Source organism: Chryseobacterium sp. ISL-6 (genome assembly GCF_018613715.1).
Classification (GTDB): domain Bacteria; phylum Bacteroidota; class Bacteroidia; order Flavobacteriales; family Weeksellaceae; genus Chryseobacterium; species Chryseobacterium paludis.
Genome location: NZ_JAGGPT010000005.1, coordinates 230,686 through 346,028 on the forward strand (window position 1 = coordinate 230,686; position 115,343 = coordinate 346,028).

Annotated in this window: 97 protein-coding genes and 2 tRNA genes (2 of these 99 only partly in view); 50 read left to right on the forward strand and 49 right to left on the reverse strand. The window is 34.2% G+C overall.

Annotated features, from left to right (window positions below; all coding sequences use genetic code 11):
- From J7E44_RS08745 to J7E44_RS08755, 3 genes are all read right to left on the reverse strand, one after another.
- Nucleotides 1-598, reverse strand: partial view of a cation:dicarboxylate symporter family transporter gene (locus J7E44_RS08745; protein WP_214828055.1) — the 5' end (the start) only. The gene continues 635 nt to the left of window position 1, outside the view; the window shows 598 of its 1,233 coding nt (coding positions 1-598); its start codon is at nt 596-598; its stop codon lies beyond the left edge, outside the window.
- 82 nt (nt 599-680) lie between these two features.
- Nucleotides 681-1,967: a CitMHS family transporter gene (locus J7E44_RS08750; protein WP_214828058.1), complete on the reverse strand. Its 1,287-nt coding sequence runs from the start codon at nt 1,965-1,967 to the stop codon at nt 681-683.
- Nucleotides 1,968-2,001: 34 nt separating this feature from the next.
- The gene (locus J7E44_RS08755; protein ID WP_214828061.1) at nt 2,002-2,691 is read right to left on the reverse strand and encodes a DUF2490 domain-containing protein; all 690 of its coding nucleotides are present in this window, start codon (nt 2,689-2,691) and stop codon (nt 2,002-2,004) included.
- 229 nt (nt 2,692-2,920) lie between these two features.
- Here J7E44_RS08755 and J7E44_RS08760 point away from each other — a divergent pair, with 229 nt between their 5' ends.
- Together J7E44_RS08760 and J7E44_RS08765 are read left to right on the forward strand one after the other, a co-directional pair.
- Nucleotides 2,921-3,952, forward strand: coding sequence for a sensor histidine kinase (locus J7E44_RS08760; protein ID WP_214828064.1), 1,032 nt, complete (start codon nt 2,921-2,923; stop codon nt 3,950-3,952).
- The gene (locus tag J7E44_RS08765) at nt 3,945-4,646 is read left to right on the forward strand and encodes a LytR/AlgR family response regulator transcription factor (protein ID WP_214828067.1); all 702 of its coding nucleotides are present in this window, start codon (nt 3,945-3,947) and stop codon (nt 4,644-4,646) included. The genes J7E44_RS08760 and J7E44_RS08765 overlap by 8 nt, the downstream gene beginning before the upstream one ends.
- A 36-nt stretch (nt 4,647-4,682) precedes the next feature.
- On the opposite strand, the gene J7E44_RS08770 is transcribed toward J7E44_RS08765, so the two are convergent.
- Both J7E44_RS08770 and J7E44_RS08775 read right to left on the reverse strand, forming a co-directional pair.
- Nucleotides 4,683-7,058, reverse strand: coding sequence for a M1 family metallopeptidase (locus J7E44_RS08770; protein WP_214828071.1), 2,376 nt, complete (start codon nt 7,056-7,058; stop codon nt 4,683-4,685).
- Between the two features lie 67 nt (nt 7,059-7,125).
- The gene (locus tag J7E44_RS08775; protein WP_214828074.1) at nt 7,126-7,704 is read right to left on the reverse strand and encodes a HupE/UreJ family protein; all 579 of its coding nucleotides are present in this window, start codon (nt 7,702-7,704) and stop codon (nt 7,126-7,128) included.
- Between the two features lie 68 nt (nt 7,705-7,772).
- Between J7E44_RS08775 and J7E44_RS08780 the strand changes: the two genes are divergently transcribed.
- Nucleotides 7,773-8,273 carry a DUF6702 family protein gene (locus J7E44_RS08780; RefSeq protein ID WP_214828077.1) on the forward strand — a complete coding sequence of 167 codons (501 nt, stop codon included), beginning with the start codon at nt 7,773-7,775 and terminating at the stop codon, nt 8,271-8,273.
- Nucleotides 8,274-9,380: 1,107 nt separating this feature from the next.
- Here the strand turns inward: J7E44_RS08780 and J7E44_RS08785 are convergent.
- The 4 genes from J7E44_RS08785 to radA form a co-directional block, all read right to left on the reverse strand.
- Entirely contained in the window at nt 9,381-9,974 is a 594-nt protein-coding gene (locus J7E44_RS08785; protein WP_214828080.1) for an acyl carrier protein phosphodiesterase, read from the reverse strand.
- Between the two features lie 80 nt (nt 9,975-10,054).
- The gene (locus J7E44_RS08790; protein ID WP_214828098.1) at nt 10,055-11,596 is read right to left on the reverse strand and encodes a zinc-dependent metalloprotease; all 1,542 of its coding nucleotides are present in this window, start codon (nt 11,594-11,596) and stop codon (nt 10,055-10,057) included.
- 179 nt (nt 11,597-11,775) lie between these two features.
- Nucleotides 11,776-12,885 carry an AraC family transcriptional regulator gene (locus J7E44_RS08795; RefSeq protein WP_214828101.1) on the reverse strand — a complete coding sequence of 370 codons (1,110 nt, stop codon included), beginning with the start codon at nt 12,883-12,885 and terminating at the stop codon, nt 11,776-11,778.
- 14 nt (nt 12,886-12,899) lie between these two features.
- Nucleotides 12,900-14,249 carry a DNA repair protein RadA gene (gene radA, locus J7E44_RS08800; protein WP_214828104.1) on the reverse strand — a complete coding sequence of 450 codons (1,350 nt, stop codon included), beginning with the start codon at nt 14,247-14,249 and terminating at the stop codon, nt 12,900-12,902.
- Nucleotides 14,250-14,309: 60 nt separating this feature from the next.
- Between radA and J7E44_RS08805 the strand changes: the two genes are divergently transcribed.
- The 4 genes from J7E44_RS08805 (at nt 14,310) to yidC (ending at nt 19,073) form a co-directional block, all read left to right on the forward strand.
- Complete coding sequence (locus tag J7E44_RS08805; RefSeq protein WP_214828106.1) at nt 14,310-14,714, forward strand: hypothetical protein; 405 nt, start codon at nt 14,310-14,312, stop codon at nt 14,712-14,714.
- Between the two features lie 64 nt (nt 14,715-14,778).
- Complete coding sequence (locus tag J7E44_RS08810; protein WP_214828108.1) at nt 14,779-15,348, forward strand: YceI family protein; 570 nt, start codon at nt 14,779-14,781, stop codon at nt 15,346-15,348.
- Between the two features lie 127 nt (nt 15,349-15,475).
- The gene (gene pyrG / locus J7E44_RS08815; protein ID WP_214828111.1) at nt 15,476-17,083 is read left to right on the forward strand and encodes a CTP synthase; all 1,608 of its coding nucleotides are present in this window, start codon (nt 15,476-15,478) and stop codon (nt 17,081-17,083) included.
- A 193-nt stretch (nt 17,084-17,276) separates the two neighbouring features.
- Nucleotides 17,277-19,073 carry a membrane protein insertase YidC gene (gene yidC, locus J7E44_RS08820; RefSeq protein WP_214828113.1) on the forward strand — a complete coding sequence of 599 codons (1,797 nt, stop codon included), beginning with the start codon at nt 17,277-17,279 and terminating at the stop codon, nt 19,071-19,073.
- 71 nt (nt 19,074-19,144) lie between these two features.
- Here yidC and rnhB read toward each other — a convergent pair whose 3' ends face one another.
- The gene (gene rnhB, locus J7E44_RS08825) at nt 19,145-19,729 is read right to left on the reverse strand and encodes a ribonuclease HII (protein ID WP_214828116.1); all 585 of its coding nucleotides are present in this window, start codon (nt 19,727-19,729) and stop codon (nt 19,145-19,147) included.
- A gap of 309 nt (nt 19,730-20,038) precedes the next feature.
- Here rnhB and J7E44_RS08830 point away from each other — a divergent pair, with 309 nt between their 5' ends.
- From J7E44_RS08830 to argS, 8 genes are all read left to right on the forward strand, one after another.
- On the forward strand, nt 20,039-23,038 hold the full coding sequence (locus J7E44_RS08830; RefSeq protein ID WP_214828119.1) for a SusC/RagA family TonB-linked outer membrane protein: 3,000 nt from the start codon (nt 20,039-20,041) through the stop codon (nt 23,036-23,038).
- A 9-nt stretch (nt 23,039-23,047) separates the two neighbouring features.
- Nucleotides 23,048-24,676: a SusD/RagB family nutrient-binding outer membrane lipoprotein gene (locus J7E44_RS08835; RefSeq protein WP_214828122.1), complete on the forward strand. Its 1,629-nt coding sequence runs from the start codon at nt 23,048-23,050 to the stop codon at nt 24,674-24,676.
- Between the two features lie 575 nt (nt 24,677-25,251).
- Nucleotides 25,252-28,281: a SusC/RagA family TonB-linked outer membrane protein gene (locus tag J7E44_RS08840; RefSeq protein WP_214828124.1), complete on the forward strand. Its 3,030-nt coding sequence runs from the start codon at nt 25,252-25,254 to the stop codon at nt 28,279-28,281.
- Between the two features lie 14 nt (nt 28,282-28,295).
- Nucleotides 28,296-29,882 (forward strand): SusD/RagB family nutrient-binding outer membrane lipoprotein, encoded by a 1,587-nt coding sequence (locus tag J7E44_RS08845; RefSeq protein WP_214828127.1) that lies wholly within the window; start codon nt 28,296-28,298, stop codon nt 29,880-29,882.
- Between the two features lie 493 nt (nt 29,883-30,375).
- Nucleotides 30,376-33,336: a SusC/RagA family TonB-linked outer membrane protein gene (locus J7E44_RS08850; RefSeq protein WP_214828130.1), complete on the forward strand. Its 2,961-nt coding sequence runs from the start codon at nt 30,376-30,378 to the stop codon at nt 33,334-33,336.
- 3 nt (nt 33,337-33,339) lie between these two features.
- A complete protein-coding gene (locus J7E44_RS08855; RefSeq protein ID WP_214828133.1) occupies nt 33,340-34,800 on the forward strand; it encodes a SusD/RagB family nutrient-binding outer membrane lipoprotein in 1,461 nt (486 codons plus the stop codon).
- A gap of 54 nt (nt 34,801-34,854) precedes the next feature.
- Nucleotides 34,855-35,301, forward strand: a complete 447-nt coding sequence (locus J7E44_RS08860) for a lipocalin-like domain-containing protein (protein ID WP_214828136.1) — start codon at nt 34,855-34,857, stop codon at nt 35,299-35,301.
- A 69-nt stretch (nt 35,302-35,370) separates the two neighbouring features.
- Nucleotides 35,371-37,131 carry an arginine--tRNA ligase gene (gene argS / locus J7E44_RS08865; protein WP_214828138.1) on the forward strand — a complete coding sequence of 587 codons (1,761 nt, stop codon included), beginning with the start codon at nt 35,371-35,373 and terminating at the stop codon, nt 37,129-37,131.
- A 31-nt stretch (nt 37,132-37,162) separates the two neighbouring features.
- Here the strand turns inward: argS and J7E44_RS08870 are convergent, their stop codons facing one another.
- The 5 genes from J7E44_RS08870 to ccoN all read right to left on the reverse strand — a co-directional run bounded on the left by J7E44_RS08870 (nt 37,163) and on the right by ccoN (nt 48,936).
- Nucleotides 37,163-38,104, reverse strand: a complete 942-nt coding sequence (locus J7E44_RS08870; RefSeq protein WP_214828141.1) for a YihY/virulence factor BrkB family protein — start codon at nt 38,102-38,104, stop codon at nt 37,163-37,165.
- Nucleotide 38,105: 1 nt separating this feature from the next.
- Complete coding sequence (gene tamL, locus J7E44_RS08875) at nt 38,106-40,433, reverse strand: translocation and assembly module lipoprotein TamL (RefSeq protein WP_214828146.1); 2,328 nt, start codon at nt 40,431-40,433, stop codon at nt 38,106-38,108.
- Nucleotides 40,434-45,461, reverse strand: a complete 5,028-nt coding sequence (locus tag J7E44_RS08880; protein WP_214828150.1) for a translocation/assembly module TamB — start codon at nt 45,459-45,461, stop codon at nt 40,434-40,436. It abuts the gene before it with no gap.
- Nucleotides 45,462-45,749: 288 nt separating this feature from the next.
- A complete protein-coding gene (locus J7E44_RS08885; protein ID WP_214828152.1) occupies nt 45,750-46,637 on the reverse strand; it encodes a cbb3-type cytochrome c oxidase N-terminal domain-containing protein in 888 nt (295 codons plus the stop codon).
- Between the two features lie 19 nt (nt 46,638-46,656).
- Nucleotides 46,657-48,936: a cytochrome-c oxidase, cbb3-type subunit I gene (gene ccoN, locus J7E44_RS08890; RefSeq protein WP_214828154.1), complete on the reverse strand. Its 2,280-nt coding sequence runs from the start codon at nt 48,934-48,936 to the stop codon at nt 46,657-46,659.
- A 193-nt stretch (nt 48,937-49,129) separates the two neighbouring features.
- Here ccoN and J7E44_RS08895 point away from each other — a divergent pair, with 193 nt between their 5' ends.
- The 7 genes from J7E44_RS08895 (at nt 49,130) to J7E44_RS08925 (ending at nt 55,759) form a co-directional block, all read left to right on the forward strand.
- On the forward strand, nt 49,130-49,423 hold the full coding sequence (locus tag J7E44_RS08895) for a helix-turn-helix domain-containing protein (protein WP_214828156.1): 294 nt from the start codon (nt 49,130-49,132) through the stop codon (nt 49,421-49,423).
- Nucleotides 49,424-49,552: 129 nt separating this feature from the next.
- A complete protein-coding gene (locus J7E44_RS08900; RefSeq protein ID WP_214828158.1) occupies nt 49,553-50,989 on the forward strand; it encodes an amino acid permease in 1,437 nt (478 codons plus the stop codon).
- Nucleotides 50,990-50,996: 7 nt separating this feature from the next.
- Nucleotides 50,997-51,458 carry a peptidase associated/transthyretin-like domain-containing protein gene (locus tag J7E44_RS08905; RefSeq protein ID WP_214828160.1) on the forward strand — a complete coding sequence of 154 codons (462 nt, stop codon included), beginning with the start codon at nt 50,997-50,999 and terminating at the stop codon, nt 51,456-51,458.
- A gap of 159 nt (nt 51,459-51,617) precedes the next feature.
- Nucleotides 51,618-52,421 carry an AraC family transcriptional regulator gene (locus J7E44_RS08910; RefSeq protein ID WP_214828163.1) on the forward strand — a complete coding sequence of 268 codons (804 nt, stop codon included), beginning with the start codon at nt 51,618-51,620 and terminating at the stop codon, nt 52,419-52,421.
- Nucleotides 52,422-52,526: 105 nt separating this feature from the next.
- The gene (locus J7E44_RS08915; protein WP_214828166.1) at nt 52,527-53,141 is read left to right on the forward strand and encodes a hypothetical protein; all 615 of its coding nucleotides are present in this window, start codon (nt 52,527-52,529) and stop codon (nt 53,139-53,141) included.
- Between the two features lie 55 nt (nt 53,142-53,196).
- Nucleotides 53,197-54,252 carry an agmatine deiminase family protein gene (locus tag J7E44_RS08920; RefSeq protein WP_251040530.1) on the forward strand — a complete coding sequence of 352 codons (1,056 nt, stop codon included), beginning with the start codon at nt 53,197-53,199 and terminating at the stop codon, nt 54,250-54,252.
- 295 nt (nt 54,253-54,547) lie between these two features.
- A complete protein-coding gene (locus J7E44_RS08925) occupies nt 54,548-55,759 on the forward strand; it encodes a hypothetical protein (protein WP_214828172.1) in 1,212 nt (403 codons plus the stop codon).
- Between the two features lie 185 nt (nt 55,760-55,944).
- Here J7E44_RS08925 and J7E44_RS08930 read toward each other — a convergent pair.
- Together J7E44_RS08930 and J7E44_RS08935 are read right to left on the reverse strand one after the other, a co-directional pair.
- Nucleotides 55,945-56,015 (reverse strand) — tRNA-Gln (locus tag J7E44_RS08930).
- A gap of 209 nt (nt 56,016-56,224) precedes the next feature.
- A tRNA-Gln gene (locus tag J7E44_RS08935) sits at nt 56,225-56,295 on the reverse strand.
- Between the two features lie 99 nt (nt 56,296-56,394).
- Here J7E44_RS08935 and J7E44_RS08940 point away from each other — a divergent pair.
- From J7E44_RS08940 to J7E44_RS08960, 5 genes are all read left to right on the forward strand, one after another.
- A complete protein-coding gene (locus J7E44_RS08940) occupies nt 56,395-57,411 on the forward strand; it encodes an AMP-binding protein (RefSeq protein ID WP_214828175.1) in 1,017 nt (338 codons plus the stop codon).
- 24 nt (nt 57,412-57,435) lie between these two features.
- A complete protein-coding gene (gene arfB, locus J7E44_RS08945) occupies nt 57,436-57,828 on the forward strand; it encodes an alternative ribosome rescue aminoacyl-tRNA hydrolase ArfB (protein ID WP_214828178.1) in 393 nt (130 codons plus the stop codon).
- Between the two features lie 47 nt (nt 57,829-57,875).
- Nucleotides 57,876-58,523, forward strand: coding sequence for a hypothetical protein (locus J7E44_RS08950; protein WP_214828181.1), 648 nt, complete (start codon nt 57,876-57,878; stop codon nt 58,521-58,523).
- Between the two features lie 27 nt (nt 58,524-58,550).
- On the forward strand, nt 58,551-59,525 hold the full coding sequence (locus tag J7E44_RS08955) for a deoxyhypusine synthase family protein (RefSeq protein WP_089027742.1): 975 nt from the start codon (nt 58,551-58,553) through the stop codon (nt 59,523-59,525).
- Nucleotides 59,526-59,921: 396 nt separating this feature from the next.
- On the forward strand, nt 59,922-60,218 hold the full coding sequence (locus J7E44_RS08960) for an MGMT family protein (protein WP_214828184.1): 297 nt from the start codon (nt 59,922-59,924) through the stop codon (nt 60,216-60,218).
- Nucleotides 60,219-60,220: 2 nt separating this feature from the next.
- On the opposite strand, the gene J7E44_RS08965 is transcribed toward J7E44_RS08960, so the two are convergent.
- Complete coding sequence (locus J7E44_RS08965; protein WP_214828187.1) at nt 60,221-60,601, reverse strand: helix-turn-helix transcriptional regulator; 381 nt, start codon at nt 60,599-60,601, stop codon at nt 60,221-60,223.
- A gap of 148 nt (nt 60,602-60,749) precedes the next feature.
- On the opposite strand from J7E44_RS08965, the gene J7E44_RS08970 reads away from it, so the two are divergent.
- The 3 genes from J7E44_RS08970 (at nt 60,750) to J7E44_RS08980 (ending at nt 62,985) form a co-directional block, all read left to right on the forward strand.
- Entirely contained in the window at nt 60,750-61,442 is a 693-nt protein-coding gene (locus tag J7E44_RS08970; protein WP_214828190.1) for a hypothetical protein, read from the forward strand.
- 10 nt (nt 61,443-61,452) lie between these two features.
- Nucleotides 61,453-61,767: a hypothetical protein gene (locus J7E44_RS08975; protein WP_214828193.1), complete on the forward strand. Its 315-nt coding sequence runs from the start codon at nt 61,453-61,455 to the stop codon at nt 61,765-61,767.
- Between the two features lie 192 nt (nt 61,768-61,959).
- Nucleotides 61,960-62,985: an LLM class flavin-dependent oxidoreductase gene (locus J7E44_RS08980; RefSeq protein WP_214828195.1), complete on the forward strand. Its 1,026-nt coding sequence runs from the start codon at nt 61,960-61,962 to the stop codon at nt 62,983-62,985.
- A gap of 71 nt (nt 62,986-63,056) precedes the next feature.
- Here J7E44_RS08980 and J7E44_RS08985 read toward each other — a convergent pair whose 3' ends face one another.
- Nucleotides 63,057-66,095 carry an AAA family ATPase gene (locus tag J7E44_RS08985; RefSeq protein ID WP_214828196.1) on the reverse strand — a complete coding sequence of 1,013 codons (3,039 nt, stop codon included), beginning with the start codon at nt 66,093-66,095 and terminating at the stop codon, nt 63,057-63,059.
- Nucleotides 66,096-66,097: 2 nt separating this feature from the next.
- Complete coding sequence (locus tag J7E44_RS08990) at nt 66,098-67,303, reverse strand: metallophosphoesterase family protein (RefSeq protein ID WP_214828198.1); 1,206 nt, start codon at nt 67,301-67,303, stop codon at nt 66,098-66,100.
- A gap of 106 nt (nt 67,304-67,409) precedes the next feature.
- On the opposite strand from J7E44_RS08990, the gene J7E44_RS08995 reads away from it, so the two are divergent.
- The 3 genes from J7E44_RS08995 (at nt 67,410) to J7E44_RS09005 (ending at nt 69,128) form a co-directional block, all read left to right on the forward strand.
- The gene (locus J7E44_RS08995) at nt 67,410-68,267 is read left to right on the forward strand and encodes a hypothetical protein (protein WP_214828209.1); all 858 of its coding nucleotides are present in this window, start codon (nt 67,410-67,412) and stop codon (nt 68,265-68,267) included.
- 1 nt (nt 68,268) lies between these two features.
- A complete protein-coding gene (locus tag J7E44_RS09000; RefSeq protein ID WP_214828211.1) occupies nt 68,269-68,517 on the forward strand; it encodes a VF530 family protein in 249 nt (82 codons plus the stop codon).
- A gap of 110 nt (nt 68,518-68,627) precedes the next feature.
- The gene (locus tag J7E44_RS09005) at nt 68,628-69,128 is read left to right on the forward strand and encodes an FKBP-type peptidyl-prolyl cis-trans isomerase (RefSeq protein ID WP_214828213.1); all 501 of its coding nucleotides are present in this window, start codon (nt 68,628-68,630) and stop codon (nt 69,126-69,128) included.
- Between the two features lie 63 nt (nt 69,129-69,191).
- On the opposite strand, the gene J7E44_RS09010 is transcribed toward J7E44_RS09005, so the two are convergent.
- The gene (locus tag J7E44_RS09010) at nt 69,192-69,569 is read right to left on the reverse strand and encodes a YchJ family protein (RefSeq protein ID WP_214828215.1); all 378 of its coding nucleotides are present in this window, start codon (nt 69,567-69,569) and stop codon (nt 69,192-69,194) included.
- 181 nt (nt 69,570-69,750) lie between these two features.
- The gene (locus tag J7E44_RS09015) at nt 69,751-71,892 is read right to left on the reverse strand and encodes a M3 family metallopeptidase (RefSeq protein ID WP_214828218.1); all 2,142 of its coding nucleotides are present in this window, start codon (nt 71,890-71,892) and stop codon (nt 69,751-69,753) included.
- A gap of 227 nt (nt 71,893-72,119) precedes the next feature.
- On the opposite strand from J7E44_RS09015, the gene J7E44_RS09020 reads away from it, so the two are divergent.
- Nucleotides 72,120-72,935, forward strand: a complete 816-nt coding sequence (locus J7E44_RS09020) for a head GIN domain-containing protein (RefSeq protein WP_214828221.1) — start codon at nt 72,120-72,122, stop codon at nt 72,933-72,935.
- 4 nt (nt 72,936-72,939) lie between these two features.
- Here J7E44_RS09020 and J7E44_RS09025 read toward each other — a convergent pair whose 3' ends face one another.
- The 6 genes from J7E44_RS09025 to J7E44_RS09050 form a co-directional block, all read right to left on the reverse strand.
- Nucleotides 72,940-74,823 carry a monovalent cation:proton antiporter-2 (CPA2) family protein gene (locus J7E44_RS09025; RefSeq protein ID WP_214828222.1) on the reverse strand — a complete coding sequence of 628 codons (1,884 nt, stop codon included), beginning with the start codon at nt 74,821-74,823 and terminating at the stop codon, nt 72,940-72,942.
- Nucleotides 74,824-74,826: 3 nt separating this feature from the next.
- Nucleotides 74,827-75,348: an NAD(P)H-dependent oxidoreductase gene (locus J7E44_RS09030; RefSeq protein WP_214828223.1), complete on the reverse strand. Its 522-nt coding sequence runs from the start codon at nt 75,346-75,348 to the stop codon at nt 74,827-74,829.
- Nucleotides 75,349-75,463: 115 nt separating this feature from the next.
- Entirely contained in the window at nt 75,464-76,378 is a 915-nt protein-coding gene (locus tag J7E44_RS09035) for a hypothetical protein (protein WP_214828224.1), read from the reverse strand.
- Between the two features lie 578 nt (nt 76,379-76,956).
- A complete protein-coding gene (locus J7E44_RS09040) occupies nt 76,957-77,763 on the reverse strand; it encodes a TPM domain-containing protein (protein ID WP_214828225.1) in 807 nt (268 codons plus the stop codon).
- Entirely contained in the window at nt 77,744-78,175 is a 432-nt protein-coding gene (locus J7E44_RS09045; protein ID WP_214829208.1) for a TPM domain-containing protein, read from the reverse strand. Before J7E44_RS09045 ends, J7E44_RS09040 begins: the two co-directional genes overlap by 20 nt.
- Complete coding sequence (locus tag J7E44_RS09050; protein WP_214828226.1) at nt 78,172-78,780, reverse strand: LemA family protein; 609 nt, start codon at nt 78,778-78,780, stop codon at nt 78,172-78,174. Before J7E44_RS09050 ends, J7E44_RS09045 begins: the two co-directional genes overlap by 4 nt.
- A 74-nt stretch (nt 78,781-78,854) precedes the next feature.
- On the opposite strand from J7E44_RS09050, the gene J7E44_RS09055 reads away from it, so the two are divergent.
- The gene (locus J7E44_RS09055; protein WP_214828228.1) at nt 78,855-79,349 is read left to right on the forward strand and encodes a dihydrofolate reductase; all 495 of its coding nucleotides are present in this window, start codon (nt 78,855-78,857) and stop codon (nt 79,347-79,349) included.
- A gap of 75 nt (nt 79,350-79,424) precedes the next feature.
- On the forward strand, nt 79,425-79,997 hold the full coding sequence (locus tag J7E44_RS09060) for a tetratricopeptide repeat protein (protein WP_214828230.1): 573 nt from the start codon (nt 79,425-79,427) through the stop codon (nt 79,995-79,997).
- A gap of 81 nt (nt 79,998-80,078) precedes the next feature.
- Here the strand turns inward: J7E44_RS09060 and J7E44_RS09065 are convergent, their stop codons facing one another.
- From J7E44_RS09065 to J7E44_RS09075, 3 genes are all read right to left on the reverse strand, one after another.
- Nucleotides 80,079-80,711, reverse strand: a complete 633-nt coding sequence (locus J7E44_RS09065; RefSeq protein ID WP_214828231.1) for a trimeric intracellular cation channel family protein — start codon at nt 80,709-80,711, stop codon at nt 80,079-80,081.
- A 79-nt stretch (nt 80,712-80,790) separates the two neighbouring features.
- Nucleotides 80,791-81,264, reverse strand: a complete 474-nt coding sequence (gene coaD, locus J7E44_RS09070) for a pantetheine-phosphate adenylyltransferase (RefSeq protein ID WP_214828233.1) — start codon at nt 81,262-81,264, stop codon at nt 80,791-80,793.
- A gap of 2 nt (nt 81,265-81,266) precedes the next feature.
- A complete protein-coding gene (locus J7E44_RS09075) occupies nt 81,267-82,259 on the reverse strand; it encodes a D-alanine--D-alanine ligase (RefSeq protein ID WP_214828236.1) in 993 nt (330 codons plus the stop codon).
- Between the two features lie 156 nt (nt 82,260-82,415).
- On the opposite strand from J7E44_RS09075, the gene J7E44_RS09080 reads away from it, so the two are divergent.
- The 6 genes from J7E44_RS09080 (at nt 82,416) to murI (ending at nt 89,341) form a co-directional block, all read left to right on the forward strand.
- Nucleotides 82,416-83,516 carry a PASTA domain-containing protein gene (locus J7E44_RS09080; protein WP_214828251.1) on the forward strand — a complete coding sequence of 367 codons (1,101 nt, stop codon included), beginning with the start codon at nt 82,416-82,418 and terminating at the stop codon, nt 83,514-83,516.
- Nucleotides 83,517-83,587: 71 nt separating this feature from the next.
- Nucleotides 83,588-84,652: an RluA family pseudouridine synthase gene (locus J7E44_RS09085; RefSeq protein ID WP_214828267.1), complete on the forward strand. Its 1,065-nt coding sequence runs from the start codon at nt 83,588-83,590 to the stop codon at nt 84,650-84,652.
- 51 nt (nt 84,653-84,703) lie between these two features.
- Nucleotides 84,704-85,654, forward strand: a complete 951-nt coding sequence (locus J7E44_RS09090) for a PorP/SprF family type IX secretion system membrane protein (RefSeq protein ID WP_172283607.1) — start codon at nt 84,704-84,706, stop codon at nt 85,652-85,654.
- A 50-nt stretch (nt 85,655-85,704) separates the two neighbouring features.
- The gene (gene hemW / locus J7E44_RS09095) at nt 85,705-86,829 is read left to right on the forward strand and encodes a radical SAM family heme chaperone HemW (RefSeq protein ID WP_214828271.1); all 1,125 of its coding nucleotides are present in this window, start codon (nt 85,705-85,707) and stop codon (nt 86,827-86,829) included.
- 39 nt (nt 86,830-86,868) lie between these two features.
- The gene (locus tag J7E44_RS09100; protein ID WP_214828274.1) at nt 86,869-88,467 is read left to right on the forward strand and encodes a DUF4139 domain-containing protein; all 1,599 of its coding nucleotides are present in this window, start codon (nt 86,869-86,871) and stop codon (nt 88,465-88,467) included.
- A 43-nt stretch (nt 88,468-88,510) separates the two neighbouring features.
- Entirely contained in the window at nt 88,511-89,341 is an 831-nt protein-coding gene (murI, locus tag J7E44_RS09105) for a glutamate racemase (protein WP_214828277.1), read from the forward strand.
- A gap of 167 nt (nt 89,342-89,508) precedes the next feature.
- Here murI and J7E44_RS09110 read toward each other — a convergent pair whose 3' ends face one another.
- The 9 genes from J7E44_RS09110 to J7E44_RS09150 all read right to left on the reverse strand — a co-directional run bounded on the left by J7E44_RS09110 (nt 89,509) and on the right by J7E44_RS09150 (nt 100,402).
- Nucleotides 89,509-91,116 (reverse strand): solute:sodium symporter family transporter, encoded by a 1,608-nt coding sequence (locus J7E44_RS09110; RefSeq protein WP_251040532.1) that lies wholly within the window; start codon nt 91,114-91,116, stop codon nt 89,509-89,511.
- A gap of 45 nt (nt 91,117-91,161) precedes the next feature.
- The gene (gene iolG / locus J7E44_RS09115) at nt 91,162-92,142 is read right to left on the reverse strand and encodes an inositol 2-dehydrogenase (RefSeq protein ID WP_214828280.1); all 981 of its coding nucleotides are present in this window, start codon (nt 92,140-92,142) and stop codon (nt 91,162-91,164) included.
- A gap of 64 nt (nt 92,143-92,206) precedes the next feature.
- Entirely contained in the window at nt 92,207-93,682 is a 1,476-nt protein-coding gene (locus J7E44_RS09120) for a CoA-acylating methylmalonate-semialdehyde dehydrogenase (protein WP_214828283.1), read from the reverse strand.
- A gap of 17 nt (nt 93,683-93,699) precedes the next feature.
- Nucleotides 93,700-95,580 carry a 3D-(3,5/4)-trihydroxycyclohexane-1,2-dione acylhydrolase (decyclizing) gene (gene iolD / locus J7E44_RS09125; RefSeq protein ID WP_214828286.1) on the reverse strand — a complete coding sequence of 627 codons (1,881 nt, stop codon included), beginning with the start codon at nt 95,578-95,580 and terminating at the stop codon, nt 93,700-93,702.
- 20 nt (nt 95,581-95,600) lie between these two features.
- Complete coding sequence (gene iolC, locus J7E44_RS09130; RefSeq protein ID WP_214828289.1) at nt 95,601-96,605, reverse strand: 5-dehydro-2-deoxygluconokinase; 1,005 nt, start codon at nt 96,603-96,605, stop codon at nt 95,601-95,603.
- Nucleotides 96,606-96,617: 12 nt separating this feature from the next.
- Nucleotides 96,618-97,493 (reverse strand): 5-deoxy-glucuronate isomerase, encoded by an 876-nt coding sequence (gene iolB, locus J7E44_RS09135; RefSeq protein ID WP_214828305.1) that lies wholly within the window; start codon nt 97,491-97,493, stop codon nt 96,618-96,620.
- Between the two features lie 28 nt (nt 97,494-97,521).
- The gene (locus J7E44_RS09140) at nt 97,522-98,553 is read right to left on the reverse strand and encodes a Gfo/Idh/MocA family oxidoreductase (protein ID WP_214828308.1); all 1,032 of its coding nucleotides are present in this window, start codon (nt 98,551-98,553) and stop codon (nt 97,522-97,524) included.
- 24 nt (nt 98,554-98,577) lie between these two features.
- Complete coding sequence (gene iolE / locus J7E44_RS09145) at nt 98,578-99,459, reverse strand: myo-inosose-2 dehydratase (protein ID WP_214828311.1); 882 nt, start codon at nt 99,457-99,459, stop codon at nt 98,578-98,580.
- Nucleotides 99,460-99,463: 4 nt separating this feature from the next.
- Nucleotides 99,464-100,402, reverse strand: coding sequence for a class II fructose-bisphosphate aldolase (locus tag J7E44_RS09150; protein ID WP_214828313.1), 939 nt, complete (start codon nt 100,400-100,402; stop codon nt 99,464-99,466).
- A 248-nt stretch (nt 100,403-100,650) separates the two neighbouring features.
- Between J7E44_RS09150 and J7E44_RS09155 the strand changes: the two genes are divergently transcribed.
- Nucleotides 100,651-101,700 (forward strand): LacI family DNA-binding transcriptional regulator, encoded by a 1,050-nt coding sequence (locus J7E44_RS09155; protein ID WP_214828316.1) that lies wholly within the window; start codon nt 100,651-100,653, stop codon nt 101,698-101,700.
- A 139-nt stretch (nt 101,701-101,839) separates the two neighbouring features.
- On the opposite strand, the gene J7E44_RS09160 is transcribed toward J7E44_RS09155, so the two are convergent.
- Entirely contained in the window at nt 101,840-102,439 is a 600-nt protein-coding gene (locus J7E44_RS09160) for a nitroreductase family protein (RefSeq protein WP_214828319.1), read from the reverse strand.
- Between the two features lie 85 nt (nt 102,440-102,524).
- Here J7E44_RS09160 and J7E44_RS09165 point away from each other — a divergent pair, with 85 nt between their 5' ends.
- Complete coding sequence (locus tag J7E44_RS09165; RefSeq protein WP_214828321.1) at nt 102,525-102,872, forward strand: winged helix-turn-helix transcriptional regulator; 348 nt, start codon at nt 102,525-102,527, stop codon at nt 102,870-102,872.
- Here the strand turns inward: J7E44_RS09165 and J7E44_RS09170 are convergent.
- The 5 genes from J7E44_RS09170 to J7E44_RS09190 are packed head-to-tail and all read right to left on the reverse strand — an operon-like array spanning nt 102,869 to nt 105,683.
- The gene (locus tag J7E44_RS09170) at nt 102,869-103,447 is read right to left on the reverse strand and encodes an RsmD family RNA methyltransferase (RefSeq protein ID WP_214828336.1); all 579 of its coding nucleotides are present in this window, start codon (nt 103,445-103,447) and stop codon (nt 102,869-102,871) included. The two genes, J7E44_RS09165 and J7E44_RS09170, sit on opposite strands and share 4 nt — an antisense overlap.
- Nucleotides 103,448-103,505: 58 nt before the next feature.
- On the reverse strand, nt 103,506-104,222 hold the full coding sequence (locus J7E44_RS09175) for a DUF3822 family protein (RefSeq protein ID WP_214828339.1): 717 nt from the start codon (nt 104,220-104,222) through the stop codon (nt 103,506-103,508).
- An 18-nt stretch (nt 104,223-104,240) separates the two neighbouring features.
- Entirely contained in the window at nt 104,241-104,735 is a 495-nt protein-coding gene (locus J7E44_RS09180; RefSeq protein ID WP_214828342.1) for a DUF8465 domain-containing protein, read from the reverse strand.
- Between the two features lie 7 nt (nt 104,736-104,742).
- The gene (locus tag J7E44_RS09185; protein WP_214828345.1) at nt 104,743-105,237 is read right to left on the reverse strand and encodes a metallophosphoesterase family protein; all 495 of its coding nucleotides are present in this window, start codon (nt 105,235-105,237) and stop codon (nt 104,743-104,745) included.
- On the reverse strand, nt 105,237-105,683 hold the full coding sequence (locus J7E44_RS09190; RefSeq protein ID WP_214828347.1) for a hypothetical protein: 447 nt from the start codon (nt 105,681-105,683) through the stop codon (nt 105,237-105,239). Before J7E44_RS09190 ends, J7E44_RS09185 begins: the two co-directional genes overlap by 1 nt.
- A 76-nt stretch (nt 105,684-105,759) precedes the next feature.
- On the opposite strand from J7E44_RS09190, the gene J7E44_RS09195 reads away from it, so the two are divergent.
- Entirely contained in the window at nt 105,760-107,304 is a 1,545-nt protein-coding gene (locus J7E44_RS09195; RefSeq protein ID WP_214828349.1) for a serine hydrolase, read from the forward strand.
- A gap of 85 nt (nt 107,305-107,389) precedes the next feature.
- Here J7E44_RS09195 and J7E44_RS09200 read toward each other — a convergent pair whose 3' ends face one another.
- Entirely contained in the window at nt 107,390-108,439 is a 1,050-nt protein-coding gene (locus J7E44_RS09200) for a T9SS type A sorting domain-containing protein (RefSeq protein WP_214828351.1), read from the reverse strand.
- A gap of 202 nt (nt 108,440-108,641) precedes the next feature.
- Complete coding sequence (locus tag J7E44_RS09205) at nt 108,642-109,019, reverse strand: SixA phosphatase family protein (protein ID WP_251040533.1); 378 nt, start codon at nt 109,017-109,019, stop codon at nt 108,642-108,644.
- Nucleotides 109,020-109,177: 158 nt separating this feature from the next.
- On the opposite strand from J7E44_RS09205, the gene ruvX reads away from it, so the two are divergent.
- The 5 genes from ruvX to J7E44_RS09230 all read left to right on the forward strand — a co-directional run bounded on the left by ruvX (nt 109,178) and on the right by J7E44_RS09230 (nt 112,777).
- Entirely contained in the window at nt 109,178-109,594 is a 417-nt protein-coding gene (gene ruvX / locus J7E44_RS09210) for a Holliday junction resolvase RuvX (protein ID WP_214828354.1), read from the forward strand.
- Complete coding sequence (def, locus tag J7E44_RS09215) at nt 109,591-110,163, forward strand: peptide deformylase (RefSeq protein ID WP_214828357.1); 573 nt, start codon at nt 109,591-109,593, stop codon at nt 110,161-110,163. Before ruvX ends, def begins: the two co-directional genes overlap by 4 nt.
- Nucleotides 110,164-110,243: 80 nt before the next feature.
- Nucleotides 110,244-110,810 (forward strand): DUF5606 family protein, encoded by a 567-nt coding sequence (locus J7E44_RS09220; protein WP_214828360.1) that lies wholly within the window; start codon nt 110,244-110,246, stop codon nt 110,808-110,810.
- Between the two features lie 315 nt (nt 110,811-111,125).
- Nucleotides 111,126-111,899, forward strand: coding sequence for a nucleoside triphosphate pyrophosphohydrolase (mazG, locus tag J7E44_RS09225; protein ID WP_214828363.1), 774 nt, complete (start codon nt 111,126-111,128; stop codon nt 111,897-111,899).
- Nucleotides 111,899-112,777 carry a hypothetical protein gene (locus J7E44_RS09230; RefSeq protein WP_251040534.1) on the forward strand — a complete coding sequence of 293 codons (879 nt, stop codon included), beginning with the start codon at nt 111,899-111,901 and terminating at the stop codon, nt 112,775-112,777. Before mazG ends, J7E44_RS09230 begins: the two co-directional genes overlap by 1 nt.
- 87 nt (nt 112,778-112,864) lie before the next feature.
- Here the strand turns inward: J7E44_RS09230 and J7E44_RS09235 are convergent, their stop codons facing one another.
- Nucleotides 112,865-115,343 carry the 3' portion of a metallophosphoesterase gene (locus J7E44_RS09235; protein WP_214828366.1) on the reverse strand. It continues 1,238 nt past the right edge of the window, so only the last 2,479 of its 3,717 coding nucleotides appear in the window; the start codon falls outside the window, past its right edge; the stop codon is at nt 112,865-112,867.

Sequence of the window (115,343 nt, forward strand, 5' to 3'; positions counted from 1 at the left end):
AAGCGATGTTGCAAAAAATAATAAAAGGGAGCGTGAAATATAAATATTTAATGATGGTATAAAAAATATCAAGACCCCGATCTAATATTTTTATAAACTTTTCCCTTCCTTTCGACAGATTCATATAGATTCCGATAATAATGGAGGTAATAAGAAAGATACCATGTCTGTTAAGATAGATAACAGACGTTATAGAGCTGTCATTGATTTCAAAATTCTTTGGGAGGGTTGTATTTATTTTAGTTAGCTCAATTCCTGTATTGGCACCGGGTTGCACAGCAATACCAAAAATAAATCCCAGTAAAATGGCTATTGAACTTATAATTAAAAAATAAAGAGCGGTATACCAGACCACACTTCCTGCATTTTTGATATCTGATAAATGACAGATCCCATAAATAATCGCCATAAAAATAATGGGCAGTATGATCATTTCCAAAACCATAAAAAAATATCTGCTGATAACACCAAGCTTAATACTTATCTCTGGAATGTAATGTCCGGCAAGTACACCACCAATGATGGCTACGAAGACATACAGCGTAAGATTTTTTAAATATCTGCTGGTGAATGTTTTTTTTGTATGGAAAAGGTTCATTTCAAAATTATTATTCTCTGCGTAAAAGGATGGCTGATTATAATTATAAGTTTGAAATATAATAATTATAAACTAATTTCAGCTATATAATTCCAAGAAGCAGTGCTCCCAATAACATAACAATAGATGATCCGATAGCCCATTTGAGTGTGTATTTTAAATGATCAGAAAATTCTACACCCGCAAGTGAAACCAGTAAATAAGTTGAAGGAACCAGCGGACTCAAAAGGTGAGAAGCCTGTCCTACAAGGCTTGCTCTTCCTAATATATCCGATGGAATACCAAGCTGATGACCTGTAGCTGCAATGATAGGCAGTATTCCAAAATAATAAGCATCATTGGTAAGAAAGAAGGTTAACGGAACACTGAATACGGCTGTAATAATATTTAAAGAACCACCCCAGCTTTTCGGAACGATCTCTATCATACTGTTTCCCATAGCTTGCATAATACCGGAACCATTTAGAATTCCTGTGAAAATTCCTGCTCCGAAGATCATCCCCGCCACGGATAATGCATTTCCTGCATGTTTGGACATTATTTTCTGCTGGTCCTTTAATTTTGGATAATTGATAACAGAAGCGATACAAAATGCAATCATAAATGCAATCCCAAGGGGAACGAGATCTAAAATCATAACCGTTAAAAGAACGACCGTAAGTCCAAGGTTGATCCAGATAAGCTTTGGACGGAGAAGTTTGGGGTCTACCTCCCCAACAATATCACTGCCACTGTAATTGGTGTATTTTCCATGTTTTGCAATTCGTTTTTTTTCCTTTAAACCTAGAATGTAAGCGACAAATAGCACCCAGCAGATTCCTAAAATCATAATGGGAATCATAGGGACAAAAATTTCTGTATGTCCAAGTTTCAGGGAGCTCATAACTCTGGCAGTGGGCCCACCCCAGGGAAGAATATTCATAATACCACCAGCAAGCATAATGATACAGGTAAGAATAAGTGGATTCAGTCCCTGTTTTTTGTAAAGGGGAAGCATGGCAGCGACTACAATAATATAGGTAGAAGAGCCATCTCCGTCCAGCGAAACCAATGTGGTGAGGATAGCTGTTCCTATGGTTGTTTTAATAGGATTATCTCCAACGGCTTTTAATATTACATTAACCAATGGTTCAAATAATCCGGTGTCGATCATTAAGCTAAAATAGAGGATAGCAAAAATCAGCATGACGCCGGTAAGCGCTATTTCTTTGACTCCATTTTTCATCATGTCCCCAAGCTGAGGACCGAATCCTGCAATGAGAGCAACTACTACCGGCACGATCACCAAAGCAGTAAGAGGTGTCATTTTTTTATTCATGATGAGTACCATGAAAAAGAGGATCATCAAAAACCCAAGAAATGTTAGCATAGCAGTATATTAAATTTTATAAGTAATGTATCGGTTATTTTTGTTTCTTTCTCCAGTCAAAAGTGTTTCTGAAACCTATGTATCCATAGTTGCTTGTTTTTCCTGGTGACAATTGATTGATAAAAGCCAATTCGATGGCTGAATTTCTTCCAGCTTTTATTCCGAGTCCGGCAGTAATACGGTTGCTATCGAAGGGGTCTTCTTTCTTAATATTCATCCTTATTTCATTCTTCAGGATGCCATATAATTTCTCTTTTTCACCTTTTTTATTGAAAGGAATTCTCATAGAGATCAGATAACGCACTCTAAGTACAAATTCATCGGGATTATTGATAAATCTTTCTTCTACACGAAATCTACTGGAGACGGATGTTCTGCCAATATCGTGATCCAGGGTTACCTGTTGGAATGCTCTTTTTTCATACCGCGTTTTTTTCTGATCATTGGACTGATAGGAATCTAAAATAAGAAACATCCCTCCTGCAGCAGGCCTTACTCCTTTTGTCACTTCATAATCCAGGTAAGCATTAACAAGGAAAAGTCTAGTGTCATAAGCAAGGTCAAAAGATCGATACTGCGTTAAAGCGGTTAACGTACTCTTGTCCGATACCTTTGCGGTCATTATATATTGGAACCACATATTATAAGTGTCATTACTTTGAGCCTCATAAAAATGGTTGAGCAGTATTAAAAAAATAAAAATTAATTTTCTCTTAATTTTCATATAATATTTGGTTAATGTTGTTGTTTCTCAAATATATTTATTAGAAGTACCGGGCTGTCAATTTTTCAATCAATGACCTATTTTATCAGCGAACTGCATTTTCCATCAAAAACATCCTATATTTGAAAACTTTTGAAATAGGTTTTTTGAAATGTTTTTAATTATAAATATTGTTATTATACTGCTGGTTTTCAGGATTTTATTCAGTTCTAAAATTCTGAAGGTCCTTATGGATTCCCGTTGGAAGTTTTTGTTGAGGTTACAGCATGTTTTCTTCTTTTGCCTCTTCATTTTGATTACTTATTTTACCGAAAACTACTTCCTCGATGCTCCTGATTTGATTTGGAGTATACTTTCTGTAACTATTTTCAATATTGGAATTTATTATCTGGTGTATTATTATTTAGTTCCTTATTTTTATCTGTCCAATAAGTATCCGGAATTTATCCTGTATGCTTTGATCCTCTTTTTGGTGTCGAGTCTTTTCAGAATCTTGCTCGAACCTGAGATTTTTAATATGAATTTTGATGAAACTCTTTCCAATACAAAATTTTTATATAATGTGTATACGGCTCAGGGAATCATTATTCTTGTTGCTTCATTTCTGGGGATTACAAAAGATAAATTTATCATTGAGCAGGATGTTGTTGATCTGGGAGAACAAAAGGAGCAGCTTTATCTGGATCTTTTAAAATCGAAGATGAATCCACATTTTTTATTGAACACGCTGAATAATATTTATGCAAACAGTTTTGTTTCTTCTGGAAAAACTTCAGATTCTATTTTGCAGCTCAGTAAACTTTTACAGTATATCATTTATGACAGTGGAAAAGAAAAGATAAGCCTGGCTCAGGAGTTTTCTTCGATACATTCTTTGGCTACGCTGTATCAGTTGAAGTATGATAATCAACTTAATATTGATTTTAATATTCAAAATGAAGAGACTTTGGATGTAATCGAAATTCCGCCATCTGTATTTCTGACACTTTTTGAAAATGCGTTGAAGCATTCAGGAATTGGTTTGGAATCTGATCGTTTTATAAAAGTTTCGTATGCTATTGAAGGGCGGGATATATTCTTTGAAATTATAAATTCTATTACTACTAAAAGGCCTTCTGAAGATACAGGATATAATGGGTTGGGAAATGAAGCGATTATACAAATATTAGAAAAGCATTACTCAGGAAATTTTAACCTTTTCTCTGAAGTACTTGAAGATAATACCTATAAGACAACTTTAAAAATTAATCTGAATGACTAATCTATCTGTAGTAAATGTAGACGACGAATATCCTGCGTTGCAGCTTGTCAAACAATACTGTGCGCAGATAGAAGGGATAGAGTTGCAAAGTTCATTTCAGAACCCTGAGATGGCATTGGAATATTTAATAAAAAATAGAGTAGACCTTGTGATCCTGGATATCAATATGCCTGGAATAAATGGAGTAGAATTGTTACAGCAACTTCCTTATAAGCCCCTGTGTATTTTTATGACATTAGAAACTCAGCATGCTGTAAAAGCTTTTGAACTGGATGTTGTGCATTACCTGGTGAAGCCGGTAGATTTTGAGACTTTCAGAAAAGCGATACACAAAGCTAAGGATTTCATGAAGTTTAAAAACTCTTCTGAACAAGCAGAAAAAGAAGATTTTATTATGTTTAAATCCAATTATATCATGAATAAGGTTTTTCTTAAGGATATTCTGTGGGTAGAAGGTTTTGGAGAATATATTGTTTTGGTAACCCCTTTAAAAAAGTACATGATCCTGGACAGGATGTCAAATTTTGAAGAGAAGTTTCAGGCTTTTGGATTTATCCGTGTGCACAAATCTTACATTGTTTTATCTTCTCATATCGATTCTTATGATGTGAAAAATGTTTACTTGAAAGATGGAGATAAAGTTCCTTTAGGGAGAACATACAAAGCCATATTAAAAGATCATTTAGGTAAATAAAAAAAACCGCCTTATGGACGGTTTTTAATTGTTGATTTATTTTTTTCCTGCGGCCTGCATTGGATTTACTTTTCCGCTGGCTCCACCTCTTACTCCGCCTTCATGTTTTTGCTTAAACACCTGGAATTTTGAAGTCTGTGAATTAGTTCCATCGTTGCTCCAGAAATTATTTGAAGTATCAATATCAGCTGTTTCTCTCATTGGATCCAGTTGGATAGATTTTAATTTCTTTTCAAAGTAGTAGGTTTTGGAAGCTTTTTGTTCATTCAGCCTCCAGATCTGTGCAGAAGATTTATCGTAAAGTTTCGTACCATCCTCAAAAGTGAACTCAAGAATTATAGGCATTACCAATCCACCTTTATTTACAAAGTCAATTTGATAAGCCTGAATGTTTTTGAACTTTTCTTTGTCTTTGTTATCTAGAGTGGTGGTATTATCCTGAGTAAGAGAATGTTCTTTATCATTGTCTACTTTTTCCTGACCTCTGTCATAACGATAATAGAAATCCTGAGCTTCTTTATCTTTATCTACATAAAATGTAATATTCTTATCCTCTTTGTTTCTGATTTTTGAAAGGTCTTCAAAATCATTCACCAGCGCTTTGTCGACCTTATACTTTATTTCTTTACCTGTTGGGACAGCATCCAGGTCAGGGGTAGCAATGGTAACTTTATCAATAGCAATATCTACAGGATCAATTCCATAGAACCACCCTCTCCAGAACCAATCTAAATCTTCACCACTTGCATCTTCCATAGTTCTGAAAAAGTCAGCAGGTTCAGGGTGTTTGAAAGCCCATCTTTTAGCATATGTTTTATAAGCTTTATCAAAAAGTTCTCTGCCCATGATCGTTTCACGAAGGATATTCAACCCTGTTGCAGGTTTTGAATAGGCATTGGGTCCGAACTGAACAATGTTTTCAGAATTACTCATGATCGGTTCCAATTGATCTTTTGGAAGTTTCATATAATCTACGATCGTCCATGCCGGTCCGCGTTTTGAAGGGAATTTATTATCCCATTTTTCTTCTGTAAGGTATTCTGTAAAAGTATTCAATCCTTCATCCATCCAGGTCCATTGTCTTTCATCCGAGTTGATGATCATCGGAAAGAAGTTGTGTCCGACCTCATGAATGACTACTCCGATCATTCCGTTTTTTGTTCCCTCAGAATAAGTTCCATCCTTTTCAGTTCTTCCAAAGTTGAAACAGATCATAGGGTATTCCATTCCGTTGGCAGCTTCTACAGATTGAGCAACCGGGTAAGGGTATGGGATAGTGAATTCTGAATAGGTTTTAATGGTGTGAGCAACAGCCCTAGTAGAGAATTTTCTATACAATCCATAAGCTTCTTTTCCATAGAAGCTCATAGCCATTACTTTGTTATTATTTTCCGGGATAGTAACAGCCATTCCGTCCCAGATGAATTTTCTGGATGAGGTCCAGGCGAAATCTCTGACATTATTAGCTTCGAATACCCAGGTTTTTCTTTGTTTTGATTTATTTTTTTCGGCTTTTTTAGCTTCCTCAAGAGTTACGATTTCTACAGGTTCTGCAGAACTCTGAGCTTTTTTATATCTTGAAAGCTGATCAGAAGATAAAACCTGTTCATAGTTTTTACATTCTCCTGTTCCACCTACAACATGGTCAGAAGGAACATTCATTGAAACTTTAAAATTTCCAAAAGCTAAAGCGAATTCTCCTCTTCCTGTAAACTGATGATTTTGCCATCCGTGGAAATCGCTGTAAACGCACATTCTCGGATACCATTGCGTGATTGTATAAAGGTCATTCCCATCTTCAGGAAAATTTTCATAACCACCACGGCCACCCATTTTAATTCTGTTGGTAATGTTATAATTCCAGTCTACTTTAAAAACTAATTTCTCACCTTTTTTTAGAACCTTAGGTAGATCAATACGCATCATTGTTTTATTGACCGTGTAGCGTAAAGGAGTTCCTGATTCATCGGTTACTTTTTCAAGATGCACTCCGTATCCATTGTCTTTTTCCGGTAAAACGGAAGCTTTCAGCTGTTGATCATTTGATATTTTTGGAAGCGTGGTTGAAGTAGGATAATTTGCTTTATTTATAGATGAAGCTTCATTCTCATCCAGTTGCAGCCAGATGTAATCCAGATCATCCGGAGAGTTATTGTAATAGGTAATGGTCTCAGATCCTTTTAGATTCCTTTTATCTTCATCAAGGTATGCTGAAATATTATAATCTGCTCTGTTCTGCCAGTAACCGTTTCCTGGTGATCCCGATGCTGTTCTATATATATTGGGAGTAGGTAAAATAGTTCCCAATTGTTCAAATTTATTTCCGTGATTGCTCCCTGGATTATTTTGAATGTTTTGAGCGGTTAAGCCTACAAATGTGAATACAGAAAGTACAGTTACTTTTAGTTTCATAAGCGAAATGATTTAATAATTTTCAAATATAACAATAAGTCGTTGAAAAAATATCAATCGTTACTCCTTAAAATGGAATTCTTTCTAAAGTCATTTTCAGTGCCAAAGCAAAAACGCCGGAAGACACAAATAGTATCCAGTCTTTCTTGTTGACCTTGAAGATATTTAATGCTATAAAAAGCAGGATCAATATGGCAAGAACAATAACGATCTGGCCAACTTCCAGCCCAATGTTAAAACCCAAAAGCGGGACTGCTATACTTTGACTTTTTGCAATCATTACCCTTGCTGTATTGGCAAATCCCATTCCATGAATCAATCCGAAAATTAAGGCCAGATAGTAATTGGTTCTGTCCAGGGTCTGCTTTTTGTTTTTCATTAGAATATTCCCCAATGCAGTAAGTACGATCGTTAAAGGGATTAAAAATTCAACCCAATTTGACGGAACTCTCACAATGTCCAAAATACTTAACGCCAAAGTTATAGAATGTCCAACCGTAAAAGCAGTGACAAGAATCAGAATTTTTTTCAAATCTTTGTACGAATAGACGGCAATTAAGGCCAAAACGAAAAGTTGATGATCCAGTGCATCCAGAGAAATAATATGTTCCCAACCCAGCTTTAAATAGAATAAAAAGTCTTGCATGATATTGTGATGATATAAAGCTTACGAAAATAATGATTAATTTCGGAACAAATTTAATCTTGTACTTTATGAAGAGTTTGTGGCTGTTTTTACTTCCTGTTATTTTTTTGTTTTCTTTTGCCAGGATTAAGCACCCTTATCATGTGGGTTCGGTAGAAATTAATTATAATTCAAAGTCAAAGACTTTTGAAATTACCGGACGCTTTTTTCTTGATGATCTGGAAAATGGGTTGACAAAAAAGTATGGAAAACCTTTCCATTTTAACGATGAAAAATACAAAGCTCAGCTTAATGAGGCTCTTAAGAATTACAGTGCTGAATACTTTAAATTAAAAGCAGACAGTCGTTTTTTAAAGGTCAATTATATTGGATATGAAGAAGACAGTGAATCTGTAAATGTTTTTTTGGAATCTGAATCTGTAAATGCTCCTAAAAAATTAGAATCTGCAGTTAGTTTTCTTTATAATTTGTTTGATGATCAAATCAATATCGTCCATATGATCATTAATGGTCAGCGCAAAAGTGAAAAATTAAGCTATCCAAATAGGTATGTATATCAGCAATTTTAGAAATTCAGGATAAAAGCTACATCATTTAAGAATCCTTTAAAGACACTTATTCTATAGATAAGTGTCTTTTTTATGCATTTTTTCCACGATTTTTAGGAGAATTTAAGACGAAACATTAATACACTGTTGTGTGATAAAAAATATTTCATTAGTTTTATAATTATTAATTAATATTATACGTTAACATTTTATTGTGAATTTATTTGTTTATAATACAGGTGTTTGTAAATATTTAAAATTCACGTATTGGTGATTATGTTAACTATTAACAATTATTAATATTTATATTATTATTTTGATATTTAAATAAATAGTATTACATTTGATTTAACATATTTATGTTAATTTTAATTAAAATGTTATTTTTTATGTAAAATTATCAATATTTATAATGGCTGGTATATTAGTAAAAAGTAAGATTACTTTTAATACTAAAAAGGAGAATATTTAAAATAAATAAGTTTGTTATGAAAAGTAAAAAAATCGATCTTTTTTTTCTGTTTTTAGCTTTAGCCCCCAAGATGCAAGCGTAAGTTAGGATCAATAGGAATAGCCACCACAAGGTGTATTTTTAATATTGATGGTGCTGAGATGCTTATTAGCAGTACCAACCTATTGCGCTTGCAAGGATTAATACTAGAGTAGCAGATGCTGATTTGATCGTTACAGAAGTGAATGACCTTCTGATAAATAGTTTAAAATAACCATGAAAACTATATTATATAAAATTTACGGTAAAAGTTCCCATTTACCAAACAGGCACAAATTCTAATAACACAAATTCAATATATGGAGCGCTTACTTCGGTAGGTGCTTTTGTTATTACAAATCTTACGTATTTTGATGTTATTCAATTATAGGATAACACGTTAAAAAAATTAGAATTTCATTAGAATATTTATAAATGTACTTTATGGCTTATTTTTTGAAAATGATATGATGTTAAATTTTTACTAAAGTGATTTGTAAATTAACAAACACAAATGATGAGAAATTACTTGGTAATTAATCCTTAAGATGAAGGTTTTATTTCATCCTAAAAAATAAGACGGATATTCTAAAAACACAAATGAAAAAAAGTACTTACACCTGTAGGTACTTTTTTATTTAATTTTCTAATTGTAAGACTGTATTAATGCCTTTAGTATGGGCAAGTAGGTCTGGGAAAAAGTGATCATAACAATCCTGTAGTATGCTTTTATTCCCCAGAAAAGCTTTGAAAACCGGGATGTCTTTATCCAGGTATTTTGCTTTGTTTAAAACATTTTGTATACTGAATTTTATTCCCCAATCTTCACGGTAGTTATACAGCCAGTCATCGGCTTCCATTTTTACCAGCATCCTTTTGAAATTCTCTGGAAGCCACTTTTGATTTTCATTTAAAACCCGATAGACTCTTGAAGAATGTTCTTTCCACTCTTGTAATGAATGTTGTGTAAGGTCATTTGCCAGAAAATAATCCATTGAGACATCCACAAATGCTCCAGCATATAATCTCACCAATGGGCTGAATACTTTTTTCGCTTCATGAATAGCAGGGTGTGAATCTGTAAAAGTATCAATTGCCCGGTGAAGGGTGATACCATCCTGGATGTCTTTTGGAAAAGAATATCTATCCTTATTTCGGATAAAGTCTTCCAGAAACTGTCCTACAATTTGTTGATCTGTAAAAGAAAGAAAGGAATGAGCTAAATAATTCATATCGTATTAAGGCCAAAAAATAAAACCCTCAAATAAATGTAAGATATTTGAAGGTCTTATTTGTTATTTCTTCAGAGAAATTATCTAACAATAAACTTTTTACTTTCTATCATGACGTTTTTATCATTATAGATATTTAAAAAATATTCTCCCGATGTCAGTCCTTTCAAATGGATTGTTTTTTCATTCGTAGTTGTGATATGCTGCCCGGAAGAATTGTATATTCTGAATGAATATTTACCTTTATCTTCTCCAGAAATAGTAATGACATCTTTAGCTGGATTCGGGTATAATGAAAAATTCTGTTTCTCCTTAGTTTCTTCTTTTATGGCTAAGAAAGATTGAGTTTCAGGCATGAAGTTGGAAACAACACAAGCAAATCTTGTAAATCCATAGGCTTCATTAGCTGGTTTAGTACTTCCTATAGCCACTCCGGTAGGATCACTATTGTAATTTACACTTGGATTAGCCCAACGGTTGATTCTGGTACAGTTAAATCCTTTTGATGAACATTCATCATTGTAAGCCATAATTGTTCTCCATCTCTGGGAAGAAGTACTGGAGGTTCCCAGATCAATAGCTTTTTTATTGGTATAGCCATGATGATGATCACATGGGGTGGTGCTGGTATCTACATACCAGTCATGTCTCAGACCCATATTGTGGCCAAGTTCATGAGCAAGGGAATAATTGGAAACAGCACAATTATATAGGCTTACACAGAATCCTGAAGAACTGGAATAGTTGGTTGAGCTGGTATTTACGTATCCTAAACCACAGGTATTGGTTGGTGTAGAAGTGACTAATGCACATAAGTCGGCTCCATATGTTGTTCTTAGGGTGTGTACATTATCCATGAAACCATCATTGTTGTTTCTAAGTCGAGGTAGGTCGGTACTTAGACTTCCGGATTCAGTATAGGCAATTTCCCCTGAGTAAACAAGATTGATTGTTACATTGGAAACTCCTGAATTTGTTAATGCTGTATTGAAATTCGTAATTGCTGTTGCAACAAAAGAATTACTTTGGGAAAGTCCTCCCCATGCATTTTTTGCTGCTGTTGTAAAAACGATCATGACATCTATTCTTGTTGCCGGGCAAACCGGTGTTGAAGATGAACAGACATTGGAATTGGCTTTGTTAAAGTTTTCTGTTTTGTCTAAAATATAATCATCTATAGTATCCTGATTGATGATTTTAGAATCACTTACTAAAGAGAGTGCAAAAATAGATGCATCCGTCTGATGGAACATAATTTTTTCACCGGTGCCGGAAGCATACATTCCTGTTACAATGTTATCATACTTTGAAAGAACAAGCTCTGCCTTAGGATCGTTTTCAATAGCATAAACATAAGATTCACTCTTGTTACTGTAGTTGAAGGTACGGCTAAATTTTGCAGTAATTTCGTTACCGGTAGGAAGAGTGATCTGGAGATCAGATTTTAAATTGAAAGGAGATTGCGAATAGTACTTCGTCAGTAAATAAGTGGATGATAATTCCCTGCTTACTTTCTGATTGTTTTTTAAGGTACTTTCGTTAATGGGATTTTGGAAAACCTTGTTTTGTGCAAACAATAAGGCAGCACAAAACATGACTAGAATAGTGAATTTTGTTTTCATTTTAATTTGTTTAAGTGGTGTAATACAAATATATACAAAATATCAATACTTGGTGAATTTTATATTTTAATGAAAGTTTTCACAATGAATCCTCTGTTTTTATGTGGATTTTTAAGCTTGTTTGCTGGTTGTTGTGTAAAGTCGTAAGTTCTTTGGTCTCGGAATTAAAGGGAGTATTTTTATAGATCAGAATGATTTTTTTTGAATTCAGAAGGAGTCATTTCCGTCATTTTTTTGAAAATGGTATTAAAAGCTGTTTTAGAATTGAAACCGGATTCAAAAGCGATTCCTACCATAGAAAGTTTTTTTTGAGAATCGTCTAAAAGAAGTTCCTTAGCATATTGTACACGGTACTTATTTACAAAATGAAAGAAATTTTCATTAAAACCCGTATTCAGAAGATAAGATAGCTGATGTGCATTGATTTGAATTAAATCAGAGAGTTTCAATAAATTAAGATCACCATCCAGATAAGGTTTTTCAGCTTCCATTAAAGAGACCAGTTTTTGCTTTAAAATCTCAAACTCCTGATCAGAAATTAATTTTTTCTTTTCAATTTGCTCCGCATCACTTTCCAGTTCGATGGATAAAAGTTCTTCCCGTTGCTTTTTATCTACCGGGTAGATTTCCTTTTGACGGAGTACATAATATAAGGTGCTGTATACAATAAACAAAAATAAAAGATCCATTACCAGATGTTGGTGCATCTTATAAATAAAAGTATTGAATAGCTCATAACCTACAGTTATAATTATTGTTATGAAAAGAAGGAAGCTGAGTTTAATGAGCCATTGGAGATCGATATTTTCGGTATTGGAAGAGATGGTTTCTATTCGTTTTTGATGTTTTCTTATTTTAAAATAAATAAGAGCGATATAAGGAAGATTGTGGGAGACGGCTATGAGCATTACAGTAGCATGAATCGTTTTATTATCCCCAGAGTTTACGAGCAATATCCAATAAATAAAAGGGATAATGATACAGACAGCATCTCTTTTTTGAAACCTGTAATTCGGATTAATGAAAAATATAACACTGAAAAACAAAAAGATGGGCGTGAATATTTGTACAGCATATACTCCAAGTTCAAATAAAGGATCCGAGGGAATGTCGCAAAATTGCAATACATTCAGGATCCAGTAGCTTGACCATAAAAAGAGAAATAATCCAAAAAATAAGTTTGCTTTTTTGTTGACCCGCATTGGATTGATCAATACGGTGAATGAAAACAAAATTAAGCCGCCATAAAGCAATACAAGAACGAATCTCTGGATGTTTTCTAGTGACATTATATTATTTTTTATTAGAAGATTCGCTCATGGAAATCTTCGATTTTGCTTACCTCTTCAATTTTAATCCCAAATTTTCTTTTCGGAATTTTGTTAAGATTTGAAACAAATATTTTTTCATATCCTAGCTTCTCAGCTTCTGAGATTCGTTGCTCAACTTGAGCTACAGGTCTGATTTCACCACTAAGGCCAATCTCTCCTGCAAAACAGAAATGTTCAGAGATCGCAATATCTTCATTGGAAGAAAGAATAGAAGCGACAACAGCCAGATCGAGAGCCGGATCATCGGTTTTTATTCCACCTGTAATATTAAGGAAAACGTCTTTGGCACCCAGCTGAAAACCAGCCCGTTTTTCTAATACAGCAAGAAGCATGTTTAATCTTTTTGCATCAAAACCGGTAGAGCTTCTTTGTGGTGTTCCATAAACTGCTGTACTTACTAATGCCTGGATCTCCAAGAGCATTGGTCGGTTTCCTTCTAAGGTTACCGCGATAGAGTTTCCGGAAAGTTCCTCGAATTTTTTAGTGATTAAAATTTCAGAGGGGTTTTTGATTTCCTTTAAACCTTGGGAGATCATTTCATAAATTCCGATTTCTGACGTAGAACCAAAACGGTTTTTATTTGCCCTCAATAATCTGAAAAGATGGTTTCTGTCACCATCAAAATTTAAAACCACATCCACCATATGCTCCAGAACTTTTGGACCAGCAATTTGTCCGTCTTTTGTAATGTGACCGACTAAGAAGACGGGTGTATTGTTTTCCTTGGCGTACTTAATAATTTCGTTAGAACACTCTCTGATTTGAGAAACTGTTCCCGGTGAGCTTTCAATCAGTTGAGATTGCAGAGTTTGAATAGAATCAATGATTACAAAATCCGGTTCCAGTTTTTTAGCTTCATGAAGAATTTTTTCTAATGAAGTTTCTGTATACAAAAAACAGTTAGGATTCTGAACTTCGGATAACCTATCTGCTCTCATCTTAATTTGTGAGGCACTTTCTTCTCCAGATACGTAGAATACCTTCTTTTTCATTTTTAAGGCTAACTGTAGCAGTAAGGTAGATTTTCCAATTCCAGGTTCACCACCAATCAACGTAACAGAACCTAAAACAATTCCGCCACCCATCACTCGGTTGAGTTCTTCGGAAGGCGTTTTAATTCGTGGTTCTTCAATAGCCTCAACTTCAATGATATTAATGACATGCTGCTTTGTTCGGGAGGAAGGAAGGCTTTTACTAGCCGTTTTTTCTACGACCTCTTCCACTAAAGTATTCCATTCTCCACAGTTTTTACATTGTCCCATCCATTGTGAATACTGTGTTCCACAGTTCTGACAGAAATATGCTGTTCTAAGTTTTGCCATACTGCGAAGTTCAAAATTTTTTTTCAATTTTGCTCCTGAAATTTTGGTTAATTTTCAATCATGAAAAATATTCTTCTAAATAGTGTCCAAATTTTTGGAGTAATGGCATTTCTGAATTTTATATTGAGCGTAGCGGTTCTATATATTATGAATTTGCCTGGTGGTAGTTTTGGAATGACTCCCTTTTTTATTTTAACAGAAAATATATTGGTATCAATTATTGGTTTTATTACAGTATTAATTTTTAAAAAAAGCTATCATTCAATGATGAGAATTGCTGTTTTGTTTGAAATTATTTATTTGATTGGGCTTATTATGTCGGGCTTTAATCCTTTTGGCAGTAAGGATGATAACTTTTTTAGTTTACTAATTTATGCGAATTCAGGTATTGTTTTATTTATTATTTACCTTTTATATCTAATTGATTCAAAAATTTCTTCTTCAAAAAATAAAAAACTATCATAGATCAAGACACAATTGAGTTTATCACGTTACCTTTGGATTATAAATAAATATAAAATATATTATTATGAAAAAGATACTATTAGCTTTTATTTTTGCTTTTTTAAGCATCACCGGTTTTGCTCAGTCTACGTGGAACGTAGATCCTATGCATTCTTCAGTTAACTTCAATATCAAGCATATGGGGATTAGCTTTGTACAGGGAAGATTTGATAAGTTCGAGGGGGTAATAGCTGCTCCCGGAAAAGATTTGGATAATGCAACGTTCAAGTTTAGTGTTATCACTGGCTCTGTGAATACGGGCGTTGAGATGAGAGATAAGCACTTAAAAAGTGCCGATTTCTTTGATGCTGAAAAATTTCAGGCAATGAAATTTGAAAGCGGTTCTATTACGAAGGGTAAAAATAACACCTATACACTTAAAGGAAAATTGACAATCAAAGATGTAACTAAAGAGATCTCTGTTCCGGTAACCTATGGTGGAATAACAAAAAACCAACAGGGAAAAGAAATTTTAGGTTTTCAAACGAAATTTACAGTTAACCGTTTAGATTATAATATTAAATACGATCCAACGGGTGCCGGAGTTGCTAAAGATGTTGATGTTAACTTATATTTCGAATTAATTAAAGAATAATTTTTTTAAATATAATTTGGTTTGGTGAAAGGTTTCTCAAGTAATTTTGAGGAACCTTTTTTTTATTTGTTGGTAAATAAATTGCCTCGTATTTCTTTTTCCCATAACTTTGCACAAACCTAATCTAATGAGTAAAAAGAATACTAAATACATCTTTGTGACAGGAGGTGTAACTTCATCTTTGGGAAAAGGAATCGTTTCTGCTTCTCTGGGACTATTGCTGAAATCTCGCGGTTTTAATGTAACGATCCAAAAACTAGATCCTTATATTAATATTGACCCAGGAACTTTGAATCCTTATGAACACGGAGAATGCTATGTAACCGAAGATGGTGCGGAGACGGATCTGGATTTAGGTCACTACGAGCGATACTTGGATGCTCCCACTTCCCAAAACAACAATGTTACGACAGGGAAAATTTACCAAACTGTAATTGAAAAAGAAAGAAAAGGAGATTTCCTTGGGAAAACAGTTCAGGTAATACCTCATATTACAAACGAAATTAAACGTAGAATTAAAATGCTTTCCAAGCAGAACTATGATATCATTATTACTGAGATCGGAGGTACTGTCGGAGATATTGAATCTTTGCCTTACATTGAAACTGTACGTCAGTTAAAATGGGAGTTAGGTGAGAAAAACTCTATGGTGATTCACCTTACTTTGTTGCCATATCTGGCTTCAAGTGGAGAATTAAAAACGAAGCCTTCTCAGCATTCCGTTCGTCAATTGATGGAAAGTGGAATTATGGCTGATGTTTTGGTTTGTAGAACAGAACATAAAATTCCAAAAGATCAGAGGGCCAAATTAGCTCAGTTCTGTAACGTTCCATTAGACAACGTTATTGAATGTAAGGATCTGGAAACGATCTATGAGGTTCCAATGTACCTTCAGAAACAAAATTTTGATGATGTAGTTTTAAAAGGACTGGATCTTAAGAGTGATAAAGAAGCTGATCTTAAAGACTGGAAGAACTTCCTTAAGAAATTCCAGAATCCGAAAAGAACAGTTGAGATTGCTTTAGTTGGAAAATATATTTCTCTACAGGATTCTTATATCTCTATTGCTGAAGCTTTCAAACACGCTGGAGCAGATCAGGAAACTGAAGTTAAAGTAAGATGGGTTTACAGTGGAGATATTACTCCAGAGAATATTAAAGAAACATTAAAAGGAGTTAACGGAATCCTTGTTGCTCCAGGTTTTGGAGACAGAGGTATTGAAGGAAAGGTTCTTACAGCACAGTACGCAAGAGAAAATAAAATTCCAATGTTAGGAATTTGTTTGGGAATGCAGATTATGACTGTTGAATTTGCAAGAAATATTCTTGGATATTCAAAAGCAAACTCTATGGAGTTTGATACTGCTACGGAGCATCCTGTAATTTCATTAATGGAAGAGCAAAAAAATGTAGTAGATAAAGGCGGCACGATGCGTCTTGGTTCTTGGAAGTGTTCTATAAAAAACCATTCTAAATTATCGGAGATCTACGGAAGTAAGAATATTTCCGAAAGACACCGTCACCGTTATGAGTTTAACAGTGATTATTTACAGGAATTTGAGAAAAATGGTTTCTTGGCAACAGGAACAAATCCTGAAACAGGATTGGTTGAAGCTCTTGAGCTTACAGATCATCCTTTCTATGTAGGAGTACAGTATCATCCTGAATATAAGAGTACGGTAGCAACACCGCATCCTTTATTCAGAGCTTTTATTAAAGCTTGTGAAAAGAAATAAAGGGATTTATATCGTATAAACGTCATGTGTAAACTCAGGTTGATTATTATCAGTCTGAGTTTATTATATTGTAATAGAGTAAAAGATAGAGTTTTGATAAAAAATCAGTATTTTTGTCAGCTCGAAATCCAGGGTGAAATTTAATATTGAGTTTTGCGATGGGTTATGAAAAAATAATTTTAATAAAATCAAAATGCAACAGAACAACGGACTCGATAAAAGTCAAATGATTAGTTTTGCGGTTTTATGTTTGGTTCTCTTCGGATTCATGTTTTATTTCCAAAATAAACAGCAGAAAGAGGAACAGTTGAAAGCTCAACAACAAAAAACTGAACAAGTAAAAACTGCCGTAAAACAAACTCAGGCAAGTAATATCAATCCAAATGTAACTCCTAATGCTATTCAGGTTTCTACCCTAGGAAATAATGAATTGAAATTGGAATTTTCCAGCTTGGGAGGACAGGTTTCTAAAGTAGAACTTTTAAAATATAAGGCTTATGATCATAAGAGTGATAAAGCTGATCTGCCTCTTTATCTAATCAATAAAAACAACTCAAACTACGGTTTTCAGTTTAAAGATAAGACTGGAAAAGTTATTAATACTAAAGACCTAGTTTTCTCTCCAACAGTGAATGGAAACGCAGTAACGTTGTCAGCTAATTATAACGGAGCTGTTATTCAGTTTATTTATACACTACTTCCAAAGTATACTTTAGATTTTAAAGTAAGAACTCAAGGGTTAGCTAAAATAACTTCAGATACAAAAGCTGATTTCTTATGGAATTATAATGTAAGGAATTTTGAAAAAGGTAGAGCTCAAGAGCAGTCTCATTCAGAATTCTCATATGCATTTAATAACTATAAGAGTTATGATTATGATGGAAGAACTACAATGGAGGAGGAAAAAGAAACCCTTAATTGGATTGGTGTAAAACAGCAGTTTTTCTCTTCAGTAATCGAAGCTAAGAATGGATTTACACAAAGTAAAGGAAATCAGGAATCTATAGAAGAAGGGGAGTATTTGAAGAAATTCAACTATGAAGGGTTTGTTCAGATGACAGGAAGCGAATTAAATCAGGATTTTACCTGGTACTTTATGCCATTGGATCTGCCGTTGTTGAAATCTTATGATAAAAACTTTGATGAAATATTGCCATTAGGTTGGTCGTTGATCGGAGGAATGAACCGTTATTTCTTCATGCCGATGTATAATATTATTGCATCATGGGGATTAACTGCAGGATGGGTAATTTTCATTATGACGATTATCGTGAAATTGATCCTGTCTCCGATTATGTACAAGCAGCATAAGCTGAGTGCGATGATGAGAGTGATTCGTCCGGAGATTGATGAAGCTACAGCTAAGTTGAAGGATGCAGATCCTATGAAAAAGCAACAGGCGACCATGGAGATTTATCGAAAGGCGGGGGTTAATCAAATGGCGGGTTGTTTACCGGCGTTGGTTCAGATTCCTATCTTCTATGCATTATTCCGTTTCTTCCCAAACTTTATTGACTTAAGAGGAAAAGGATTCTGGTTCGCAAAAGATTTAACGGCATATGATGATTTAATTAAATTACCATTTAAGATTCCTTTCTTAGGAGATCATCTAAGTGTTTTTGCATTGGCGTGTACAGTAGTAATCTTAATCTATACGATTATGACATCAGGGAATATCCAGCAGCCACAGCAGGAAGGTATGCCGAATATGAAGGTATTGATGTATATCTTCCCGATTACTTTCTTATTCTTCCTGAATACTTCAGCATCAGGTCTTTCTTGGTATTACTTTGTATCAAATGCGATCAACATCTTAATTATCCTTGTTATCAAATATGTAATTTTGGATGAGAAGAAGATTCATGCCCAGATTCAGGCTAATAAAGAGAAGCCTAAAACTGAGGGCAAATTCCAGAAGAGAATGAGAGAAATGATGGAGAAGGCTCAGGAACAACAAAAAGTTACAGAGCAACAAAAGAAGAAAAAATAATCTTGTTAATACATTATAAAAAAGAGGGGCAAATTAATTTGCTCCTCTTTTTTTTTTGTTTATATTTTTTGTTAATCATATTTAAGCCTGAAAGATTGTCTATGATGTCGGGTTGGTCCAAATTTTATAAGTGCATTCTGGTGTTTCTTGGTTGCATAGCCGAAATTTGTATCCCAGCCGTATTCCGGAAACTCATCATGAAGGTTAATCATTAAACGGTCTCTGTAGTTTTTAGCTAATATAGAAGCCGCTGCTATCGAAAGCATTTTTGAATCCCCTTTTATAATGCATTGATGAGGTATATAATTGTAAGGATGAAATTTGTTTCCATCTACTAATATGAGCTCGGGCCTTATTGTTAATTTATCTAACGCCTTATGCATGGCATGGATACTGGCGTTAAGAATGTTGTGTAGATCAATAAAATCCGGGGGTAGTTCTGCAATCGCATAATCCTGAACATTGTCTTTGATATAATTATCAAGATCCATTCGTGTTTTAAAATTAAGCTTTTTAGAGTCGTTTACTAGGCTTTGGCTGAAGCTGTGATCAAGGATAACAGCTGCGGCTACAACAGGGCCACTTAGGCATCCTCTGCCAACTTCATCGCATCCTGCTTCAATATAAGATTCAGACCAGCTTTTTAATAAATCCATGAAATTGTATATAATCTTGTAAATAGGTGTAAAAATAAATAAAAATATATTTTTAATAAAATAAGTATTTAGTTATTTATTTCATTAAATAGTGAAAATATATTATTTATAATTTATAATTATTAGAAAGTCGTTAAAATAAGGCTTTTTTCAAGATTTAATAATAAATGGTTTTTATTGTTTTATTGTTATTATTGAGTGTTATTTATGATGGAAAAAATATTAAATTAAATCTTTTTAACAATTTATTTGGTTTTTTTAAGAAAGTTTTACATATTTGTAATTGATAAAATAATAATCAATTTGAATATGAAGAAATTTACAACAAGTGTTTTGATGGTAGTGCTTTCTTCGACATTTGCGTTAGCAAGTGGACAGGAAAAGAAAAGAAGAGATACTCTCAAAACCACAGACATTGCCGAAGTTATTATGACTGGAGCTATGGGGCGTAAAATGAAATTAGATGCCCAAACTTCAACGGCAGCTGTTATTGGTAAGGAGAAGCTTACTCAGGCAGGTGCTCCAAATGCTATCGCGGGTTTAACCAGTAAGGTGCCTGGGCTTACCATTAATAAAACCAGCAGTGGTGTTGATGGGACTTATGATATTAAAATTAGAGGTTCGAGAACACTGACTGGTAGTACATCTCCCTTAATCGTAATTGACGGGGTGATATCATCAATTCAAATATTTCAGGCTCTCCCATCTGATATGCTTGAATCTGTTACTACATTGTTAGGTTTGCAAGGTGCCGCACTATATGGTTCACAAGGTGTAAATGGAGCAATTGTTATAACTACAAAAAAAGGAAGTGGGTCAAGAAAGCCTAGAATTAGTTTTAATAGTAACGTTGAATTTGAGAATGTATTATTTACACCAAGCAGACAAAAGGCTTATGGTCAAGGTTGGTTTGGTGATCGAATTCATGCTGAGAATGGATCGTGGGGTCCGTCTTATTCTGATCCGGCATATGCGGGACAAAACCTTGCAATGGGTGTTCCGTTCTATGATGTAAATGGTGACGGAATGATATTTGTGGATCCTAACGGGGATGTTCCTAGTGAAGATGCTGCGGCTTCAGTACGTGGGATTTATTCGCCAAGAAAAAAGGATAATGCTAAAGAATTTTTTCAGACAGGGCCGAGTTTTAATAATACTTTAACTGTTACAGGTGGAAGTGAGGGTGCATATGGTGGTTTGTCAATCAACCGTCAGGATAGAGAGTTTATTGTAGCGGAAGATAAATTAAAGAAAACTTCAGTAATGTTTAATGGAGGCTTTAAGTTAGGTAAGCTTTCTTTGGATGGAAGCGTTACGTACATTAATAGGTCTGCTTCTACAACCACTCCAGATTTGTACACCAATCTTCTTCAATCTTCTTCAGAGATTCCTATCACTGCTTTCCGGGATAGTTCTTTGCCTTATGCATGGACAATGTATTATCAGAATCCATACTGGACTATTCAGAATGTAAGGAATACTTCAAAACAGGATATCTTCAATGGAACCATTTCATTAGGTTATAAAATTAATGATCATATTTCGATTAATAATAATGGAACGGCTCAAATTACCTCAACTGATATTTTAAATTATAATAATGGATATGTTGCTTCAACTGCCAGCCCAAGGATCACTGATGTAGATGGGATTACTGCTGTTAGTTCAGTTACTTCATCATTATCTCAGTCTAATGCTATTAGCAGATATTTTTATAATGACTTAATGGCTAATTTTAATTATGACTTTACTAAGGATATTAATTTTAAATTATTAGTTGGTTATAATGTTCAACAGAATGAATCTAAAACTACTTCAGTAAGTGGTACTGGTTTGAAAATTCCTGGAATCTATCAATATTGGAATTTGACTACATTAACGATTCCTTATAACTTAAATAATAGGAGATTTACAGACAATAAATTCGCTTTTTTTGCTAATCTTGATTTGTCCTATAAAGATTATTTATACTTAAATGTAACAGGTAGATTGGAGAATTCTTCTAAACTATTGCATTCTGACTCAAGTATTGAGAGTACAGCACATTATTTTTATAATTCTGCTGGGGTGTCGTTCATGCCTTTAAAGGCTTTTGAGGTTGAAAGCGATATCTTAAGCCGATTGGTTGTTAAAGGTTCTTATACACGTGTTGGTAATGACAATGTAAATGTTTTTGGAATTGAGGATACTGCTACACTTGCGCCTGGTTATCCATTTGGAACTGGTCCATTAAGTTTTGTTAATAATCAGACGCCAACAGATACTAATATCAGACCTGAAATTGTTACCAGTAATGAAATCAGTATAGGTTTGGGCTTTTTGAAAAATAGAATTACATTAGATGTTAGTGGGTATATTCAGACCACAAAAGATCTGATAACAAACCAAACTACATCTAATACGACTGGTATAAGATTTACACCTATTAACGTTGGTGATATTAGAAATAAGGGATTTGAGGTTAACTTAGGTGCTACTCCAATTAAGACGTCGGACTTCTCGTGGGATCTGAATTTTGGATGGAGTATCAATAGAACTAAAGTTATTGAGCTTGCTAACGGACAGGATGAGGTGAATCTTTCTGTGGGTGGAAATGCTGGTATTTATGCAATTAAAGGTGAAGAGTTTCCAATGTTAAAAGGAACTGCTTATTTAAGAGACGATCAGGGAAGAATTATTATTAACCCAGATAACGGTAATCCATACATCTCAAATAATTATGTAAACTTTGGTCGGGTAACTCCAAATTATACATTAGCACTTAATACCAATTTTAAATACAAGAATTTTGGAGTTTATGCGGTGCTTGACTATAGAAATGGCGGGGTTTTGTACTCTGGAGCAATGCAAAACCTTGCGTTTAGTGGAGGTCTAGAGCAGTCTGCATCTTTTGATAGAACTCAAGGAGGGTATATTATTCCAAATTCAGTGTATATGAATAATGCCGGTCAATATGTTGAAAATACCTCTATTAAATCGGGTGGAGATTCTTATGCAGGACTGCCGGATTATTATGGAAGTGTTTACAGTAGAGTTGCTGAGAATTTTATCATGAGTGGTACGGCATTTAGAGTAAGAGAACTTGGGATATCTTATGCTCTTGGAGGGGATGCAGCGCGATCTATTGGTCTAACCGGACTTAGTTTTAGTGTTTATGCAAGGAATCCATTCTATAAGTTTGCTAAGGAGAATAGAGGGTATGCAGATCCTGAGGCATCATTTACAACAGGAAATATTTCAGGTATATCAAATTCTAACCAGTATCCGTCGACAAGAACTGTCGGGTTTACTACTACAATTAATTTTTAAATAAAAACAATGAAAAAGATATTAATACCAATTTTAGGAATAACAGCATTGTTATTTTTTAACTCGTGTAGTGAGGAGTTCTTAGATGTGAATAAGAATGTTAATGATGCTTACAGTAATCAGCTTACCCCAAAAGATAGATTGTCTGCTGCAGAAACTGTAGTTTTTAGAACCCAAGCAGGAACTATGAATAGGTTTGGGAATTTAATAATGAATGCATGGGCTGGAAATATTTATTTCTATGCTTCACCTTATGGAGATGAATTTAGAATGAGAGCTGATTCTCAATTTTATGATACGATTTGGGATAATTTATATTTAGGAATCTCAAATTATCAGGCGATAATTGAAAGTCCTAATGCAGCTAAATATCCACATCATGTAGCGATTGCTAAGATTATGAAGGCTTATTATATGCAAATGATTGTGGATTTGTATAATGATGTGCCTTATACTGAGGCTTTTAAAGGTCAAGCTAATAAGCATCCGAAATATGATAAGGGTAAAGATGTTTACAAAGGATTGTTAGCTGAGCTTAATCAAGCTTTAGTTTTATTGGGGCAAACACCTGAAAATGCAACCTATGCTTTGTTGCCTGTTGAGGATCCTATATTTGCGGCTGCATCTGCTGATATGAGTAAGTGGGCTCAGATGGCAAACACGGTGAAGTTGAAAATGTTGGTGAGGCTTTCAAATTGTACAGATCCCGAAGTAATCGCCTGGAGAAATACAGAGTTGCAAGCATTAGCACCTTTAACGTCAGATGTAACAAAATTTGTAAGCGCCGATGTTAAGATAAATCCAGGGTATAGTAGTGCTAGTACGGGGCAGCAGAACCCATTTTATACAACTTATGGTGTGATTAATATAGCCTCAAATGATATGAGTGCGGATTATAGATTGACATTTGCTTCTGATCATATTATCAAAGCATTAAAAGGACAAATACCCGAGACTTCTGGCGTTGCTGATGGTAGGATTACAAGATTGTTCTTAAATAATGGAGTTGGACAGGCATCTAATTATATTGGGGGAGTGTCTGGGCCTTCTGCTAATGCAAATTTAATGGTTGGACAGCCTCAGGGTGGGGGTAAAGATGCTTCCAAGGTTGAAACCGATTTTGCGACTTTGGGCTTATTCTCTGCTTTTGCATCTCCATCTGGAGGTTCAGCATTGCCAGGTTTGGTTTTAACTCTTGCTGAGGTTAGGTTTTTACAGGCTGAAGCAGCGACTGTTTATCCTACGACAATGGCATTTAATGCTCAGACTTCATTTAATGATGGTGTTACTCAATCTTTTCTTACTTTTGGTGCTAGTCCAACAGCTACTAATAATTATTTGGCAGCTATTTCTACTAAGCCAGGAATGGGATGGGCAGCTTCTCCTAATAAAATTCAAGCTATTCAATATCAAAAATGGGTTGCTCTGACGAATATTAATCCTACTGAAACATTTATTAGCTATAATAAAACAGGATTTCCAGTTTTGCCAATGCCTTTAGGATCTTATTATCCGTCAAGACCAAAAAGATTAATGTATGCTCAATCTGAATATATTTCAAATACGGCAAATGTTCCAAATCCGGGAATTGATGAAATGTATACGGTTAATCAGTATTCACCATTCTGGATGAAATAATTTAAAAAATACATTCAATTAACAAATGCTATATATTGCAGATGTGACCGGAAGAAATTCTGGTCACATCTTATTTCATATCACTCGAAATGTGGTGATTTTTTTTAATGATGATTTGTAATTCAAATCTGAATCATATATTTTAAATTTTGGCATTTTTTTTACAATTTGTGCTTATTTTAAGAAAAATTTTCGATGAAAAGTGCTTAATTGATGGTTGTTTTTATTTGTTAAATTTAAAAACAATTTAATACAACTAGTGGTGAATAATTTAATGTGATATGGCTTTTAATCGTAATCTGCTGTTAATCAGTGTTTAATTTGCTTTTTTTTAATCAAATTACTTCTATTAATATAACGGCTTTGTGATTTTTTTCAAATGTATTTTTAATTTAATTAAACCTTCTTTTTTTTTATGAATTTTTGTTAAAATCCTTATATTTAACTAATTGTGTTAAATTTTAATATTTAATTTTGTCGATTATTAAAAAGTTGTTAATTTTTTACGATTTTCTTTTGTATTGTTAAGAAAGTTTTACAAATTTGCAATAATAAAAAAAATAATCAATTTAAATATGAAGAAATTAACAACTAGTGTTCTAATTGTAGTTTTGTCTTCGTCTTTTTTTGTTGCAAATGCACAGCAAAGAAAGAGTGATACAGTAAGAACACAGAATATCGAAGAAGTCGTTGTTACAGGGGCTCTTGGTATTAAGAAAAAAGCTGATGCAGTAACAAATGCACAACAAGTAGTTGGCACAAAAGAATTAAACCAGGCTTCAGCTCCAAATGCTGTACAAGCTTTGACAGGAAAGGTATCTGGTTTACAGATTACTCAGACTGATAATGGTGTAGGAGCAACAAGTAGAATCGTAATTAGAGGGAATAAATCAATTTCTGGTAATAACCAGGCTTTAGTTGTTATTGATAACGTAATTTCCTCTGCTGACGTTTTAACTCAAATACCTCCAGAAGCAATTGAGAGTATAAATGTCATTAAGGGATTACAAGGTGCAGCTTTATATGGGCAGCAAGGGGTAAACGGTGTTATTATCGTTGCTACTAAAAGAGGAGCTAAGAGTGAGAAAATGCAATTTACTCTAACTTCCTCAATACAAATGACCCAAGCTTTTAAATTTCCTATAGTTCAACAGCAATATGGAAAGGGATATCCACATGAGCCTGCTTTTAGTGCTGGTGATCCAGATTATAATGGAGCAACTTATGTGCCTTTTGAAAATATGTCTTGGGGTCCAGCTTATAACAATCCTGATATTGGAGGACAAATGGTTCCTTCAGGGCTTCCGCAAGCAAACAATCAATTTATCTATGAAAAGTTTGCTCCTGTAAAAGATCATTTTTCTAAATTTTTCAAAAATGGCGTAATCTTGCAGAATGGTATTACTGTTAATTCTGGGGGAGCTGATTCTTATGCAATGTTATCTATCAACAGATTAGAAAATGATTTCGTTGTTGAAGGTGATAAATTAAGACAAAATAGCTTTTTATTAAAAGCTGGTAAAAAGTTAGATAAATTAAGAATTGACGGTACTGTTAATTATATTAGTAAAATTACAAATCAATCTGATTCTGAGCTATACAACGATATCCTTCAAATGCCTACAATGAACGATGTCAGAAAGTATAGAAACTCTGGTATCGAAGGAGGTTTATCTGCATTTACTAAAAACCCTTATTATCAGATTGAGCATACCAGACAGAATACTATTAATGATTATTTATCTGGAATCTTGTCATTACAATATGATTTTAACAAGAATATCAATTTAACATACACAGGTAACGTATTTTTAAATAATTCAAGATCAGATAACCATGATGATGGCTTTAAAGCAACTCAGATATATGATGCAGGGCTAACATTTGACGGAGGGAATTTACAGGATTATACGCAAAATGCTAATTATGATTCTTACTATATCAACCGTACAGTAAATACAAGAAGCTATTATGGAGATATTATGTTGAATTTCAACTATGATCTTACTGATGATATTAATTTGAAATTAAACCTTGGTAATAACATTCAGGATAGCTACAGAACTGCAAGATCAATGGGAGGAACTAATTTAATTGTTCCGGGATGGTATGATATCCGTAATGTTAACAGTCCGATTCAACCAGGAAACCTAAATGGAGCAGCTGCACTGGATAATATTGCTTTTGAAAATAGTACTACAAGACAAAGGATTGTTGCAGGATTTGCCAATTTAGATTTATCATATAAAGATTATCTATTTTTAAACTCTACTTTTAGAATTGAACAAAGTTCTGTTTTATCTACATTCTATAATGGAGAGCTTCATAATAAAACATATCCTTATTACTCTGTAGGTCTTTCATTCGTTCCTACAAAAGCATTTGAAGGATTGAAAAATGATGTGATTAATTATATCAAGATCGCACCAAGTTTCACAAGAGTTGGAAATACATCAGCAGTATTACCTTATAATACTACAAATGTTGGTGTTATACCTGCTGGTTATCCTTTTCCAGGATTACCTGGCTATGGGGTAAATGCTGCGCAGACAAACAGAGCAATAAAACCAGAATTTATATCTACTGTTGATTTAAACGTTCAGTTAGGTTTCTTCAATGATCGTATTACTCTAGAAGGATCGATTTATCAGTCTGATACAAAAGACTTGATTACTAATGCGAATGTTTCAAATACTTCGGGACTTAATACACTGAAGGATAATTTTGGGAAAACCAGAATGAAAGGTTTGGAAATAGATTTGGGTATTACACCATTCAAAACTCAGGATTTCACTTGGAATTTAAGAGCTTCTTTCGCGAAATCCAGAACTACTGTAATAGATTTACCAAATGGACTTGATGAAGTAGCACTTGCTGTTCCTTATCAAACAGTTGGACTTGGAGTTTTTGCGATAAAAGGATCTGATGCACAGGTTATTAAAGCTACTACTTTCCAAAGAGATGATCAGGGAAGAATTATTGTAGGTGCAGATGGTGTTCCATTGCAAAGTACTACTTTAACTAGTATGGGTAGAGTGACTCCAGATTATACACTTGGGTTGAATACTTCTATCAGATATAAGAGCTTTACACTTTCCGGTACTATGGATTACCGTAAAGGGGGTAAATTTGCATCACTAGGTAAAAGTATTCTTACATTTGCCGGGATGACAGAAGATACTGCTGGTTTTGACAGAAGCCAAGGGTATGTGATTCCTAATTCAGTACAAATAGTAAATGGTCAATCTGTTGCCAACGTTACTCCAGTAGGAGGAACTGCAGATTATGATGGTGTTGCTGGATATTTCAGTTCTCAATCTCTACAAAGATTAGGAGAACCAATGGTATTAGATGCTACAGCCTTTAAGGTAAGAGAAATCGCATTGTCTTATGATATTCCAAAATCTGTTTTATCGTCAACTTTTGTTACTGGTTTTACAGTTGGTCTATTTGCAAGAAACCCATTCTTTGTTTATTCGAAAGAAAACAGAAACTATGCTGATCCTGAAACTTCTTACACAAATGGTAATGGTGCTGGTATTGCAATCGCAGGTCAATATCCTTCTCAAAGATCTTTTGGTATTAACTTAAAAGCTACATTCTAAACTTTAAAAAAATTATGAAAAATATAAAATTAACAACAGCAGTTTTATCTATATCTATGTTGTTTGCATCGGTGTCATGTAATAGATACCTTGATGTTAATGAAGATCCAAATAACATTGGGATTGATAAAGTTACTCCAAATGAATTATTGCCTGTTGGTATTACATCAACATATGCAAAGCAGTCTCAGACATTAAATAGGTTTGCGAGCGTTGCAATGAATTCAACTGCAGGAAACTCATTGGTATATGGAGCTCCATTTATTGATGATTATAAGCCTAACGTTTCCAACACATTTTACAATGATGTTTGGGATAGTATTTTCAGAGGGATTGCCAATTTTCAACAGATAATTGTATTTAATGATCCTACTAAGAAATATACCCAGCATAAGGCAATGGCAATGATTATGAAGGCGAACTATGTACAGATATTAACAGATTTGTATGGTGATATGCCATATTCTGAAGCTTGGAAAGGACAAGATAATTTAACGCCTAAATATGATAAAGGTGAAGATATCTACAAAGCTTCTATTGCTGATTTAGAAAGTGCAATTGTTCTATTAAATTCTAATTCTGGAGATACTCCAACTGGAGATATTGTTTTTAAAGGAGATAAAACTAAATGGAAGGCTTTTGCTAATACATTGAAACTAAGGTATTTGCTAAGAATGTCAAATGTGACAGGTGCTATGGCGACTTACAGAGATCAAAAGTTAGCATCATTAAGTGGTGCAACTTTTATTGATCAGGATGTATTGGAGAACCCAGGATATTCAGCTGCAAATGATGCACAACAAAATCCATTTACAAATTTCTTCGTAAAAACTAGTTCAGGTAATAATGCTGCGAATTTCTCTATCAATGTTGCTTCTGAGCATGAGGCAATTATCTTAAATGGAAATATTGAAGGAGATAGCCGTCCGGTCTATCAGAAATTTAATGGAATTGTTGATGGTAGAAGAGCAAGAATGTTTAATCTTAGTGGTGGAAAAGTTCAAGGGATTAGACAAGGTAATTTACCAGGTCAGCCAGGTGTACCAACTTCTGTTTCAAGATTCTCTTATGGTATTACCATCGGAACGGGAACACCTACTACTACTGCTGAATTAACAAGTATGGCATCAGCTAAATCTGGTTGTATCATGACTAGAGCAGAATCCAAGTTTTTACAAGCAGAAGCGGCTTTAAAGTATCCGGGTATTTTCTCAAATGCTAATGCTAATTTTACTGCTGGTATAACAGCTTCATTTAATTACTTTGGAGTTACTGATGCTACTTTATTAACAAATTATTTAACAGCAATAGCAGCAAGACCAGGATTGGGATGGACTGGAACTGATGTGAATAAATTGGAGGCTATTATGACTCAGAAATGGATCGCTTTAACAGGAGTTAATCCTGAGCAATCTTTCTTTGATTATACTAAAACAGGTTTCCCTGTGACTCCTCTAGCAACTGTTTCTTCAAATCCAAAACCTAACAGACTAATTTATCCTCTTTCAGAATATATTGGTAATGCTAGCAATGTTCCAGGAATAAGTAATTCTGATGTATTTAGCAAAAATCAATACACGCCATTCTGGGCAAGAAATTAATTTGATCATTCATTTTAATATATTTAAAACCGCTCTTTAGAGCGGTTTTTTTTTGTTTTAAGTAATATTTAATTTTTGATAATTTATACTAATAAGAAGAAATAAGGATAAAAATATTATATGCATAGCATTGTATATGGTCGTGAATTTGATCACGAATGGATTGAAAATATAGTAATTGAATGTAATATCTAATGAAGGGATTGCTTTTAATATTCTGTTAATCAGCTGTTAATTCTATTATTAGGCTCCTTTTTATAATTAAATATCACTACTGTATGATATAGTATGTCGTTTTTATAGACTGGTCTATTTTTTACAATTAAATCACTTATTAGAGTTTTAGTTTTTGTTAAATCTTCAATGTTTAACAGAAATTATTAACTTAATTGATGATTATGTTGATGATTTTTGAACAATTGTTAATTTTTTATAATTTTCTTTTGTGTTCTTAAGAAAGTTTTACAAATTTGTAAAGCTTAAATAATTTGATATGAAGAAAATAACAGCAAGTGTACTTATACTTGTGTTGTCCTCATCGTTTGCACTCACCAATGCACAACAAAAGAAGACAGATACAGTAAGAACACAAGACATCGAAGGAGTCGTAGTGACTGCCCTTGGAATTAAAAGAGATAAGAAATCTCTTGGTTATGCCTCTGAAGAAATAAAGGCCGAGGCGTTAACTGGTGGAACGACAAACACCGGAAACGTAGCATCACTTCTTTCAGGTAAGGTAGCCGGGTTACAGGTTAATACAAACAATAACTTTGGCGGATCAGCTAACCTTTTAATTAGAGGTTACAAATCTCTATCCGGAGGTTCTCCACTTATCGTAATAGATGGTTCTCCAGTGAACAATAACACGGTTGCAGGATCAATATTCGATTACGGAAACTTTCTCTCCGATATTAATCAGGAAGATATTGAGTCTGTAAACGTTCTGAAAGGAGCCGCCGCATCTGCATTATATGGAGAAAGAGGTAGTGATGGTGTTATCTTGATCGTTACAAAAAGTGGTAAAGGTAAAGATGACGGTACTTGGGGAGTAACAATAAATTCTGGAATAACTGCGGGATTTATTGACAAGTCTACCTTTCCTAAATACCAAACAAAATACGGCGCCGGTTACGGAGGGAATTCTTGGAATGAAGATCCAAACCCAGACGGACACAATTATGCTAACTTCGTAGATGATGCATCTTATGGACCTGCATTCGATCCCAATCTTTTGGTATATCAATGGGATTCTTACGATCCATCGTCTCCAAATTATAAAAAAGCAACACCATGGGTTGCAGCTAAAAACGGACCGATTAAATTTTTTGAAACTCCGATTACCTATGTGAATACGCTTACGCTTGAGAAAGGAAATAAAACATCGAATCTCTCACTATCTTATTCTAATATGCTTTCTAATGGTCTTATGCCAAACTCTGAATTAAGGAAGAATACCATATCAGCAAAATTTAATCATGATTTTACAGAGAAATTACATGCATCAGTTTTTACCACTTTAACTTTGCAGGGTACAAGAGGTAGAAACGAAACAGGTTATTCTGACAATATTATTACTGGTTTCCGACAATGGTGGCAGACTAACGTAGATGTTGAAGCATTGAGACAGGCATATCAAAATAATGGAAACTCTAATTTTTCCTGGAACAGAACTGCTTCTGATGATGCAACACCTCAATATTGGAACAACCCTTACTTTCAAAGATATCAGAGTTATCAGTCAGATGATAGAACCAGAATATTCAGTTATGCACAGTTAAAATACGATGTTTCCAAAAATTTCGGAATTACAGGAAAGTTATCGTATGATGATCTACAGATGGTTATAGAAGAAAGGTTAATGAACGGATCAATACCTCAGGTATTTGGAGCGTCAGGCCTTAATGTAGGTTCAGGATATTCGAGAACAAATGTGAAAAATACAGAAATCAATTTTGATTTATTTGCTAACTATAAATTTGATATTACCTCTGATTTGAATGTGAGTGGTATTGTCGGAGGAAACGTCAGAAGAAATTTAGTAGATAATGTATTTGCAACTACGGAAGGAGGACTTTCGAAGCCGGGATTATTTGCGATTTCAAACTCAGTAAGAACAATACTTCCTCCTGATGAGACCTACCAAAAGTTTGTTACTTCGAGTATTTATGCAACAGCATCTTTTGGGTATAAAAATTTCTTATACGTTGATGGAACGTATAGAATGGATCAAAGTTCTAACCTTCCAAAAAAGAATAATAACTACGATTATTATTCAGTTACAGGATCTTTAATTCTTTCAGAATTTGTAAAGCAGGATTGGCTTAGCTTCTGGAAAATAAGAGGAAATTATGCAGAGGTAGGTTCCTCAACAACGAATTACAGATTAGTAAATACATTTAAAGCCAGAGGAGAAGGATTGTTTGATCAGCCTTTTTTCCTTGCTAATCCAAATTTAAAGCCGCAGAGATCTAAGGAAACAGAATTTGGTATGGAAGCACAATTCTTTAAAAACAGATTAGGATTTGATGTAGCTATCTATAAAACAAGAACAATTGATCAAATCATTAATTTGCCAGTATCTTCAGCTACAGGATATAGAACGTTTTTAGTAAATGCCGGGCAGGTCAATAATAAAGGTATAGAAGTGCAGTTAAATGGTACGCCATTTAAAACCGATGACTTTAGATGGGATATTGATGTAAACTGGTCTAAAAATGAAAATGAAGTAGTTTCTTTAAATGGAAATTCTCAAAATTATCTTTTAGCAAGTTATCAGAACAATGTATCTCTTAATGCTCGTGTTGGCGAAGCATTTGGAGCTTTGGTGGGATCGGATTATGTATATGATGCTAATGGACAAAAAGTAGTTAATGCGACTACAGGAAGGTATTTAAGAAACAATAATCAGATTATAGGAAATGTTACACCTGATTGGGTAGGTGGTGTAAGAAATAGTCTTCGCTACAAAGATTTTTCATTCAGCTTCCTGATTGATGTGAAACAAGGAGGGGATGTATTTTCTCCAGATATGGGATATGGTATCTCTACCGGGTTATATGAAGAAACAGCGTATTATAGAGAAAGTGGGGTAGTCTATCCAGGAGTGAATCCAAATGGACAAGTCAATACAACACCTACAAGTACTCCTGGAATTAGTGGTCGTGTAGATGGATATAATGCTATGCCAAACAAACGATTTGTTTATGACGCATCTTATGTAAAATTAAGAGAAGCCAGTATAGGGTATAATTTACCAAAATCATACTTAGCGAATACAGGTATCCAGGATGCAAAAATTTCAATTGTTGGAAGAAACCTTTGGATCATCCATAAAAATTTACCTTATGCCGATCCTGAAACAGGAACAGGGAATGGGCTAGCTGCTAAAGGACAATCCATAGGATCGTTGCCTACAACTCGTGACATTGGGATAGACATAACTTTAAAATTCTAAAAAATGAAAAAAATATTTTTAATTATAGGTGTTGCTTCACTCGCATTAACTTTGAATTCATGTGAGAGGGATATTACTTCATTGAACGAAGATCCAAAACATCCAACAGAAGTTCCATCAGGAGTACTTTTTGCAAGTGCGGAACACGCATTGCTTGATCAGGTATTGAACGTTAATGTTAACAGAAACATAAGTCGATTTTTCACCCAGCAATGGTCGGAAACAACATATCCGGATGAGACAAATTATAATATGACTGCTCGTCCGATACCTAGAAATCATTACAACCGTATGATGTCGTCTGCTTCTGCTACAATAAACTCTCCGGGGGTTCTGTCAGCATTAAGAGATGCAAGAAGGTTTCTTGATGGAGAAAGTGTAACTCCGGTTCAAAGAAATAATAGCATCGCTATGATAGAATTAGTGAATGCTTACGCATGGGCTAATTTAGTAGATACTTATGGAGATATACCATATTTTGGAGCGTTGAAAGCTACAGCGGAAAACCCTGGAAATGCTGAAATTCCTTATGATGATGCAAAGGTCATTTACCTTGATCTTGTTAAAAGGATCGATGCTGCTTTGGCATTGATTAATACTTCTGAAATAGGATATGATAAAGATTTAATTTACAAAGGAGATATGTTTAAATGGAAAAAGATGGGAAATTCTTTGAAGTTTAGACTCGCTATTGCTTTAGCAGATGTAGAACCCGTACTTGCCAAAACCTATGCTGAAGCGGCATATACAGGAGGGCTATTTACAGAGAAGGCTGATAATTTTGGACTACAGACATTTCCTTCAGGATTATTATCCAATCCGGTTTATCAAGACGTAATACAATCTGGTAGAAATGATTTCTTACCTTCAAATATTCTGGTAAATTTCATGAATACTAATAATGATCCAAGAAGAGCGGTTTGGTTTACTACTGTTGCTAATGCTTATGTTGGTGGAGTGTACGGTAGCCAAAATGTATTTAACCAATATTCTCACTTTACAAATGTTATTTCAGGAGAGAATGCACAAGGATTTTTATTGGATTATGCTGAAATTATGTTTTTGAGAACTGAGGCTGCTGCTCGAGGTTTTGCTGTGGGTGGAACTGCTACTACCTTATATTCGCAGGCAATTCAAGCTTCCATGACGGAATATAATGTTGACCCAACTCAGGCTAGTGCATTTATAGCTGCACATCCATTTGATCCAATTAATTGGAAAAAATCAATTGGTGAGCAGGCGTGGATAGCGATGTTTAATAAGGGCTTCCAAGCATGGAATTTTACAAGAAGACTGGATTTTCCTGTATTTGCAAATCCATCAGGATCATTAGTAGAAGCAGTGCCAGTAAGAATGCCTTATTCTGATCAGGAATATCTTTTAAATGCTACTAATGTAAAAGCTGCAGCTGCAAAAATTGGAGGCGATAAAGTGTCAACAAAAATCTTTTGGGACAAATTTTAAATTAATTAATAATCTAAACAAGCATTTCTGTTTAGATAAAGTAAATGTTTTTATATGAAATTTTTAATAGGATTCTTTTTTTTAATGTGCATTATTTCATGCTCCAATGATGACGATAATAACAATATTGTAGACAATGTAAGCATCAATGGAAATTGGAAACCCTATAAATATGAATTCAGGGGTAAAACTTATATGGTAAATGATTGTGGTCTCAAAGGTCAGCTATTGATCAATGCAGATTTTACTGGAGTTTATGAAAGATATGATCTTTCTACTTCAGGTAACTGTACTAAATTTGATTCCTTTGCTGGTAAATGGGGCTATGACAATCTATATAGTACTCTTACACTTACATATAATGAAGGTGGAGCAGTTAAAACTCTTAAAAAGGAGGTAGAGTCATTTTCCACTACTGAGCTTAGGGTATATGATAATTCTAAAAATTTAGATAATGTGCCTGGAAATGATGAAGCCGTTTTAATTTTTATAAAACAATAGCATTTCTTATAATAAACCGCCTTCGGGCGGTTTTTTTATTTCCGTATATTTGTATTTCAAAATTAGAACATGAATATTAAAGATATAATAGAGGAAAAACTTTCGGAAGTCATTTTAAATGTATATCAGTTAAAAGAAATTAATCTGGAGGTTCAGGAAAATAAAACTGAGTATGAAGGAGATTTTACGATTGTTACCTTTCCACTAGTTAAACAATTAAAGAAAAATCCCGAAAGTATAGGAATAGAATTAGGAGAATCTTTAACAGCACAAACAGATGTGTTTGAAAGCTTTAATGTGGTTAAAGGATTTCTGAATGTTAAAGTTAAAAACCAATTCTTTGTAGATCAATTGAGATCTGTAACTGATGGTTTCTCAAAAATTGAAAAGAAAGATGCAACAGTGATGGTAGAATATTCTTCTCCAAATACTAATAAACCACTGCATTTAGGACATATCAGAAATAATTTATTAGGTTTCTCTGTTGCTCAAATTCTAAAAGAGGCAGGATATGATGTGATCAAGTCACAGATCATTAATGATAGAGGGATTCATATTTGTAAATCGATGTTGGCTTGGGAAAAGTTTGGAAATGGGGAAACACCTGAGACAACCCATACCAAAGGAGATAAGTTTGTTGGAAATTATTATGTAGAATTTGATAAAAATTACAAAAAAGAAATAGCCGAGCTTGTTGAGAAGGGAATAGGAGAGGATGAGGCGAAGAAAGAGGCTCCTTTAATGAAGGAAGCTCAAAAGATGTTGCTGGACTGGGAAAATGGTGATGAAAAAGTAAGAAGCCTGTGGAATGAAATGAACTCTTGGGTCTATAAAGGATTCAATGAAACTTATAAGAGACTAGGCGTTGATTTTGACCAGGTTCAATACGAAAGCAATACCTATATTTTAGGAAAGGATCTTATCCAGGAAGGCTTGGAGAAAGGGATTCTATATCAAAAAGAAGACGGATCGGTTTGGTGTGATCTTACAGATGAAGGCTTGGATCAAAAGCTTTTATTACGCTCTGATGGGACTTCTGTTTATATGACTCAGGACTTGGGAACTGCGGTTGAAAGATTTAAGCAAAATGATATTCAAAAGCTAATTTATACGGTAGGGAATGAACAGGATTATCATTTCCAGGTTTTATTTAAAATCCTGAAAAAATTAGGCTATGCCTGGGCTGATCAATTATTCCACTTATCTTATGGAATGGTGGAACTTCCTGAAGGAAAAATGAAATCCCGTGAAGGAACTGTTGTAGATGCTGATGATTTGATGCAGGAAATGTATGCAACAGCGAAATCTAAGGCGCAGGAATTAGGAAAACTTGAACACCTGTCTGATGAAGATAAAGAAACATCCTACGAGACTGTTGGATTGGGAGCATTAAAGTATTTTATGCTAAAAGTAGATCCTAAGAAAAAAATGCTGTTTAACCCGGCAGACAGTATTGATTTTAACGGAAATACAGGTCCTTTTATTCAATATACCTATGCTCGTATTCAATCCTTATTAACAAAAGCAATGTACGCTCAAAAAGAAGTAGCTAATGTTGAATTAAATCAATCTGAAAAGGAACTGATCATGCAATTAGCCAATTATAAAACGGTAGTTGCTAGAGCAGCAGAAACATTAAGCCCAGCCTTAGTTGCTAATTACCTTTACGATCTTGTAAAATCTTACAATTCTTTCTATCAGAATAATCCTATTATGATTCAGGAAGATGAGAATGTAAAGCAGACCCGATTAAATCTATCAGATCTAACGGCTCAGACAATAAAGAAATCTTTAGGATTACTGGGAATAGGAACCGTAAACAGAATGTAAAATATCAGCCTCTTGAATTCAAGAGGCTTTTTTATGAAGCAGATTCGTTTTGTTTAGGTTGATTTTTGTGACTGTCTTCATATAATTTGGCGTCACTCCACTTGGCATGTTTGGAAGGAACAATTTTATATCCTCTTTTGTAAGAGTATACTTTTGTAAATTCTGCTCCGAAAAATATCAGCATACAGGAATAATTGATCCACATCATAATAAGAATAACAGTTCCTGCGGTTCCAAAAGTTGAGGTTGGTTTGAAATTACTAAAGTAAAGACTCAATAAAAACTTACCTAATGTAAACAAAAGGGTCGTCAATATAGCACCTTTCCAGACCGGTCTCCAGTTGATTTGTACATCAGGTAGAAATTTAAACATTAGGGCGAATAACAGCATCACAAGAGCAAAGCCAACAGCAAAATTCACCAATTCCACCAACATATAAGTTTCAAAACCAAAATAATTTGTGATCCAGGTATTAAAAAGGCTTATTGCTGAAGAAAGGATCATGGTGATCATTAATAAAAATCCAAGGATGAGGATCATTCCCAGGGAATTGGCTCTGTCAAGAAGAAATTTAATTAATGCTTTTTTGGGTGCTGATTGTACATCCCAAAGGGTATTTAAAGAATGTTGCAATTGAAAAAATAATGTGGTGGAACCAAAGACCAAAGAGCCTATTCCTACTGCCTTCATGAAAATGTTCTGTTTGTCGATCAATGCGCCGGCAATCATATTTTCTACACTTTTGGCAACATCATTTCCCATCAATCCACTGATCTGAGTACTGATCTGCCCACGGATGGCTTCTTCCCCGAAAAAGTTTCCGGCAATCCATATGATAATAATTAATAATCCCGGAATAGAAAAGATCGCATAATATGCTAAACTCGCCGAATCTCTTGATGCGGTAGAACTGTTCCATTCTGCAAATGTGTCTTTTAAAACCTCCCAGAAAAATTTTATATTGTTGATCATATTAAAATGGATATCCGATTGCTATATTTAAAACAAGATTATCTTTTCTCCAGCTGCCATCTCCAAAATTGATCCTGTTAAAAGTCCATCTGTCTCCTTTTTCATAGTAAGGAACACGAAGGGGCATTGCTAAGTCTAATCTTAAAATTAATATTGAGAAATCAAGTCTTAGACCAACTCCGGCACCTACAGCAATTTCACTCAAAAAATCTTTTGAAAATGTTCCACCTGGGCGGTCATTGTCCTTATCCTTAATTAACCAAACATTTCCAGCGTCTATAAACGCGGCCACATTTAAAAATTTATAAAGATTAGCACGATATTCTGCATTCATCTCTAATTTGATATCTCCCGATTGATCAAACGAAAGCTTCTCATTTAAGCCTCTTGGATCATAGCTTCCAGGTCCTAAGGTTCTTGCTCGAAACGCTCGAATACTGTTACTTCCGCCTACAAAAAATTGTTTGGAAAAAGGGATGTATTCTGAATTCCCATAAGGGTAAGCAATACCGGCTATAATTCGTGAAGCGAAGTTAGTTTTTTCTGAAAACTTGTGATAGAATCTGAAATCGTTTTCCATTTTTGCATACTGACTGAACGGAACTCCAAAGATTTCTTTTTGTTTCCCTTTTTTTGCGCTGGCTCCTGTTACTAAGCCTGTAATATTTCCCGCCAAATCAAGTGTGCCCTTGTAATAGAAGGTATTTGTTTTTGGCAACATAGTATTCGTATAGGTATATGAATAAGTAGGACCAAAAATAAGTTGCTCTTCAACTACTCTTTGCATAGCAGGAGTAGTCGCTATTGATTGATATAATGGAGTGACATTAGCTGGTGAAACTAAAGTTATATCTAGAACTTTTAAGTCATGTTCTTTTCTTGCATTTTCCTTCCATACATATCCGAATGAAGCTGTAAAATTATTAAGTGTGTAATATTCAGTACGGTTTTGGAATTCATACCCAAGAGTTATATTGGTCCTTGGGACAAAAGCGCTGGAAGAGTGGAATCTGAATGGGGCAACTATTCTAGGAATAGACAACTGTACATTTGCTCCGGCACGATACATGTTTTTAGCCTGTGACTGGCCACCCATCTGTACATCAAAAGCTCCATAAATAGCTGCTTTAAATTGTTCAGCACCTTTGAAAAAATTTCGATGCGTCCAGTTTAGATTCAACTCACTACCTGCATAGCTGGCAGAATTGGTTCTTCCTAAAGCTTCCAGACGAAGAGATTGTACTTCTCTTGGCGTCAATAAATAGTAAGCATCAAATTTATGCTGTAGAGAATCTGAAACAATAAATTCATTTTTTACAAATTTAAAAACGCCTAAGCTGATTAAACGGTTTAATGAAAGATTGTGATCGGTACGGTTGTACAAATCTCCTTTCTCAAAGTATAATGCCCTATCGAAAATTTTAGGTTTAAATTTATGTTGTGGGTCAATCACATATATGTCATTATAAGCATACTTTGAAAGAGAATCCTTGTTCATTGGAACACTGTATTTACCCTTTTTTACATCCTGAAGATTATAAGTAGGGAAAACAATCACTTTGTCGATACTGAATTGTTGGGTAGCCAGATCAGGAGTATCCTCTTTTAATTTTACATTAAGCTCTACTTTATGATTCTTGGTCACTGTACTGTCTGCCTGAACAATAATATTATCGGGATGGAAATAATAAAAACCCTTTTCCTTCAAACCATTATCAATTCGATCCCGCTCAGTTTTGATAACGCCCAGATCAAACGGATTTCCATTTTTAAGCAGGGTTTTTTCTTTTAAATTTTGAATCTCATGGTTGACCACAGAAGAATCCTGCTGAAATTTCACACTACTGATTAAATACTGAGCACCAGGTTTTAGAGTATAAATAACTCTTGCCTTCTTGTTTTTTGAAATTGTATCATACGTTGCTTTAGCGTTAAAATATCCCTTATTTTCAGAATAGTTGACAATGATATCTTTATTGAATTCACGATCAACATCACCTAATAGAACCGGTTTTTCACCGATCTTGTATTTTAGCCAGTAGTTGAAACCCTTATCTTTTTTAGGTTCTTTGGCAATATTGTAAAAGTATAACCTGGGACGTAGCCCAAGTAGGGTTGAGTTCGGTTTAGGAATTAGATTTTCCTCCAGAGCAGCCTGAAGTTCTTTTTTATCTTTTTTAGGGATGGTATCATTGTCAATCTTTACTTCTGCGCCGGTATAAAGCATCTGCCCTTCCTTAAGAAATCTGGTATTGCTACACGAAAGACTAACTGCAGTAAGTCCTGAAGCGAAAAAATATGTAAAGTATTTTTTGAGTTTATTTCCCATTTATTTAAATTCTACCACTTGGTTATTCTTATTTTCTTTTTTCGGTCTGTCTTTTTTTGATTTTTTGAAAATATCACGGAATTGATCATAATCCAATGTGATGATAAATCCAACTCCGGTTTCAATAATTTGTCCTTGCAGAGCCACCTGATATTCATCTTTACGATAAGCTCTCAACATATACCTGCCGTCTTTGGAGAGGCTGTAATCTACCGTTACATTTCCCGCAATGTTGTTCGTAGTCTCATTTTGTCTGGCATCACCTTCCAAACCGAAATTACTTCCTACCGTAACTTTAAGACGATCATTCAATAGTTTTTTGCTGATATCTACATTAAGATCAGTTCTCGTATTTTTTTGCCCGGTAGAATAATCTTCAGAGGAGTCTAGTCCAAAATTTAAGTCTACCCCTTTAATCAAGCCTGAAGCAAGGTTATTTAGCTGTTGGGAAAGAATTTTACTTACACTCTGTCTTGCCATTGCCTCAGCAGACATTCCTGCGCCGCTTTGGAAGGGGTTTTCACCTATAAAACGATTCAATAATAATAGAGCAAAAACCTGTTTATTCATTTCAGATTCCTGAGTTCTGAGCTGGGTAAGTTTTTGATCAACAAGATCTGTTACTGTTGATGAAACAGAACTATTTTTTTTATCAGTGGTAATATCAAATGTAATCTGCGGTTTCAGCAATTCACCACTCATTTTTAATAAAGTATTGAAAGGGATTCTTTGTTTAAATTGATTGATAGTCGAAGAACTTTCACCACTTATCTGTTGTTCTACAAGATCGATAGGTGCTACGTCAGCTTTATAGACGGCAGTAATATCCATAATCGCTGCAGTAGGTTCTCCTGTCCAGGTAATGGTGCTTCCTTTCTGAATGTCAAATTTTCTTTTAAGTAAACTTACGGAAAGGTCATAAGATCCTTTTTCTACCTGATATACTCCAACCAAAGTCGTTTTTCCTGATGGATCAACCCCACCAGTTAGTTGTGCTTCTCCCTGAAGTTGTACAAAATCACCGTTGGCTTTATCGATGATGATCGACATTTTAGCTTCTTTGCTTACTTCGATATTTACACTTACATCCATTCCTTTAATACGGCTTTGCGCTTTTAAGGAATCGGCTTTAATGGTCTTATTGAGAACAATCTGATCCTGATCTACAAATTCTACAATTCCATCTCTTTCCTGTAATGAAGGGCTGGATTGAGGGAGTACAAAAGTGAAATCTGTATTGTCAGTCACAGCCAATCTTCCATCCACTTTTGGTAAGTCTAAGTTTCCTCGAATATGTAACCCCGCATCAATCGCAAGTGTTCCATACATCATGGCGTCATTAGATTTTTCAGAATTGACTACCTTGAAACCTTTAGCATTAACATCAAGGTTGAATGCGAAATCCCGATATGTTTGTGTAAGAACCTGACCGTTTACAACAAGTGCATTTCCATCTTTATCATTGATTTTAAATTTATTAAACTCAATGCCTCTGTTTGTAAAATCAATTTCATCATTCAGCTTTCTGAAATCACTTCCCGTTTTAGCGATTTCAAGACCTACATTATTAAATTTCACTTTACCCAAGATATTAGGTTTATCTGTACTTCCGGTTATATTCAGATTTCCGGAAAGATAACCCTCTGTATTGGTAATGGCATTCATGGAGAATCCTTGAACACTTTTCATCTGAAGCTTATTGATGGCCATATTCAGATCAAATGTGCTGGAAGAAGTGTTGTAATTTCCAGCAATTTTCACATCATTGTCATTTCCGGAAAGCGCAATATCAGCATTTAAAAGTTTAGATGATGTGCTGTTTACCTTTACAGCTAGATTTCCAATTGGATTTCCATACACGAACAGATCTGAAATATTGAGATCAGAAGTGAATGTCATATCTTTTGTTAAATCCCGAAGCTGAGCAGTCCCGTTAATGGTTCCTTTAGCTAAAAGAGAGTCTTTCTTAATGATCTCGGTGATGGTTTCGATTTTGAAATCTTTCAATGAGATATTTAAAGGACTGTTGGCAGATTCACTTTCTGACTGCAGAGAAATCTCACTTCCGGCATTCGAAAGTTTAAAATTATCAGCTACAATCCCCTTACTGCCAATTTGGATTTTATTTCCTTCAGCAACTGTCCAGTCATTATAATTTAATTTTAAACCATCCGGATTCAGAGAAACTTCTGTAATGTCATTTAATGATTTTGCATTTCCGGCAATCAGAAATTGAGTAACATCTTTTTGATCTTTGGTTGTGATATTGTAATTAATGATATTGTTCGAAACATCACCTCCGATATTAATTTTATTTAAAGCAAGACTCGAACTTTTTAGGGCAGCAACATTCAGGTTGTATTGTAATGCCTGATTTTCGTTGGTTACTTTTAACGTTGCATTTTCAATTGAATTCTCTCCGTATAATAACTGTGGGATCTGTCCATCAATTTCAATCTTTTGAGAATCGGCATTGTAATTTCCAACTAAATTGATGGTTTCAAAACTTTTCAGATCAGGAACAAATTTTCTGATCAGATCGTCATTTTTAACCTTCGCATTAAATGTAAAATACTGACCAGCATCAATCTTTTGAGTTTTATCGGGTTTCTGAAATTGATAATATTGATTAATAGTTTGGGTTAATGATCCAAATATCTGAGTCAATTTATATTTTCCTTTCAGTTCTACATCTGCGATTTGAGAATTGAAAACAATATTCGTTGAATCATTTGCTGAACTTGCTTTCAAATGTACTTCCTGAATAGGATAAACCTCTTTGGTATCTGAAAATGCGAAGTTCTGAAGATTTAAATATCCATTCAAATGATCAGGGTCCAGATTGGTGAAGTCACCATCAATTTTCCCTCCAATGATCATTTGTTTTTCATAGAACCCAAGTTTATTAAGATCTAGTTTGATAATATCTCCATTAACCTTTACTGTAGGATTCTTCTCATTATAAACTCCAGAAGCGGTCAATTTCAGATTGGCATTCGGATCATTAGAATCTAAAAGAATATGATAAGCACCATTATTTATTTTTCCGGTCAAATTCATGTCGCGGTACTGATAGCCTTTATATGTAGCGGAAGCAACATGACCCTTAAGATCCGCTTTTGCTTTTTTGAAATCAAAACTTTCTCCCTTTGCGGAAATCTGTGCAGTAACTGATCCAATATCTTTATTCTGAATGATCTTTCCAACCTGTATTCCTTGAAGATTGGCTTTTATATCATATAATTCGTAATTTTTTCTACGCATATCTACATTGGCAATGATAGCTGCATTCCCTAGAGTAGAATAAAGATTAAGATTGGTATTGACCAGTTTGGTAGTTCCTTTTGCAGTTCCTTTTATACTGAAATTAGATGGTAATGAAATATTGGATGGTATAGTATTTTTAGGAACCAGATTATAGATCGTTTTTGCTGATGAAGAAAATTCTTCAATTTTTAAATCATAATACAATTGATCAGGGTTCATGGCATTTCTGATTCTTCCTGATGCTGCAACCCTTAACTGATCCAATCCTGCAACTTTTAAATCCTGAATCAATAAATCATTCACACTTCCTTTTACATTTGCATTTACAGCAAGTATGGTATTGGGGTATTTATTGAATGGAACAGTGTTTCCTAAGGTCGGAACTAAATTTAGAATGTCAGAAAAACCTATTTTAGAATCATGGATATTAGCAGATATTTTTACGACCCCAAGATTAGAAGTCAGCTGTTCAATAGAATTATATTGTAAAATAACCTCATCTCTTAATATTGTTTTTGGAGTCTGTAAGTATAGATCTTTAAGATAGGCTTCCTTTTCTCCATAAACAAAATCTGTGTTAAATTTTTGAATATCCAGACCACGTCCTTCCTGGATTTCTGCTGAATTTACCGTTCCTGCAAAGGTGTTGTTTTCCATTTTGAAACTTCGGACCTCAACATTCATTTTTGAAAAATTAAGGTGGTTGAAGTCCATCCCCTGTTTGGTAGGAGCGATTGCAGTATTATGGTAAGCTACTTTTACATCATTAAGAACCAGTTTACCCAAAAGTACTTTCATTGCTTTTTCCTTTTCTGAGCTTCCTGGTGAGGTGGCTTCTTCTTTTTTTGGATTAGCATTTTGGGCAGGTAAATAAAGATTGGCATTGATATCTGCTCCGGAAAGAATAATATTTGACACATTATAGGAATTATTATCCAGATCCAGTTTATTGACCTTTGTACTTAGTTCTTTAAATAAAACCTTTGCAAAAGTTTTTGTATTGTCATCACCGTAATCAATATCAAAATTGGTTAGTTTGATTCCTCTCAAACCAATATTCATTGATTTTTTCTGATTTAAAGAATCAACTTTTTTCTCAACTTTCTTCGAAACTTCTTCTACAAGATCTTGTTTTAATTTTAGTTTTAATCCATCCAGATTAATGTCATTGACTGCGTAATTATTTTTATTTAAATCAAAAGTTTTTACTCTTGTATCGAAAGATTTGAAGTATAATTTTATGTCATTTCCTGATTGCTGATCATTAAAAGTAACCCCAATATCTTTTAAGTTGATTTTATCAAGTGAAATAATAAATGGTTTTGAAGGGCTTTCTTCCTTATCTGAAGTGGCAAAAGCATCAATAATATAATCGAAATTAAATTTCCCATCTTTTTTTCTGACCACATTAGCCTTCACACCTTCAAGATCGACAGAAGTAATATCCGCAGTAGAATTGATGAGTTTAAGCATATTTAATCCAACATCCAGTTTTTTAACAGCTAGAAGGGTATCAATATCCTGACCTTTTAAATAAAGATTTTCCATAACAAGACTGTTAGGGAATCCTATATAAACCTTTTCAAGGCTGACTTTTGTTTTGATTTTTTTCTCGAGGTAGACAATAAGTTTGTCTTTAATAAAGTTTTGAACCGCCGGAAGACGCAAACTTAGTATAAGTAGGGCAAGAAGTACCAATATTGATATAATGGTAATGGCAAAGCGCCTCAGGAGTTTTCTTTTATTAATTTTTAGTTTCAAATGTGATAGGGTTTATAACAAAGATAATAATACTATTTAAAAAATTACCCGATGTGGTACCCCTTTGCGAATGCAAAAATCCTGCCTTGACTGCCTTTTATGGAATTTTAGTTGAATCGAAGTGAAGTGAATTAGTTGAGACAACAGTCAAGGCTTGGATTTATTTTTTAGTTTAAAAAGCCCCCTTTTTATACATTTTTCAAAGTATGAAAAGGTTTAGAAAAATGAAATTTAATGTTAGTTAGTGATAAAAGGGGGCATGATATAGTGATAGTTTTAGTTAAATATTTATTCATTATTGTTTTCCCATTTTACTTCTTCTCCTTGTGGAGCTGCCCCGCCCTGAGCTTGGGTAATCGGACTTGTTTCCTGATTGATATGGTATATGTAAGCTGCAATTTTTTCGGCATCCCTTCCTGTGATCGTTCCTTCCTTAATGAAAGGTCTCATGGTAGGATTATTTGGAGAACCGTTTTCAAGCATCCAGAAAACATTCTTAAAAAGGCTTTTTTCTTTGATGTTAATCCAGTGCTTATCAGTAAGATTTGGTCCGATTCCTCCTTTTGCACCATCTCCATGGCAGGTTACACAGTTGGTTTTGAAAAGCTGTTCACCTTCTGCGATATTGTCAGCACTGTATTTTGCTGTTTCTAAATCAATAGTAGGTGCATTTTTTTCATATTCTACAATCGATGCAAGCATCGTTTTTGTTTCCTTGTCATATTCCACATCAGGATGCGCGTAATCTGTAAATGCAAAAGCAATCATATAGATGGCGCAGAAGACAATTCCAAAATAGAATAATCCAATCCACCATTTTGGTAAAGAATTATCAAGTTCAGTAATTCCATCAAAACCATGGTCGATGAGAATGTCTTTTTCTTCAGTCTGCGACTGTTTCTTAAACGCAGAATTCCAAAGCTTTTGAAAATAGGAAATATTCTTTTCTGTCAGATATTCTTTCTTTTCATTTTCTGTTAATCTGCTGAACTGTTCATTTTCCACCAGATCTCCTATAGAATTCATAATCAAAAGCAGGATGATTGCAATGAGTAATAATGCCCAGAAGAAAGGAGATGTGAAATAACCCGAATCCTGTGCGAACATCTCAAATGCCATAATGGTTAGCCCGATGGTTACAATGATATATATTGAAATGGGTGTTCTCGTTTTCATTTTACATTGATTTTAATAGTTAGTCAACACTTGCAGTTTTAATATCAGTGGTTTTGATATCTGTACCCAATCTTTGCAAATAGGCGATCATGGCAATAATTTCTCTTTGTTCAAGAGGAACGAATGCCGGACCTTTTGTTATCTTGTCTTTCTGCACCTGATCTTTTACGTCAGTTGCTTCAGAATAGATTCTTTTTACAATAGCTTTAGATTGATTGTCTGCCCATTGATTGGCCGAGTCTATCTGAGTTTTTGTGTAAGGAATGTCAAAAGTGTTTTTCATTAGTTCCATTTTGCTAACCATTTCAGAACGGTCAAGTTTATTGGTAATTAACCACGGGAAACGAGGCATGATAGATCCTGCTGAAGTAATTCTTGGATTGTACATATGTTTAAAATGCCATGAATCTGGATTTCTACTTCCTTCTCTATGTAAGTCGGGTCCTGTTCTTTTAGATCCCCATAGGAATGGACGATCATATACGAACTCTCCCGCTTTAGAGTATTGTCCATTTTTACCATCAAATCTCATCACTTCATCTCTGAATGGTCTGACCATTTGGGAATGACAGGAATTACAACCCTCACGGATATACAGATCCCTGCCTTCAAGTTCCAGTGGTGAATATGGTTTTACAGCAGTAATTTGAGGGAGATTACTTTTTATGGTCAGGGTAGGGACAATTTCCACCAATCCACCAACTGAGATTACAATAAAAGCTAATATAGAAAGTAGTTTTGGTGTTCTTTCAAGCCAAAGGTGAGCACCTTCACCCTCTTTTCTTTGGCTTCCAATATTAGCTAAAGCAGGTGCTTCTGCCGGAACTTCTTTCTGGAATGAGCCTGCTTTGATGGTTTTAATAACATTGATAACCATTAAGATCGCTCCTGACAGATAAAGGATACCACCCAAAAATCTCATTTTGAAGTAAGGTATAATAGCAGTTACCGTATCTAACCAGTTTTTCCACAATAGTGTTCCATCCGGGTTAAATTGCTTCCACATCAATCCCTGAGTAAATCCTGAAATATACATCGGAACAGCGTAGAAAATGATTCCTAAAGTTCCCAGCCAGAAGTGCCAGTTGGCCAGTTTTTTAGACCAAAGCTCTGTTCTCCACATGATCGGGATCAGGTAATAAATTACTCCAAAGGCCATAAAACCATTCCATCCAAGAGCTCCCAGGTGAACGTGGCCAATTACCCAGTCGGTGTAATGTCCGATTTTATTTAAAGATTTAGTCGCTAAAAGTGGTCCTTCAAAAGTGGCCATTCCATAACAGGTTACTGCTACAACGAAGAATTTAAGGATAGGATTTTCTCTTACTTTATCCCAAGCTCCTCTTAAAGTAAGAAGACCATTGAGCATGCCTCCCCAAGATGGAGCAATAAGCATAATAGAAAAACCTGTACCTACTGCCTGAGCCCATGCCGGAAGCGCTGTATACTGAAGGTGATGCGGACCTGCCCAAAGGTATACGAATATCAGCGACCAAAAATGGATAATAGATAATTTGTAAGAAAATACAGGACGCTGTGCCGCTTTTGGCATAAAGTAATACATCAAACCCAATACCGGAGTTGTCAGTACAAATGCAACTGCATTATGACCATACCACCATTGCACAAGAGCATCTTTTACTCCCGCATATACAGAATAGGATTTCCAGCTCGTAAATGATAATGGAACTTCAAGATTATTAAAAATATGAAGCATGGCTACAGCAATCCAGGTTGCAATATAAAACCAGATGGCAACATACAGATGTCTGACCCTTCTTCTGGCAATCGTTCCAAACATATTAATACCAAAGATGATCCACGAGAAAGCAATTAAAATATCAATTGGCCATTCGTGTTCAGCATATTCTTTTGAAGTATTAATTCCCATTAAGAAAGTTATAACAACGCTGATAATCATGATCTGCCATGACCAGAAGTGGATCCATGACAAGGTATCACTATACATTCTTGTTTTTAATAATCGCTGCATGCTATAATAGGCACCACAGAAAAATGAATTACAGACAAAAGCAAAAATAACAGCACTTGTATGAAGCATTCGGATTCTTCCGAATCCCATTGCTCCCTGTGTGTTTATTAATCCCTGGATATTTCCACTTCTTAAACTTTGGATCGTTGTATCATCAGTTCCGAATAAAAATTCGGGTAACTCCGGGTAGAAGAGCATTAATGCTGCAGTAAGACCAAGTAAAAAACCAACCAGGCCAAATACAATAGTAGCATAGAGAAATGCTCTGACAATATTATTGTCATAATTAAATTTTTGCGTCTCCATAATTCCAATAGTTGTTGTACAGAATTAATATTTATTACCATTTAGCTTTATACTGATGTTTTTAAGGCTAAATCTGATTAGGAAATAAATATCATGTAACGTGTATAATGTTTTGCCAAAGGTATTTATTAACTTTGTTAGAGGCTAGTAGATATCCTTCTAAACCATACCAAAAACTACTAAAACAAATACGATGAAAATATGTGGTCAAAATATAAGAAAAGTTCGACGAAGTAAAGATTTTACACAGGAATATATGGCTTTTGAAATGGGGATTTCACAAAAAGCCTATTCTGATATTGAGAATTCTAAAGTAAAGATCAATCTCGATATTTTAAGTAAAATTTCAAATATCCTGGAAATTAAGCCCTCAGATATTTGCAGCATTTCTCATCGATGTGGAATAACAGATTATGAAGATAAATACCATGATCTTATTCACTATATGAAACAAAATAATATTCCGATTCCTGAAGAATATATTTAATTTTCTATAATTATTCTACTTTTCTAATTTTAGCTAAATTCTTGAGTGTTTAATAAATTGAACGTTGAACTTTGTTTATAGAAGGGAATTTCTGTGAAGTTTTTATATATTTAGCGAATAATTCATTCTATGAACCACGAAGAGAAAACTGAACAAAATCCACAACAAAATACCTCTTTGGTTAGAGGACTAACCAACCGACATATTCAATTAATCGCCTTAGGTGGCGCTATTGGAACAGGACTGTTTCTTGGAATCGGTCCCGCTGCCGTTTTAGCAGGTCCATCTGTTATTTTAGGATATGCTTTAGCTGGGATTATTGCCTTCTTTATTATGCGTCAGCTTGGTGAAATGGTCGTTCAGGAACCTGTATCAGGAAGCTTTAGTTATTTTGCCTATAAATATTGGGGGAATTTCCCTGGTTTTGCCTCAGGATGGAATTATTGGATTCTTTATATTTTGGTGAGTATGGCCGAGCTTACAGCGATTGGTCACTATATTCATTTCTGGTGGCCGGAAATTCCACTCTGGGTTTCAAGCTTAGTTTTCTTTGTGCTGATTAATGCGCTTAATCTCGCTTCTGTAAAAGTATATGGAGAAACCGAATTTTGGTTTTCAATTATCAAAGTAGTAGCTATCGTTGCTATGATCGTTTTTGGTATTTACTTATTGGTAAGTGGAAGCGGAGGTGAGAAAGCGAGCATCCAGAATTTATGGAATGATGGCGGATTTTTCCCAAAAGGATTATTTAATAAAAATGAAAACGGATATACAGGTCTTTTCGCAGCAATGGCTATGATTATGTTTTCTTTTGGCGGATTAGAATTAATTGGGATTACCGCTGCTGAAGCTAAAAACCCCGAAAAAACAATACCAAAAGCGACCAATCAGGTAATTTATAGGATTTTAATTTTCTATGTTGGGGCTTTGGTTATTTTATTTGCATTAAGCCCATGGAGAGATATTACAGAGGGATCAAGCCCTTTCGTGATGGTTTTTCAAAATCTAAACGGACTTGAATTTACCATTTTTGGGAAAGTGATTCAATTCAATTCATTGATTGCAAATATTCTTAATTTAATTGTTCTAACAGCAGCTCTGTCAGTTTATAACAGTAGTGTTTACAGCAATAGTCGAATGCTTTTTGGATTGGCTCAGCAAGGAAACGCTCCCAAAGGCTTAATGAAACTTAATAAAAATCACGTACCTACCAATGCGATTATCGTGTCCTCTTGTTTTGCGGGTATCTGTATCATCATTAATAAATTAGTTCCTGAAAAGGCTTTTGAGTATTTAATGGCCTTGGTGGTATCTACACTTATTATCAACTGGTTGATGATATGCTATACCCATTTAAAATTCAGAAAAAGCAAAATAAAAGATGGAGTTAAAACACTATTTCCATCTATATTTTATCCTGTCTCTAATTATATCTGTATTGTTTTTTTATTGATAATTTTAGTACTTATGTGTATCACAGGAATGGAGATACAGGTAATTTTAATTCCGATTTGGTTAGCCTTCTTATTTGTAATGTATAAATCGTATAAACCTAAAACTAAATAATTAATAAATGAAAAAACGAACAGGAATTCTAGGTTTTTTAATGATCTTCGTAGCTGCATTTTTTTCTACTATGTATGCCCAAATTCAAGAAAATTCAAGAGAAATTCATATTGCAGGAATTATTATTGATTCTAAAACAAAGCAACCGGTAATGGGAGCTACAATTGTAGATGAAAATAATAATGTTATTGCTTCTACAGACGATAAAGGATATTTTTTTTCAAAACTGAATAAATCTGAAAAAGGCGAGATTGATTTTAGATTTACGGTTAAGAAAAAAGGGTACACCAAGCTCACTCAAATAGAACATTGGGCAGATCAGAAGAACCCTGGAGCAATCTATTATTTGGGAATAAAGAATAAATGGAGAATCAATGATGACTCTTTTTCTAAAATGCTTCCAGTGAAGAATGATCTTGTCAATTATGATACAATTGCCGAACGTTTTATAAAGAACGAAAATTTATAAAATGCAGAGATAGGCTTAATGAAAACAATACAAAGGATAGATGTTGATTTATCCTTTTTTTTGTGCTCAGTAAAAATAACCTAAAATGCTGTATCTTTAATAGTCTAATATACTTATGAATAAATTGTATAGTCATGGTAATTTGTAAAATGTAGGATCATGCTTATAAGTTTTAGTGAAATCCAGAAGATTGTTGATCATATTGAAGAAAATTTTGACAGAGAAATTACGGCTTATGAAATTGAGAATATGTCCCATTATTCTTATCGAAATTTTCAACGGATATTTTTTAAAATTTTTAATGAAACTATTTCCGGATTCCAAAAACGACTACGTCTGGAGAATGCCTATAAAAAACTAATCTATACAACAGATAAGGTCTCTGATATTTCATGGCAGGTTGGTTATTTTAACATTCAGTCTTTTTCAAAAGCATTTAAACAACAGTATCATATTTCACCGGCATTGGCGAGAAAAAATAAACAGGATATGTTTAATAAATTTATAGAGAATGACAAAGCTGATTTTCAGTATGAAATAAAATACAAAGATTCAATTTTAGTTTATTGTAAATTTATTAAAGCCAAAGATTATAATAATCGGGAGATTAATGATCTATGGGAAACAATTGAAAATGAAAATGGTATTTCCATTTCTTCCTATGGGATTATTAGTGATCAGCCACTTATCACAAGTGGGTCACACTGCAGATATGGAGTCGCAATAAGTGAAATCTCTTCGAGTATTTCAGGGTTTCAAAAAAAGGAAATTTTTGGTGGAAAATATATAAAATTTACCCATTACGGAGATTTTGAAAATATCCTGGAAACCTATCGTCTTTTTTATCGATTTTGGTTGGGCGAATCTTCTTTAATGCTTGATCATTCGGAGGTAATTGAAGAATATATGCATTCTCAAAATGGAGAGAATATTACTCACGTTTATTTTCCTGTATACTCATAAGATTGTCCTTTTAGGACAATTTTTGTTTTTCTGATGATCTAATTTTGCAAAAGTAAATATCTATAACAACAGAAATTTATTTTAAAAATTTAGAAGACAAGATTAATGAAAAGAATATTATTTCCTCTTTTACTGCTATTTTCATATGAAGTGACTGCTCAAATTTCTATACAGGGATATGCAGGAACTAAAGAATCGGAAGTTTTAGGAATCTATGATAAAGATTTTAAATCAAAGTGGAACTACTTTGCTTCAGGAACGATTTCTTATAGATATGAATCTAAAAAACTGAATGCGGAAGTATATCAAAACCTCAATTATTATATAAGTCAAAACTGGGGAATTTCTGCGGGGGGTTATATTTCTAATGAAGATATTATGCCATCTGCAGGCTTTGCATTTATCAAAGAAAAAGGTGATTTTGGAATTAATTTATTTCCAGCCTTAACTTATTCTTTTGATAGTGAAGAAATGGGATTTGGACTTTACACATTAATGGAATACACTCCTAAAATTAATGAACACTTTAATTTGTACAGTATGCTGATTATGGAATCTGATTTTAGTTTTAAACAACATCAGGGTAGTGGCCAGATAATCAGACTGGGACTAGAGACCAGAAAAAAGCTGCAATTTGGTTTAGGTAGTACTATTTCTCAGACTGGGAATAATTTTGAAACGGAGGCTGATTTTGGAATTTTTATAGGAAAGAAATTTTAATATTATGAATAATAAATTTTTCACGTTTTTTTTAACATTAAGTTCAATATTTTGTATGTCACAGAATTATCATTTCCCTGAAGAATCATCACCTCACGAAGGAACCTGGCTTCAGTGGCCACATCATTATCAACATGGAAAAACATACAGGGAAAGAGTAGAACAGACCTGGATCGATATGACCAAAGCGCTACAGAATAATGAGAAAGTGCACATTATTGCTTATGATGAAAAAGAGAAAAAAAGGATCATTAGCCTATTGGAACAAAATAAGGTTTCGTTAAAGAATATTGATTTTAAAATTTATCCTACTGATGATGTATGGATAAGAGATAACGGACCTATTTTCGTAAAAGATGATCAAGGCCGTCTTTTGATTGAAGATTGGGGGTTTAACGGTTGGGGGGATAAATTTGACTCCGAAAACTGTGATCAAATTCCACAGCGTATTGGAAAAGATCTTGGTATCAAGGTTATTGATTTAAATGAAGAAATGGTTAATGAAGGTGGTGCTGTAGAAACTGATGGAAATGGAGTTTTGATGGCGTGTAAAAGTTCAGTGATCAGTCAGAAAAGTGGAGCTACAAGAACAAAAGGAATCACCCAGCAAGAAGCTGAGGAGATGTTTGAAACCTATTATGGAGTGTCAAAAGTGATCTGGTTGGATGGTGTTACAGGTTTGGATGTTACTGATATGCATATTGATGGATTTATGAAATTCATCAATCATAATACCATGATTACCATGGATGAAGAAGATTTATCAGATATGGGACTTTCTGATAAAGATATCAATACACTTTATACTGCGGCAAACATTAATGGAAAAGAATATAAAAAAATCTATGTGCCTGCTACAAAAAATAAAGTAAAAACGGCTTATGGAAAACAGTTGGAAGAGAAAGGTTCGTATGTAAATTATTATGTGGCAAATAATGTCGTTCTTGTTCCTAACTATGGAGATCCGAATGATGCAGTTGCTAATAAAATTATTCAGGAGCAATATCCGGGTAGAAAAGTAATAGGGATTGATGTAAGAAATCTATATGAAAATGGAGGAATGGTACATTGTGTTACTCAACAGCAGCCAGCTGGAAGTCTTCTCAAATAATAATACAAAAATAAAAGTAATAACCTTGATCAGAATTTGGTCAAGGTTTTTTATTGTTTTTAATCAGGCAGATTACAGAAACAATCTAAAGTGCTACACTTAATTGATAATCTTCTACACTTGCTAAATCCAGGTTTGTTATATGATTTATTAATTCAAAATTTGTTGAATTAAGTGCTGAATATATCTGCTTTATAGAACAAAAGCAGTGTTTGTATAGCTCTAATGGTTGGAACTAATTCTGAAAAACAACCTTAAAAAGAAGTAAGGAATCTTTAAACCAAATTCAAAAGCCATGAAAAAAATTACTTTATCCTTAGTATTGGTGGGGCTTATTATTTCATCCTGTAATAATGACCCAGATCCTCCCGCAGCAAATCTAAAAGCAAATCCAACAGCTATGAAAGCTGATTTACCAAACATGTCTCTAGATGACAAAAGGAGTTTTTTGGAATCTATCTTAATGAATTCAGCTAAAGCCATCGTTTTGGAAGCTCAGAACAATGATGAATCAAGGCACGTCATATACACTGAATTAGAGAAAAACATTGATGGTGATGATAATGCATTAGTTGATGTTTTTTACAAAAATATTCCAGCTTTAAATAATAGTGATGAATTTAAAAACAGTCTTATGGCTTTCAATGATTTGGAAGGAAATAAATATTTTCCGCAAATCTTTATTTATAACTATAGTGGCCTAAAATCTGCGGGTAATATAGGAACAACAAATCCAATTTTAGTAGCTTTTCACACAGGTGATGAAACACAGACATCGGTAAGAGCGTATAAGCTAAATGCTGCTGGAGATTGGGAGTTTGTAAAAATGATTGATGAAGACACTGTTAATAATGAAGAAGTATGGATTTTCTCTTTAAATGAAACTTTTGTTGATACGATAGATTTATCAATATTGCCTAAGGAAAATGTTCAACGTACTCAGCAACCCGGTCCTGCAGGTCCTCCCCCTCCTCCGGACGATCGTTGCCAGAACGGAATTCATTATTGGCCTTATTTTGAATATATGACCATAAGAAAACATAATGAATCATTCCTGGCCGGGAAAAGTGATATCTGGACTAAAACCTATACCGGATGGAATACACCCAATAGTGTAAATCCTTGTAACTCTTCTTTATCTCGTATTATGTGGACCAATAATCCGAATGGTGAGGTGTTTGTAAAGAAGTTCACAAGATATATGATTCCTAATATAGCATTATATGTTGTTTGTGGATATGCAGGATCTTGGGATCCAGGACCAGGAAATGTTGGCGGGTGGCAAGGAGATGCACTGAATTATGTTATTTATGAAAAAGATACATGGCCAACAGGAGTGAAATCAACGACTATTAACAATAATGGGTTTAATGGAAATTATCAGTATCGTTCTGCAGATAATTATTATGATAAAGGAATTATCTATAATTATCTTAATGGACCTGGTGATATGAATCATTTTTCAAGAGATATAAGTGGACAAATCAAATTTAATTCAAGATTGTAATTTTCGTGTTTTTACTATAATTGCTCTTTCATAAGATAGTAAAGTGATCGAGTGAAAAACGTACCGTTTTTAATATAGGTATGGCTGGTTTACCAGTCATACTTTTTATTTTTGAATGTCAAGAATGATTTCTGATGATATAATAGCAAGTATAATAAAAAACCACTCTTAAAAAGAGTGGTTTGTAGACCCACAGGGATTCGAACCCCGACTGACGGTACCAAAAACCGGAGTGCTACCGTTACACTATGAGTCTGCGTTATTTTTTGGTGGTGCAAATTTATAAATTTTTTCCTTATATGCAAAAATCTTTGGCGAAAATTCTCTTTGTTGATCAATATAAATTAATAACAAATTGTATTTTAGTCTGTTATTGAAAGATCTTTTTTGAATTAGATTATTTATTAATGAAATTAAAGCAAAACCATATGAAAAACAAAAACCACCCTTAAAAAGGATGGTTTGTAGACCCACAGGGATTCGAACCCCGACTGACGGTACCAAAAACCGGAGTGCTACCGTTACACTATGAGTCTGTTTTATTTTGGTGATGCAAATTTAAAGCTTTTTTCTATACATACAAGAACTTTTTAAACTTTTTTTTACATTTACATCACTTTTTATTTACAACAAACATGGTGATAGACTTCAATAATCTCAAAACTAATAATTTACATTCACAGACTGAATTTGAAAGAAAAGTGATTTTTTTTTTAGAAAAATGGTTGGATGATTCAAAAACGGTGGCGGTGCAAACATCGGGGTCCACCGGAGTTCCAAAGGTTTTTGAAATTGAAAAGGACAAAATGCTGAATTCCGCAATGATGACCTGTAACTTCTTACATTTGAAAACGGGAGATACAGCTTTGTTGTGCTTACCAACAGAATACATTTCCGGGAAGATGATGATTGTACGCTCATTTGAAAGAAAGATGAAGTTAATAATTGCTGAACCATCTTTACAACCGCTTAAGAATCTTGAAACAGAAATCGACTTTTGTGCCATGACTCCATTACAGGTTGAAAATTCAGTGGATAAGCTACACTTAGTTAGAAACTTAATCATTGGTGGAGCATCAGTATCAGAAAGTTTAAAGAAAAGAATCTCACATCTTACAACCCATATATTTGAAACATATGGAATGTCTGAAACCCTTTCGCATATTGCTTTAAAACAATTGGCACCACAAAGAGAAGACTATTTTACTGCCTTTGAAAATGTTACCATCTCTACAGATGATAGAGGATGTCTGAAAATTTTCGCACCTAATGTGAATGGTGAGATTTTACAAACTAACGATTTAGTTGATGTTAGGAATAGAAATCAGTTTAAATTTTTGGGAAGAATTGATCATGTTATCAACTCTGGTGGAGCAAAAATATTTCCTGAAGAACTGGAAGCTTTGGTGAAAAAGGAAATTCCGAATGAAGTGGTATTTATGGGAGCAGCAGATGAACTTTTAGGACAGAAACTCATTTTAGTAATTGAAGGTGAAGAATCAGATGAAATCATAAGAACGATATCAAATATCCCGTTTGAAAAAAACTTTTATAAACCCAAAAAGATTATTTTTACTCAGCAAATACCGAGAACTCCAAACGGAAAGGTTAGTCGTATTGAGCTTTACAAAAAAATAAGCGATAGTTTATAACCCTTAATTTCCTAATCCATAATCATGAAAGACTTTTCCAAAGAACTTAATTTTAAAACTTCCCGAAGCAGTGGCGCAGGAGGGCAAAATGTAAACAAAGTTGAAACCGCTGTTACTGTACTTTGGCATGTTGATGACTCTGGGTTTTTTGATGAGAATGAAAAGGTTTTAATTCAAAATAAATTAAAAAATAGGATCAATGCAGAGGGCTTTTTATTCTTAACGGTCTCTGAGAGCAGAGCCCAGCTAATGAATAAAAATAAAGCTATTGAAAAAATTCTAGAAATTGTAAATAAAGCTTTAATAATTCCTAAGAAAAGAGTAGCAACAAAGCCGTCAAAAGGGCAAAAGCAGAAAAGGCTTGATACTAAAAAGAAAATAGCAGATAAAAAAGAAAACCGCCGTTTTAAGTTTTAATTGTTTAGTTTGGCAAAAACATTATTTTTGCCGAAATATTAAAATAAATGATAAAAAAAATTACATTATTAGGGATGTTTTCTATTTCTATGTTATCTCTGGCACAGCAAAAAATTTCAATTATTCCTTCGGTTGGATACGCATGGAGAGTTGCTAAGACCCCAGCAAATATTTCACGAGATACAAAAAATTATATTAAAGGCTTAAAGAGCGGTGTGAATTTCGATATTTCAGCCTACTACAATGTGAAAGGGAATATAAATTTGGGAGTAAAATATTCTAATTACAGTGCCTCAAGTAATGGAAGAATCTCTGTGCTGGATAATAATGGACAAGTTGTTTCTGCAAATGTAAGTACAAAAGATAATATCAGTTTCTTTGGGCCTGCATTTATGTATTCTAATTTCAATGATGAGTCAAAGCATAAGTTTTATTATGATGTTGCATTAGGTGCTATTACATATACTACAAAAACCGGAACAGTAAAAGGAAAAGGTTCTAACTTGGGATTAGATGCTAATTTTGCTTATCAGTATGCATTATCAAAATATTTCTTTATCGGTCCAAAAGTAGGATTGACTGCCGGAACATTGAGTAAAATGACTTTTAACGGAAACACAGTGAATTTAGGAGATGATGAAAAAGAAGGATTAACCAGACTTTCTCTAAGTGCGGCTGCAACATTCCGATTTTAAGTTTTATCTTTGCAAAAATCAAAATAAATGAACAAGCCAATTTCTGAGTTTATAGAGAAATATTACCTGCACTTCAATGCAGCTGCATTGGTGGATGCATCAAAAGGTTATGTTGCACATCTTAAAGATGGTGGAAAAATGATGATCACTTTAGCGGGAGCAATGTCAACTGCTGAATTAGGGAAAATTCTTGCTGAAATGATCCGTCAGGATAAAGTAGATTTTATCTCTTGTACAGGAGCGAACCTTGAGGAAGATTTAATGAACCTGGTTGCACATTCTCACTATGAAAGAGTTCCACATTACAGAGATCTTACACCGCAGGAAGAGTGGGACTTGTTAGAAAGAGGTTTAAACAGAGTTACAGATACTTGTATCCCTGAAGAAGAAGCTTTCAGAAGATTACAGAAACATATTGTTGAGATCTGGAAAGATGCCGAGGCAAAAGGTGAAAGGTATTTTCCACACGAATATATGTACAAAATGATTCTTTCAGGAGTTTTAGAGCAGTATTATGAGATCCCGAGAGAGAATTCATGGATGATTGCTGCCGCTGAAAAAAACCTTCCAATTGTAGTTCCGGGATGGGAAGATTCTACAATGGGGAATATTTTTGCATCTTACTGTATCAAAGGAGAACTTACAGCTACAACAATGAAGTCAGGAATTGAATACATGATGTATTTGGCAGATTGGTATACTAAAAATTCTGCTGGAAAAGGAGTTGGATTCTTCCAGATTGGTGGCGGAATTGCAGGAGATTTCCCTATTTGTGTAGTACCAATGTTATATCAGGATATGGAAATGCATGATGTGCCTTTCTGGTCTTATTTCTGTCAGATTTCTGATTCTACAACATCTTACGGTTCATATTCAGGGGCTGTTCCAAATGAGAAGATCACTTGGGGGAAACTGGATATTACAACACCTAAGTTTATCGTTGAAAGTGATGCGACAATTTGTGCACCTTTAATGTTTTCTTACATTTTAGAGAATTCTTAATCATTATTTCTCACTGATCGTGAGAAAAAAATATAAAAAACGCTTCACTTTGTTGGAGCGTTTTTTATTTGTTGGGATATGAAAAATATTCATGCAATCTGATAGATGTGGGAATAAATAAAAAAATATCAGGTTTGTAATGAGATGCGAAATAATAGGCAGCTAATCCATAGAATTAATAAGGACAAAGTATCGATAGGCCAAAATGCCTTTTTGAATCTTTGTTAGAGAGCCTGGATCTTTATCACTTAATTTAGGTAAAATCTTTTTATTGATTTTATTCAGAAGGCTGAAGAATGATTTTTTCATAACTTTATATTTTTAATGAGAAACATCATTGAAATTATTATAGTTCAAAAATGATGCAAATAATTAAATAATCTTAATATTCCTGATATGGACGAGGTTTTCAAGCAACAGATTTATGAAATAACCAGGCTTATTCCAAAAGGCCGGGTTTCTTCGTATGGAGCAATAGCAAAAGCAGTGGGTTATCCAAATCATTCCCGACATGTTGGAAAAGCAATGGGCGGTTGCCCAAAAGATGTTCCGGCACATCGGGTTATTTCAAGTTCCGGAACTTTATCGGTAAAAGAGTTTCAGCCTAAGCTTGAAGCAGAGGGTGTTGTAGTTGAGAATTTTAGAATCAAAAACTTCAAACAGCTTTTCTGGGATCCTCTTAAAGAATTGTAGACTTATTTTTTTCCTTTTAAGCTTTTAATTTCTTCATTTAATTTTCGATTTTCTTCTTTTAATAAAGAAATGTATTCCTGAAGGTTCTCAACGATAGAAAGAGGAATTGTACTATTATTATATTGATAGATACCAGATGCCGAACTGTCATTAAAAACAGGATGGTCGTTATTAACTACGATTTGAGCATCATCTTCTTCATAGATCTCTTCCATGGTGACATCTAAGAAATTAGCTATTTTTTCCCATTCGGCTCGTACTATTTTCACATCCCCACTTTCCTTTCTACTATAGTTGGAGACATCGGTAGCAATGATATCAGCAATCTGCTGCTGAGTGTATCCCTTTTTCTTTCTAATCAAACGTAATTTTTCTTTTTGCATCTCGCATTTTTATACAAATATGCAAAAAAAATGTACAAATCACATGACGCGTGTACAGTAAAAACACAAAAAAGATACAATACGATGATGCACTAAGAACGTTCTTACTTTTATAGTTTTGGAAGACAACAAACAAAAACACAACACAATGAGAAAAAAATTATTTATAGTAGGAACAATGTTCCTGCTGGTTTTTCAGTCATGTTCTTCTAATGAAGATTTATCTACTGGAAAAGATTCTAATGCGGACGTAACTCAAAAAGTTTCTTTAAAGAATGGGAAATTAAGTTCAGAAGCTTTATCTAATTATGTGTCCGTTCAACTCAGCATTCAGTCTGAAATTAAAAGTATTCTTGACAATGAAAAGAATGCCAACTTTTCTGTAATTCAATCAGGAATAAATAGAATAAATACAGTCGAAGAGCTGGAAATATTGTATAAATCTGCGAAAGTTGAACATAGTAAAGAATTAATTTCTATGTATGAAAAATTAAGGGATAATAGCAAGAGTTTTAGAGATTCTAACTCAGATTTTTATTCCAAATATAATGAAGGAGAAAGAAGGAAAATGCTAACGAATGAAATAGATCAACAGCTTGGCTATAATGAAAATGGTACCCTTACAGGTAGAAGAAATTGTCATTCTGCTTTTATGACAGCTTCTAATAGATGTATGAGAGATTATGCTATAGAAATAGGTGGATCAGTTTTAGTTGGTGTATTTACTGGTGGAGTTGGTGGAGTTATTGCCGGAGGTATAGCTACCGCCCATATGGTAGTCTGTAATTCGGATGCAGAAAGTGATTATCAGGGATGTGTGAGAAATGGAGGTGGAAAATAAAATTTAAGATATGAAATTTAAATATGCTTTAATGTTTTCAGTCCTCATATTAGCTCTTACTCCTTTATTTGCAAGAGATAGCACATGGCGTATTATTTTTGAAATTTCCTGTTTTATACTATTTTTTCTGTTGGCAATTATTGCGTGGAAACGAAATGAAAGAATGGCATTTATTGCATATGTATTCTTAATACTGACGAATGGTATCCAAGTATTGGATAAAGGAGATAATTATTTTTTTGTTCAGATTATTCTTTTAATAATAATGCTTATTCTGGGAATTCTGGAATGGAGTAGAGCAAAAAATAAAAGTGGCATAGATTAACTATGCTACTTTTATTATCAAGACATGGATTTATTTTTCCTAGTATTATCTAATTATTTCAGTTGTTTTTTTATAAAGGTCAAGATTATGGATGGTAATTTCATTTAATAATCTTGATTTCCATTCTTACCATTCATCAACGTTTTTGATTTTTGATTCCTGTAATTTTGAGGTAAATTAAAAACATACAATATGGAACTAGGAATAGGAATGTTTGGTGATTTAGCTTTTGACCAGACAACAGGGAAATATAAAGATGCCGGAGTAAAAATCAGAGAAATTCTCGAACAGGTAAAATTAATGGATGAGGTAGGAATCGACGTTTTTGCAATGGGAGAGCACCATCGTCCTGATTATGCTGTTTCTTCTCCTGAAATGGTATTGGCAGCAGCAGCGAGCATTACAAAAAATATTAAACTGGCAAGTGGTGTTACTGTTTTAAGTTCATCGGAACCAGTAAAAGTTTATGAAGATTTTTCAACATTAGACCTTATTTCTGATGGAAGAGCAGAAATATTTGTAGGAAGAGGCAGTTTTATTGAATCCTTTCCACTTTATGGATATTCACTGAATGATTATGAGCAACTCTTTGATGAGAAGTTAGAATTGTTGTTAAAAATAAACTCAGAAGAGAATGTTTCATGGTCAGGAAAGCTTCGTGCACCGATGCAGAATCAAACGGTCTATCCAAGAGCAAAGAATGGTGGAAGGCTTCCTATATGGAGAGCTGTTGGTGGAACTCCGCAATCAGTTTTAAGTGCTGCGAAACTAGGAATGCCATTAGTCGTGGCGATTATTGGTGGAATGCCTATTCAGTTTAGAAATCTGATAGAATTCTATAAACAGGAATATCAAAATGCTGGACACGATATTTCTGAGATGCAGATCGCAATACATTCTCATACTTTTGTAAGTGATGACCAGAATGTGGTAGATGGCTATTTCAATAATTATAAGTCACAGATGGACAGGATAGGATCTTCCAGAGGTTGGGCTCCATATACTAAAGCTCAATATGATGGTGGAAGAGGTAAAGATGGTGCTTTATTTATTGGAAGTCCTGCTGAAGTTTCTGATAAGATTGCTTATATGAAGGAAATTTTTGGTATTACCAGATTTATTGGACACATGGATGTAGGGGATCCGGACCATAATTTGATGATGAAATCTATTGAATTATTTGGTCAGGAAGTATTACCTAACATTAAATCTTTATAAAACAAAGAAACTCCATTGAGCAATTCAATGGAGTTTTTTTTGATATGATATTGAAGATTGAAAAATGCTATTTAAATGATCTTAATAAGACTTCCACGCTCTTCATCTTTTACAATACTCAATGAAACGGGGATTTTTTCTTTAAGTTCTTCTACATGCGAGATAATTCCTACGATCCTGTTTTCCTTTTGGAGCCCCATCAACGTTTCAAAAACAATATTTACTGATTCCACATCCTGTGTTCCAAAACCTTCATCTATAAAAAAGAAATTTTTATCTGCTTTTGTTGTAGCCTGTACACTTTCTGCTAAAGCTAAAGCCAAACTTAATGATACCTGGAATGCCTGTCCTCCAGATAGTGTTTTTACACTTCGGGTTCGTCCCTCATTCAGGTAGTCAACTATTTCAAAATCATTGTTCTCATTCAGTTGGAGACTCAGTTGATTTCTGGTCATCTTATGGAATCGTACATTTGCGTGATCGCAGAGTTGTCTTAGATAAATGGATGAAACGTACTGAACAAAACCGGCTGCTTTAAACAAGTTGGTCATCACTTTTAAATTCTCAGATCGCTTCTGAAGTTCACTGAGATTTTTCAGAAGACTTTCTTTTTTCTTAAACTCTTTTTCAAGCCTGTCAATTTCAGAAATAGTTTTAACAACAGTGTCGTTAGCTTGCTTTAATGTTGTTTCAATAATTTTAAATTGATCTTCAACAGAATGAAACTCTTCTTTGTTAAAAGAGAAATCTTTAAGCTTTACCTCTAGTTCCTGAATTCCGTTTTTTAATGTTTCAAACTGAATTCTGAACTGTTGGATTTGATTCCTTTTCTCCTGAACATGGATTTCTTCTATTAAGATATTTTGAACATCCATTAATGTAGTAAAACCTTGTTGTGCTAAAGCGAGCTGTAATGATTCTTCGTTGGAAGAAATTTCTTTTTCTAGCTCTGAAACCCTGATAGCTAGCTGATTTACAATGGTTTTTTGTTCTGCCAGTTTGGGCGCAGTTTCTTTTTCCTGATTAGTTAGAGTTTGATAATTTCTTTCAACATCAAGATTGGATTCAGCTAATTTTTGATGAAGGTCGAAAACCTCAGGATATGATTGGTTCTTATAATCATTCCAATTCAAAGTCTTTAAATTTGAACGATTGGTGTTGATCTGTTCTTCTTTTTTTGCTTCTTCCAGTTTAAATTCGTCCAAAGCTTTTTTATACTTTTCTAGGGTTTCCTGCTCTTTTTCAAGAATTTCTCTTTCCTTTAAAATCAGCTGACTGATTTGTTCCATCTGCTTTTCTATGGTAAATGACTGTTGACGTTTTAATTCAAAGTCATTTTCTTGATCAGCATTAAAATTTTCCCATATAAAATTTTGACGATGAGTTAATATCTCTTTTTGAAGCTGATTTAAAACTTCCTGCTCTGTTCGTAATTGATCTTCAAAGATCTTTTTACGATCCAGAATTTTTTCAATTTCAGAAGTCTGTTTTTGAATTTTTAAAAGTTCATTTTCGATAGATTGTATTTTTTCCTGAATATCATTGAGCTCAGTATTCACATCGTGAAATCCGACAATATTTGGATGTTCTAACGATCCGCAAAGTGGACATGATTCACCATCATGTAATTCGTTGGCAAAACGGGATAATTCATTCTGAATTTTAAGGTGGTCAAACTTTTGTGATAATTCTTTTCTGCCAGTTTCTAAAGAATCTGTTTTTAGTTTAAAATCTTCTCGAAAATTTTCAGGATTGATATTAAAGGGCTTTAAGTCTTCTAAAACCTTTGTGATTAATCCCTTGTGATGAATTAGTTTTTCGGTTTGCTTGTGTTGGAGATCATTCAGATTTTTTTTGTGTACAAACCAATTTCCAACACTAATTAATAAATTAGCTTCAATTTTTTTTGGTTTTAAAGCTTCTGTCTCCTTAGTAAGATCATTTATTTTTTTTAAAGTGTTCTTTTGTTTTTCTTCAACTTCCTGCACTTTTTCAGAACCCTTCTGTGTCCTTTCTTCAAGTGTTTTTATTTCAGTCGAAAACCTCAATATTTGTAAGATCAAACCTAAATCATTTTCTTGTGTTTTTGACTGTCCTAATGCATCAAATTTAGGTTGGAGCGATAGAAGCTGTTCTCTTATTTTAGTGAAATTTTTCTCGGTTTCCGCTACATATTTTATATGGACTTCCTGCTCTTTTTGTCTTGCTGAAATTTCATGTGATAGCTTATTTTTTTCATTAAGCAAAGGATTAAAGATCCTGAAAACAGTATCATAGATATTTGTTTTCTTTTCTAAAGCATCAATCTTTAATTTATCAGCAGATATCTTTTCAAAATCCTCTTTCTTTTGTTGTAAATTTTCAAAATCTGTTTTTAGACTTTTTAATTGCTGATATTTTTCTGAAGCTTGTTGATGCTCATTTTTTACCTGATCGTATTTTTGCTGCTCTTTTGTAAGATTTTCTTTTTGAGAATTAATCTGTTCCGCACTTATTTCCTCAAATCCTTTCAATTCACCTTGTAATTGATCCAGCTCAGATTTGTTTCTGATATTTAAAACCGAGACATTATTTTGTAAATCAAACCGTTGAAGATTAAAAATTTCCTTCATCATGCTCGTTCTTTCTGCTGCTCCCAATTCAAGGAATTCCTTAAACTGGCCTTGCGGAATAATAATTGTACGCTTAAAATTCGCATAACTTAATCCTATAATTTGCTCAGCATCAGAATGGTCGAGTGGTATCCATTTTTCATTCCTCTTTTCATAAAAAGTTACAGAGGAAGGTTTTACATCATCAAATTTTTTGAAATTTCTTTTGAAATCTCGGGTTGCACGGAATAATTTATTTTCATGGTTTATGAAATCAAATTCAATATAGGAACTGTTTGATTTCAGATTCATCATATTGTAAGCTCGTTTGTCACGCATATTCAAACGCTCCGTTTCACCATATAAAGCAAAAGAAATTGCTTCAAGGATAGATGATTTTCCGGAACCAACCGAACCAAAGATTCCGAACAATCCAGCCTCAGTAAGGTTTCTGAAATCGATAGTCTGACGTTCCTGATAAGAATATAGACCTTCTATTGTTACTTGAATTGGGATCATGATTAAGCGTTTAAAATTTCATTGAACATTTTCATTAAGTCTTCATTAGGTTGCTGTCCATTATTTTTAGATTTAAAATAATCCTGAAATAAAGATTGAATATCCTGATTCAGATTAATTTCATGAAGATGGTTTTCATTGAAATCCTGATTTTTAACCTTCGGAATCAAGTGAACGATACCATTGTGAGACTGGTAAATACGTTTTCTTTCATCTGCTTTTAAAAATGTTTCACTTTCCAGTGTCAATTCAACCAGAGTATCTTGATTTTCAAGTAACCATTCAATAGTTTTTTCTATAGAATCAAATGTTTTTCTAATGAGAGACTTTCCATTTTTTAGAGCTACTCTTTCATATGAAACCTCTTTGTTGGGCTCTGCTTCGATAATATTGACATATTTTGTTTGTCCAGCTTCACTGAAGCTATAACATAGGGGTGAAGAAGAATATACAACCGGTTTTTCTTTTGTTCCAATATTCTGAAAACTGTGAAGATGTCCCAAAGCAGTATATTGAATTTGATCAGGGATAATATCGGAATAAATAAGGTCTGCAGCTCCAATTTTAATAGGCTTTTCACCTTCAGGCTCTTCAATGAGTTCTGTGCCTCTTTTATTCATATATAAATGAGCTGTTAAAATATTGACGCCATTGGTGTCACAAAATTCATCAGCAAGCTTTTTCCAGTTTTCAGCTAGAACTTTATTAAGTTCTTCCTCTTTATTCTCTCCAAAATATTCCTTTAATCGGACCTCGTTTGCATAAGGAGTATGTAAAATTCGTATTGGGAAATCTAAACCATTAAGTTGTAACTCGATCAATCCTTCAACCGAATTTGAAATCGTAAAATTTTCCAGTTCAAATGGGTTAATCTTAGCTTTTGGATGACCAATTAAAATAATTCCACATTCTCTGGCAAGTGGATCGGGAGCATCAATTAAACTTGGAGCATCATGATTTCCCGAAATAGCTATAACAGGACGCTTCCCATTTAATGATAAACGTTTTAACGTTTTATAAAACAACTCAATGGCATCAACTCTAGGGTTGAAGTTATCAAACAGGTCCCCGGCTACAATAATCAGATCTACCTTTTGTACGTCGGCTATTTGAACAATTTCATTCATAACCTGAACCTGTTCTTCCAGACGTGAAAACCGATCCAGACGTTTCCCTAAATGCCAGTCGGCAGTATGCAGAATTTTCATAACTCAAATGTAAGAAACAAAAAAGGGAAAGTGAAATTCTATTTTTTATTTTAATATTCTTGAGAATGGAATTTTTTATGAGTATTTTTGAAAAAAACTGATTTTTATGAAAAGTATTTGGATTGTTTTTTTCTTTTTATTTGGATTGTTTTTAAATGCCCAAAACCTGGAAAAAATTGTAAAAGAAGTAAAAGAAGAGGGAGTCGATCTATATAGAAGTGAAATGGCCAGTTGGTATGGAACCGATGTTTTCAAAGAGAATTATACTAACATGGAGAATGTAGGGGGGTATTTTTCTTATGTCAATGAGGCTGTTCCCAAATGTGTTTTTTTTTCCAAAAGTAATAAAGTATTAGCTACAATTTCTTTTCCTACTAATTATAATCCGCAAGACGCAAAAGTGGATTTAAATGAAAGAGATTTTACAGAAATTGAAAATGATTATTTTAAGATTAGACAAAATGCTCTTGAAAGAATTAAAAATGATACTATTTTTAAACATTATAAGAACACAAATTTAAACCTAGTTCCAATCATCAAAAACAATATCAAAAAAGTATATGTTTTAACAGGTCCTTCAATGAACAATGTGGTAATTTTTGGGAATGATTATTTGATAACTTTTAACCACGAAGGTAATGTTCGAAATGTAGAAAAGTTACATAAAGGAATTATCATTCAAAATATTAATGATGAAAAAGTTGGCAAGACAATTGCGGGAGCTCATTCTCATGTATTAGAAAATTGGTCGCTGATAACACCTACTGATATTTGTACCTTAATGCTCTATTATAAGTTTACAAAGTGGGATGATTATACAGTTATTTCCAAAGAATATGTGAGTGTATGGAATGGGAAATCTAATAATCTTTCTATTGAAAAAAAAGAGAAATTTAAGAAAGTTGCAGAGAACATCCTTAATGGCAATAGACAACAGGAAAACATTCAAAAAAGAACAGAATAATATGGAACAATCCAAAGATCCCTTACACGGCAAAAGGCTTGATGCTATGCTAGAGGAGTTAGTTGAATATTATGAAGGATTTGAAAAGTTAGGAGAGCAGATTAATATTAAATGTTTTACGGATAATCCAAGTATTAATTCTTCGTTGAAATTTTTACGTAAAACCGATTGGGCAAGAACAAAAGTTGAAAGTCTGTATCTCTTTATGTTGAGACAGAAAAAAAGGAATGAAACAAAGAATAGAAAGTAGAAGATCTGATATTGCTTTAATACTCTTTTCGTATTTCTTCTCTAAATAAATCAAAATAGTATATTTGCACCGTTAATCGTGAAAAAAGACTCACGAAAAAAAGAAAAAATATGACAATCGAAAACAATCATGTTGTAGCTGTAAGTTACATACTTCACACAATCGAAGAGGATGGAAGTAAGATTCTTGTAGAAGAAACAACAGCAGAAAATCCACTTACATTTTTGCACGGTGTAGGAATGATGATCCCAAAGTTTGAGCAAAATATCCTTGGTTTAAAAGCGGGTGATAAAGCAGCTTTTACTATTCTGCCTGAAGAAGCTTATGGTGACAGACAACCGGACGCTATAGCACAATTACCAGTTGATATGTTTAATGAATCTGGTCTTCCACCTGTTGGAGCTATTTTGCCTTTGTCTGATAATCAAGGGAATAATTTTCAAGCATTGGTAGTTGAAGTAACGCCAGAAGTTGTAATAGCTGACCTTAACCATCCGATGGCTGGAAAAGTTTTAGATTTCCAGGTGGAAATTTTAAACACACGTCCCGCTACAGAAGAAGAATTAGCACATGGTCATCCTCATGGAATTGACGGAACAGATGCTCATTAAAAATAATAGAATGTCCGATTTTTTCGGACATTTTTTTTAATATCAATATTGTTGATGATTATTTTAATCTAAAAATTTTCCAGAAACATAATACCAGCGGTCATGCATTTTCTGAAAAACAGAAAACTCATGATGAACTTGTGGGTTTCCATCCTGATCTGTATAATAAGCCTTAAATTCAACATGATTTAAAGCTGGAGTTTGGACAATTTCTAATTTTGTCCATTCATTAATTTCACCCCATTCCTGCAAATCTTTTTTGTTATGCAACTTACGCTTTCCAGGTAGAGTGGTTTCCATTAAATATTCTCCATTAGGAATAGCAAATGCTGAAAATCGGGAACGCATTAAAGCTTCTGCTGTTGGAGCATGTTTTTCTCCTGTATGATAAGGCTTACAACATTGTTCATATGATTTTCCAGAGCAACAGGGACAATTCATTTATTTATTTTTTAAAACACAAAAATCACGAATTTTTATCACAAATACCACAGTTTTTGTTCTATTAATTAAAATTTCATTTGAATCAATGGTATAATTTCTGTGCTTATACGTGAATTTATTTGGACCATGTATGTTTAAAAACAAAAAAAGCATCCAACTTAATGAATGCTCTAAAAATTTATTTTATAAACCCTCTGTTTCTCAATAAAGGTTTAATATCCGGATCATGTCCTGTAAAATCTCTAAATGCCTGATTCAAATCTACAGAGTTTCCTACAGAAAGAATGTATTTTCTGAAACGGTCTCCGTTTTCTCTTGTTAATCCACCATTATTCTCAATCCATTCCCAAGCATCATTATCTAGTGTTTCAGACCATAAGTAAGCATAATATCCTGCTGAATATCCACCACCCCAAATATGTGCAAAATAAGGGGTATGGTATCTTGGCGGAACAGTTGCCAAGTTAAATCCATGTTTTTCTAAAGATTGTTTTTCAAAATCGAGAACTGGGATCAACTGGCTTTCATTCATTACAGTATGCCAATCCATATCAAGTTCTGCTGCAGAAACCAATTCTGTTGTCATATAACCTTGATTGAAAGTTCCAGCTTTTTTTATCTTATCAACTAATGCTTGTGGTATAGGCTGTTTAGTTTCATAATGAAGTGCATAGTTTTTTAGAATAATAGGATCTAATGCCCAATGCTCATTAATCTGTGAAGGAAACTCTACAAAATCTCTTGGTACATTAGTTCCTGAAAGAGAAGGATATTTTTGACTTGCAAACATTCCGTGAATAGAGTGGCCAAACTCATGAAACATAGTGGAAACATCATCATAACTAATTAAAGATGGTTTTCCAGGAGCTGGTTTTTGATAGTTATAGCAATTGACAATGACTGGTTTTGTTCCCAAGAGGTAAGACTGTTCAACAAAATTACTCATCCATGCACCACCATTTTTAGAATCTCTGGTATAGAAATCCAAATAATAAATGGCAATTGATTTTCCGTCATGGTCGAAAACTTCATAAGTTACAACGTCAGGATGATAGGTTGGAAGATCTGTTCTTTTTTTGAAAGTAAGACCATAGAATTTTTCGGCAGCATAGAAAACTCCTTTTTCTAAAACAGTTGTTACTTCAAAATAGGGTTTGATCTGGTTTTCATCTAGATCAAATTTTGCCTTTCTTACCTGTTCAGCATAGAAAGTCCAGTCCCAGGGCTCTACTTTGAAACCCCCTTTTTGTTGATCAATTAAATCCTGGATATCTTTTGCCTCTCGTCTTGCTGTTTCTACAGCAGGAGTTGCAATCTGATTCATTAATTTGGTAGCTGCTTCAGGAGTCTTTGCCATCTGATCCTGCAGTTTCCATTCTGCGAAGCTCTTTTTACCTAAGATCTGGGCTTTTTTAAGTCTTAATTTAGCAAGTTTTTCAATTGTCTCTCTCGTATCATTGGCATCTCCTTTTTCAGCTCTTAACCATGAAGCTTTAAAAAGCTTTTCTCTGGTAGCTCTGTTTTTTAGGTTTTGTAATAAAGGTTGTTGAGTGGTATTTTGTAAAGCTAACAGATATTTTCCAGGTTGTCCTGCTGTTTTTGCATCTGTTGCTGCCGCTTCAATTTCATCAGGAGAAAGCCCATCAAGTTCTTTAGCGTCTGAAAAGAAAACACCACCTTGCTTTCTAGCTTCTAACAATTTATTTGAATATTGAGTAGAAAGTGAGGCTAGCTCTTGGTTTACTTGCTTTAATTTCTCTTTATCTGCAGCAGAAAGATTAGCACCTGCAATTTCAAAATTCTGCTTATAGAATTGTAATAATCTTTTACTTTCAGAATCTAAGCCATCTTCTTTAATGGCCTTTATCCTTTTATAAAGATTATCATTAAGATACATTTTATCAGAGTGAGCTGCCAGAATTGGAGCATATTCCTCATCTAAAGCTTGTAATGTGGGGTTTGTATTTGCACCTGTTAAGTTTGAAAATACAGTCAATGCTCTTTTTAAAACTTCGCCGCTCTTTTCTAAAGCAACGACCGTGTTTTCAAAAGTAGGTGTTGCTGAGTTGTTAGCAATTGTAATGATTTCAGCATCGTGCTGTTTTAATCCGAAATCAAAAGCCGGTTTAAAATCTTCATTTTTAATTTTATCAAATTCGGGAGCCTCATACTGAAGTTTGCTTTTCTTCATAAAAGGGTTTGACGAAAGAGAAGAATCTGGGACAGGAATTTCCTGTTGAGTATCGGTTTTTTTCATTGTTGTACAAGAGTAGTTAAATGCCAAAGCAGAAATTAATAATACCGATGAAATATTTTTCATAAAATTAGTTATTATTGAAGGATAAAGATATTAAAAACTAATGTATTGACACGAAAGTCTTTATTGAAAAGATTAAAAAGAGTGTGCAGGAAAATCTGTTTTGATGGGAATTGGCAGTGCTTCTAATTTGGAAAATGAATATAATTATCCAGACGGTTGTAATATTTTTTATACATTAGTTGTTATTAATATAGAATACTTAAACTTAATTTATAAAATTGATACATATGAAAAAAACGACTCTTTTTATCTTTTCAGCTTTCGTGGTATTAGCCTCGTGTAATGAAAAACATGATAGAAAATACAAAGAAAAAAGTGATTGGGTGTCTACTGTAACAGACAAAGATCACGGACCTACAAGGGAAAAGGAATTTAAAGGTGACTTTGATGAAATAGAGGTTTCTCAGGCTATTGATGCACAAATTATAAAATCTGAAACAGAAAGAGTGGTTATTTCAGCACCTGAAAATATTATTAATGAAATTCTTGTAGATAATAGTGGTGGAAAACTTCATATTCATTATAAGCCAGGAATCAGAGTAATGAATTCAAGTAATGTAAGTGCAAAAATTTACACTAAAGACTTTACTAAGCTTGCAGCAAATTCTGCGGGAAAAATTACAGTTAAAGATAAGTTTGTTCAGGAAAAGACAGATATAGAAATATCCAGTGCCGGAAGTATTACCGGAGACCTGGAAGCTAATGATTTTGAAATTTCTGCTGGTAGCAGCAGTAGTTTTGAAGGTAAAATCTGGGCTGTTGACTTAGATGTTGACGCCTCTTCTGCGGCAAGTATTTCAATATCAGGAAAATCTAAAAATGCCACGATTACTTCTTCTTCAGGAAGTAGTATTTCTGCTGAGAATGTTGTTGCAGACAATGTAAAAGCTGAAGCCTCAAGTGGAGCAAATGTTGAAATAAGTGTAACATCGAAAATTGATGCTAACGCTTCTTCAGGTGGAAGTATTGATGTACATAAAAAAGGGAATGTTACTGCTGTAAACAAAGAGGAAAGCAGTGGCGGAAGTGTAAACATACACTAAGGAATTAATTTTCAGGATCTTCTTCTTCTTCTTCAACAGTTGTAGAGCCTTCCCAATCTTTATTATCAAAACTAAGATTATCAAATGCCAATAGCTCCTCCTCTCTTTGGAGGAGTTCTTTTGTGGTAAAAAGGAGTATTTCATCTTCTTCTTTTATTTTCGCCAGCCTTCTTATAGAGGCTTTATCAATAGCCATAAATCTTTGACCGAGTCGTCTTGCTGCATATTTTCTCATACCTGTTTCATGAAGAACATCAATAGCCATATCTACGGCTGTGCCTAATGTTTCACGGTAGATATTATCAATACCGTTGTTTAGGTAACTGTACGCATCAATTCTATTTTTTGCCCTTACAAAAATTTTAACGGTCGGATAGTGTTCACGAACAAGATCAGCAATGAACATATTATCATTCGCATCATCAAGACAGAGAACCAATACTTCAGCATCTTCAATTCCAGCGGCTCTTAAGATAGGAATTCTGGTAGCATCCCCGTAATACACTTTAAAGCCATAACTTCTTAATAACTTTACCCGATCAGAATCTCTGTCCAAAACAGTTGCTGTAATTTTATTGGCTTTTAATAACCTCCCCACTGTACTTCCAAAATGACCAAAACCAACAATGATAATTTTCTTTTGAGTGACATTACTGTCGAGAATATTAAAATCATGTTCACCTTCTGGCTCTTTCTTAATAAATTTAGGGGTAAGAAATTTATCGTTTAAAATTAGAAGGAACGGAGTGATACACATTGTAATCGCGGTTACAGCCATCATTTGAGCATTTAGTTCAGGACTTAAAAGATAAAGATCCGAGGCGTAGTTCAGGAGAACGAAAGAGAACTCTCCAACTTGCGAAAGAGCAAACGCATAAAATAAACTTTGCGGTGTATCAATTTTGAAAAACTTTCCGATCGCATATAAAACAACAAACTTTATCATTAAAACGGCAAATACAGTGCTGAAAATAAATATGGGATCCTGTTGAATAATATTGAAATTCATTGTAGATCCTACACTCACAAAAAAGACAGCCAATAATAAACCCTTAAATGGATCTATCTGTGCTTCAAGTTCGTGTCTAAACTCACTATTAGCTAACATAACTCCTGCAAGGAAAGCTCCTAGTGCTGGAGATAAACCTATAGCGATCATTAATTCTGAAACTCCAATAACCAGAAATAGAGAAGAAGCAGTTAACAATTCCGTCATTCCTGATTTTGAAACATACCTTAAAAACGGAACAAATACGTATCTTCCCAATAAGATAAGAAAAGCTACTCCAAATAATACGGTAGCTGCTTGCAACCATTCAGGCAGTTTTTGAATGATTATTTGTATTTCATTATCATGACTTCTCGCTTTATAATGTGCTATAAGAGGAAGTATGGCAAGGATTGGAATTACCGCAATATCCTGAAATAATAAAGTGGAGAAAGAAGCTTCACCGGCCATTGTTTTCAGGTTATTCTTTTCCTGTAAAGTCTGCAGAACAATAGCGGTAGATGACAGTGCAAAACACATGGCTACAGCCGCCGCTTTATCAATTCTCCATCCTACAGCAATGAAAACCAAAATGAGCAAAGAAATGGTAAGAAGCATCTGGGTTAATCCCAGTCCGATAATTTTTTTTCGCATTTCCCAGAACTTTCTGGGTTCCAGTTCTAATCCGACTAAAAATAAAAGCATGATCACTCCAAACTCACTGGCATGCATAATATCGTTTACATTCTTTCCTGTGAGTTTAAGAACATAAGGGCCAATAATTATTCCTCCAGCAATGTATCCAATTACGGAACTGAGTCCAAATTTCCTCGCCAGTGGAACCATAATAATGGCTACACCAAGGAATAATAATGTGTTCATTGCTAAAGAAGATTCCATATTCTATTGATTCAGTAGTTCCATAAATTCTTTTTTATGCAGAATAATTTCCTTTTTTGTCAGTTTATTAGCTTCATAGACGATCTTGATATTTTTGATATTGACTTTGAAAACATTTAAAGAAACAATTAATCCACTTATAAGTTCATCTATAGTGTATTTATAAGTTCCTGTTTTTGTAAAAGATCTTTCTTTCCCTCCTGTGGTTACTAAAATGTGCACCTCTTTTCCTTCCAATGGATTATACTCCCCCTCTTTTAACCAGTCGCGGTCAAAAACTTCATCAATCCATAACCTTAGTAGTGGAGGCATTCCAAACCAGATGATCGGAAATTGAAAAATAAAACGATCATAATTATTCAGTCTTTTTCTTTCTCTGAAGGCAGCGATATGAAAGTCTGGATAATCCTCATAAAGATCACGTAGGGTAAAATGCTGGTGGCGAACATAGAAGTTGATAAGCTCTACATTCGAGTTAGAATGTTCTAGGTAAGGATGTGCAAAAACCACTAATGTCTTTTTCAAAATGTGCTCTTTCTGTAAATTTAAAAAGATTTTTTTACAATAATGGATTGATTTCTAGGTAATGTAAAAAAAGACTACAACGATTGTTATAGTCTTTTCATTCTAAATAGCTATTCTAATTGCTGGGTTTAAATACTGTCCAGTTAAACCCGTCACTCACAAGCATTACAGTCTTGGTTTTGCTGGGATCACTGTCGCTTCCAATCATCGAGAAATTTGTATTTCCTCCAATTTTTGAAGCATCAATAATTTGACCAACAAGAGTAGTAATTTGAGCAGTAATTGTTGTAATATTTCGTACAAAAATAATAGCACCAGGAGCAGTTTTAGGGCTTGGTAAAATGTAATTATCATTTTGTGCAGCTGGTTGTAGACTTACTACAGTGCTTGTTATTTGTGCCCCACTACTTATTAAGGTTTGAGGGGTTGAACTTATGACACCATTTACTTCAAGCCTTGATTTTGCGGTTCTTATTGTAGGATCTACACCAATTCCCATATTTCCATTGTTGTCAATAGATGAATTATAGTGATTAGTGTAATTCCCTGTATTAGTAGTAGAGGTTCCAAACCAAATTTCTCCTCCTGCATTCCTTCCTGTTCTCATTACAACAGAAGATATCAGGTTGGGTTTTGTGAAATTCTGATTATAGGCATATCCTTCAAAAGCAGTGATACTTCTGGATGTTCCTACAGTCTGCGGAGTAATTGGAGTGCCATCAAAAAGTGTATTATGATAAGCGATTGCCTGGCCTTTATTACCATTGGTAAATAGACCAATATTTACATCTGCATTTCCATTTCCTACCATGGTTAGGAGATCTATCGGAGTTGTTGTTCCTATCCCTACCTTTCCATCTTTAGTAACAACAAAATCATTTAGTTGCTGCATGAAATTTGCTGTAGTGCCATTATCCCTATTACCATCGATATGAAACATTGCTTTTGGATCACTTGTATTTACTCCTACCTGAGCTGTTACAAGCAATGGAAATAATAATGCTGAGATTCTGAAAATTTTCTTTTTCATCTTAAATAATTTTTTGTGTTTTTATTATATGAAATTCTTCGGAGATTTCACTTCCTTCAAAAATATCAATTTTTTTTTAAAATCCCTCATTCGTGAATATTTTTCACAATAGAAATTAATTGAATTAAACATCTTGGTTGAGATTTTCTAGTACTGTAAATGTTTTACCTAGAATAAATTTAATATTTTTAAAATCTTTGTAATTAGGGATTACGATATGTGATTCACAGCTTATTGCCCGACAAATTATGTTGTAACAGAAACTAAATTATTCTTTAAGGGATTTGTCTTTGAGGACATGAAAAAAAGTATAAGAATTACCCCAAAAGCAAAAGCCTCTAAGACCAGAAGACCTTAGAAGCTTTTATATTTAAATTTTATAAAAAGATATAGGATTTGTTAAATATATTAATATTCATAGAAACAGTATTGAGAATCAGTATGGATAACTTCATTCTCCTTTAATGAAAGTATTTTCTCAATGATGATTCCAAGAATTGGAAAAGGAAATATATTTGTTGAAAGATCATCACTAATTGATGTATTCTAATACTTTATTGTATGTGTTTCCCTTTATCTTACCATCCTCCTGAAGCGCCACCGCCGCCGAAACTTCCACCGCCTCCAAAGCCTCCAAATCCACCGCCTCCGGAGCTTCCACCTCCAAAACCACCACCTCCAAAACTGCCTGGGAAAGGAAAGAATCCACCAGGATAATTTCTACGACCTCTTCTTGTAAGGATCACATCATCGTCGTCATTATTATTTCCGCCACCACCACCTCTGTTTCCAAAGAGTATAGCGAGGATAATAAATATCACGAAGGCAATGATGAGTACTTTAAATGCTTTTGTATTCCCGCCACCGGAGGGTTCATTGATGGGTTTAAACTTTCCCTGTACCGCCTCCATAATGGCTGAGGTTCCCCTGTTAATGCCTTCGTACCAAAGTCCTTGTTTGAAGTTAGGAGTTACGAGATAATCCAATATTTGCCCTGAAACAGAAGCTGTCAGGTATTGTTCAACTGCTCTTCCTTGCTGTATAGACATTGTTCTGTCCTGGGTAGCAATAAGAAATACAATACCATTATCCACTCCTTTTTTGCCAATTCCCCATTTTTCACCAAACATTGTTGCCAGAAAATTGACATCCTGTCCTTTGGTACTTGGAATGATGATTACTTCAATTTCCGTTGATGTTGAATCAGCAAACTTAATTAGTTTATTATTTAGAGCATCTTTTTCCTGCTGTGAAAGCAAGTTGGCTTCATCATAAACAGGATATAAAACAGTTGGTTTTTTAGGTATAGTATATTGTGCTGATACAAAGCTGTAAAAGCAAATAAATAGAAATGAAAATACTATTTTAAGAGAATGTAATTTCATTGGGAAGTTCGTTGTGATTTTCTCCTTTTACAGGAAAATACTTTTTAAGTTCAAGACCGGTTTCCAGAATAGCACTTTTCAATGCCTTATGATAGTTTCCTTTTGCAAATTCAGAAGTGATAAAATCATGGAGATGGTCCCAGTAATATTGCTGCACCTTCTCATGAATTCCAACATCCCCAATAATCGTAAGATATTTTTGTTCGAAATTGACATGAAAGAGTACTGCATTTCTTTCGGCGGTTTTATGCATATCCAGTTTTTTAAAAACTTCTAACGCCGTTCCGGCGTTCTGAGTCTCTGTATTGGAATCTATATGCACTCTGATCTCGCCTGTAGAATTTTCTTCCGCAGATTTAATAGCTTCCACGAGGGAAGCTATTTGCTGATTTGTTAGGAAATTGCTCATTATTCAGAGAAAACATCAGGTGCTTTACTCGCTCCTGCTTCCGCCTTGAAGTATGGTTTTTCTTTAAAGTTTGTAAAATTCGCCAAAATATTATTTGGGAAAGTTTTAATTGATGTATTATAATCCTTAGCAGCATCGTTAAAATAAACAGTTTCTGATCTGATACTGTTTTCGATTGCAGTATATTCTCTTTGGAAATTAATATATTGTTGATCAGCTTTCAGGTTAGGATAAGATTCTACGACAGCCATTAATCTGCTTAATGCTCCGGATAATTCTCCCTGTGCAGCTTGGAATTTTGCAAGATCTGCTTCTGTCATATTGGTAGGGTCAATATTGATAGATGTCGCTTTAGAACGAGCTTCAACAACTTTAGTTAAAGTCTCTTGTTCAAATTTTGAATACGATTTTACCGTTCTTTCAAGATTAGGAATTAAGTTGGCTCTTTTCTGATATACAGTTTCTACGTTAGACCATTTGCTATTGACATTTTGTTCTTTTGTAACGAAACTATTATATCCGCTTTTTCCCCAGAAGAAGATGACAGCAACAATGATAAGGAGAGCGATGCCAATTGTTCCAGCGCTCAGACAGCCTTTATTTTTCATAGTTTATTTTTTTTAAATTTTTTGTGCTAATCAAATATACAAATTATGTGCTAATTTTGCAGAAAATAATTTGAATGACAACAATAGTGGTAGCCATGGGAGAGAAGAATGAAATTGGTTTTGAAAACCAGTTACTTTGGCATCTTCCTAAAGATTTAAAGCACTTTAAAGATTTAACCTCGGAGCATCCGATTATCATGGGAAGAAAGACTTACGAAAGTATTGGAAAACCACTTCCTAATCGTACCAATATTGTTATTTCACGTAAAAAAAATTGGTTTGAAGAAGGGATTCTAATTGTTGGAAGTATTAAAGAAGCGGTAAAGTTTGCTAAAAAAATTGATGAAAATGTCTTTATTATCGGAGGTGGAAATATCTATGAACAGACCATGGATATTGCAGACAGGCTTGAAGTGACTTTAGTGAAAGCGGATTTAAAAGCTGACACATTCTTTCCAAAAATAGATGGAAGATTGTGGAGCAAAACAAGTGAGATCTGCCATGAGAAAGATGAAAAAAATCAGTATGATTTCTGCTTTCAAACTTATGAAAAAATTAAAAATGAATAGTTGTAAGAATTCAGACAGCTAACCTCTAGCTTCTAACCTCTAAATTTTTTATCTTTGCACTTCTAAATTTTAATAATGAACAAATATATAAAAATTGTAATCGCAGCACTTCTTATCATCGCGGGTCTTTATTTGATGATCTTCACAAGAAGTTTAGGCTGGGGAATCGTAGTGTTTCTTCTAGCAGCATTGCCTATTTTTCTTTTCTTTAAAAATGAATACATCCTTTTGGCATTCTGGCAATTGAGAAAACAAAATATGCAGAAAGCGGTGACATATTTAGATCATATCACGAACTATCCAAGCCAGCTTCATAAATCTCAATATGGGTATTTTCACTATCTTCAGGGATTAACTTTAGCTCAGGAACACCCTACAAAAGTAGAACCTTTAATGAAGAAAGCTCTTGAATATGGTTTGAATATGAAACATGATAGAGCAATGGCTACGTTGAATCTTGCAGCTTCTGCAATTTCTAAAGGAAGAAAACAGGAAGGGCAAAAACTATTGGAAGAAGCTAAAAGACTCGATAGCGCAGGAATGATGACGGATCAGATCAAAATGATGAAAGATCAGTTGAAAATGCCAACAATGCAAAAGCATATGCATAATCCTAATATGAGACAGAGAGGAGGAAAAATAAGATAATTTATTCAAAATTTAAAAATATAAAAAGGCAGAAAATTTATTTTCTGCCTTTTTTTGTTTGTGTTATTTTGTTCTTTATATCTACATTTCCGAATTATTATCATAACCATAAAATTTAGGCATCTGCCAGTGGTATTTTACAGCTAAAGTACGTATTGCTACAATCAGTATAATAGTAAATATCTGGATGAATGTGTATGAAAGATCAGTGTATTTGGTCATTAATAAAAATGCAGCCCCACCCACGATACAGGCTGTTGCATAAATCTCTTTTCTAAAGATTAAGGGTATTCTGTTGAGCAAGATATCTCGGATAATACCTCCAAAACAACCAGTAATAGTCCCTAATCCAATACATATTAAAGGATGAATGTCTGCATTTAAGCCTTTTTGAACTCCTATTATAGTAAACAATCCCAGTCCAAGGCTGTCAAAAATAAATAGGGTGACCTGAAAGTTTTTTTCCAGGGATTTAAAAACCATTGTGAAAATACTGGTTATAATAATCACGGCGCAGGTTAATAAATCATGCATCCAGAATACCGGAATATCAAGAAGTAAATCCCTAACAGTTCCACCTCCTACAGAAGTAACGAAAGCGATAATGAGAACACCAAACGGATCAAGTCGCTTTTGCATCGCTGCAAAGCTTCCGGACATGGAAAAGGAAATGGTTCCCAATACTTCTATGGCAAAATTGAACTGTTCGTGCATATATTATGAATGATAAATGGCAAGAGATTAATGATTGATTCTTCCATAAGCAAATCTTTTACCATTTATCAATGATCATCTATTTTTTTATTTTTTCAACCCTTACGGCTTCCGGAACGAGTAGTTCATATTCACCACCGTGATTGATAATTTCTCTTACAATGCTGCTGCTGATAAAAGATTTTCCGGATGAAGTTAATAGAAATACAGTTTCTAATTTTTTATGAGCTAAAGTTCTGTTCGTATGAGCAATGGCTTTTTCAAATTCGAAGTCAGCAGGATTTCTTAGTCCTCTAAGAATGAACTGAGCATTTTTTTCAAAACAGAAATCAACCGTTAAACCTTCAAAATAATCGACTTCTACATTAGGAAATTCTGCTACGGAATTCTGAATAAATTCCATTCTCTTTTCAAGAGGAAACATGTATTTCTTTTGTGAGTTCTGTCCAATTGCGATGATGAGTTTATCAAAAAGTGGTGCGGCCCTTTCTATAATATCATAATGTCCTAGAGTAATTGGATCAAATGATCCTGGGAAAACAGCAATTTTCATAATTAGTTCGTTTTTTTCGCTAATGCCTTTTCAACTTCATTGCCGCAAAGATCCATAATAGAAATTCCGTAATGTCTTGCTTGCTGAGGTAAAATACTTGCCGGAGAGAATCCTGGATTGGTATTCATTTCCAACATATAAGGAATACCATCCATTAAAATGAATTCGCTGCGGGAAAAACCACTCATCCCTAAAGAATCATAGGCTCTTTTGGAAATTTCTTCTACTCTTTTAGTTGTCTCCTCGTCAATTCTAGCCGGGGTTATTTCTTCAGAAGCTCCTTCGTATTTGGCTTCGTAATCAAAGAATTCATTTTGAGGAACAATTTCTGTTATTCCTAAAACAATAGTTTCTCCTTTAAAATCAATTACTCCGACAGATACTTCCATACCATCTAAGAAGCTTTCAATTAGAATTTCATGATCTTCTTTAAATGCAATTTCTGTTGCTGGGAGTAATTCAGACTTTTCTTTTACCTTAGATATTCCTAGAGACGATCCGGATTGATTTGGTTTAACGAAAAGAGGAAGCCCAAGATAGTCTACTATTTCATCAACATTTATGTTTTCTCCCTTCCTTAAATAAATACTTTTTGCTGAAGGAATACCATATTTAGATAATACAGCTAATGTGTCTTTTTTATTGAACGTTAAAGCACTCTGATAAAAATCACATCCAGTATAGGTTTGTCCTATCGCGTCCCAATAAGCCTGCAGGATACCATTTTCACCTGGTGTTCCGTGGATTATATTAAAGCAGACATCAAACTTTAATTGTTCATTATTCTCCAATGTTACAGAGAAATCTCCTTTGTTGATCGGGTATTGTTTGTTATTTTCATCTAAAAAATACCACTTATCCTTTAAAACAACTACTTTATGTACATTATATAGATCTCTATCTAAAGAATCATAAATTAATTGACCGCTTTTCAGGGAAACAACATATTCATCAGAATAGCCTCCCATAACTACGGCAACACTTTTTTTGCTCATAACCATATAGTATCAATTAAGGCAAATTTAATCATTTTATGTAATGCAATTAGGGAAAATTCAAAATTTTGAAAGCAAATATGAATTGTGATAAATAAAAAGTACATTCTAAAATTATTAGCTATATTTGCCATTATAATTAAAGTATTTTTAAGTATGCTTAAATCACTTTTCAACTGGAAAGTTTTACTGAATTTGTTAGTAGCCATCGGTGTTTTTGTGGGTTTGGTCTGGCTTACATTTCGTTGGTTAGAATATCATACAAATCATGGTCAGGAAATACCCGTTCCCAATGTTGTCAACAAATCCGTACACGAGGCTGTCAAAATATTAGATGATGCCGGGCTTGGGTATGAAGTAGATAGTGCTACTTATAATCCTAAATACAGACCTTTTCAGGTTTTAAAAATGTCGCCTACACCTGGTTCCCATGTGAAAGACGGGCGTGCAATACATTTAATGGTTAATCCTAGAAGCTGGGCTCCGGTTGCAATTCCGGATGTTATTAATAAGTATTCCGGATTAGCTTTCCAACGAATAGATCAGGTTGGTCTAAAGGTAGGGGATACCATTTTCGAACCAAGTATCCAGAAAGATGCAATTCTCAGAATCCTATTTAAAGGAAATCCTGTAAAACCTGGATCATTAATTCCTAGATTTTCAACAATCGATGTAGTGGTAGGTTCTGGGCCAATGAGAAATATATCTATTCCCAATGTTGTTGGCTTCACTGTAAAAGATGCCAGAGCAGCTATCGCGAGAAGTATGTTTGAAGTGGGATTGGTAGAACATGAAGATGGTGGAAAAGATGAATCTGATATCATTTATTATCAGGATCCTGCTGCAGGAGATGTAAGAGATCAGGGAATGCAAATAGACCTTTGGGCCAGTAAGAAAACTCCAGCTGAGTTACGATCTAAAATAGACGAACTGAATTCTGTATATCGAATGAAAGTAGATACCTCACTTCCACCGATACAATATGAAGAAGTTCCTGTTCATCAGCAACCGGTTTATGAACCTGTTCCTACACCTGTTGTCCATAAAAAAGTAGAACCTGCAAAAGTAGAAGCACCAAAAGTTTCTGCTACAAAACCAGCTGCTGCGGAAACAAAGCCAAAACCAACGGAAAATAAACCTAAGACGACTACCAATGTTTCTTCAGTAAATAATACTGGAAGTAACAATAAAACGACAAATAATGCAGTGCAACAGCCTGCTCAAAAGCCAAAAGCCAAGAAAGTCGTAGTAGAATAACAAGTATTTATTATAAAAAATATAGGCTTCAACTTTTTATGTTGAAGCCTTTTGTGTAAAAAATAAAAATCATGACAGAAGATAACGAAGATTTTTTAGATGAAGAATTATTAGATCCTAACAATATCGATATTGATGAGGAAAATAAAGGATTGTATGAGCATGTTAATATCACTGTCGACAAAAACCAGGAGCCTCTAAGAATAGACAAGTTCTTATTAATATTCAGACAAAACTCCTCAAGAAATAAAATTTCTCAAACCTGCAGAGCAGGTAATGTTGTTGTAAATGGAAATCCTGTAAAACAAAATTATCGTGTGAAGCCTGGTGATCAGATTTCCGTTTTACTGGCTCATCCTCCAAGAGAGAATGTAATCATTCCACAGGATATCCCAATCAACATTATTTATGAGGACGACGATCTTGTTGTTGTGGATAAAGAACCAGGAATGGTTGTACATCCAGGATTTGGAAACTGGGATGGCACTTTAGTGAATGCTTTGGCATTTCATTTTGCTAAGAAAGGTGAAAAATCTGATCTGGATAGAGTAGGGCTTGTACATAGAATAGATAAAGATACCTCGGGCTTATTAGTTATTGCTAAAAACGAATACGCTTTAAGCTTCTTGGCTAAACAATTTTTTGAAAGAAAGACCAAAAGATTGTATTGGGCTTTTGTTTGGGGAAATGTACAGGACGATGAAGGTACTATTAAGGGTCATATAGGAAGGCATCCTAAGAATAGAATGCAGATGTCGGTATATGAAGATGGAAGCCACGGGAAGCATGCTGTGACACATTATAAAGTTTTAGAGAGATTTAAATACATGACCTGGGTAGAATGTAAACTTGAAACCGGAAGAACACATCAGATCAGAGCGCACTTCAAACATATAGGGCATACCTTGTTCAATGATGAAAGATATGAGGGACATACGCCGTTACGAGGGGTTAATCTACCAAAATACAAGCAGTTTATCAAGAATGTTTTCGAAATTCTTCCTAGACATGCACTTCATGCCCATACCTTAGGATTTATACATCCAACCACTAAACAGGAATTGTATTTTGAGAGCCCAATGCCTCAAGATATGGCGGATGCTGTAAAAAAATGGAGAAATTATTTGGAAAACTAAAAATATATTGAGATTTTTTTTATATTTGTTGAATTGAAATCAAGATTTGTTATGAGAAAACTATATGCTATAGTGTGTTTGGCTCTTTTGTCAAATGCATACAAAGCACAAGAAACATTACCATACTATCAACAATATCTTTTGGATGGTGAGTTCCTGTTCAACCCAGCACAATACGGTAAGACAGATTATGTACAACTCAACCTCAATTATCAACAACAATTTTCAAAATTTAACGAATCCCCTAATGTACAATCTGTAGGGATTAATGCGAATATTTTTGATAGAGTTGGGGCAGGGATATCAGTTTTTAGAGATAGTAATGGTCCTATTTCGGCAGGAGGTATTACAGCGGGTGCTTCATATTTTATCCCACTTAGTAGTGAGGGAGAAAGAAAAGATCAATTCTCTTTTGGTACGAGTGTTAGTTTCTACAATATGAATTTTGATTATACTAAAATTAATACTGAAGACGGTTATGACCCATTATTACAGGGTACAGAAAGTAATATTTTCATGGCTTATGCTAACTTTGGTTTAGCAGCTACTTTCAGAAATATTTTTGCAGGTGTTTCTGTGAATGATATCGCTTTAACGAATGATGAATCTATCGTTAACGGTCGTGAGCCATCGCCAATAAAATTCTTCTTAAACTTAGGATATGACTGGCATTTTGCAGATAATATGTATGTAACACCATCTGCATTAATTAACTTGAATACCAACTCTACAAGAACAATTGATTATAACCTGATGGCTACATTCTTTAATGATATCAATTCATTCTCTTTTGGAGTTAGTTATAGATCAGTTCAGAATAGATTTGATAACCAGCAGTTAAGTATCTCACCATTAGTAAAAGTAAGATTCAATAAATTTATGATTGGTGCAACTTATAACTTAGGATTATCTGATATCCAGACTTATGGCGGAAACAGCTTTATGATCGGATTAGGTTATAACTTTGATAACTTTATTAATCATAGAGGATATAGATATTAATCAATTTAATTTAAATAAATTTGAGCTCTGATTTTTTCAGAGCTTTTTTTATGATTTATATTCACATTCCTTTCTGCAAACAAAAGTGCAGCTACTGTAACTTCCATTTTTCAACATCTTTGCAATCTAAAGATGAGGTACTCTCTGCTATTAAGAAAGAGATTTTTCTAAGGAAAGATGAATTACAGAATAAAACACTGCAGTCTCTCTACTTTGGAGGTGGTACGCCATCCATTCTCTCGGGAGATGAAATCAATTCTATTGTCGATGAGGCGCTAAAATATTATAGCTTTGCAAAGGATATAGAGGTTACTTTAGAGGCAAATCCAGATGATCTTGATAAAAACTTTCTTAGAGACCTTTCCAGGTCGCCTGTAAATCGGCTCTCAATTGGTACCCAAAGCTTTTTCGATGAAGATCTTAAGTTAATGAACCGTGCTCATAATGCATCAGAAGCTGAGGGTTCAATCAAAAGAGCACAGGATTTTGGGTTTGAAAACCTAAGTATTGATCTTATTTATGGCTCTCCGACTTCTAATTTAGAGATCTGGAAAGAGAATCTCAATAAAACAATAGCTCTTGAAGTTCCTCATATTTCTTCATACGCATTAACAGTGGAGCCAAAAACAGCTTTAAATGACTGGATTTTAAAAGGAAAAGTATCCAAACCCAAAGAAGAGGAGCAGAATAAAGAGTTTTATTATCTGTCAGACTTTTTAAAAGATAATGGATTTGATCACTATGAAGTTTCTAATTTCGCGAAACCGGGGTTTTATTCCAGACATAATTCAGCATATTGGAAATATAAAGAATATCTCGGAATAGGACCATCTGCCCATTCTTATAATGGATCGGATATAAGAAGCTGGAATGTTGCTAACAATCAAATTTATATCAAAAAGCTTAATTCAAATACTTTGGCTAAAGAAACGGAGATCCTTTCACAAGAAGATCAGTTTAACGAAATGATTATGATTGGGCTGAGAACAATCTGGGGGGTGGATTTGAATAGTATGAAGACTAAATTTTCGGATGAAATACTTCAAAAGTTTCAAAATGAAATAAAGCAAAAAATAGCTGACGGTATTTTAATTATTGAAAACAGCCATCTAAAAATTCCTGAAAAGCATTGGTTTATGGCAGATGGGATTGCTTCGGATCTGTTTTTAGTATAATTTTAATTAATAATATCCTTTTATTGAAAACTAATAATTATGAAGAAAAATTTATTCCTATTTTTTCTATGTATAAATGCTTTGTGTCTTGCACAAAAACCAATTTTTGTTAAAGCGAAAGTAAATGCTGTGAATGTCTATAGAAGTTCTGCTGAATTGCAAAATTCCATCAGTTTTTCCATACCTGCTGGTTCGTCTGAAGTTGTTATTACAAATATTTCAGATGAGATTGAAGAAAGATCTTTGCAAATCAATATTAATAACAAGAATGTGTCTATCCTTTCTTCTCAGTATACAGATAACTATACATCTGAATATGATATGGATAAGACAAATCCTAGGATTAAAAAAGTGACTGACAGTATTACTATAGTTGAGAACCTCATTTCAAAATCCAATATAGAATTGGAAGCCAATACTAAGACTCTTGAACTTTTGGATAAAAACCAAACTGTTTTAGTGGGTAGCAATGCATCAAATGTTACACAATTGATACAACTAACAGAATTCTATAAGAATAAAAGAATTGAAATAAGCAATATTTTAGCCGCTGTTAATAAAAATAATGCTGTGCTTCAGAAAAAATTGGCTAGATTAAAAAGCAGTTTGAAAGTAAATTCTGAAATGGAAGAAGCCTCTTCAGATGGTGTTCTAATTGTAAGGTTAACGAGTAGTACTCCTGTAAATGTAAAAGCTGAAGTAAGCTATTTGACTAGAAATGCATCATGGCAGCCATTTTATGAAATAAGGGGAAATAAACTTTCAGAACCCTTAGATGTGATTTTTAAAGCTAAAATAAGACAGGATACAGGTTTAGACTGGAAAGGGGTTAAGCTGTCTCTAATTAATGGAAGATCCTCCCATAAGAATATAGCTCCAGTATTAAACCCTTGGTTTCTAAATTCATATAAGAATGAAGAAAAAGTTGTGGCAAGAGCATATGGTATTAAAAGTGATACAATTGCTAAAGAGCAAAATATTGAAGAGGTTGTTGTAACAGCAATGGGTTTTACCTCTGTTGAAAATCAATTTAATATTAGTTTTGATGTAGATGTTCCGTATGATATTTTAGGTAATAATGAAGATCATCTTATTAATCTTAAACAAATAAAAATCCCTGCTACTTACAAATATTCGGCAATTCCAAAATATAATAGAGATGCATTTTTAGTTGCAAAGATTAAGGACTTTAATAAATTCAATCTCATTTCAGCACCTGCTACAATAGTCTTTGAAAATATGTATATAGGGGAAACAAACATTAAACCTGATCAAACGAACGATGAGCTAAGTATTACTTTAGGCGATGATAAAAAAATAAGTATTCAAAAAGAAATTGTTGATGATAAAAGTAGCATCAAATTATTTTCATCTTATCAAGAAAAAACTTATACCTATGATATTGTAATCCGAAATAATAAGAAGGATCCAATAGATATGGAACTTAAAGATCAGTTTCCGCTAAGTAAAGATGAGTCTGTAAAAATTGAGCTCTTACAAAGTGATCAGGCGGAAGTTGACAAGGAGAAAGGATATTTGACCTGGAATGTGAAAATTTCTCCATCAGAAACTAAGAAGTTTCGGGTGAGTTACAAAGTAAGATATCCAAAGGATTATTCAATAAACAATCTTAATTAAGATATCATAGTATTTACTATTTTTGTATAAAATTTCAACTCATTTGAAAACTAAAAAACAAGACTACTCACATCTTTCACCAAAACAACCTATCGGAATTTTTGATAGTGGAGTGGGAGGATTAACGGTGGCTAAAGAAATAAAAAGACTGCTTCCTAATGAAGACCTCATTTATTTTGGGGATACAAAACACCTTCCTTATGGTGAGAAGTCTCGTGAGGCAATTATAGAATATTCTACGAAAATTACTAATTTTTTGCTGGAGCAAAACTGTAAAGCAATAGTCATAGCTTGTAATACGGCAACAGCAAATGCTTTAAATGAAGTAATGCAGGCAGTAGCCGGAAAAGTTCCTGTTATTGACGTGATCAATCCGGTAGCAGAAAAAGTATCCTATGAAATTCATACGAATGTTGGAGTAATAGCTACGAAAGCGACGGTAAATTCAGGCTTATATAAAAAAAGCATCCGAAAACATAATAAATGGATTAAAGTAGATGAATTGGCAACTCCTTTGTTAGTGCCCGCGATCGAAGAAGGTTTTAAGAATCATCCGATTACACATGCGATCATTTATAATTATTTAAGTAATAGTAAATTAAAGAATATAGAAACTTTAATTTTAGGGTGTACCCACTATCCTTTATTAATTGATGAAATAAAGCAGTATTATGGAAATCGTGTTCGTGTTATTGACTCACCAAACATTGTAGCCAGTCATTTAAAAATTATTTTAGATAAATACAATCTTTTAAATGACCAGAATGCCAAGCCAAACTATCATTTCTATCTTTCGGATCTGACTAAGAATTTTGAAAAGATTTCGAAAAAGTTCTTTGGGAAGACAATTGATTTAGAGTTAAAAGTATTATGATCTTAAAATATTCTTCTGGATTACTGTTTAGAAATTAAAGAAATAAGAGAATAGATTTTTCTAAATAAACCGCCATTAAGTTAAACTTAATGGCGGTCATCAATATAAAATACCAAAAATGGAAATGTGTTGTTATTTTTTAAACTGTAATAAAATCTGATTGTAATTTAACGATTAGGAATAATTCCTAGGGGGCTGAAAACGATAAAAACAATAATGGTAAGAATAATGATGCAGATAGATGCAGGCTTTAGGTATTTCCAGTTTTCTACGTTTACTGTACCTGTATCCTTAATAACGAAGTTGTTTTCTCTGGGGTAATATTTACTCGCAATAACAAGGGTAAGAATAGTAACAAAAAATGCAACGGCCAGACGGTGTAAAAAATGGATTTTTACTTCCATTGCTTCTAATCCAAATTTTGAAAATAGATAAAGTATTGTACCCGATATTAATCCTATTTTAGCTGCTTTTGCAGACACTTTTGGGAGTAGTAATCCTGCAATGATGATCGCAAAAATGGGCATATTGAAGATGGAACTGAATTCCTGAAGAATAATATAAAGTCCTTTGCCTGCCATGCTAATAAAGGGAGCAATAGCCATAGATACTAAAGCCATGACAGTACCACTTTTTTTGCCGAATTTTACGATCTGGGTTTCGGTAGCATCTTTCTTCAAATATCCTTTATAGATATCGATGGAGAACAAAGTGGAAGCACTATTTAGCGCTCCGTTAAAGGTACTTAATATAGCTCCTACTACAATCGCCGCAAAAATACCAATACCACCAATGGGTAATACAGACTTTACAAGCTCTGGATAGGCATAATCTGGATCATTTAAACTATTTTTAAAATAATAGTAAGCTATTATACCTGGTACCACAACAATAAAAGGAACGAAAATTTTGAAAAAGGCAGTCAGTAATACTCCCTTTTGTCCTTCTGCCAGATTTTTAGCTGCCAGTGCCCGTTGGATAATAGATTGGTTCATTGTCCAATAGAAAATCTGTGGAATAAACATTCCTGTAAAAAGTACGGGAAACGGAAGATCGGAAGTGGATTCTCCTACTGCATTAAAACGGTCGGGAACTGCTTCAAAAACAGTGTGTACACCGGTTAGAAAATTTCCATCGCCAATTTTATAAAAAGCCAATATCGGAATTAATGACCCTCCGATAATCAGCCCTATCCCATTGATAAGATCTGATATCGCCACTGCTTTTAATCCTCCTAAAATAGCATATATAGATCCCATGACCCCAATTCCAACCACCATCACCACCATAGCGGTGAATTTATCAATATTCAGATTCTCAGAAACATTGAAAATACTTTCCATAGTGATAGCCCCTGTATAGAGAACAATAGGAAGAAGGGTGGTGATATAGAGTAGAAGGAATAACGTGGAGCAAATCATTCTGGTTTGTTTATCATAACGCAGTTCTAAAAACTCTGTAATGGTTACTAGGCCCATCTTTAGATATCTCGGAAGAAAATATACAGCCATAAGTACTAAAGCTACAGCAGCTAAGGTCTCCCAGGCCATTACTTCCATCCCAAAAGCATAGGCACTTCCGTTGAGACCTACTAAATGTTCTGTCGATAGATTTGTAAGTAGCAATGAAGCTACAATTAAGATAGCGCTGAGATCCCGGCCACCCAAAAAATAACCGATAGAGGAATGTGTCATTTTTGTTTTTCTTGTATACCACCAGGAGATAAATGCTACTCCACCAGTAAATAAGAGAAAAGGAATTAATATAATAAACATGATTTTAAGATTTGATTTTTTAAATTGTTGTATTAATTATTTTCTTTACAGAAAAATCAACTGGTGCTTTTCCAAGGATTGTTCACATGCATTTGCTAACATTGATGCTTTCAAAGCGTCATTGGCAGTAGAAGGAAAATCTTTTTGTTCCTGTATACAAGAGAGAAATGCTTTTGCTTCTTCTACATAGGAATCTTTATATCTTTCTAGAAAGAACGGTTCCAAAACACTGCTCTGGATAGTGCTTCCAGAATAAAATTGGATGTTGTTGATCTTTTTATTTTCTGCACAGATCATTCCCTCATCTCCTAATATCTCTAACCTCTGATCATATCCATATGAAGCTTTTCTACTGTTGTCTATATTGCAAATAATCCCATTTTTAAATTTCAGGGTAATAAGGGTTGTATCTATATCTTCGGTGTAGTTTTTTGAGCCTATAGCAATAACCTGCTCAACTTCGCTTCCGCTAATAAAACGGGCCATATCCAAATCATGAATGCTCATGTCATTGTAGATACCACCTGATTGTCTGGTGTATTCTGTAGAAGGAGGAAAAGGATCTCGGCTTGTTATTTTAATGATAACAGGTTTTCCAATGTCCTTCATCCTTTTTTTGACAGAAGCAAAATCAGGATCGAAACGACGGTTAAAACCTACCATAAGACGATTATTGATATTGGGATAGGAATCAATTAGAGACTGTATTTTACCTAGATCTGCATCCAGAGGCTTCTCGCAGAAAACATATTTATTGTTTTCCAGAGCTTCTTTTACCTGAATAAAATGATAAGCAGTAGGGGAGCATATCCAAACTGCATCAATTTCTTCTTGTTGAAGAATGTTACGATAATCAGGATAAAAATCTGGAATCTGATGTTCTTTGGCTATTTTTTTTCCATGCTCTATAACAGGATCTGATATTGCTATTATTTCTATATTCGTTAATGCTTTTAGAGCAGCAAGATGTATTTGCCCAATTCTTCCGAGGCCAATAATGCCTGCCTTTATTTTTTTTGTACTCACTTTTTTATAATTTCATTTGTGTTTTTGTTTATCTGAATAAGCATAAAGGATATTGATAAGAATTTTAAAAAGTCCTAGACCAGTTTTTTGGCCAACGTTCGATAACAACTTTTGTCTGAGTGTAAAATTCTATTCCATGACGACCCTGTGCATGAAGATCTCCGAAGAAAGAATCTTTCCATCCTGAGAATGGGAATTGAGCAACAGGAGCAGCAACCCCAACGTTGATTCCAATATTCCCGGCCATAGCTTCATTACGGAATTTACGGGCTGAAAGACCATCCTGTGTAAATATACACGCCATGTTGCCATAACGTCCACTATTGATAAATTGGATAGAATCCTCCAGGGATTTAAAATTTAGCAGACTCATGACAGGTCCAAAAATTTCCGTGGAGATAAATTCTTTTCCTAATGGAATATTTTCAAGAATCGAAGGATAAAGGAAGTGGCCGTTTTCATAACCTGAGACTTTTTTTTGAGTTCCATCTACCAGAAAATTAGCTCCTTCACTGAGTCCCTTCTGGATAAGTTCTTCTATTCTGGTTTTACTTTCTTTGGAGATCACAGGGCCCATTTCGATTCCCGCTTCCATCCCATATCCTACTTTTCTGGATTTGGCAGCTTCTACCAATGCTTCTTTGTAATTTTTATCGTCTCCAATTGTGATTACAAGGGAGGCAGCAAGACAACGTTGACCGGCGCAGCCATATACCGAATCGGTAATGATTTTTGTTGTCATCTCGATGTCTGCATCAGGCATAATGACAATAGGATTTTTAGCACCCCCTTGCGCCTGAACACGTTTCCCGTATTTGGCACCTTCGGAGTAGATGTATTTGGCTACATTTGTAGAACCAACAAAGCTTACGGCTTTTACATCAGGATGTTGAAGCATAGCATCCACAGATTCTTTTCCGCCATGTACCAGATTTAAAATTCCTTTTGGAAGATCAATATTGTTATGAATAAGATCGAATACATACTGCATGGTAGTAGGTACCTTTTCTGAAGATTTTAAAATGAATGCATTACCTGTTGCAATAGCATACGGAAGGAACCAAAAGGGAATCATTCCGGGAAAATTAAATGGTGTAATACAGACGCATACACCTAAAGGCTGTCTGATCATAAATTCATCAATACCAGAAGCTATATTTTCTGAAAATTCAGATTGATTCATGACATAAGTACCGCATGCTACCTCAATATTTTCAATGGCGCGCTGGATTTCTCCTAAAGATTCGGTATAGGTTTTTCCACATTCGGAGGTGATCAATTTAGCAATCTCTTCTTTATGATTTTCCAAAAGGGTCTTCATTTTGAAAAGCGGCTGTACTCTTTTCATAGCGGGAATATCTTTCCATTCCAAATAGGCCTGATGGGCATATTCTATTGCTTTATTGACATCTTTTGCAGTGTCCGGTCCATAGGGTACCTTTGCGATGAGTTCCTGAGTAGCCGGATTATGTACCGAAAGGTTTTGGGTGCTGCTACTGCTTTTCCATTCTCCGTTGATATAATTTTTTAATTGATCCATATGGGTTTTATTATTAATTAATATTGATTAGGTTTTATATATTGTCTTTGCTTTTGTTTATTAAGCTCATATTGTTTTCGGGCTTCATTCACTTCAGGAAAGACAGATATTTCGGGTATAGGCACTTCCCACCATGAATATTCATAGCCCTGCATTTTTCTGTCCCGAATAGTTTCTGCATAGATAACAGTTGTTTGATTATTGCTTTTTGCGTTGACCAGACTTTCTTTAAATTCATCCATATTTTGAGGACGGTAAACTATTGCTCCAAGACTTTCAGCATTTGTTGCTAAATCTGTCATAAGGGGATCTCCGTCCAGTTGACCTGTTATTTCATTTCTATAATTGAAATAGGTTCCGAAACCTTCACCTCCAACAGAATTTGAAAGCCCTCCAATAGAAGCATAACCGCTGTTATTGATTAATATCACGGTGATTTTATATCCTTCCTGTAGACTTGTTACTAGATCCGATGGCATCATAAGGTAGGTAGCATCACCGCACATTACATATATTTCCCGGTCTGGAGCAGCCATTTTAGCACCAAGTCCACCGGGAATTTCATATCCCATGCATGAGTTGCCATATTCCAGATGGAATCCCTTTGAGCTCTTGGTCCGCCATAATTTATGTAAATCTCCTGGCAAAGAACCTGCAGCACATAACATTACATCTTGATCGTCTATAAAATCATTTAATGCACCAATATATTCTGCCTGTACGGGATAGTCAGGATTTTCACATAAATAAGCTTTCGTTACTATCCCATCCCACTCATAATGATAAGCTCGGATTCTTTCCACATAATCACTTCCAGTATAATAATCCCCTAACATTTCTTTCAGTATTTTCAGGATCTCTCTGGCATCTCCCTGTAAAGGAACTGCACTATGTTTAAAGGCATCAATTTCTGCAATATTGATATTAATAAAGGTAACGTCGGGGTTTTGCCAAGCCGACTTTGAGGCCGACATAAAATCTCCATAACGGGTACCTATACCGATGACTAGGTCTGTTTCTCTGGCGATTTCATTGGCTCCTTTAGTACCTGTTCCTCCCATTGCTCCTAAATTAAGCGGATGTTGGTAATGTAAAGAACCCTTTCCGCCATAGGTTTCTGCAACAGGAATTCCATGTTGCTCGACAAAAGATTTCAGCTCTTCTTCTGCTTCGGAGTAAATGACTCCTCCACCCGCGATCAACATCGGTTTTTTCGCTTTTTTTATAAGGTGTACTGCTTTTTTTAATAATTGCTGATCTGGAATAGGTCTGGGAATGTACCATATTCTTTTTTCAAAAAGCTGAGTCGGGAAATCATAAGCTTCCGTCTGTACATCATGCGGAAGAGCGAGGGTAACAGCACCAGTTTCAGCCGGAGAAGTAAGGACACGCATCGCTTCCAGTAATGAGGAAGTAAGTTGTTCGGGACGCTGAATACGATCCCAGTATTTTGAGATAGGTTTAAAACAATCGTTGACAGAAATATCCTGCGTTTGGCTAACTTCTAATTGCTGCAATAGAGGAGAAGCAGAGCGGGTGGCAAAAAAATCTCCCGGTAGCAGTAGTACAGGTAATCTATTGATCGTGGCACCTGCTGCTGCAGTGACCATGTTAAGTGCTCCCGGACCTATAGAAGTAGTACAGACAAATGTCTGCATTCTATTTTTCATTTTTGCATAGGCAGCGGCAGTATGCACCATTGCCTGTTCATGGCGGCTCTGATAATATTTAAAATCATGATTCTGTTTCAGTGCTTCACCTAATCCAGCTACATTTCCATGTCCAAAAATTCCAAAACATCCTGCAAAAAACTGTAATTCTTTATCGTCTCTTTTTGTGTATTGATTTTTTAAAAATTCTATGGTGGCCTGTGCCACGGTTAATCTTTTTGTATCCATGATTTCGGTGCTTGATCGATTTAAAAATTTCCATTATCTTCAATAAACTGAATAATCTCCGGATAAGTAGGAGCAAAGTTGCTGCATCCCTGCTTGGTGACCATCCAGGCCCCACAGGCATTTGCCAGACGGGCAGATTGGTAGGTATCCCAACCTTGAAGATATCCGTATACAAATCCGGAGGCAAATGCATCTCCTGCACCCAGTACATTAACAACTTCTACAGGAAAGCCAGGAATAGTTTCTATCCTTCCATCTGGATAATATGCTGTAACGCCTTTGGGGCCTGTTTTTACTAAAAGAAGTTTGATTCCAGAATGTAATACCTGTCTGATCACAGTGTTGATATCGCCTTCGATAGTAGGAGAGGAGATGGCACTGTCGGTTATTTTCACTTGGTTAGAATCCGTAAGTCCCATTGCTAAAAGCTCTTCTTCTGTTCCCATTACAATATCACATAAGGGTAAATACTGACGTAAAGTGACTCCAAATGCACGTACATCATGCCATAAACTGGCCCTGAAATCGATATCCAGAAAAATAGTGATACCTTTTGCTTTTGCTTTTTCTGTTGCATAGATCGCAGCGCTTCGGGTAGGTTCTATGGAAAGTGCTGTACCAGTCATTAAAAATGATTTATATTGATCAAAGTCTATGGTATTTACCATGTCGATGGTCATATAATTGTCAGGGGCTTTATCCCGGTAAAATACAAGCGGGAATTTATCAGGAGGTACAATACCGCATACTACAGCCGTACTCGTTGTCCCTTCGATAGTATTTATATAAGAGGTATCTACATTTTCCAATTTCAATGTATTAATGATAAAACCGCCTATAGGATCATTTCCTACACCTGTTACTATGCTTGTTTTAAGACCAAGTCTTTGTGCTCCTATAGAAATATTGACGGGTGATCCGCCAATGGCAGTGGTCAATTCTTTGATATCATTAAATTCAGCACCGATATTTTTGGAATATAAATCTATACTTGCTCTTCCGAATGTTAGTAAATCAAATTTCATTTTAACTTTGTATTAATCGTTCTGTTGATTGTTCATTGCTGAGGTTACTAATGGAAGGCGGGAATCTTTTCCCTTCCATGAATCGAAAATCCATTCGAGGTCACTATCTGTAGTGTTGGCCAGAGATTGATCGGTTCCTGCCAAGAAGTTTAAATAATAACAGTGGTAGCCGTGTTCTGCTGCAACAGGATGGTAGCCTTTAGGAATCAATACGGCATCATTATTTCTTGTCCGTAGGATTTCATCTATAGGATCTGCGTCATTTTTTGTATAAACCTGCTGGATAGCATACGCTTCTGGCTTTTGGAATTTGTAAAAGTAGATCTCTTCCAGTTGTGCCTCCCGTAACTGTCCGCTATCATCTAGAATTCTTTCATCGTGCTTGTGAGCCGGAAAAGAGCTCCAATTTCCTGAAGGAGTGTAAACCTCTCTGCATACCAGTCGCGAACATTTGAATCCCGGAGGAATTAAATCGTTAAACTGACGGGTAGCATTGTCTCCACCAAAAATCACAGTAGGTGTTTCTTCCGGGGTTACCAGTTGGGGTTCAAAATCATCATCGGCTCTGCACCAACTGTAGGCAATATCCAACTTATCGGAAGTTGATATAAGAATGAATGTTGTTTTGCGGGGAAGATACAGCGTATGTGCAACACCTCTGAACACATCTTTACGCCCGTTTTTTATTTCCCAGCTTCCTCTGTTGCTTTCTACGATATAATTACCGGATAATAATACAATGACCATTTCATTTTCACCGGTATCATAAGTCCATGTTTCGTTCAGCTCCATGAGGCGAGCTCCAAAATTTAACCAATTCCAGTCTGCATTTTTAGCAGATATGTTTTGATAAATTTTCTGATCTGTAGGTTTTCTGATAAGGTTCATTTGCATGTTTTTTTGATAATTAAGAATCTTAAGAAAGTAGGTCGGATATGATTACCGGCTTTTTTTCTTTGAATGATTTGGTTAATGCTGTAGCTACCAAAGTGGCATTGGTTGCATTATTCATAGTAAGTTCAGGTTGTTTGTTTTCCAGTACATGGTTTACAAAAGCTTGGATCTGTATTAGAAAAGCAGTTTGAAACCTGTCGAAAAAAGTTTCCATTCCTTCTCTTCTGATACCGTGTTTATCGGATATCTGAAGCATGTTTTTTGCTGGTGGATCACCTATTTTTAGGTTTCCTTCTGTGGCGAAGATCTCTGTACAGGTATTATGACCGAAGGAAGATGTTCTGGAAGCTGTTAATACTGCCATTGTTCCATTTTCTAATTCGCACATAGAACTGGTATTATCAGCATCTCCTGCTAGTGCGAATTCAGGGAATCTGTAGGCACCACCTAATGCCCATACTTTTTGGATTCTGGAGCCTAAGAACCAATGGGCAAGATCAATATCATGAACATTATAATCATGAAAAATGCCACCTCCAGTTGTACAGAATTCAATTTGAAATGGAGCAAAAGTGTCTTTATCTATTGTTTGAGAATGTATAAGGTAGGGTGTGCCTACCAATCCTTCATTGATTTTAGCCTTAGCGTCTGCATAGCTTACATCGAATCTTCGGACAAATCCTAACATGGTAATTCTGTCCGGGTGTTTGGCAACTGCTTTTTCCACACGAATGCAGTCTTCGATGTTAAGAGCGAGAGGTTTTTCACAAAAAACATGATAACCGGCTTGTACTGCTTTAATAATGGCATCGGCATGCTGATCTGTAGATGTAACAATAACTACAGCATCCATTTCCTCTTGTTGTTCAAGCATTTGCTCATAAGAAGCATATAAATTCGGGACATTGTATCTGTCTTTTACATAATCTAATTCCTCCTTTCTGATACTGCATGCCGCTACAAGATTGGCATTGGGCACAAGGTAAGTGATGTTTTTAGCATATTCTTTACCTAGTCTTCCCAATCCTACAATTCCGATATTCAGTTTTTTCATCTTCTATCTTCTACTTTTTTTACTTTAAAACTTTAAGGTTTCCGTTATAAATTGATATCCTTTTTTTGCATATTCAAACGGATTTGCTTTGCCTGGATCTTGTTCTGCTTCCACAACAATCCACCCTTTGTAGTCACTACTGTGGATAATTTTTGATAGAGCCTGCATATCAAGATCACCATCTCCTGGTACTGTATATATCCCTAGCTTTACAGATTTTAAAAAACTATTATTGTCTTTATACATGTTGTCCTTTACATCTTTTCTTACATCCTTAAAGTGAATATGCGCTGTACGTCCTATGAATTTTGTTAATGCTTCTGCAGGATTTTCGTTGGCAAAATCAAAATGTCCACAGTCATAATTAAGTTTTACATATTTTTCATCAGTCTCATTGAACAAACGTTCTACCTCCTCTTGGGTTTGCACCATGGTACCCATATGATGATGGTAAGAAAGCTGAATTCCAAAATCATTCAGCGCAATTTTTCCAAGCTCAGTTAATCCTTCAGTCAGTTTTTTCCAATCTTCATTGGACACTTTTTTACGCTGTGTAATAGGGGTATTAAATTCTCCATGAATTGTGTTTCCACACTCTGCACCACCCACTACTTTTGTATTAAAATGCTTAAGAAAATTGAGCTGTTTAATAAAATCCTGTTTTACCCGTTCATAAGGTTTTGTAGTAAGCTCATAGCTGAACCACTGATTACAGATTGTAAGACCTCTTATATCCAGATATTTTTTTAAAACATTGGGATCTTTCGGATATTTGTTTCCGATTTCACAACCTTGGTATCCGGCCAATGCCATTTCGCTAATGCATTGTTCAAAAGTGATATTCCCTCCTAATTCGGGCATATCATCATTGGTCCAGCCAATAGGGGCTATTCCTAATTGTATCATAGTGTTATTTATATAATGCTGATTTATTGATGTTACCTAAAATCTCAAATTTTTTGGTTAAAAGGACTTCCAGTTCCTCCATATACTGTCGACCGGCCTTAAGAGGATCCAGGTGTTCGGGAGAATCTTGAAAATATTCTCTGAAGATCCTTATCCAGAGAATCCTCAGATCTGTAGCAATATTCAGTTTACAGACTCCATAGCTGATGGCTTTTCTTATTTCGTCCTCGGTAATACCTTTTGCGTCTTCTTTGATGTTTCCTCCAGCGATATTAATCCGTTTTATCTCTTCAATATCTATAGAGGAAGCCCCATGTAAAACAATCGGGAAATTAGGGACCCTTTTTTGGATGTCTTCCAGTAAATCGAGACGCAGGCCTTTTCCTCCTGAAAATTTATAAGCACCATGACTTGTGCCAATGGCTACGGCAAGACTGTCGCAATGGGTTTTCTTTACAAAATACTCTACATCGGCAGGATTAGTGTACAATGCATTTTCTTCCTCTATATTGAGATGATCTTCAATACCGCTTAGTACACCAAGTTCCGCTTCTACTGCAATGTTTTTTTGATGAGCCTGGTCTACCACTAATTTCGTTCTTTCAATATTCTTTTCCAAAGGATCATGTGATGCATCGATCATTACAGAAGTATACTCACCGGAATCAATGGCATTATTGATATGAGGCTCATTGCCATGATCAAGATGCATGGCAAAAACAACATTCGGATATATTTTTGTTGCAGACTTGATACAGTTGACCAGCATTATGGGATTCATGTATTCTCTTGCAGCGGGTGTGGTTTGTATAATAAAGGGGGCATTCAATTTTTGAGCTGTGCTGAACAGCCCATGAATCTGTTCGGGACTGGATATATTGATCGCCGGAATACAAAACTTTCCATAGGCTTTTTTAAAAAGGATAACGGGATTAATTTTCATCTGTGCTAATAAATATTTTTATTATTGTTTTATCAATAAATAGGTTTTGTTTTTGATAAAATATCGATTGTGTTCGAACACGAATTTATATATTTATTTATAATACGCAAAATTTTTAGTGATAATTTATTTTTTTAATTTTATTTTTATGTGTTTAAGGTGGATTATCCAACGTTTTTTGGTGTAATAAAAAATGGAGGTATTTTTTTATATTTGTTATCCTTATATTCATCTAAAAAACAGGTAATTTGACAATTAAAGATATAGCCCGGCTGGCTGGCGTTTCTCCTGGAACGGTTGACAGAATACTGCATAAAAGAGGCGGAGTCTCAAAAGATGCGGAAAAAAAAGTTCTTGAGATCATCGAACAGGTTGGCGGATTTACCCCCAATGTTATTGCCCGGAATCTGGTACTTAATAAAGTATATCAGATTGCCGTTTTAATGCCGCTTTGTAATGCCGAAAGCCCCTTTTGGCAATATCCTAAAGAGGGTGTACTGAAAGCTATAGAAGAAGTTTCCAGTTATGGGATGAAGGTTAATATTTCGTATTTTGACGAATTTGATGTCGAAACATACAAGAAAGCACTGGATGAAATTTTAAAAGATAAAAACCTGGATGGAATTATCATTGCTCCTCATTTTACAAGAGAGACTCTCGACAGAAAATCACAGTTGGAAGAGCTGAATATACCATACGTTTTTATGAATGTGCCACTTACGGGACTTAATAATATATCTTTTGTAGGGCAAGACTCTTTTGGAAGCGGCCGTCTTGCAGCGAAGCTTTTCCATATTTCTCAAAATACCAGAAAACCAAGGATTATAGTAGTAGAAGTATTGGAAGATTTTGAAAATTATTATGGTTTAGATCAGCGTGTAAAAGGTTTTATAAGTTTTTTCGCAGACCATCCTTCCTATTTTAAGATCGATAAGCTGAGGGTTCCCAATAAAAATAGCCAGGTTTTTTATCAATTGTTGGAAGAAAGCCTTAAAATGTATGATGATATTGGTGGGATGTTTTTTCCATCTAATGCACTTACAAAGGCCGGGAAGTATTTTGATATGCACCAGATAAAGCTGGATATGGTTGTAGGATATGATATGACAGAAGAAAATAAAGAATATATGAATAAGGGTATTTTTACCTTTTTAATCTGTCAGGAACCTTTTCAACAAGGATATAAAAGCATTAAATTAATGTTTGAACATTTAATATATGGAAAGAAACTTAACACAGTTTACCATTCACCGATACAGATTCTGGCTAAAGAAAACTTAGAATATTACATTGATTGATTCATGTCTGTTATAAAAAGAGACCGTATCAAAACTCTTGAAAACGGTCTTTTTATTTTTTTGATCGACCTTCTATTGAAGGGATTTTCAAATTGAAGATTCTCAACCCATATCATTAGTTGCGAAACAAATTTTTTCTTTATACCTCGAAAATTACCGTTTCGGATTTCAATCTTTTCTTTGTGGTTACCATTGGATGATTGGTATCGTCTTCTGATCTTTCACCAATTGCAACAGCAAAGACGGTTTCGTAAGAATCATTTTTTAGAATATCATCATATTTATCCGTTTCAATTCCTTCCATTGGCGTTGAATCTATTCCCATGTCTGCGCAAGCGGAAAGCAAAATTCCTAAAGAAAGATATACCTGATGTGCCAGCCATGATTTTATTTCTATTTCGCCTTTAGGTTTTACCATAGTTCTGTAATAATTTATAGAGCCCTCTGGTAGATTTTCTTCTATCTGTTTTTCAAAATCTTCAACATTTTTCAAAACCTGAAAAGCAATTAGATGACTGCTATCCAATATCTTTTCTTTGTTAAAGTAAGATACTTCTGCTAATTCTTTTTTGACCTGATTGTCATTTATAAAGACAAAATTCCATGGTTGGCTATTAATAGACGATGGACTCAGGTTAAGAATTTCTTTCAACTGAAGTATTTGTTCACTACTTACTTTACCTTGTGGATTATACTTTTTTACAGTATATCTTGTTTTCATTTTGTTTAAAAAGTTCATAATTTTTATACTATATTTTTTATAGTTGCAAAACTAATGTAAGTTTATTATCTTTGCAATAACGGTCAAAAATGATAGTATTAAAATGTATACAATAGATAATAAAACATACCCATGCTGTACAAGCGTAACGATGAAATTTATAGGTGGCAAATGGAAAGCTGTAATTTTATATCACCTCATTGAGGGAACAAAAAGATATAATGAGATCAGAAAAGATATTCCAACGATTACAGAGCGAACGTTGAGTCTTCAGTTAAAGCAATTAGAAGAAGATGGAATTATCAGTAGGAAGGTTTTTACTGCTAAACCACCGTTGGTCGTAGAATATTCCCTAACAGATTTTGGAAAAACCTTATTACCTGTTTTAAATGAAATTACAAAATGGGGTGAAGATGCAATATCAATATCAAAAAAAATAGCCAGAAATTAAATTTCCTGGCTACTAGCATCTATTTTATTTGGTTCAAAAAAGCTGAAACTTACATTTCCATACTTTCGTGTGTCTATCAGGTTGGGATGATCGAATTTAAAACGACTTTGGTGTTCTATAATTAAAACTCCGTTTTCTTTCAGGTATTTATTGTGTAATACCAGAGAAATAATTTCATGGTATTTCTTTTCTTCAGTTTCAAAAGGAGCATCAGCAAAAGCGATCTCAAATGATTTTTTATTCCTGAACTTCTTTAGCCAATCGGTAACATCGCCTCTCTGTACATTAATCTGTGAAGACATATCTAACTCAGAAGCTGTCGAATTAATGAAGCTTGTGTGTTTTGGGTTCAGTTCTACAGAAGTTACATCCTGGCAACCTCTTGAGGCAAATTCTAATGAAATAGAACCGATGCCAGCAAAGAGATCAAGTACAGAGATCGACTGCATATCGTATTTGTTTTCCAAAATACTGAATAGAGCTTCCTTTGCAAAGTCTGTTGTTGGCCTTACATCGAAATTTTTAGGAGCGGCTATTTTTTTGGCTTTCCAACGGCCTGAGATTATTCTGTACATGTTGTTTAGTAGTTAGATTGTAGGTAATGGGTAGCAGGTATTATTTGCTGCCTATAACCTAGTTAAGTATGAAATTCTTATTAGGAACATTATCAAATACAATTTTCAAATTCTTTACGAACTTTTGCAGTTCAGAAATGAAGGTTTCGTTTTCCGTAGTTTCTCCGTATGCATAGAAATTAGTTTCATTTATTCCAAAGCCTATTTTACTTAAAGTAAACATAACGAAGTAAAGAAAGTCAACCTCTGAATTTACATCCAGGTTATTGTATAAGATGAGTTTTTTATTGTCGATTGCAAAAAACTCACATTGATTATGATAAAGATTAATGTGAATTTCTTTATTATTTTTATTATTGATCGAGTTTAAAAACTTTTCTCCCGAAAAATTAAAGTGAACAGGAATTGCCAACTCTTTTATTTTCTTGTAAAAAGCTTTTGGAAAAGTATAATAGAACTGGATCCTGAACTTTTTATTTAAAGAAAGCATAAGCTCTTCATTCTCCTTATCAACGGGAGCGTTAAAAGAGATCAGGTCATATCCCGCCTCATGCTCTGAAAAACCTTCAGGCATTAATGTAAAATGATTAAAAGCTGAAATAACAGAAATTTCATCGAATCTTTGTTTAATTAAAACTTCATCCAGTTTTTCAGCGATAAAATCCTTAGGAGATTCTTCAGTAACGAAATAGGATTTTTCCTCCAAAATGCTCTTGTTTTTGGCAATTTGGTAGATTAATCCGTCTTTTGTAAAAAGTAAATTAAGTACGTTCATAGTTCAATTGATGCAAATTTAGTGAAATTCTACCATTACGGCACCTGATTGATGGTGAAGTATTTCCTTATTGTAAAAATCCAGGTGAGTCTGACTTTCTAAAACGTCTAAAACCATTCTCTGGAGGACTCCATCACCAATTCCATGAACAATTTCCAACCTTTTAAGATGATTCTTTCTACAGAATGCTAAAACACTTAATAGCTTTTCCTTTTGAATAAAAAGCCTTTCGAAACTATCATAATCATTTGGGTTTTTAACCAGATTGTGAAAATGTAAGTCTAAAATTAGAGCTTCTTTTTGGTGTTTTTTTGAGATTATCTTTTTGGGTTCTGCTTTTTTTTCGACCTTAATGTTTTCATATAAAGAAGGATTTTTCGGAACCAGCTTTTCTTTAGGATATTGATGGGTAAATCCATATTCATCTTTCAAAACAACAATATTACCTTTCACGGAAGTTATTACGCCGCTTAAATTTTCATCTACTACAGAAACCTGATCACCAATGTTCATATTCAATCTATTTTGGACCTAATTCAATTACCTCTAAGTCTTTTACTTCCTCACCTTCCACTACAAAGCGCATCATTGTTCTTACTTTATGCCAGCCTTGTTTTCCACATGCGCCGGGATTAAGATGAAGTAAATTATTCTTCGCGTCGAACATTGCTTTTAAAATATGTGAATGGCCTGAAATAAATAGTTTGGGAGCCTTTTCACTAATTTCCTTCTTAGCTAATGGTGTGTATCTTCCCGGATAACCTCCAATATGAATCATCAAAACTTCCAGATTCTCACAGAAAAAACGATTCACTTCTGGAAATTCAGAACGGATTTTGGCGTTGTCAATATTTCCGTAAACACCTTTTAAAGGTTTGATTTTTTCGAGCTGTTCTATAATTTCAAAGCTTCCAAAATCACCACAGTGCCAAATTTCGTCAGCCTGACTGGCATATTCTAAGATTCGATCGTCAATATAGGAATGGGAATCGGAAAGGAGAAGGACTTTAGTCATTATCTTAGTGTTCTTTCAGTAATATTTTCGTCGTACTTTTCTTTAAATATAGCAATACGTTCAGGATTTAATTCTCCTTCATGATTGATTACTCTTTCTTTCAATAGCCATTTGATAAGCTTTTCCATTCCTTTTTTGGAATTCATAAAGTTGGCAATTTTTGCAATATCAGTTGTTTCTACTTTTACTTTTTCGGTCAGAAAGTTTAATATAAAATAATCATCACTTACATATTTTGGAGTCTCATTATCCATATATCGGTAAAGGAGAATTTCTTCATCATCTTTCATTGTAAAAAATGAGTATTGAGTAATATCAATTTTTTCTGCTTTTAAAATCTGCTTTCCATCCACCAGAACCTTGTCATCTTTGATGGTGACCTGTTGCGAGAAATATAAATTGAGACTTAATAATAAAAAGAAGGACAGTATTTTTTCTGAAATCATTTTTTCACACTTAAAATAAAGTTCAAATTTACTTAATAAAACTCGAATTGATTAACTTTGAGAAAATTTAAAAATAATGAAACAGAAAATTTCTTTTTTCATTTTTCTTTTAGCGGTTGGCTTATTCAATGCTCAGGTTGAAGAAAAAAAACTGGATGAACTAGTTCAAAATACCTTAAAAACTTTTGATGTTCCGGGAATGTCTGTTGGTGTTATTAAAGATGGTAAACTTATTTACTCAAAAGGTTTTGGGGTACGTTCTCTAACTTCAAAAGAACCGATGGATGACAATACTCTGGTGGGGATTGCTTCTAATTCAAAAGGTTTTACCTGTACTGCTCTTGCTATTTTAGCAGATGAAGGAAAACTGAACTGGGATGATAAAGTTTCAAAATATCTTCCGGAATTTCAAATGTATGATCCTTACGTTTCACAAAATGTTACGATAAAAGATCTTGTAACTCACAGGGCAGGATTAGGGTTAGGGCAGGGAGATTTAATGTTCTTTCCCGAAGGAGGAAGCCTTACTGTAAATGATATTGTACATAATGTCAGATATCTGAAGCCTGAAAATCCTTTCAGAACAACTTTAGATTATAATAATATCATGTTTATTGTTGCCGGAGAGATTATTCATAGAGTTTCAGGATTAAGCTGGGCGGAATTTATTGAGCAAAGAATTATGAAACCTGTTGGGATGACTTCAAGTTTTGGAAGTTACAGCAGAGCTAAAGCTGTTGCAAATAAGATTGATGCCCATGCTCCTGCAGATGGAAAAGTAATTGCTGTTCCTCATGACTGGAATGAAACCGGAAATGCAGCTGGAGGAATTTTAAGTAATATCAAAGATATGACCACTTGGGCAGAATTTCTTTTAAACAATTTTACCACAAAAGACGGAAAGAAATTGGTTACAGATAAACAGATTCAGCAGTTATGGAGCTTACAGATTCCTAGCGGTGTAGCAATGAAAAATCCATATGATACAAGTTTCTACGGATATGGAATGGGTTGGTTTTTAAGTGATGTAAAAGGACATAAACAAATTCAGCATACTGGAGGATTAATAGGGACAGTAACTCAGTTTACTTTAATTCCTGATCTGAAATTGGGAATTGTAGTTTTAACAAACCAACAGTCGGGAGCTGCATTTAATACGATTACAAATACTCTGAAGGATTCTTATCTTGGAGTAGCGGATAGAAACTGGCTGAAAACATATGGAGACAGGATGGCAAAGGTAAATGCTGAATATGAAAAACAAAAGAAAGAAGCTTTTGCAAAATCCGATGCTTTTAAAAAAGATAAAAATCTACAACCTAAAGCAGAACAATTTGTAGGAAAGTATAGTGATATTTGGTTTGGTGATGTGGAAATTGTTCAACAAGGAAGCACCTACAGGATTTCATGTAAAAACTCACCGAGGTTGAAAGGGGAATTATTACCTTATTCAAACAACAGTTTTATTATCAAATGGGATGACAGAAGTTATGATGCAGATGCATATATTATATTTGATTATAATGAAAATGGAAAAGCTGAGTCTGCAAAACTCAAACCTATTTCTGATGTTACAGACTTTAGTTTTGATTTTGATGACCTGGATTTGAGAAGAAAGTAATATAATATCTTACGATACCCTATAAAGTCAATAAAATAAAAGCTCTAACAAACGTCAGAGCTTTTTTCTTTTAATATGACCTCAATTATTCTTTAATAAATTTCTTGATGAGATCTCCGATCTGAATGATGTATGCACCTTTTGTAAGGTGGCCAACATTAATAGAGCCTCTTTCAATTTTTCCTGAAAGAATAAGTTTCCCTACCATATCAAAGATTTTATATTCTTTTGAGGATGTATTTAGAACACTTAGAATATCTTTTGCAGGATTAGGATAAATAAGCGCTTTGCTTTTGAGCTGCTGTTCTGAGACTGACAAAGCACCTAAATTTGCTTTTAGTAATGATCCGGCAAAAAAATCAGTAATGTATATTGTATTATTTTTTACAGCTAATCCGGATGGATAATTGAATTCGGTGGAAATAATGCCATCGGAAATTACCGGGTTAGCCATAGTGAAATTCAATTTTGAAATTTTTGAAGCTCCAGCTTCAGAAATAAACAGTTCGTTTCCATAAGATATTAATCCCGATGGGTAGCTTAATCCTTGTGCTATTACAGTTGGAGAAGTAGAATTGTTAAGTTTGAATTTGGATACAGTTCCCGCAAACCTCTCTGTAAAGAAAATTTCGCTGTCAATAATTTCGATATCGAATGGTGACGATGCTGAAGTAATATCTATTAATTGCGGACTGGATTGGGTAATATCTATTTTAGCGATCTTATTATCACCTTCAAGAGCCATATATAAGTCATTTCCAACAAATTCAAGTCCTAATGGACTGTTTATATTGGTTAGAACAACTTCAGGAGCAGGATTGACGTTATTAAGATTGACTTTGGAAATTCTGTTTCCTCCAAATTCTGAAATATATAAAATATTGTCTTTTAAAGCTAAACCATAAGGTCTGTTTACTCCTGTAACAACATCAACCGGTGGAATACTAGGATCATCAATATTAACCTTAATAACTTTATCCTGATAGTAAACTCCTATATACATTTCACTACCATCTATCACCATTGGATTTGGAGTTTCTAAATTTCCGATCAATTGTGAGGCGGTAATTTGCGAATAAGCTTTGTTTCCTGATAATACAAGGAAAAAGAATAGAAAGTAAAACTGTTTCTTCATTGTTATTTTTATTTAGAATAATTATATATAATACAAAAATATTTTATTCTAAATGAAATGACAAAAGAGATTACATGATATTTTCCCCATTAAAATAAATGAGAATTTTAATGGAGTTATTCTGGATTAAATGTAAATCATGTTTTACTTGTTTATCTCTTAACCTTTTGCTTCTTTTGATATGAAGGGAGTAGTAGAAATTTTAAATTTTAATTTTACCAGGTTCGTAAAAGAATAAAAGCTTTTTATTAGCTCCATCAAATTCAGACCACGAATCGCAGTCTATCTCAAAACCGGCAACACCACAGGTCGGGAAATGAAAAATATTTTCAGATATTGAATTGGCAAAATTGGAAATTCCATTATTATGGGAAAAAAAAGCTACAGAGCTATGGTTATCATCCAAGTCATAAATAACAGATTCAAAATTTTTTTCTGAAGGATTATAAAGCTTTTCATCCGTCATGAAATTCAACTGATAGGTTTGATTGAAAATTTTACACGTATTCAATGCACGCACTGCCGGGCTTGATACTAAATAGTCAATCGCAATACTATTGGTTTTTAAGAATCTGGACATGTTCATAGCATCTTCGCATGTCTCACAAGAATGAGTTTCTTCATAATTTTGTTTTTTGGAAGATTAAAATTATAAAAAAAAATGTGGAATGAAACATCATTTATAAAAAAAACTACGTTATGAATAAAATCATTAAAATTTACTAAATTTGCAAACCTATGGGACAAATCCTTGCAATAGACTATGGAAAGGCTCGTTGTGGCCTTGCTGCGACGGATGATATGCAGATTATAGCAAGCGGCCTTGAGACCGTTGAAACAAAACTTTTACTGGTTTTTCTGAAAAAATATTTCAGTGAAAATAGAGTAGATGACGTAGTAATCGGACTTCCTGTAGATTTAAAAGGAAATATTTCCGAAGTGGAGACTGATATTTTAAAATTCATAGAAGAATTTAAAAAAGAATTTCCAACCATTTCCGTTTTCCGTTTTGATGAGAGGTTTACTTCCAAAATGGCATCATTTTTTATTTCTCAAAGTGGGAAAAGTAAAAAAAAGAAACAGGAAAAAGGTTTGATAGATAAGATAAGTGCAACTATTATATTGCAAAATTTTTTAGAACAAAGAACAAGATGATTCTACCAATAAGAGCCTTTGGGGATCCTATTTTAAGAAAAATAGGCAAAGATATAGACAAAAATTATCCCGATTTACAAGAACTTATAGATAATATGTTCGATACTATGAATAGTGCAAACGGAATTGGCCTTGCTGCTCCGCAGATTGGTCTTGATATTCGCTTGTTTGTAATAGATGTAACTCCTTTGGCAGAAGATGAAGATTATGAAGATATTCAGGATGAATTAAGGGATTTCAAAAAGGTTTTCATCAATGCTAAAATTCTTGAAGAATCCGGAGAAGAATGGAAATTTAATGAAGGATGTCTTTCTATTCCTGATGTAAGAGAGGATGTTAAGAGAAAGAGTACGATTCTTATCGAGTATTATGATGAAAATTTTTTGAAGCATACAGAAACTTTTTCCGATATTAGAGCCCGCGTAATTCAACATGAATATGATCACATTGAAGGGACGCTGTTTACGGATCACTTAAGTGCTTTAAAAAAGAAATTGGTGAAAGGTAAATTAACAAAGATATCTCAGGGTGATGTAAGCATTAATTACAAAATGAGATTTCCGAAATAGTAGTGTAAATAATTAAATAAGAAAAATAATAGGCAGTAATAGATCTTGCATCAATTACTAAAATTAAAAAAAATAAAATTATGTTGTTAGAAAAAATAATTTCAATTTCTGGAAAACCAGGTCTTTTCAAATTAGTTTCTCAGTTAAGAAACGGATTTATTATTGAAGATGTAACTACAAAGAAAAAAGTAAGTATCGGAAACTCTAGTCAGGTAAGTTTGCTGGATAATATTGCTATGTTTACTTTTGATAAAGAGGTTCCTTTGTTCGAAGTTTTTGAAAATATTGCTAAAAACCATGACTATAAGGAAACTATTTCTCACAAATCTACTGATGATGAGTTGAAAGACTTTATGGGAACGTCTCTTCCTAATTATGATACGGAGAGAGTATATGCTTCTGATATCAAGAAATTAGCTCAATGGTATAACATTTTACACAAGGCAGGATATATTACTCCTGAAAGTTTTGTGAAAGCTGAAGCTGAAACTTTAGATCCTGCAAATCCAAACGAAGAAGTAAGTTTAACAGATAAGGAGGCTCCTAAAAAAGCAGCTCCAAAGGCTGATAAACCAGTTGCTCCTAAAGTAAAAGCTTCAACGGGAGCAAAAGCAGCTCCAAAAAGCACACACAGAAAAATGGGATAATTCATTTATTCGAATATAAAATCAAGCCTTGTTGAGAGTTTTCCTGACAAGGCTTTTTTTTGCACAATTATTGATGATTAGAAGGGAAGAGAGGACAAAGAATAAAGAGAAAAGACTCTGCATACTCAGTAATCTGTAATTTTGCTTCTAACTTCTAACTTCTAACTTCTAACTTCTAACTTCTAACTTCTAACTTCTAACTTCTAACTTCTAACTTCTAACTTCTAACTTCTAACTTCTAACTTCTAACTTCTAATTTTTGTACTAGAATCAAATAACCCTTACATTTGTATAAGTTCGAATTCTCAACTACCTATGAATACTAAACAAGAAAAACTGGAAGCCTTCGGAAGATTATTAGATATAATGGATGATCTACGTGAAAAGTGCCCATGGGATCAGAAACAGACTTTACAATCTCTTCGCCATCTTACTCTTGAAGAAACTTATGAACTTTCGGATGCAATTTTGCAGGAAGATTTACAGGAAATAAAAAAAGAATTGGGTGATGTATTGCTTCATCTGGTTTTTTATGCTAAAATAGGTTCTGAAAAAGAAAGCTTTGATATGGCAGATGTTATTAATTCTCTAAACGAAAAGCTTATTTTCCGCCATCCACATATCTATGGAGATGTTGAAGTAAAAGATGAAGAAGAGGTAAAACAGAATTGGGAAAAACTAAAATTAAAAGAGGGGAATAAATCCATTTTGGGCGGTGTTCCGAAAAGTTTACCAAGTATGGTAAAAGCTTACAGGGTTCAGGATAAAGTGAAAGGAATTGGCTTTGAATTTCATAATGCTGAAGATGCCTGGAAGAAGGTAGATGAAGAATTGGCGGAATTTCATGCTGAGACTGATTTGCTTAAAAAAGAACAGGAGTTGGGAGATGTATTTTTTTCACTGATCAATTATGCCAGGATTTCCGGAATCAATCCTGATTCTGCTTTAGAAAGAACCAATTTAAAGTTTATTTCCAGATTTCAAAAAATGGAAAATATCGCTTTGGAAAGAAATTTGAAGTTAGAAGATATGTCCCTTGAAGAAATGGATCTTTTGTGGGACGAAGTTAAAATGTTAAATAAAAATTGATGAGAATGTATATTTTTTGTGCAGTAACAGCCCTATTATTAGTGGGATGTAATCCTAAAACTCCAACTGAACAGGCTAAAGAAGATACTTTAAAGGTAGAGTTTTCATTACCTAAAAAGCTAAAGGAGGTTTCAGGAATTACCTTATCTCAGGATCAAAAGACCATTTGGGCAATAGAAGACCAGGGAAATAAGAATGTCGTTTATGGTTTAGACAGACAGGGAAAAATGGTTACTGATGTTCTTGTTGAAAATGCTGAAAATAATGACTGGGAAGAAATTACTAAGGACAACAAAGGAAATATCTATATTGGTGATTTTGGGAACAATGATAATAGTAGACAAAATCTTGGTATTCTGAAAATTGATTTAAAAGATACTTCTCAAAAAACAACGAAAGTAATCCAGACTACCCGTTTCCATTATGAAGGACAGACAGAGTTTCCACCAAAGAAATCAAACTGGCTGTATGATTGTGAAGCTTTTGTAGAAATGAATGGAAACTTTTATCTCTTTACTAAGAATAGAAGTAAAGGTTTTGATGGCACTTTTCTCGTTTTTCAGATTCCTAATCAGGAAGGGGACTTTGAAGCGAAACTGATAGGGCGGTTAAAGCTGAATGGAAAATATACCGATGCTGCAATTACTTCTGCATCCATTAACAGTAAGCAAGATCAGATTGTACTACTGAGCCATAAAAATATTCATGTACTGACTGGATTTACTCAAAATGATTTTAGTACAACGAAAATTCAGAAGATACCTTTGAATCACAATTCACAAAAAGAAGCCGTTGTTTTTCTTGATGATAAAACTTTATTAATTGCTGATGAAAAGGATAAAACGATTGGTGGAAATGTATATAAATTTTCTTTTTAAGTCAGGAAAAAACATGATTACAATTCTTTATAAAATGAAATCCTCAGAAATTTTCTGAGGATTATTTATTTAAAGCAAAAATTTTTCTTAAAAGTTCATTCCGATTCCTGCAGAAATTCTTCCGCCATCAGAACCATAGAAGTAATTTAATCTTGCTGAGAACATTTCAACAACGCTTAGCCAGAAACCTACACCTGCAGCCTGATGCCATTTGTCAGAGTTTTCGTTATCATTCCAAACTCGACCTACATCATAACCAATTAAAATACCCATGTTAGCAGGAATGATATTATTTTTTACCCTTCCAAAATCCCAACGTATTTCAGAGTTATTTGCAAAGTAAGACTTTCCTGAGAATCTTGTGTTCCTGAAAGCCCGCAGTCCATTATTTCCACCAATACTGGCAGCCTGATAGAATTCAAAGTTGTTATTGTTGATCCACATCACATTACTGGAGTTTGCAAAAACAAAGTTTCCTCTCTTATCAATTCGGTGATGGACATTTAAAGATCCATTTAAGGTTAGAAAATTTCTATCAAAATCAGAAATATTTGTTTTCCAATTCGCATTTGCAATTAATTCCAATCCTAAAGTAGGAAAGGCATTATTGTCAAAATTTTTGAAACTAAAGGTATAGTTAGCACCAGCAAACTGCTGACTTTTGAAAACTGCAGGATTTACATCCGGCGATTGGTCTACAAAACGGTCTCCATTTCTTTGAACTTTATTATCTTCGAATGTAAGCTGGAATTTATGTTCAAGATTGAGCCAGCTCTTTTTTGAAATTGAAGGTGCAAAATTGAATTTTGAGATTCTAGCTCTGTTATATTTTGTTTCAGTATTATCTTTATCATATTCACTTTCATTAGATAATCCGAAGAAGTTTTCTGAGAAACGCGGTGTTGTATATGCCGCATCAATATTAAAATCCCATCCTGAAATCGCTTTTTTAAAAATTCCTTTATAGACAAGGTTAAAACCAGCCGTATTTGTGTAAAAATTAGCCTTTAAACTATGTTTCTGGGTGTATGGGGCACGGATAAAGTTATTGACTGTATAGTTCGCTAAAACTCCTATGATAACCCCGTCATCAGGATTATAATCGGCATTAGGATATCCGGCAAAGAAATTGTATTTCGGATGTTTATAATTGTAGGTATTAATATCATAATCATCGGAAATATTCTTGGTAGCAGTATCCGCATTGTAGGTATTCTTCTGAGATTTAAAATCATAGATCTTTACCTTACTTCCGTTGCTTACATTGTATACATCATGATTATAACCGCCAATCAGTCGGATTGTCATTTTTGGCTTTCCTTCTCCCGATACCTCATAAATGTCATCGTCTTCAAGCCCGTAGATCCAGAGCTCTTTTGTTTTGTTGTCGTAATATGTTTTTTCAAATACCAACTCAGGATTTTCTCCTTTCTTATCCAGTTTGTATTGTTTAACTTCAACTGAATTTCCAGTTTTAGTAATAACAAATTTATCTTGATTTACTGTTCCTGCTAACGGAACTTTTTTCTGCAGTACATCATAATATTGACTTGCATAATCCTGTAATTTTTCCTTTCTGGATTTAAGCTTTCTCTGAATATCACTAATTGTTTCATCTTTTACCTCCTTAGGTAAATTATTAAAAGCCTCATTGATATCTGTATCTGTCAAATGTTCCTGGATATACTTTGCCTGCGTCACCCATTCTTCCTGTGTAGATCCTTTTAAGAATACCAGATCTAACGGGTAAGGTTCCATAGCCAGCCATTTTACATTCTGAATATCTTCTTTAAAGGTTTTCATGTGACGGATTGCTGGAACGTTCATAATTAATTTAAATGCGGCTCCATCATATTTACTGAAAGCCTGATCTCTATCCCTCGGAATAGGCTTGTAGATTACTTTGTCGCCATCCTTATATTCCGCCCATTTCCATTGATCAGAATGTCTGTCCCAGTCACCTAGCAGCATATCAAAAATTCTTGCTCTGATATAGGATTCTTTGTCGACGGAATATTTGTAATTTTTGCCAAAGTTCTTTATAACGTCATCTGTAGAAACAATATCTGTTGCATTATCAAAGGCTTGAAGTGTTTTAGGATCTGAAGAATAACGTTCCTCTATCATATACATTTCGTCACCGTAATGTTCATTATAATCTCCCAGAGCCTGTTGCTTCGGAATGTAGAATAATCTTGGATTGCTATGGAAGATATTCAGTTTATCAGCCATATTTCCAACTGCAAATGGAGTAAACGGATGATTGGTAGTATAGAAATCAAGTAAGAACTTATCTGGGAATGTATTATTGAGCTCATCACCAAAGGTACTTTTCTTAAAAGCCATATTATTCAGAAAACGTACTGCACTTTTCTTTACACCACGCATTACAAATTCCTGCCCGTCCTTTGCTCTAAGTCTTAAGCTGTTGGATTGATTTCCGCCACCTTCTCTAAAAGGGATATAGCCACCGTCTAATGTCGAAATATTAGCTGTTTTTGCTTCAATAGGGATTCCATAATATTTTCTGTAATGATCTCCCCAAAGCCATCTGTAAAACTTTCCT

Excerpts from the sequence above, each read along its gene's own strand:
- J7E44_RS09220 (WP_214828360.1), top strand. The coding sequence starts at position 110,244 with ATGTTGTTAGAAAAAATAATTTCAATTTCTGGAAAACCAGGTCTTTTC.
- iolD (WP_214828286.1), bottom strand. The coding sequence starts at position 95,580 with ATGGATACAAAAAGATTAACCGTGGCACAGGCCACCATAGAATTTTTA.
- J7E44_RS08770 (WP_214828071.1), bottom strand. The coding sequence starts at position 7,058 with ATGAAACTAAAAGTAACTGTACTTTCTGTATTCACATTTGTAGGCTTA.
- J7E44_RS09230 (WP_251040534.1), top strand. The coding sequence starts at position 111,899 with ATGAGAATGTATATTTTTTGTGCAGTAACAGCCCTATTATTAGTGGGA.
- J7E44_RS08795 (WP_214828101.1), bottom strand. The coding sequence starts at position 12,885 with ATGTCACTAGAAAACATCCAGAGATTCGTTCTTGTATTGCTTTATGGC.
- pyrG (WP_214828111.1), top strand. The coding sequence starts at position 15,476 with ATGAGTAAAAAGAATACTAAATACATCTTTGTGACAGGAGGTGTAACT.
- J7E44_RS08775 (WP_214828074.1), bottom strand. The coding sequence starts at position 7,704 with ATGCAAGACTTTTTATTCTATTTAAAGCTGGGTTGGGAACATATTATT.
- J7E44_RS08780 (WP_214828077.1), top strand. The coding sequence starts at position 7,773 with ATGAAGAGTTTGTGGCTGTTTTTACTTCCTGTTATTTTTTTGTTTTCT.
- J7E44_RS09040 (WP_214828225.1), bottom strand. The coding sequence starts at position 77,763 with ATGAAATTACATTCTCTTAAAATAGTATTTTCATTTCTATTTATTTGC.
- J7E44_RS08835 (WP_214828122.1), top strand. The coding sequence starts at position 23,048 with ATGAAAAAGATATTAATACCAATTTTAGGAATAACAGCATTGTTATTT.
- def (WP_214828357.1), top strand. The coding sequence starts at position 109,591 with ATGATTCTACCAATAAGAGCCTTTGGGGATCCTATTTTAAGAAAAATA.
- J7E44_RS08955 (WP_089027742.1), top strand. The coding sequence starts at position 58,551 with ATGAACAAGCCAATTTCTGAGTTTATAGAGAAATATTACCTGCACTTC.
- J7E44_RS09015 (WP_214828218.1), bottom strand. The coding sequence starts at position 71,892 with ATGAAAAATATTTCATCGGTATTATTAATTTCTGCTTTGGCATTTAAC.
- mazG (WP_214828363.1), top strand. The coding sequence starts at position 111,126 with ATGAATACTAAACAAGAAAAACTGGAAGCCTTCGGAAGATTATTAGAT.
- J7E44_RS09190 (WP_214828347.1), bottom strand. The coding sequence starts at position 105,683 with ATGATTTCAGAAAAAATACTGTCCTTCTTTTTATTATTAAGTCTCAAT.
- J7E44_RS08785 (WP_214828080.1), bottom strand. The coding sequence starts at position 9,974 with ATGAATTATTTAGCTCATTCCTTTCTTTCTTTTACAGATCAACAAATT.
- J7E44_RS08900 (WP_214828158.1), top strand. The coding sequence starts at position 49,553 with ATGAACCACGAAGAGAAAACTGAACAAAATCCACAACAAAATACCTCT.
- J7E44_RS08840 (WP_214828124.1), top strand. The coding sequence starts at position 25,252 with ATGAAGAAATTAACAACTAGTGTTCTAATTGTAGTTTTGTCTTCGTCT.
- J7E44_RS08920 (WP_251040530.1), top strand. The coding sequence starts at position 53,197 with ATGTCACAGAATTATCATTTCCCTGAAGAATCATCACCTCACGAAGGA.
- J7E44_RS08910 (WP_214828163.1), top strand. The coding sequence starts at position 51,618 with ATGCTTATAAGTTTTAGTGAAATCCAGAAGATTGTTGATCATATTGAA.
- J7E44_RS09035 (WP_214828224.1), bottom strand. The coding sequence starts at position 76,378 with ATGAAAAAGAAAATTTTCAGAATCTCAGCATTATTATTTCCATTGCTT.
- J7E44_RS09110 (WP_251040532.1), bottom strand. The coding sequence starts at position 91,116 with ATGTTTATTATATTAATTCCTTTTCTCTTATTTACTGGTGGAGTAGCA.
- J7E44_RS08750 (WP_214828058.1), bottom strand. The coding sequence starts at position 1,967 with ATGCTAACATTTCTTGGGTTTTTGATGATCCTCTTTTTCATGGTACTC.
- J7E44_RS08885 (WP_214828152.1), bottom strand. The coding sequence starts at position 46,637 with ATGAAAACGAGAACACCCATTTCAATATATATCATTGTAACCATCGGG.
- J7E44_RS09170 (WP_214828336.1), bottom strand. The coding sequence starts at position 103,447 with ATGTACAGAATAATCTCAGGCCGTTGGAAAGCCAAAAAAATAGCCGCT.
- J7E44_RS09085 (WP_214828267.1), top strand. The coding sequence starts at position 83,588 with ATGACAGAAGATAACGAAGATTTTTTAGATGAAGAATTATTAGATCCT.
- yidC (WP_214828113.1), top strand. The coding sequence starts at position 17,277 with ATGCAACAGAACAACGGACTCGATAAAAGTCAAATGATTAGTTTTGCG.
- J7E44_RS09175 (WP_214828339.1), bottom strand. The coding sequence starts at position 104,222 with ATGAACGTACTTAATTTACTTTTTACAAAAGACGGATTAATCTACCAA.
- J7E44_RS09200 (WP_214828351.1), bottom strand. The coding sequence starts at position 108,439 with ATGAAGAAACAGTTTTACTTTCTATTCTTTTTCCTTGTATTATCAGGA.
- J7E44_RS09050 (WP_214828226.1), bottom strand. The coding sequence starts at position 78,780 with ATGAAAAATAAAGGCTGTCTGAGCGCTGGAACAATTGGCATCGCTCTC.
- J7E44_RS08760 (WP_214828064.1), top strand. The coding sequence starts at position 2,921 with ATGGATTCCCGTTGGAAGTTTTTGTTGAGGTTACAGCATGTTTTCTTC.
- J7E44_RS08960 (WP_214828184.1), top strand. The coding sequence starts at position 59,922 with ATGGACGAGGTTTTCAAGCAACAGATTTATGAAATAACCAGGCTTATT.
- J7E44_RS08805 (WP_214828106.1), top strand. The coding sequence starts at position 14,310 with ATGAAAAATATTCTTCTAAATAGTGTCCAAATTTTTGGAGTAATGGCA.
- J7E44_RS09140 (WP_214828308.1), bottom strand. The coding sequence starts at position 98,553 with ATGAAAAAACTGAATATCGGAATTGTAGGATTGGGAAGACTAGGTAAA.
- J7E44_RS08950 (WP_214828181.1), top strand. The coding sequence starts at position 57,876 with ATGATAAAAAAAATTACATTATTAGGGATGTTTTCTATTTCTATGTTA.
- tamL (WP_214828146.1), bottom strand. The coding sequence starts at position 40,433 with ATGGGAAATAAACTCAAAAAATACTTTACATATTTTTTCGCTTCAGGA.
- J7E44_RS08970 (WP_214828190.1), top strand. The coding sequence starts at position 60,750 with ATGAGAAAAAAATTATTTATAGTAGGAACAATGTTCCTGCTGGTTTTT.
- iolC (WP_214828289.1), bottom strand. The coding sequence starts at position 96,605 with ATGAAATTTGATTTACTAACATTCGGAAGAGCAAGTATAGATTTATAT.
- J7E44_RS08855 (WP_214828133.1), top strand. The coding sequence starts at position 33,340 with ATGAAAAAAATATTTTTAATTATAGGTGTTGCTTCACTCGCATTAACT.
- J7E44_RS09075 (WP_214828236.1), bottom strand. The coding sequence starts at position 82,259 with ATGAGCAAAAAAAGTGTTGCCGTAGTTATGGGAGGCTATTCTGATGAA.
- J7E44_RS09055 (WP_214828228.1), top strand. The coding sequence starts at position 78,855 with ATGACAACAATAGTGGTAGCCATGGGAGAGAAGAATGAAATTGGTTTT.
- ccoN (WP_214828154.1), bottom strand. The coding sequence starts at position 48,936 with ATGGAGACGCAAAAATTTAATTATGACAATAATATTGTCAGAGCATTT.
- J7E44_RS09090 (WP_172283607.1), top strand. The coding sequence starts at position 84,704 with ATGAGAAAACTATATGCTATAGTGTGTTTGGCTCTTTTGTCAAATGCA.
- J7E44_RS09205 (WP_251040533.1), bottom strand. The coding sequence starts at position 109,019 with ATGTCCAGATTCTTAAAAACCAATAGTATTGCGATTGACTATTTAGTA.
- iolE (WP_214828311.1), bottom strand. The coding sequence starts at position 99,459 with ATGATACAATTAGGAATAGCCCCTATTGGCTGGACCAATGATGATATG.
- J7E44_RS09060 (WP_214828230.1), top strand. The coding sequence starts at position 79,425 with ATGAACAAATATATAAAAATTGTAATCGCAGCACTTCTTATCATCGCG.
- J7E44_RS09180 (WP_214828342.1), bottom strand. The coding sequence starts at position 104,735 with ATGAACATTGGTGATCAGGTTTCTGTAGTAGATGAAAATTTAAGCGGC.
- J7E44_RS08765 (WP_214828067.1), top strand. The coding sequence starts at position 3,945 with ATGACTAATCTATCTGTAGTAAATGTAGACGACGAATATCCTGCGTTG.
- J7E44_RS08915 (WP_214828166.1), top strand. The coding sequence starts at position 52,527 with ATGAAAAGAATATTATTTCCTCTTTTACTGCTATTTTCATATGAAGTG.
- J7E44_RS08790 (WP_214828098.1), bottom strand. The coding sequence starts at position 11,596 with ATGAAAACAAAATTCACTATTCTAGTCATGTTTTGTGCTGCCTTATTG.
- J7E44_RS08845 (WP_214828127.1), top strand. The coding sequence starts at position 28,296 with ATGAAAAATATAAAATTAACAACAGCAGTTTTATCTATATCTATGTTG.
- J7E44_RS09185 (WP_214828345.1), bottom strand. The coding sequence starts at position 105,237 with ATGACTAAAGTCCTTCTCCTTTCCGATTCCCATTCCTATATTGACGAT.
- J7E44_RS09010 (WP_214828215.1), bottom strand. The coding sequence starts at position 69,569 with ATGAATTGTCCCTGTTGCTCTGGAAAATCATATGAACAATGTTGTAAG.
- J7E44_RS08975 (WP_214828193.1), top strand. The coding sequence starts at position 61,453 with ATGAAATTTAAATATGCTTTAATGTTTTCAGTCCTCATATTAGCTCTT.
- J7E44_RS09080 (WP_214828251.1), top strand. The coding sequence starts at position 82,416 with ATGCTTAAATCACTTTTCAACTGGAAAGTTTTACTGAATTTGTTAGTA.
- J7E44_RS08860 (WP_214828136.1), top strand. The coding sequence starts at position 34,855 with ATGAAATTTTTAATAGGATTCTTTTTTTTAATGTGCATTATTTCATGC.
- J7E44_RS09020 (WP_214828221.1), top strand. The coding sequence starts at position 72,120 with ATGAAAAAAACGACTCTTTTTATCTTTTCAGCTTTCGTGGTATTAGCC.
- radA (WP_214828104.1), bottom strand. The coding sequence starts at position 14,249 with ATGGCAAAACTTAGAACAGCATATTTCTGTCAGAACTGTGGAACACAG.
- J7E44_RS08905 (WP_214828160.1), top strand. The coding sequence starts at position 50,997 with ATGAAAAAACGAACAGGAATTCTAGGTTTTTTAATGATCTTCGTAGCT.
- J7E44_RS08965 (WP_214828187.1), bottom strand. The coding sequence starts at position 60,601 with ATGCAAAAAGAAAAATTACGTTTGATTAGAAAGAAAAAGGGATACACT.
- J7E44_RS08980 (WP_214828195.1), top strand. The coding sequence starts at position 61,960 with ATGGAACTAGGAATAGGAATGTTTGGTGATTTAGCTTTTGACCAGACA.
- rnhB (WP_214828116.1), bottom strand. The coding sequence starts at position 19,729 with ATGGATTTATTAAAAAGCTGGTCTGAATCTTATATTGAAGCAGGATGC.
- J7E44_RS09165 (WP_214828321.1), top strand. The coding sequence starts at position 102,525 with ATGTATACAATAGATAATAAAACATACCCATGCTGTACAAGCGTAACG.
- J7E44_RS09100 (WP_214828274.1), top strand. The coding sequence starts at position 86,869 with ATGAAGAAAAATTTATTCCTATTTTTTCTATGTATAAATGCTTTGTGT.
- ruvX (WP_214828354.1), top strand. The coding sequence starts at position 109,178 with ATGGGACAAATCCTTGCAATAGACTATGGAAAGGCTCGTTGTGGCCTT.
- J7E44_RS08830 (WP_214828119.1), top strand. The coding sequence starts at position 20,039 with ATGAAGAAATTTACAACAAGTGTTTTGATGGTAGTGCTTTCTTCGACA.
- J7E44_RS09120 (WP_214828283.1), bottom strand. The coding sequence starts at position 93,682 with ATGGATCAATTAAAAAATTATATCAACGGAGAATGGAAAAGCAGTAGC.
- J7E44_RS08895 (WP_214828156.1), top strand. The coding sequence starts at position 49,130 with ATGAAAATATGTGGTCAAAATATAAGAAAAGTTCGACGAAGTAAAGAT.
- arfB (WP_214828178.1), top strand. The coding sequence starts at position 57,436 with ATGAAAGACTTTTCCAAAGAACTTAATTTTAAAACTTCCCGAAGCAGT.
- J7E44_RS08940 (WP_214828175.1), top strand. The coding sequence starts at position 56,395 with ATGGTGATAGACTTCAATAATCTCAAAACTAATAATTTACATTCACAG.
- J7E44_RS08985 (WP_214828196.1), bottom strand. The coding sequence starts at position 66,095 with ATGATCCCAATTCAAGTAACAATAGAAGGTCTATATTCTTATCAGGAA.
- J7E44_RS09150 (WP_214828313.1), bottom strand. The coding sequence starts at position 100,402 with ATGAAAATTAATCCCGTTATCCTTTTTAAAAAAGCCTATGGAAAGTTT.
- J7E44_RS09065 (WP_214828231.1), bottom strand. The coding sequence starts at position 80,711 with ATGCACGAACAGTTCAATTTTGCCATAGAAGTATTGGGAACCATTTCC.
- iolB (WP_214828305.1), bottom strand. The coding sequence starts at position 97,493 with ATGAACCTTATCAGAAAACCTACAGATCAGAAAATTTATCAAAACATA.
- J7E44_RS09005 (WP_214828213.1), top strand. The coding sequence starts at position 68,628 with ATGACAATCGAAAACAATCATGTTGTAGCTGTAAGTTACATACTTCAC.
- J7E44_RS09025 (WP_214828222.1), bottom strand. The coding sequence starts at position 74,823 with ATGGAATCTTCTTTAGCAATGAACACATTATTATTCCTTGGTGTAGCC.
- J7E44_RS08990 (WP_214828198.1), bottom strand. The coding sequence starts at position 67,303 with ATGAAAATTCTGCATACTGCCGACTGGCATTTAGGGAAACGTCTGGAT.
- J7E44_RS08870 (WP_214828141.1), bottom strand. The coding sequence starts at position 38,104 with ATGATCAACAATATAAAATTTTTCTGGGAGGTTTTAAAAGACACATTT.
- J7E44_RS08850 (WP_214828130.1), top strand. The coding sequence starts at position 30,376 with ATGAAGAAAATAACAGCAAGTGTACTTATACTTGTGTTGTCCTCATCG.
- J7E44_RS08810 (WP_214828108.1), top strand. The coding sequence starts at position 14,779 with ATGAAAAAGATACTATTAGCTTTTATTTTTGCTTTTTTAAGCATCACC.
- J7E44_RS08925 (WP_214828172.1), top strand. The coding sequence starts at position 54,548 with ATGAAAAAAATTACTTTATCCTTAGTATTGGTGGGGCTTATTATTTCA.
- J7E44_RS09195 (WP_214828349.1), top strand. The coding sequence starts at position 105,760 with ATGAAACAGAAAATTTCTTTTTTCATTTTTCTTTTAGCGGTTGGCTTA.
- J7E44_RS09000 (WP_214828211.1), top strand. The coding sequence starts at position 68,269 with ATGGAACAATCCAAAGATCCCTTACACGGCAAAAGGCTTGATGCTATG.
- hemW (WP_214828271.1), top strand. The coding sequence starts at position 85,705 with ATGATTTATATTCACATTCCTTTCTGCAAACAAAAGTGCAGCTACTGT.
- J7E44_RS09160 (WP_214828319.1), bottom strand. The coding sequence starts at position 102,439 with ATGAACTTTTTAAACAAAATGAAAACAAGATATACTGTAAAAAAGTAT.
- coaD (WP_214828233.1), bottom strand. The coding sequence starts at position 81,264 with ATGAAAATTGCTGTTTTCCCAGGATCATTTGATCCAATTACTCTAGGA.
- argS (WP_214828138.1), top strand. The coding sequence starts at position 35,371 with ATGAATATTAAAGATATAATAGAGGAAAAACTTTCGGAAGTCATTTTA.
- J7E44_RS08755 (WP_214828061.1), bottom strand. The coding sequence starts at position 2,691 with ATGAAAATTAAGAGAAAATTAATTTTTATTTTTTTAATACTGCTCAAC.
- J7E44_RS08995 (WP_214828209.1), top strand. The coding sequence starts at position 67,410 with ATGAAAAGTATTTGGATTGTTTTTTTCTTTTTATTTGGATTGTTTTTA.